The organism is Lentzea terrae (assembly GCF_003265345.1).
In the GTDB taxonomy this organism is placed as follows: Bacteria; Actinomycetota; Actinomycetes; order Mycobacteriales; family Pseudonocardiaceae; genus Lentzea; species Lentzea terrae.
This window is the reverse complement of sequence record NZ_QFWW01000026.1, coordinates 570,596-669,319: the sequence shown is the minus strand read 5'-3', so window position 1 is coordinate 669,319 and position 98,724 is coordinate 570,596. Positions and strand designations below refer to the sequence as shown.

At 68.6% G+C, this 98,724-nt stretch carries 90 protein-coding genes, 1 tRNA gene and 1 other RNA gene (1 of these 92 running past the window's edge); 39 read left to right on the top strand and 53 right to left on the bottom strand.

Annotation, left to right across the window (positions count from 1 at the left end; all coding sequences use genetic code 11):
- Positions 1 to 421: 421 nt before the first annotated feature.
- Both DI276_RS34815 and DI276_RS34810 read right to left on the bottom strand, forming a co-directional pair.
- Entirely contained in the window at positions 422 to 3,952 is a 3,531-nt protein-coding gene (locus DI276_RS34815; protein WP_112271333.1) for an FkbM family methyltransferase, read from the bottom strand.
- A gap of 19 nt (positions 3,953 to 3,971) precedes the next feature.
- On the bottom strand, positions 3,972 to 5,315 hold the full coding sequence (locus tag DI276_RS34810; RefSeq protein WP_112271331.1) for a glutamine synthetase family protein: 1,344 nt from the start codon (positions 5,313 to 5,315) through the stop codon (positions 3,972 to 3,974).
- A gap of 41 nt (positions 5,316 to 5,356) precedes the next feature.
- Here DI276_RS34810 and DI276_RS34805 point away from each other — a divergent pair, with 41 nt between their 5' ends.
- Positions 5,357 to 5,992 (top strand): LppX_LprAFG lipoprotein, encoded by a 636-nt coding sequence (locus DI276_RS34805; RefSeq protein ID WP_112271329.1) that lies wholly within the window; start codon positions 5,357 to 5,359, stop codon positions 5,990 to 5,992.
- Complete coding sequence (locus tag DI276_RS34800) at positions 5,992 to 7,509, top strand: MFS transporter (protein ID WP_112271327.1); 1,518 nt, start codon at positions 5,992 to 5,994, stop codon at positions 7,507 to 7,509. The genes DI276_RS34805 and DI276_RS34800 overlap by 1 nt, the downstream gene beginning before the upstream one ends.
- Here DI276_RS34800 and DI276_RS34795 read toward each other — a convergent pair.
- Both DI276_RS34795 and DI276_RS34790 read right to left on the bottom strand, forming a co-directional pair.
- Entirely contained in the window at positions 7,464 to 8,945 is a 1,482-nt protein-coding gene (locus tag DI276_RS34795; protein WP_232837115.1) for an alpha/beta hydrolase, read from the bottom strand. The two genes, DI276_RS34800 and DI276_RS34795, sit on opposite strands and share 46 nt — an antisense overlap.
- 41 nt (positions 8,946 to 8,986) lie before the next feature.
- A complete protein-coding gene (locus tag DI276_RS34790) occupies positions 8,987 to 10,549 on the bottom strand; it encodes an alpha/beta hydrolase (protein ID WP_112271323.1) in 1,563 nt (520 codons plus the stop codon).
- A gap of 29 nt (positions 10,550 to 10,578) precedes the next feature.
- Here DI276_RS34790 and DI276_RS34785 point away from each other — a divergent pair, with 29 nt between their 5' ends.
- The 3 genes from DI276_RS34785 to DI276_RS34775 are packed head-to-tail and all read left to right on the top strand — an operon-like array spanning position 10,579 to position 14,185.
- Positions 10,579 to 12,291 carry an NAD+ synthase gene (locus tag DI276_RS34785; protein ID WP_112271321.1) on the top strand — a complete coding sequence of 571 codons (1,713 nt, stop codon included), beginning with the start codon at positions 10,579 to 10,581 and terminating at the stop codon, positions 12,289 to 12,291.
- 53 nt (positions 12,292 to 12,344) lie between these two features.
- Positions 12,345 to 13,535, top strand: a complete 1,191-nt coding sequence (locus DI276_RS34780; RefSeq protein WP_112271319.1) for a sensor histidine kinase — start codon at positions 12,345 to 12,347, stop codon at positions 13,533 to 13,535.
- Between the two features lie 2 nt (positions 13,536 to 13,537).
- On the top strand, positions 13,538 to 14,185 hold the full coding sequence (locus DI276_RS34775) for a response regulator (RefSeq protein WP_112271317.1): 648 nt from the start codon (positions 13,538 to 13,540) through the stop codon (positions 14,183 to 14,185).
- Here the strand turns inward: DI276_RS34775 and lysX are convergent.
- The gene (gene lysX, locus DI276_RS34770) at positions 14,179 to 17,481 is read right to left on the bottom strand and encodes a bifunctional lysylphosphatidylglycerol synthetase/lysine--tRNA ligase LysX (protein WP_112271315.1); all 3,303 of its coding nucleotides are present in this window, start codon (positions 17,479 to 17,481) and stop codon (positions 14,179 to 14,181) included. The two genes, DI276_RS34775 and lysX, sit on opposite strands and share 7 nt — an antisense overlap.
- On the opposite strand from lysX, the gene DI276_RS34765 reads away from it, so the two are divergent.
- Entirely contained in the window at positions 17,443 to 18,282 is an 840-nt protein-coding gene (locus DI276_RS34765) for an alpha/beta fold hydrolase (RefSeq protein WP_112271313.1), read from the top strand. The two genes, lysX and DI276_RS34765, sit on opposite strands and share 39 nt — an antisense overlap.
- On the opposite strand, the gene DI276_RS34760 is transcribed toward DI276_RS34765, so the two are convergent.
- Positions 18,260 to 18,622 carry a VOC family protein gene (locus DI276_RS34760; protein ID WP_112271311.1) on the bottom strand — a complete coding sequence of 121 codons (363 nt, stop codon included), beginning with the start codon at positions 18,620 to 18,622 and terminating at the stop codon, positions 18,260 to 18,262. The two genes, DI276_RS34765 and DI276_RS34760, sit on opposite strands and share 23 nt — an antisense overlap.
- A 122-nt stretch (positions 18,623 to 18,744) precedes the next feature.
- On the opposite strand from DI276_RS34760, the gene panB reads away from it, so the two are divergent.
- Positions 18,745 to 19,611, top strand: a complete 867-nt coding sequence (gene panB / locus DI276_RS34755) for a 3-methyl-2-oxobutanoate hydroxymethyltransferase (protein WP_112271308.1) — start codon at positions 18,745 to 18,747, stop codon at positions 19,609 to 19,611.
- 10 nt (positions 19,612 to 19,621) lie between these two features.
- Here the strand turns inward: panB and DI276_RS34750 are convergent, their stop codons facing one another.
- Positions 19,622 to 20,479, bottom strand: a complete 858-nt coding sequence (locus tag DI276_RS34750) for a glutathione S-transferase family protein (RefSeq protein WP_112271306.1) — start codon at positions 20,477 to 20,479, stop codon at positions 19,622 to 19,624.
- A gap of 18 nt (positions 20,480 to 20,497) precedes the next feature.
- On the opposite strand from DI276_RS34750, the gene pip reads away from it, so the two are divergent.
- Positions 20,498 to 21,439: a prolyl aminopeptidase gene (gene pip / locus DI276_RS34745; protein ID WP_112271304.1), complete on the top strand. Its 942-nt coding sequence runs from the start codon at positions 20,498 to 20,500 to the stop codon at positions 21,437 to 21,439.
- On the opposite strand, the gene DI276_RS34740 is transcribed toward pip, so the two are convergent.
- From DI276_RS34740 to DI276_RS34685, 12 genes are all read right to left on the bottom strand, one after another.
- Positions 21,436 to 21,858: an RICIN domain-containing protein gene (locus DI276_RS34740; RefSeq protein WP_112271302.1), complete on the bottom strand. Its 423-nt coding sequence runs from the start codon at positions 21,856 to 21,858 to the stop codon at positions 21,436 to 21,438. The genes pip and DI276_RS34740 overlap by 4 nt on opposite strands.
- A 49-nt stretch (positions 21,859 to 21,907) precedes the next feature.
- Complete coding sequence (locus DI276_RS34735; RefSeq protein ID WP_112271300.1) at positions 21,908 to 22,669, bottom strand: helical backbone metal receptor; 762 nt, start codon at positions 22,667 to 22,669, stop codon at positions 21,908 to 21,910.
- The gene (gene npdG / locus DI276_RS34730) at positions 22,669 to 23,334 is read right to left on the bottom strand and encodes an NADPH-dependent F420 reductase (protein WP_112271298.1); all 666 of its coding nucleotides are present in this window, start codon (positions 23,332 to 23,334) and stop codon (positions 22,669 to 22,671) included. Before npdG ends, DI276_RS34735 begins: the two co-directional genes overlap by 1 nt.
- Positions 23,335 to 23,445: 111 nt before the next feature.
- Entirely contained in the window at positions 23,446 to 24,852 is a 1,407-nt protein-coding gene (locus DI276_RS34725; RefSeq protein ID WP_408610604.1) for an RNB domain-containing ribonuclease, read from the bottom strand.
- 182 nt (positions 24,853 to 25,034) lie between these two features.
- Positions 25,035 to 25,229, bottom strand: coding sequence for a hypothetical protein (locus DI276_RS34720; RefSeq protein WP_112271296.1), 195 nt, complete (start codon positions 25,227 to 25,229; stop codon positions 25,035 to 25,037).
- A complete protein-coding gene (locus DI276_RS34715) occupies positions 25,226 to 25,699 on the bottom strand; it encodes a hypothetical protein (RefSeq protein ID WP_112271293.1) in 474 nt (157 codons plus the stop codon). The genes DI276_RS34720 and DI276_RS34715 overlap by 4 nt, the downstream gene beginning before the upstream one ends.
- Positions 25,700 to 25,717: 18 nt before the next feature.
- Positions 25,718 to 26,719, bottom strand: coding sequence for a C40 family peptidase (locus DI276_RS34710; protein ID WP_112271291.1), 1,002 nt, complete (start codon positions 26,717 to 26,719; stop codon positions 25,718 to 25,720).
- Positions 26,720 to 26,721: 2 nt separating this feature from the next.
- Positions 26,722 to 27,321: a hypothetical protein gene (locus DI276_RS34705; protein ID WP_112271289.1), complete on the bottom strand. Its 600-nt coding sequence runs from the start codon at positions 27,319 to 27,321 to the stop codon at positions 26,722 to 26,724.
- Between the two features lie 15 nt (positions 27,322 to 27,336).
- Entirely contained in the window at positions 27,337 to 29,202 is a 1,866-nt protein-coding gene (locus tag DI276_RS34700) for a hypothetical protein (RefSeq protein ID WP_112271287.1), read from the bottom strand.
- Entirely contained in the window at positions 29,199 to 32,057 is a 2,859-nt protein-coding gene (locus tag DI276_RS34695; RefSeq protein ID WP_112271285.1) for an ATP-binding protein, read from the bottom strand. Before DI276_RS34695 ends, DI276_RS34700 begins: the two co-directional genes overlap by 4 nt.
- A complete protein-coding gene (locus DI276_RS34690; RefSeq protein ID WP_112271283.1) occupies positions 32,032 to 32,502 on the bottom strand; it encodes a hypothetical protein in 471 nt (156 codons plus the stop codon). The genes DI276_RS34695 and DI276_RS34690 overlap by 26 nt, the downstream gene beginning before the upstream one ends.
- A gap of 3 nt (positions 32,503 to 32,505) precedes the next feature.
- Entirely contained in the window at positions 32,506 to 32,784 is a 279-nt protein-coding gene (locus DI276_RS34685; RefSeq protein ID WP_030472642.1) for a hypothetical protein, read from the bottom strand.
- Positions 32,785 to 33,130: 346 nt separating this feature from the next.
- Here DI276_RS34685 and DI276_RS34680 point away from each other — a divergent pair, with 346 nt between their 5' ends.
- A complete protein-coding gene (locus DI276_RS34680; RefSeq protein WP_112271281.1) occupies positions 33,131 to 33,463 on the top strand; it encodes a hypothetical protein in 333 nt (110 codons plus the stop codon).
- Here the strand turns inward: DI276_RS34680 and DI276_RS34675 are convergent.
- The gene (locus DI276_RS34675; protein ID WP_112271279.1) at positions 33,397 to 33,972 is read right to left on the bottom strand and encodes a hypothetical protein; all 576 of its coding nucleotides are present in this window, start codon (positions 33,970 to 33,972) and stop codon (positions 33,397 to 33,399) included. The genes DI276_RS34680 and DI276_RS34675 overlap by 67 nt on opposite strands.
- A gap of 123 nt (positions 33,973 to 34,095) precedes the next feature.
- On the opposite strand from DI276_RS34675, the gene DI276_RS34670 reads away from it, so the two are divergent.
- Positions 34,096 to 35,580, top strand: a complete 1,485-nt coding sequence (locus DI276_RS34670) for an ABC transporter permease (RefSeq protein WP_112271277.1) — start codon at positions 34,096 to 34,098, stop codon at positions 35,578 to 35,580.
- Here DI276_RS34670 and DI276_RS34665 read toward each other — a convergent pair.
- Together DI276_RS34665 and DI276_RS34660 are read right to left on the bottom strand one after the other, a co-directional pair.
- Complete coding sequence (locus DI276_RS34665; RefSeq protein WP_112271275.1) at positions 35,577 to 37,151, bottom strand: DUF6345 domain-containing protein; 1,575 nt, start codon at positions 37,149 to 37,151, stop codon at positions 35,577 to 35,579. The two genes, DI276_RS34670 and DI276_RS34665, sit on opposite strands and share 4 nt — an antisense overlap.
- 155 nt (positions 37,152 to 37,306) lie before the next feature.
- A complete protein-coding gene (locus tag DI276_RS34660) occupies positions 37,307 to 38,431 on the bottom strand; it encodes a threonine synthase (RefSeq protein WP_232837113.1) in 1,125 nt (374 codons plus the stop codon).
- A 114-nt stretch (positions 38,432 to 38,545) separates the two neighbouring features.
- Between DI276_RS34660 and DI276_RS34655 the strand changes: the two genes are divergently transcribed.
- The gene (locus tag DI276_RS34655) at positions 38,546 to 39,745 is read left to right on the top strand and encodes a S8 family peptidase (protein ID WP_112271273.1); all 1,200 of its coding nucleotides are present in this window, start codon (positions 38,546 to 38,548) and stop codon (positions 39,743 to 39,745) included.
- A 52-nt stretch (positions 39,746 to 39,797) separates the two neighbouring features.
- Here DI276_RS34655 and rnpB read toward each other — a convergent pair.
- An RNA gene (gene rnpB, locus DI276_RS34650) (RNase P RNA component class A) lies at positions 39,798 to 40,178 on the bottom strand.
- A 176-nt stretch (positions 40,179 to 40,354) separates the two neighbouring features.
- Here rnpB and DI276_RS34645 point away from each other — a divergent pair.
- The gene (locus tag DI276_RS34645) at positions 40,355 to 40,876 is read left to right on the top strand and encodes an NAD(P)H-dependent oxidoreductase (RefSeq protein WP_112271271.1); all 522 of its coding nucleotides are present in this window, start codon (positions 40,355 to 40,357) and stop codon (positions 40,874 to 40,876) included.
- Here DI276_RS34645 and DI276_RS34640 read toward each other — a convergent pair.
- The gene (locus tag DI276_RS34640; protein WP_112271269.1) at positions 40,869 to 41,936 is read right to left on the bottom strand and encodes a bifunctional RNase H/acid phosphatase; all 1,068 of its coding nucleotides are present in this window, start codon (positions 41,934 to 41,936) and stop codon (positions 40,869 to 40,871) included. The genes DI276_RS34645 and DI276_RS34640 overlap by 8 nt on opposite strands.
- A gap of 59 nt (positions 41,937 to 41,995) precedes the next feature.
- On the opposite strand from DI276_RS34640, the gene DI276_RS34635 reads away from it, so the two are divergent.
- Positions 41,996 to 42,081 (top strand) — tRNA-Leu (locus DI276_RS34635).
- Here DI276_RS34635 and DI276_RS34630 read toward each other — a convergent pair.
- The 6 genes from DI276_RS34630 to DI276_RS34605 all read right to left on the bottom strand — a co-directional run bounded on the left by DI276_RS34630 (position 42,060) and on the right by DI276_RS34605 (position 47,589).
- The gene (locus tag DI276_RS34630; RefSeq protein WP_112271267.1) at positions 42,060 to 43,826 is read right to left on the bottom strand and encodes a recombinase family protein; all 1,767 of its coding nucleotides are present in this window, start codon (positions 43,824 to 43,826) and stop codon (positions 42,060 to 42,062) included. The genes DI276_RS34635 and DI276_RS34630 overlap by 22 nt on opposite strands.
- 153 nt (positions 43,827 to 43,979) lie before the next feature.
- Positions 43,980 to 46,097 (bottom strand): FtsK/SpoIIIE domain-containing protein, encoded by a 2,118-nt coding sequence (locus DI276_RS34625; RefSeq protein ID WP_112271265.1) that lies wholly within the window; start codon positions 46,095 to 46,097, stop codon positions 43,980 to 43,982.
- Positions 46,094 to 46,735 (bottom strand): hypothetical protein, encoded by a 642-nt coding sequence (locus DI276_RS34620; protein WP_112271263.1) that lies wholly within the window; start codon positions 46,733 to 46,735, stop codon positions 46,094 to 46,096. Before DI276_RS34620 ends, DI276_RS34625 begins: the two co-directional genes overlap by 4 nt.
- On the bottom strand, positions 46,732 to 47,064 hold the full coding sequence (locus DI276_RS34615; protein ID WP_112271260.1) for a hypothetical protein: 333 nt from the start codon (positions 47,062 to 47,064) through the stop codon (positions 46,732 to 46,734). The genes DI276_RS34620 and DI276_RS34615 overlap by 4 nt, the downstream gene beginning before the upstream one ends.
- Positions 47,061 to 47,399 carry a WhiB family transcriptional regulator gene (locus DI276_RS34610; protein ID WP_232837112.1) on the bottom strand — a complete coding sequence of 113 codons (339 nt, stop codon included), beginning with the start codon at positions 47,397 to 47,399 and terminating at the stop codon, positions 47,061 to 47,063. The genes DI276_RS34615 and DI276_RS34610 overlap by 4 nt, the downstream gene beginning before the upstream one ends.
- Positions 47,392 to 47,589 carry a helix-turn-helix domain-containing protein gene (locus DI276_RS34605; RefSeq protein WP_112271258.1) on the bottom strand — a complete coding sequence of 66 codons (198 nt, stop codon included), beginning with the start codon at positions 47,587 to 47,589 and terminating at the stop codon, positions 47,392 to 47,394. The genes DI276_RS34610 and DI276_RS34605 overlap by 8 nt, the downstream gene beginning before the upstream one ends.
- 167 nt (positions 47,590 to 47,756) lie before the next feature.
- Between DI276_RS34605 and DI276_RS34600 the strand changes: the two genes are divergently transcribed.
- From DI276_RS34600 to DI276_RS34590, 3 genes are all read left to right on the top strand, one after another.
- Complete coding sequence (locus DI276_RS34600; RefSeq protein WP_112271256.1) at positions 47,757 to 48,161, top strand: XRE family transcriptional regulator; 405 nt, start codon at positions 47,757 to 47,759, stop codon at positions 48,159 to 48,161.
- Between the two features lie 135 nt (positions 48,162 to 48,296).
- Complete coding sequence (locus DI276_RS34595; RefSeq protein ID WP_112271253.1) at positions 48,297 to 49,874, top strand: transcriptional regulator; 1,578 nt, start codon at positions 48,297 to 48,299, stop codon at positions 49,872 to 49,874.
- The gene (locus tag DI276_RS34590; protein ID WP_112271251.1) at positions 49,871 to 50,221 is read left to right on the top strand and encodes a signal peptidase I; all 351 of its coding nucleotides are present in this window, start codon (positions 49,871 to 49,873) and stop codon (positions 50,219 to 50,221) included. The genes DI276_RS34595 and DI276_RS34590 overlap by 4 nt, the downstream gene beginning before the upstream one ends.
- On the opposite strand, the gene DI276_RS34585 is transcribed toward DI276_RS34590, so the two are convergent.
- Entirely contained in the window at positions 50,222 to 51,781 is a 1,560-nt protein-coding gene (locus DI276_RS34585) for a transcriptional regulator (protein WP_232837111.1), read from the bottom strand. It lies immediately after the preceding gene.
- A 189-nt stretch (positions 51,782 to 51,970) separates the two neighbouring features.
- Here DI276_RS34585 and DI276_RS34580 point away from each other — a divergent pair, with 189 nt between their 5' ends.
- Entirely contained in the window at positions 51,971 to 52,219 is a 249-nt protein-coding gene (locus DI276_RS34580) for a hypothetical protein (protein WP_146231427.1), read from the top strand.
- 442 nt (positions 52,220 to 52,661) lie between these two features.
- Positions 52,662 to 53,348: a hypothetical protein gene (locus tag DI276_RS34575; protein ID WP_112271247.1), complete on the top strand. Its 687-nt coding sequence runs from the start codon at positions 52,662 to 52,664 to the stop codon at positions 53,346 to 53,348.
- 54 nt (positions 53,349 to 53,402) lie between these two features.
- Here the strand turns inward: DI276_RS34575 and DI276_RS50355 are convergent, their stop codons facing one another.
- Positions 53,403 to 54,842 (bottom strand): hypothetical protein, encoded by a 1,440-nt coding sequence (locus DI276_RS50355; RefSeq protein ID WP_157985111.1) that lies wholly within the window; start codon positions 54,840 to 54,842, stop codon positions 53,403 to 53,405.
- An 821-nt stretch (positions 54,843 to 55,663) separates the two neighbouring features.
- A complete protein-coding gene (locus DI276_RS51395; protein WP_198681078.1) occupies positions 55,664 to 55,978 on the bottom strand; it encodes a hypothetical protein in 315 nt (104 codons plus the stop codon).
- Between the two features lie 331 nt (positions 55,979 to 56,309).
- On the opposite strand from DI276_RS51395, the gene DI276_RS34565 reads away from it, so the two are divergent.
- Entirely contained in the window at positions 56,310 to 57,512 is a 1,203-nt protein-coding gene (locus DI276_RS34565) for an HNH endonuclease (RefSeq protein ID WP_112271245.1), read from the top strand.
- Here DI276_RS34565 and DI276_RS34560 read toward each other — a convergent pair.
- Together DI276_RS34560 and DI276_RS34555 are read right to left on the bottom strand one after the other, a co-directional pair.
- The gene (locus DI276_RS34560; protein WP_112271243.1) at positions 57,500 to 58,369 is read right to left on the bottom strand and encodes an SDR family oxidoreductase; all 870 of its coding nucleotides are present in this window, start codon (positions 58,367 to 58,369) and stop codon (positions 57,500 to 57,502) included. The genes DI276_RS34565 and DI276_RS34560 overlap by 13 nt on opposite strands.
- Entirely contained in the window at positions 58,366 to 58,797 is a 432-nt protein-coding gene (locus DI276_RS34555) for a nuclear transport factor 2 family protein (protein WP_112271241.1), read from the bottom strand. The genes DI276_RS34560 and DI276_RS34555 overlap by 4 nt, the downstream gene beginning before the upstream one ends.
- Positions 58,798 to 58,857: 60 nt before the next feature.
- Here DI276_RS34555 and DI276_RS34550 point away from each other — a divergent pair, with 60 nt between their 5' ends.
- The 5 genes from DI276_RS34550 (at position 58,858) to DI276_RS34530 (ending at position 62,264) form a co-directional block, all read left to right on the top strand.
- Positions 58,858 to 59,508, top strand: coding sequence for a TetR/AcrR family transcriptional regulator (locus DI276_RS34550; RefSeq protein WP_157985110.1), 651 nt, complete (start codon positions 58,858 to 58,860; stop codon positions 59,506 to 59,508).
- Entirely contained in the window at positions 59,509 to 60,363 is an 855-nt protein-coding gene (locus DI276_RS34545; protein ID WP_112271237.1) for an aminoglycoside phosphotransferase family protein, read from the top strand.
- A gap of 17 nt (positions 60,364 to 60,380) precedes the next feature.
- Positions 60,381 to 60,881: a GNAT family N-acetyltransferase gene (locus tag DI276_RS34540; protein WP_232837110.1), complete on the top strand. Its 501-nt coding sequence runs from the start codon at positions 60,381 to 60,383 to the stop codon at positions 60,879 to 60,881.
- 2 nt (positions 60,882 to 60,883) lie between these two features.
- Positions 60,884 to 61,114, top strand: a complete 231-nt coding sequence (locus DI276_RS51390) for a hypothetical protein (protein ID WP_198681077.1) — start codon at positions 60,884 to 60,886, stop codon at positions 61,112 to 61,114.
- Positions 61,115 to 61,418: 304 nt separating this feature from the next.
- Positions 61,419 to 62,264 carry a phosphatidylinositol-specific phospholipase C/glycerophosphodiester phosphodiesterase family protein gene (locus DI276_RS34530; RefSeq protein ID WP_112271233.1) on the top strand — a complete coding sequence of 282 codons (846 nt, stop codon included), beginning with the start codon at positions 61,419 to 61,421 and terminating at the stop codon, positions 62,262 to 62,264.
- 52 nt (positions 62,265 to 62,316) lie between these two features.
- On the opposite strand, the gene DI276_RS34525 is transcribed toward DI276_RS34530, so the two are convergent.
- Positions 62,317 to 65,484, bottom strand: a complete 3,168-nt coding sequence (locus DI276_RS34525) for a S8 family peptidase (RefSeq protein ID WP_112271231.1) — start codon at positions 65,482 to 65,484, stop codon at positions 62,317 to 62,319.
- Between the two features lie 162 nt (positions 65,485 to 65,646).
- On the opposite strand from DI276_RS34525, the gene DI276_RS34520 reads away from it, so the two are divergent.
- Positions 65,647 to 66,141 (top strand): SigE family RNA polymerase sigma factor, encoded by a 495-nt coding sequence (locus tag DI276_RS34520; RefSeq protein WP_112271229.1) that lies wholly within the window; start codon positions 65,647 to 65,649, stop codon positions 66,139 to 66,141.
- 33 nt (positions 66,142 to 66,174) lie between these two features.
- The gene (locus DI276_RS34515; protein ID WP_112271227.1) at positions 66,175 to 67,008 is read left to right on the top strand and encodes a hypothetical protein; all 834 of its coding nucleotides are present in this window, start codon (positions 66,175 to 66,177) and stop codon (positions 67,006 to 67,008) included.
- Between the two features lie 33 nt (positions 67,009 to 67,041).
- Here DI276_RS34515 and DI276_RS34510 read toward each other — a convergent pair whose 3' ends face one another.
- Positions 67,042 to 68,466 (bottom strand): FAD-dependent monooxygenase, encoded by a 1,425-nt coding sequence (locus tag DI276_RS34510; RefSeq protein ID WP_112271215.1) that lies wholly within the window; start codon positions 68,464 to 68,466, stop codon positions 67,042 to 67,044.
- A 24-nt stretch (positions 68,467 to 68,490) separates the two neighbouring features.
- Positions 68,491 to 68,946, bottom strand: a complete 456-nt coding sequence (locus DI276_RS34505; RefSeq protein WP_112271213.1) for an SAM-dependent methyltransferase — start codon at positions 68,944 to 68,946, stop codon at positions 68,491 to 68,493.
- Between the two features lie 95 nt (positions 68,947 to 69,041).
- Here DI276_RS34505 and DI276_RS34500 point away from each other — a divergent pair, with 95 nt between their 5' ends.
- Positions 69,042 to 71,738: an ATP-binding protein gene (locus DI276_RS34500; RefSeq protein ID WP_112271211.1), complete on the top strand. Its 2,697-nt coding sequence runs from the start codon at positions 69,042 to 69,044 to the stop codon at positions 71,736 to 71,738.
- 2 nt (positions 71,739 to 71,740) lie between these two features.
- Here DI276_RS34500 and DI276_RS34495 read toward each other — a convergent pair whose 3' ends face one another.
- The 5 genes from DI276_RS34495 to DI276_RS52590 all read right to left on the bottom strand — a co-directional run bounded on the left by DI276_RS34495 (position 71,741) and on the right by DI276_RS52590 (position 75,016).
- Positions 71,741 to 72,478: a zinc ribbon domain-containing protein gene (locus DI276_RS34495; protein ID WP_112271209.1), complete on the bottom strand. Its 738-nt coding sequence runs from the start codon at positions 72,476 to 72,478 to the stop codon at positions 71,741 to 71,743.
- Complete coding sequence (locus DI276_RS34490; protein ID WP_232837109.1) at positions 72,475 to 73,302, bottom strand: Nif3-like dinuclear metal center hexameric protein; 828 nt, start codon at positions 73,300 to 73,302, stop codon at positions 72,475 to 72,477. The genes DI276_RS34495 and DI276_RS34490 overlap by 4 nt, the downstream gene beginning before the upstream one ends.
- Positions 73,299 to 74,294, bottom strand: coding sequence for an Rv2231c family pyridoxal phosphate-dependent protein CobC (gene cobC / locus DI276_RS34485; RefSeq protein ID WP_112271207.1), 996 nt, complete (start codon positions 74,292 to 74,294; stop codon positions 73,299 to 73,301). Before cobC ends, DI276_RS34490 begins: the two co-directional genes overlap by 4 nt.
- A 36-nt stretch (positions 74,295 to 74,330) precedes the next feature.
- Entirely contained in the window at positions 74,331 to 74,537 is a 207-nt protein-coding gene (locus DI276_RS34480; RefSeq protein ID WP_030472678.1) for a hypothetical protein, read from the bottom strand.
- Positions 74,538 to 74,605: 68 nt separating this feature from the next.
- Positions 74,606 to 75,016, bottom strand: coding sequence for a PASTA domain-containing protein (locus DI276_RS52590; protein WP_232837108.1), 411 nt, complete (start codon positions 75,014 to 75,016; stop codon positions 74,606 to 74,608).
- Between the two features lie 128 nt (positions 75,017 to 75,144).
- Here DI276_RS52590 and DI276_RS52585 point away from each other — a divergent pair, with 128 nt between their 5' ends.
- Genes DI276_RS52585 through DI276_RS34465 form a run of 3 tightly spaced genes read left to right on the top strand, consistent with a single transcriptional unit; the run spans position 75,145 to position 76,861 of the window.
- On the top strand, positions 75,145 to 75,603 hold the full coding sequence (locus tag DI276_RS52585; protein ID WP_232837107.1) for a low molecular weight protein-tyrosine-phosphatase: 459 nt from the start codon (positions 75,145 to 75,147) through the stop codon (positions 75,601 to 75,603).
- Entirely contained in the window at positions 75,582 to 76,313 is a 732-nt protein-coding gene (locus DI276_RS34470; RefSeq protein ID WP_232837106.1) for a fructosamine kinase family protein, read from the top strand. The genes DI276_RS52585 and DI276_RS34470 overlap by 22 nt, the downstream gene beginning before the upstream one ends.
- Before the next feature lie 5 nt (positions 76,314 to 76,318).
- Positions 76,319 to 76,861, top strand: coding sequence for a DUF1349 domain-containing protein (locus tag DI276_RS34465; RefSeq protein WP_232837105.1), 543 nt, complete (start codon positions 76,319 to 76,321; stop codon positions 76,859 to 76,861).
- 47 nt (positions 76,862 to 76,908) lie between these two features.
- Here the strand turns inward: DI276_RS34465 and DI276_RS34460 are convergent, their stop codons facing one another.
- Positions 76,909 to 77,112 (bottom strand): hypothetical protein, encoded by a 204-nt coding sequence (locus tag DI276_RS34460; protein ID WP_112271201.1) that lies wholly within the window; start codon positions 77,110 to 77,112, stop codon positions 76,909 to 76,911.
- A gap of 54 nt (positions 77,113 to 77,166) precedes the next feature.
- Here DI276_RS34460 and DI276_RS34455 point away from each other — a divergent pair, with 54 nt between their 5' ends.
- The gene (locus DI276_RS34455; RefSeq protein WP_112271198.1) at positions 77,167 to 77,985 is read left to right on the top strand and encodes an SURF1 family cytochrome oxidase biogenesis protein; all 819 of its coding nucleotides are present in this window, start codon (positions 77,167 to 77,169) and stop codon (positions 77,983 to 77,985) included.
- Here the strand turns inward: DI276_RS34455 and DI276_RS34450 are convergent.
- On the bottom strand, positions 77,893 to 78,825 hold the full coding sequence (locus DI276_RS34450; RefSeq protein ID WP_112271196.1) for a cobalamin biosynthesis protein: 933 nt from the start codon (positions 78,823 to 78,825) through the stop codon (positions 77,893 to 77,895). The genes DI276_RS34455 and DI276_RS34450 overlap by 93 nt on opposite strands.
- A 72-nt stretch (positions 78,826 to 78,897) precedes the next feature.
- On the opposite strand from DI276_RS34450, the gene DI276_RS34445 reads away from it, so the two are divergent.
- Genes DI276_RS34445 through DI276_RS34435 form a run of 3 tightly spaced genes read left to right on the top strand, consistent with a single transcriptional unit; the run spans position 78,898 to position 85,582 of the window.
- The gene (locus tag DI276_RS34445) at positions 78,898 to 80,370 is read left to right on the top strand and encodes a DUF2397 domain-containing protein (RefSeq protein WP_112271186.1); all 1,473 of its coding nucleotides are present in this window, start codon (positions 78,898 to 78,900) and stop codon (positions 80,368 to 80,370) included.
- Positions 80,367 to 81,557 carry a TIGR02678 family protein gene (locus tag DI276_RS34440; RefSeq protein WP_112271184.1) on the top strand — a complete coding sequence of 397 codons (1,191 nt, stop codon included), beginning with the start codon at positions 80,367 to 80,369 and terminating at the stop codon, positions 81,555 to 81,557. The genes DI276_RS34445 and DI276_RS34440 overlap by 4 nt, the downstream gene beginning before the upstream one ends.
- Positions 81,554 to 85,582 (top strand): TIGR02680 family protein, encoded by a 4,029-nt coding sequence (locus DI276_RS34435; RefSeq protein WP_112271182.1) that lies wholly within the window; start codon positions 81,554 to 81,556, stop codon positions 85,580 to 85,582. Before DI276_RS34440 ends, DI276_RS34435 begins: the two co-directional genes overlap by 4 nt.
- A gap of 118 nt (positions 85,583 to 85,700) precedes the next feature.
- On the opposite strand, the gene DI276_RS34430 is transcribed toward DI276_RS34435, so the two are convergent.
- Together DI276_RS34430 and DI276_RS34425 are read right to left on the bottom strand one after the other, a co-directional pair.
- Complete coding sequence (locus DI276_RS34430) at positions 85,701 to 86,330, bottom strand: maleylpyruvate isomerase family mycothiol-dependent enzyme (RefSeq protein WP_198681076.1); 630 nt, start codon at positions 86,328 to 86,330, stop codon at positions 85,701 to 85,703.
- Positions 86,327 to 86,944, bottom strand: a complete 618-nt coding sequence (locus DI276_RS34425; protein ID WP_112271180.1) for a TetR/AcrR family transcriptional regulator — start codon at positions 86,942 to 86,944, stop codon at positions 86,327 to 86,329. The genes DI276_RS34430 and DI276_RS34425 overlap by 4 nt, the downstream gene beginning before the upstream one ends.
- A 54-nt stretch (positions 86,945 to 86,998) precedes the next feature.
- On the opposite strand from DI276_RS34425, the gene DI276_RS34420 reads away from it, so the two are divergent.
- On the top strand, positions 86,999 to 88,018 hold the full coding sequence (locus DI276_RS34420; protein WP_157985109.1) for a DUF2399 domain-containing protein: 1,020 nt from the start codon (positions 86,999 to 87,001) through the stop codon (positions 88,016 to 88,018).
- Here DI276_RS34420 and DI276_RS34415 read toward each other — a convergent pair.
- A complete protein-coding gene (locus tag DI276_RS34415) occupies positions 88,007 to 88,486 on the bottom strand; it encodes a MarR family winged helix-turn-helix transcriptional regulator (RefSeq protein ID WP_157985108.1) in 480 nt (159 codons plus the stop codon). The genes DI276_RS34420 and DI276_RS34415 overlap by 12 nt on opposite strands.
- Before the next feature lie 56 nt (positions 88,487 to 88,542).
- Here DI276_RS34415 and DI276_RS34410 point away from each other — a divergent pair, with 56 nt between their 5' ends.
- On the top strand, positions 88,543 to 89,730 hold the full coding sequence (locus DI276_RS34410; RefSeq protein ID WP_198681075.1) for an FAD-dependent monooxygenase: 1,188 nt from the start codon (positions 88,543 to 88,545) through the stop codon (positions 89,728 to 89,730).
- Between the two features lie 113 nt (positions 89,731 to 89,843).
- On the opposite strand, the gene DI276_RS34405 is transcribed toward DI276_RS34410, so the two are convergent.
- On the bottom strand, positions 89,844 to 90,251 hold the full coding sequence (locus tag DI276_RS34405; protein ID WP_157985107.1) for an SH3 domain-containing protein: 408 nt from the start codon (positions 90,249 to 90,251) through the stop codon (positions 89,844 to 89,846).
- Between the two features lie 121 nt (positions 90,252 to 90,372).
- Between DI276_RS34405 and DI276_RS34400 the strand changes: the two genes are divergently transcribed.
- Positions 90,373 to 91,326 carry an ArsR/SmtB family transcription factor gene (locus DI276_RS34400; protein ID WP_112271169.1) on the top strand — a complete coding sequence of 318 codons (954 nt, stop codon included), beginning with the start codon at positions 90,373 to 90,375 and terminating at the stop codon, positions 91,324 to 91,326.
- Between the two features lie 21 nt (positions 91,327 to 91,347).
- Here DI276_RS34400 and nudC read toward each other — a convergent pair whose 3' ends face one another.
- The 4 genes from nudC to DI276_RS34380 are packed head-to-tail and all read right to left on the bottom strand — an operon-like array spanning position 91,348 to position 96,584.
- On the bottom strand, positions 91,348 to 92,295 hold the full coding sequence (gene nudC, locus DI276_RS34395) for an NAD(+) diphosphatase (protein ID WP_112271167.1): 948 nt from the start codon (positions 92,293 to 92,295) through the stop codon (positions 91,348 to 91,350).
- On the bottom strand, positions 92,292 to 93,680 hold the full coding sequence (locus DI276_RS34390; protein ID WP_112271165.1) for a M16 family metallopeptidase: 1,389 nt from the start codon (positions 93,678 to 93,680) through the stop codon (positions 92,292 to 92,294). The genes nudC and DI276_RS34390 overlap by 4 nt, the downstream gene beginning before the upstream one ends.
- A complete protein-coding gene (locus DI276_RS34385; RefSeq protein ID WP_112271163.1) occupies positions 93,677 to 94,960 on the bottom strand; it encodes a M16 family metallopeptidase in 1,284 nt (427 codons plus the stop codon). Before DI276_RS34385 ends, DI276_RS34390 begins: the two co-directional genes overlap by 4 nt.
- Positions 94,961 to 94,970: 10 nt before the next feature.
- The gene (locus DI276_RS34380) at positions 94,971 to 96,584 is read right to left on the bottom strand and encodes a DUF2207 domain-containing protein (RefSeq protein WP_112271161.1); all 1,614 of its coding nucleotides are present in this window, start codon (positions 96,582 to 96,584) and stop codon (positions 94,971 to 94,973) included.
- A 396-nt stretch (positions 96,585 to 96,980) separates the two neighbouring features.
- Here DI276_RS34380 and DI276_RS34375 point away from each other — a divergent pair, with 396 nt between their 5' ends.
- Positions 96,981 to 97,946, top strand: a complete 966-nt coding sequence (locus tag DI276_RS34375; protein WP_112271159.1) for a neutral zinc metallopeptidase — start codon at positions 96,981 to 96,983, stop codon at positions 97,944 to 97,946.
- Positions 97,947 to 98,073: 127 nt separating this feature from the next.
- Positions 98,074 to 98,724 carry the 5' portion of a neutral zinc metallopeptidase gene (locus DI276_RS34365; RefSeq protein WP_269814322.1) on the top strand. The gene runs 597 nt beyond the window's last position, so only the first 651 of its 1,248 coding nucleotides appear in the window; its start codon is at positions 98,074 to 98,076; its stop codon lies beyond the right edge, outside the window.

Genomic DNA, 98,724 nt, shown 5'->3' with positions numbered 1-98,724 from the left:
TCAAAGGAATACTCCTGACGAGGAGTATTCATATTACTGGCTGTGTTTCGGCACGCTGTTGAGTTCTCAAAGAACACGCGCTCACCGGTTCCAATCTCCGTTTCCGGAGACTTTCTCTCGGGGCTTGTGTTGAAAGCTTAGCTCGTTCGTTTTTCGCTTGTCAAATCGGCCTCTCGGGCGATTCAGCTCGGCACAAACTCGCTTCGCATTCAGTTTTTGGCTTGGTTCAGAAGTTATCTGAGTGGCTTTTCCGGTGTCAAATCGGGGTCGTTTCAGATCCCGGGCAGCACGGTAGGCCGTTCATTCACTTCTGGGGGTTTGACGCCGCGATACTTTACCCGGCCCGTTCAGCGGTGTCAACCGCTCGTTCCGGGGGTCTCGCTGGCGACTCGAAGAAAGTTACTCACCGGGAGGATCAAAGTCAAATCGCCTGGTCAGCGGGCTGCTTGATCGGCACGGACGGCGTAGGAGCAGCCGGCTTGGCGCCGACCGGACGCGGTCGCAGCCACAGGGTGATGGAACGAAGACCCTCCATCGCCCGCACGATCTGGTCCGGTGCGGCCGCCTGACGGGTCGCCAACGGCACCAGGTCGTAGCCCCAGACGCCGAACTCCTTCAGGACCGTCACCGGATCGTCACCGAACTCGGCAGTCGACGACGCGGAGAACTCCAGGAACACGTGCGGCCGGTCGCGACGCAACAGCCGGACGAGTCCCGCGAGAGCGCGGTGCCCACGTCCAGGCGTGTCGACCCGCACGACGGAGAGCTTCATGCCCTTCGCCAGCTCGATGTCCTCGAGCTCCTTGTCCAGGCGCACCGACTTCACCCGCGCGACGTCCTCGCCGGCATCGGCGGGCAGCGGCGCCACCGACACCCCGCCGGTCAACGTCGGCGAAACAGCCAGCTCGCCGGAGCTTTCCCAGGCGGCACCCTCGATCACGGTCAGCCGCGACGCCACCGCGGCCGGCAGGTTCGCCGAGACGTTGTGCCGAAGCAGCGCCGCGGCCGAAGGATCCGGCTCCACGGCGACGACCGCGCCCATCAGGCCGAGCCGCGACAACACCCTGATCGAGTGATACCCGACGTACGCACCGACATCGAGGAAGATCCCGTCCGGCTCCAGCACCGAGTCGAGCAGCTCCGCGAGGTCCGGCTCCCACACACCGTTGGACGACAGCAGCGGAAGCATGAACGCGTCGTCGGAGGGCAGCCGCATCATGCCCGCGTCGCACAACACCAACGACGAACGCACCTTAGGCGCGTCACCGGCGGCCTCGTGCTGACGAACCACCACGCGGCGCAACGCATCGGCGGTCTGTTGCGCCTGGTGAGCGGTGCGCAGTGCAGCGTCCAGCCGCGAGTCGCGCTCGCGGAACACCTCGACGACCTTCGACTCCAACGAGTCGATGCGGTCCAACGTGCGGTCCAACGCGACCGTCAGCTTGTCGATCCGCTCGGCCAGCACGTCGTCGGACGTGGCCCGCTTGGCCGCCTCGGCCACGACCGCGTCCTCGATGTCGCGCAGCCGACGGCCCTGACCAGCCATGTCCGCGCGCACGCGCACGACCCCGTCGTCGACGCCGACCAGCTGGTCACCGAAGTGCGACTGCCGTTCCGCGACCTGTTCGACCTCGGCCCGCAGCAGCTCCAGCTCGCCCGCGCCGACACCGGCCTTCAGCGCGTCCTGCCGGTCGACCAGCTCGGACACGGTGCGCTCGACCCCGTCGATCAGGGTGTGCAGCACCTGGCGCATGTGGTTGTCGTAGTGGTCCAGCGCGCGCAACACGATCTTGCGCAACGCGGGTGCCATCGGCGTCCGATGAGCGGTGTCTATGTTCGGCTGACGCAGTAACGCGTGCTTGGCCGACTGCAGCGCGAGCATCGGGTCGACCTCGGGCTTCGGCTTCGGCCGGCGCGCCCGCCATCCCCGGTACGAGTGCTCGACGCGTTCCCGGAGCAGTTCCGCCACCCGCGAAACCGAACGCACGGACAGCACGTGTTCGCGAGCAGCAGCACCCAGCGCTTCCGCCGTCGGCAGGTCATCGGCCAACGAACGCAGCAGCTTCGAGGCCGCCTGCACATCGGGTTCGGCACCCTGGTGACACGGCACGAGAACCGCCGTCTTGCCGAACAGCTCGGCAACGGCGCCGTGCCCGGACGCCACGATCGGCACTCCCCGCACCGCCAGGTTGGCCAGGCGCAGCGTGATCCGGTCGTCCGCCCCACCGCGGTGCAGCGACACCACGGCGTCGGCCGTCAAGCACACGTCTTCGTCCTCGACCAGCGAAATGCGCTGGTCGGAGGCAGTGGCCAGGCGCAACCGCTCGGCCGCCTCGGGGTGTTCGAACGCCCCGGACACCGCGATCCGCAGCTCGACGTCCGAACGGTCGGGGAACGCGCTGAGGAACGCCGACACCGCACCCAGCACGTTGCCGGGCCTATCCAACGCATGGTCCGCGATCGCCGCGAACACCACCACATCACCAGATGTGTGCTCACGCGCGCCAACGTCCTGCACCGGCACAGGCACCACACGAACGATGGGCCCGCCAATGCGTTCGGCAGCAGCACGAGACACGTCCGAAGACAGCCAAAGCTCGTTCACGCCCGTGCGGTCGTCCGCAGCAGAGGCGTCCAGCGCGACCTCGACGACGAACCGCCCGGCAGGCACTTCGTCCGCAGCAGAGGTGCGCACCACCACGGGATAGCCGGCCGACGTCGACACCGGCAGCCCGGACGCACGCGCGGCAGCGAGCATCAGCTCCGACAGCGGCCCCGAACCGACAACGGACACACCGAGCTGGTCGAGCAACGCCGGCCCCTCGGACCGTGGCTGCGGCACGGCGGGCACGGGCAACCGTCCGGAAGCCACGCCCACACCGGCGCACCACTCGCGCCAGGCGTCCGCGTCCGCACCATAAGGCGCCGGGAACTGCTGCTGCAGCGAGGCATCAGCGCGCCACACCGCATCGGCCCAACGCGTGCCACCGTTCTCCGTCTGCTCGCACGCCCAGATGAGGAACCCACCACCACCGTCTTCACCGAACGCCGGCAACGGCGTGGGCGAAGCTTCCCGGTACTCGGCCTTGAGCTCGGACGGGATGACCGTCCCGTCGATCAGCGAACCGAACCGGTACGGCACGGGCGCGACGGTCCAGCCGCACCGCACCAGCTCAGCGCGGTACGCGGTGCACAGCTCGGCGACCTCCGCGTGCTCGGACAACAGCACGCGCGGCCGTTCCGCGAAATCGGCGGAAAGCAGCCACGGCCGTTGGGGGTCGAACCCGCGGAAGTGCACGGTCAGCAGGTCTTGGCCCACCACGGCCAACGACCCGGACTCGGTGCGGTGCAACGGCCGATCCGCCACGTTCCACACGGACAAACCGACGCGTGCGTCACGCACGACGTGATGCGGCACGATCGCCGGCATGTCCAACGAGCTGAGGTAAGGCTCGGCGCCTTCACCGACCGCGATGAAACCGGGGTCGAACGCACCGAGCTCGTGCAGCTCGGCGGGCCCCGGCTGCAGCCCGTCCGACGGCAGCGGCCGCAACGTGCGCGGCAGCAACACCACTGGAGCGTTGCGCAACGCTTCCAGCACGAGCTTGGTCAACGACCCGAACACCTGCACCCACGGGTCGAGGTACAGCACGGGCATGCCCTGCGACAGCAACGCCTCCAGCAGCCGCGGCACCATCGCGGCCTTCAGGGCGTCGGCCTCCAGAGAGGTCGCGAGCACGTGCAGCTCGATCTCGGACACGCCGATCTCGAGCGGCGTGATCAACCCGGGACCGGCGTGCTCCGGCTGCGCGTCCACGATCAGCGCGACGAACCGGCCCTCGGGGTGCTCCGCGAGGAACGAGCTGGACAGGACCTTGACCGCGGGCAGTTCCGCCGCCGTGGCGACCGTGCACGCGCAGATCGTCGGCTGGAACTCGGGTACCTCTGTCACGGAGAGCAACGTATCGGCCTCACAGCACGGGAAGAAGACTGCGCAACTCGTACGGGGTGACGCTACGCCGGTACGCGTCCCACTCCGTCCGCTTGTTGCGCAGGAAGAAGTCGTAGACGTGCTCGCCCAGCGCTTCGGGCAGCAGCTCCGAGTTCTCCATCTCGGTGAGGGCCTCACCGAGGTTCTGCGGCAGGTTCGCGTACCCGGCGGCACGACGCTCACGGTCGGTCAGCGACCAGACGTCGTCCTCGGCGGGCGGCGGCAGCTCGTAGCCCTTCTCGATGCCCTTCAGGCCGGCGGCCAGGATCACCGAGTAGGCCAGGTACGGGTTGCACGCGGAGTCCAGCGAGCGGATCTCGACGCGACGCGACGACGACTTGCCCGGCGAGTACATCGGCACACGGACCAGCGCGGACCTGTTCGCGTGACCCCAGCACACGGCCGTGGGTGCCTCACCGCCGACGATCAGCCGCTTGTAGGAGTTGACCCACTGGTTCGTGACGCCGGAGATCTCGCGCGCGTGCTTCAGCACACCGGCGACGAACTGCTTGCCGATCTCGCTGAGCTGGAACGGGTCTTCCTCGTCGTGGAACGCGTTGCGGTCGCCCTCGAACAACGAGAAGTGCGTGTGCATGCCCGAGCCCGGCTGCTCGGAGAACGGCTTGGGCATGAACGAGGCGCGCACGCCCTGCGTGATCGCGACCTCCTTCACCAGGTAGCGGAACGTCATGACGTTGTCCGCCATGGTCAGCGCGTCGGCGTAGCGCAGGTCGATCTCCTGCTGGCCGGGCGCGCCCTCGTGGTGGCTGAACTCGACGGAGATGCCCATCGCCTCCAGCGCCTCGATGGCGTGGCGGCGGAAGTGCGTGGCGGTCTCGTGCGAGGTCTGGTCGAAGAAGCCGCCGTTGTCCGCGGGCTCCGGCTCGCGACCGTCCGCCGGCAGGTCCTTGAGCAGGAAGAACTCGATCTCCGGGTGCACGTAGCAGGTGAACCCGGCCTCGCTCGCCTTCGACAGCGTCCTGCGCAGCACGTGCCGCGGGTCGGCCCACGACGGGGAGCCGTCCGGCATGGTGATGTCGCAGAACATGCGCGCGGAGTAGTTCGACCCGTCCGGCGTCTGCCAGGGCAGCACCTGGAACGTGGCGGGGTCCGGCTTCGCGACCATGTCCGACTCGTAGACGCGGGCGAAGCCCTCGATCGCCGAGCCGTCGAACCCGATGCCCTCGCTGAAGGCGCCCTCGAGCTCGGCCGGTGCGACCGCCACGGACTTCAAGAAGCCCAGGACGTCGGTGAACCAGAGCCGGACGAACCGGATGTCGCGTTCCTCGAGCGTGCGGAGCACGAACTCCTGCTGGCGGTCCATAGGGCGCAGCTTAAGGGCTACTGAGTCTCTACGATCAACGCATGTCCGCCCGTTGGTTGTTGGTTTGCGCACTCGCCCTGCTCACGAGCTGCACGTCCGGTGGAGATCTCCCCGATGGTGCGACGTTGCTCTCCAAGTCCGCCGAGTCGATGCGCTCGGTCAAGAGCGTCCACTTCACCATCAAGGTGGACGGTGAGCTGCCCGACGTGCCGGTGAAGGAGGCCGACGGCGACCTCACGTCCGCCGGTGACTCCAAGGGCACCGCGAAGGTCACGTTCGGGGGCCAGCTGCTGTCCATCGAGTACGTGCTGACCGGCGGAAACCTGCACTTCAAGGGCCCGACCGGCGGGTACACCAAGCTGCCGGCGGCGTTCGCGGGCCAGGTGTACGACCCGTCCGCGATCCTGAACCCGGACAAGGGCGTGGCGAAGGTGCTGGCCAGCGCGAAGGACGCGAAGACCAAGTCGTCCGGTGACGTGTCGGTGGTCGAGGCGACCGTGCCGAAGGACGTCGCCGCCGGTCTGGTGCCCGGCATCTCCGCCGACGTGAAGAGCACGTTCTCCGTCGACAAGGACAACAAGCTCAAGAACGCGCTGTTCGAGCTGCCCGGTGGGCAGAAGGTCGACATCGGACTGACCGACTTCGACAAGCCAGTCACGGTCACGGCGCCTGCCTAATGCGAAAAGTCGCCCTCGCCGCGTCCGGCGCGGCTGTCCTGCTTGGAGCGCTCGACGCGTACGTCGTCGTCGGGGTGCTCACCGACATGGTGCGCGACCTCGGCATCGCGGTGAACGAGTTGCAACAGGCCACGCCGGTCGTCACCGGGTACCTGCTCGGGTACGTCGCCGGCATGCCGTTGCTCGGGCAGCTGTCGGACCGGCTGGGGCGGCGGTTCGTCCTGCAGGTGTCGCTGCTCGGGTTCCTGGTCGGGTCGGTGGTCACTGCGCTGGCCGCGGACGTGCCGTTGCTCGTCGCCGGACGCGTGGTGCAGGGCCTGGCCGGTGGCGCGTTGCTGCCGGTCACCATGGCTCTGGTCGCCGATCTGTGGGAAGAGCATCGGCGGTCGACCGCGTTGGGCGCCGTTGGTGCCGCGCAGGAGCTGGGGTCGGTTCTCGGCACGCTCTACGGCATCGGCGTTGCGTCGCTGTTCAACGCGTTGCCGTTGTTCGAGGCGTGGGAACCGCAGAGCTGGCGGTGGGTGTTCTGGGTGAACGTCCCGTTGGCGGTCATCGCGATGGTGATCGTGCAACGGACCGTGCCGAACACACGGCGTGAGGTTCGCATCGACGTCGTGGGCGGAATGTTGCTCGCGCTCGCACTGTCGTTGCTCGTGGTGGCGCTCTACAACCCGAAGCCCGAGCAGTCCGTGCTGCCGTCGTGGGGCTGGCCGGTGCTCGTCGGCGCGTTGGTGGTTCTCGCGGCGTTCTTCCTGTGGGAACGCCGTGCTGCTGCCCGACTCATCGACCCCGAGGGTGTGCAGTGGCGGCCGTTCTGGGCCGTGCTCGGGGTTTCGCTCGCGGCCGGGGCGGCGTTGATGGTGACGCTCGTCGACGTGGAGCTGTTCGCGCAGACCGTGCTGCGGCGGGATTCCGCGGGCGCGGCCACGCTGCTCACCCGCTTCCTGATCGCGTTGCCGATCGGCGCGGTCCTGGGTGGGTTCCTCGCGTCACGGCTGGGCGACCGCTGGGTGTCCTTCGGCGGTCTCACGATCGCGTCGGCGTCGTACGTGCTCATCGCGCAGTGGCCCGCGGACGTCAGCGGGCTCGTGCTCACGCGTGACCTGGCCATCGCCGGTTTCGGACTGGGCTTGGTCATCGCGCCGCTGTCCGGTGCCGTACTGCGGGTCGTGCCGCCCATCAGGCACGGCGTGGCGTCGGCGTTCGTCGTCGTCGCGCGCATGACGGGCATGCTCGTCGGCGTGGCGGCGTTGTCCGCGTGGGGACTCCACCGGTTCCGCGAGCTCACGGCAGGCCTGAACACCCCGCTGCCGTTCGGGGTCGAGAAGGACGTCTACCAACAACAACTGGCCGAGTACCAGCGCAGGCTCACCGAGGCGCTGCTCACCGAGTACCACGAGATCTTCCTGATCACGGCGGTGATCTGCGCGCTCGGAGCGCTGGGTTCGGTCCTCCTCCCCTCGAAGAAGCGTCAGCAGGCCGAGTCTGTTTCGGGCAGCCTCAAGTCCACCAAGTAGTTCGTGCCCACGCCGTCCACGCAGCCGATGCCCGCGAGGAACGCCGTGTGCTGGTTTCCGTTGTACGTCAGCAACCGCGCGCCGAGCGCCTGAGCGAGGTCCACGCCGGACTGGTACGGCGTCGCCGGGTCACCGGTCGTCGAGATGACCAGGACCTGCGGCAGCCCGCTCACGTTCGGCGGATGCGGTTCCGACGTGTGCGGGGCCGGCCAGAACGCGCACGGACCGAGCGCCGTCTCGTCGGTCGGCACCGTGTCGTTGCCGAGGATCTCCAACAGTCTCCGACGGTTGGATTCCAGCGTGGCGCGGTCCTTCACCGGTGGTTCGTCGACGCAGCGGATGGCCACGAACGCGTCCTGGATGCGCGAGTAGGTGCCGTCCTGGGCGCGGCCGAGGTACTGGTCGGCGAGCTGCAGCAGGGTGTTCCCCTTGTTCTGCCGCAGTTCCTGCAGGCCCTTCAGCGCGGTCTCCCACAGCCGGTCCGTGTACATCGCCTGGATGATGGCGGTGTTCGCGTCCGAGTGGGACAGCTTGCGCTCGCCGACCTGCATCGGAGTCTTCTTCAGCGGCTCGATCATCTGCCGGAACTTGGACTCGGCGGTGTTCGTGTCCGTCCCGATGGGACAGTCGCGTTGTGCGCACCAGCCGGCGAACCGCTGGAACGACGATTCGAAGCCCTGCGCCTGACGGGCCGACGAGGCCACCTTGTCGCCGTTGACCTCCACGGCGCCGTCGAGGACCATCGCGCGCACGTTGCGCGGGTACATCTCGGCGTACAACGTGCCGACGCGCGTGCCGTAAGAGTAGCCGAGGTAAGTCAGCTTCTTCTCGCCCAACGCAGCGCGCAGCACGTCGACGTCCCGTGCGACGTCACGGGTTCCGACGTTGCGCAACAGGTCGATGCCGCTGCGCTCAGCGCACCGCTCGACGAAGTACTTGTTCTCCTGTTCGGTCTGGTTCGCGCTCTCGCCCTTGGGCCGCAGGCGTTGCGCGTCCCGTTCGGCGTCGGTCAGGCACTGCACGCGGGGCTGGCTCGCCCCGACACCACGCGGGTCGAAGCCCACGACGTCGAACCGCTTGCCGACCGGGTTGTTCGGCTGCATGTTCGCGACGTGCGACATGCCCGAACCACCCGGACCACCGGGGTTCACGACCAAGGAACCGACCCGTCGCCCTTGTTCGGCGGCGGGCCGGCGCAACAGACCGACCGTGATCGTCCCCGCGTCCGGCTTCTCGTAGTCGAGCGGGACCTGCAGCCGTGCGCACTGGATGCCTTCGCGCTCGTACAGGCCCTTGCTCTTCGCGTCGGTCGCGTAGGGCTGGCACGCACCCCACGACAACGCCTGCGAGTAGAACCGCTCGATGCCCTTGCGGCCGGCGACGGGCTTGCCGTCGATGCGCGCGTAGGACGTCGACGTGCCGAGCAGAACGATCAAGGCGAACAAGGCGGCTGTGACTCGGGATCGCCTCTTCGTCATTAGGCGCACCGGGTTCCGTCGGCGGGCAAGGTCTGGTCGATCAGGTACTTCACGCCGATGTCGTCGACGCACGCCTCGCCCTGCAGGAAGACCGTGTGCTGGACGCCCTCGAACGTGAGCAGCTTCGAGTTGAGCGCTTTGGCCAGGTTCACGCCCGCCTCGTACGGGGTGGCGGGATCACCGGTCGTCGAGATGACCAGCAGCGGCGGGATGCCGCCGGCCTTGGGCGCCTCGGTGCGGCCGGTCACCGGGGCCGGCCAGAACGCGCACGAGTCGAGCGCGGCACCGGCCGGGTTGCCATCGTCGAGGAACGGCGCAGCCTCCTTGTACTTCTTCGCGGTCTCCAACAGCGCGTTCTTGTCCGTCAGCCGTGGGTCGTCGACGCAGTGCACGGCGTTGAACGCGTCCGTGATGGTCGAGTAGTTGCCCTGGTCATCACGGTCGAAGTACGCGTCGGCGAGACGCAGCAGCGTGGTGCCGCGGCCCTTCTTCAGTTCCGTGAGGCCGTTCAGCAACACCGGCCACAGCTGCTCCGAGTACATCGCCTGGATCGCGGCGGTGATCGCGTCGTTGTAGGACAACTTGCGGTTGCCCACCTCGACCGGCTTCTGGATCAACGGCGTGGTCAGCTCGCGGAAGCTCGCGTTGGCGTCGTCGCCGAGCGGGCAGTCCCGCTGGGCGCGGCACCACTTCGAGAACTCGGTGAAGGCCTTCTGGAAGCCGGCGGCCTGGGCGACCAGCGACGCGAACTGGTCCTGGGTGGGGTCGACGGCGCCGTCGAGGATGAGTGCGCGCACGTTCTGGGGGAAGGTCTCGGCGTACTCGGTGCCTATGCGGGTGCCGTACGAGTACCCGACATAGCTCAGCTTCGCGTCGCCGAGCGCAGAGCGGAGGACATCCATGTCCTTAACTACGTCCCGCGTGCCCAAGTTGGCGAGCATTGCCGCCCCGAATTTTGTACCGGCGGCACACTTCTCGGCATATGCCTTGTTCTCTTGCTCCGTTTGGGCGATTCCCTGCGCGCTCGTATCAACGTCCAGGTCCAAACGCTCGGCATCGCGCTCCGGTCCGGTGAGGCACTTCACCTCCGGCTCGCTCGCGCCGATGCCCCGCGGGTCGAACCCGATCAGGTCGAACCGCTTGCCGAGCTCGGTCTTGCGGTAGTCCGAGACCATGCCGGCGGCCGCCGCCATGCCGGACGCGCCAGGCCCACCGGGGTTGATCAGCAACGACCCGATCTTCTGACCGGTCGCCTTGTAGCGCAGGACGCCGATGATGATCGTGTCGCCGTCCGGTTTGGAGTAGTCGAGCGGCACCTGCAACCGCGTGCACTCGACGTCGCGCTTGTTGCCGTAGGCCTGGCGGCTCGACCCGGTCTTGGCGAACGACGCGCAGTCCTGCCACGCGAGCTGCTGGCCGTAGAACTTCTCCAGACCTGCGGGGACAGTCCCGGCAGGACCGGGTTTCTCGAGGGACACGCCGGGCTTGGCCGCCCCTTCGATGATCGACGTGCAGGAGGCGAGAAGGGGAATGACGAGCAACACGCTCAAGAGACGGACCACAGCCCGATGGTATGGGAGATGATGAGGGCATGCCGCAGCTTCGCATCGCGCTCGCCCAGGTCAACGCCACTGTTGGCGACCTTTCCGGCAATGCGTCGTTGGTCGTGGAGTGGACGCGCAAGGCCCGTGAAGGCGGCGCGCACCTCGTGGTCTTCCCCGAGATGGTGCTGACCGGCTACCCGGTCGAGGACCTGGCGATCCGCACGTCGTTCGCGCGCGCTTCGGCCGAGGCGTTGGAGTCGCTGGCCGCGACGTTGGACTCCTCCGGCCTGGGGGACATCGCCGCGTTCGTCGGCTACCTGGAGCACGACTCCGTCGGTCCGCGCAACGCCGTGGCCGTGCTGTACGGCGGGCGTGTCGTCGCGAAGCAGAGCAAGCACCACCTGCCCAACTACGGCGTGTTCGACGAGCGGCGGTACTTCAAGCCCGGCTCCTCGCTGGACATCCTGCGGATCAACGGTGTCGAGGTCGGCATGGTGATCTGCGAGGACCTGTGGCAGGACGGCGGCCCGATCACCGCGCTGGGTGACGCCGGCGTCGACCTGGTGGTCTCGCCGAACGCCTCGCCGTACGAGCGCAACAAGGACGACCAGCGCCTGCCCCTCGTGGTCCGGCGCGCGGCCGAGGCACACGCCCCGCTCGTCTACTGCAACCTGGTCGGCGGGCAGGACGAGCTGGTGTTCGACGGCGACTCGCTGGTGGTGTCCGCCGATGGTCAGCTGATCGGGCGTGGCCCCCAGTTCGTCGAGCACCTGATGCTGGTGGACTTCGACCTGCCCGGCGACGGCTCGTACGAGCAGGGCCAGATCGGCGACTTCTACGTGCGCCGGGTGTTCGTGTCGGACGCGGTGCCCGCATACGAGCCGTTGCCGACGCCGCGCGTGTTCGAGCCGCTGTCTGATGAGGCAGAGGTGTGGCACGCGCTCGTCACGGGTCTTCGCGACTACGTGCACAAGAACGGCTTCCGGTCCGTTGTGCTCGGTCTGTCCGGTGGCATCGACTCCGCCGTGGTCGCCGCACTGGCCGTGGACGCACTCGGGCCCGACTCGGTGTACTGCGTGTCGATGCCGTCGTCGTACTCGTCCGAGCACTCCAAGTCGGACGCGTCCGACCTGGCGCAGCGGACCGGGCTGCACTTCACGACCGAACCGATCGGCGAGATGGTGTCCACTTATGTGGGTCAGCTGTCGTTGACCGGTCTGGCCGAGGAGAACATCCAGGCCCGGTGCCGCGGCATGCTGCTGATGGCGCTGTCCAACCAGCACGGGCATCTGGTTTTGGCGACCGGCAACAAGTCCGAGCTCGCCGTCGGCTACTCGACGATTTACGGCGACGCGGTCGGCGGCTACGCGCCGATCAAGGACGTGTTCAAGACCCTGGTCTTCAGCCTGGCGCGGTGGCGCAACGACGAGGCCGAGAAGCGCGGCGAGGTGCCGCCGATCCCGGAGAACTCGATCACCAAGCCGCCGTCGGCCGAGCTGCGGCCCGGCCAGGTCGACACCGACTCGCTGCCCGACTACGACCTGCTCGACTCGCTGCTCACCCAGTACGTCGACGGTGACCGCGGGTACGACGACCTGCTCGTGGCCGGGTTCGCCTCCGAACTGGTCGACAAGGTGCTGCGGATGGTCGACAAGGCCGAGTACAAGCGGCGGCAGTACCCGCCGGGTACCAAGATCTCCGTCAAGGCCTTCGGGCGGGACCGGCGACTGCCGATCACGAGCGGATGGCGCGAGGGCTGAAGTAGAGCCTGCTCTACCGCGCACGACCAGGGCAGATGGCTAGATTTGCGCACATGAAACGGATCTGGGCGGCGCTGGTCTACCTGGCGACCGGGCTGTTGACGGCCATCGCGTCGTGGCTCGCGATCGGTGTCCTGCTGCTGTCCGTCGTCGTGCTGCCGTTGCTGCCCATCACCGCGCCGCTCATCCGTCGGATCGTGGACTTCGACCGGCAGCGGCTCGCGCGGTACACCGGGGATGCGTTCCCATCACCCCCGCCGCTCGACGGGCCGTGGCTGCACCGGGCACAACGGGTGCTGGCCGATCCGGACAGCCGCCGCGACGGCATGTGGCTGGTCACGCACGCCCTCTTCGGCACGCTGTTCGGGGCCGTCGCGATCGCCGTGCCGGGGGCCCTGGTGCAGCAGCCGTTCGTGCCGATCATCTGGTGGGCGGTTCCCGGCGGGTTCGAGAACTCGTTCGGCGTGCACGTCGACTCGTGGGCGAAGGCGTTCCTGAGCCTGCCGATCGCGATCGTGCTCACGCTGATCGTGACGCAGCTGCCGCGACTGGCGGACCTGGACGCGAGGTGGGCAAAGGCCTTGTTGGCGCCGCCGCGGGCCTCGTTGGAGAAGCGGCTGGCCGAGGTCGTCGCCACGCGGGCCGCCGCGCTGCAGGCGCACGGGGCCGAGCTGCGGCGCATCGAGCGGAACCTGCACGACGGCACGCAGAACAAGCTGGTCGGCGTGGTGATGATGCTCGGCATCGCGGAACGGACGCTCGCGCAGAATCCGGATGGCGCGGTGCAGGCGTTGCGCCGCGCGCAGGACGCGGCGGGCGACGCGCTCGAAGAGCTCCGCAACGTGGTGCGCAGCATTCACCCGCCGGTGCTGGAGGATCTGGGGCTGGACGGGGCGATCCAGGCGCTCGCGGCGCGGTGCCCGGTGCCGTGCGTGCTGCAGGCCGACCACCTCGGACGGCTGCCGGCGGCGGTGGAGGCGGCAGCGTACTTCGCGGTCGCCGAGGCGTTGACGAACGTGGCCAAGCACAGCGGCGCCCAGCACGCGTGGGTCAGTCTCGGGATTCAGGCGGACAAACTCACCGTCCTGGTGCACGACGACGGCAAGGGCGGCGCGGACGAGCAGCAGGGGACCGGTTTGGAAGGCATTCGCGGCCGGGTGGCGGCGTTGGACGGCACCGCGAGCGTCAGCAGTCCCGAGGGCGGCCCTACCGTGCTCACCGTCGTGCTACCAGTGGGGAAGTGAACATGCGCATCGTGATCGCCGAAGACGACGCACTGCTCCGTGAGGGACTGACGTTGTTGTTGCGCAACGAAGGCCTCGACGTGGCGGCGGCGACCGACAACCCGGACGACTTCCTCGACGCCGTGGCCGAGCACGAGCCGGACATCGCCGTGGTCGACGTGCGGATGCCGCCGACGTTCACGGACGAGGGGTTGAGGGCGGCCGTGGAAGCACGACGGCGCCACCCGAAGCTCGCCGTGCTGGTGCTGTCGGCCTGGGTGGAGCAGAGCTACGCGCACGAGCTGCTCGCCGGGACCAACGGCGGTGTCGGCTACCTGCTGAAGGAACGGGTCGGCAAGGTCGCGGACTTCCTGGAGTCGCTGCATCGCGTGGCGGCTGGTGGCACGGCGCTCGACCCCGAGGTCGTGTCGCAGCTGCTGGTGCGGCGCAAGGCGGACGACGCGCTCAGCGCGCTGTCACCGCGCGAGCGTGAAGTCCTCGGGCTGATGGCGGAAGGACTGTCCAACGCCGCCATCGGCGAACGGCTCGTCATCAGCGCAGGAGCCGTCCACAAGCACATCGGCAACGTCTTCCTGAAGCTCGGCCTCAACAGTGAGGACGGCTCGGGCGACCGACGCGTCCAAGCCGTCCTCGCGTATCTCGATCATTGAGGCCGGACGAAGGGGAACAGCACGCTCTGCCGGATCGACGTACCGGTCAGCATCATCAGCAGCCGGTCGACGCCCATCCCGAGCCCGCCCGTCGGCGGCATGCCGTGCTCCAGGGCGCGCAGGAAGTCCTCGTCCAGCTCCATCGCCTCGACGTCACCGGACGCGGCCTTCAACGACTGCGCCTCCAGCCGGCGCCGCTGCTCCAGCGGGTCGGTCAGCTCGGAGTAGGCCGTGCCGATCTCCGCACCGAACGCGACCAGGTCCCACCGCTCGGCCAGCCGCGGGTCCTCGCGGTGCTGCCTGGTCAGCGGTGACACCGAGGTCGGGAAGTCGATGTAGAACGTCGGCCCGACGGTGTTGGCCTCGACGAACGAGTCGTAGGCCTCCAGCACGAGCTGGCCGTGGTCCCAGTCCTCGTTGATCTCCACGTCCCGTGCGCTCAGCAACGAACGCAACTCCGAAACGGACGTGTCGGGGGTCACCACCGCGTCCAGCGCCTTGGAAACCGCCGTGTAGACCGGAATCACCGGCCACTCCCCCGAGATGTCGAACGCGCCGTCCGGCCGGTGCGCCACCTCCTCGCCGAACGCCGTGCGCGCCGCGTGCTGGATCACCGTGCGCATCAGGTCGAGCATGACCCGGTAGTCCGCATAGGCCTGGTAGGCCTCCAGCATCGTGAACTCGGGGTTGTGCGTGGCGTCCGCGCCCTCGTTGCGGAAGTTGCGGTTCAGCTCGAACACCCGGTCCACGCCGGCGACGCACAGCCGCTTGAGGTACAGCTCCGGCGCGATCCGCAGGTACATCCGCATGTCGTAGGCGTTGATGTGGGTGACGAACGGCCGGGCGTTCGCGCCGCCGTGCACCGCCTGCAGCATCGGCGTCTCGACTTCGAGGTACTCGTACGAGTGCAGGAACTCGCGCACGCTGCGGATCACGTCGCTGCGCAGCTTCAACAGGTGCGCGGAGTCCTGGTTCACCACCAGGTCCAGGTAGCGCTGGCGGACGCGGGCCTCCGGGTCGGTGAAGCCCTTCCGCTTGTCCGGCAACGGGTGCAGGCACTTCGCGGTCATCACCCACGAGGTGGCCAGCACCGAGATCTCACCGTGGTCGGACTTGATCACCCGGCCGGTGACGCCGACGTGGTCGCCCAGGTCGACGTCGGACTTCCAGGACGCCAGCGCGTCGCCGAGCGAGTCGGCCGACAGCATCAGCTGGATCTCGCCGCTGAAGTCCCGCAGCCGCGCGAAGCACAGCTTGCCCATCTCCCGCAGCGCCACCACGCGGCCGGTGACCGACACGTCCTCGCCGAAGCGTTCTCGTGCCGCCGCAAGGAGATCGGTGCGCGCGAAGCCCACCGGGTACGGGTCGACGCCCTGGGACACCAGCCGGTCGACCTTCGCGATCCGGACCCTGACCTGTTCCGGCCTGCGCACCACCTTCGGTTCGACGCGGATCGCGTCGATCTCGGCGACCTTCGCGGCGAACTCGGAGCTCACGTCGGTCTTCTGCAGCGCCCGCTTGCGCAACGACCGCAGCGACGGCACGAACCCTTCCGCGACGCCGGCGGCGATGCTGACCCGCGGCAACGACCGGGAGCGCTGGTAGCAGAGGAACCGCGGCTCCCAGTCCGGCAGGTACTTGGCGTTCGACCGGTAGAGCGACTCCAGCTGGAAGAACCGCGACGCGAGCGACAGCACCTGCCGCCACGCCCGCAGCACCGGGCCGGCGCCGATCTTCTCGCCCTCCTCGAACACCGCGCGGAACATCGCGAAGTTCAACGAGATCCGTTGCACGCCAAGATGTCCGGCGGCGGCCGCGAGCTGGGCGACCATGTACTCGTTGAGACCGTTCTCCGCCGCCCGGTCGCGTCGCATCAGGTCGAGCGACACGCCACGACGGCCCCACGGCACGAACGACAGGAGCCCGCGCAGGGCACCAGAAGCGTCGTAGGCCTCGACCATCACGCAGCGACCGTCGCTGGGATCTCCCAGGCGCCCCAACGCCATGGAGAACCCGCGCTCGGTCTCGGCACCCCGCCAGGCCTCCGCCAGGTCCAAAATGGACGACATCTCGTCCGGCGCGATCTCGCTGTGCCGGCGGACCCGCGTGGTGTAGCCGGCCCGTTCGACGCGCGAGACCGCCTGACGCAGCCCTCTCCGGTCCGGACCGGAGAGCACGAACCGGCGGACGTCCAGGATCGCCTCGTCGCCGATCTCGAGCGCCTTCAGCCCGGCGTCGGTGTAGACCTGCGCACCGCGTTCGGACGCGCCCAGCACACCGGGCGTCCAGCCGTAGGTCCGCGCCTCGGCGAGCCACGCCTGCACGGCTTCCGGCCACGCCTCCTCATCACCGATCGGGTCGGCCGAGGCCAGCGTCACGCCACCGATCACCCGGTACGTCAGCGCCGCCCGCCCGGAAGCCGCGAAGACCACGCTCTTGTCGCGCCTGGTCGCGAAGTAGCCCAGCGAGTCGGGCTCACCGTCGGCGGCGAGCAACCGGCGCACGTCGAGCTCCTGCTCCGGCGTGATCATGCTCTGGGTGCGGACACCGCGGAAGAACAGGTACATCGCGTGGATCGCGACGAGCGTGCCGCCGAGTCCCAGCAGGACGCTCAGCCACTGCGGCCCCTCCGGGATGTCGAGCCGTCCCAGCCGGACGACCTCACCCGTCGCCTGGTTCGCCGCCCACACCAGTTTGTCGGTCAGCTGGACCAGCTTGCCGGGGAAGACCTCGGCGAGGCCCCAGCCGAGGAGCACCAGTCCGATCATGCCCAGCACGAACGACGACAGCGCCCGCCGCCACGCGCCGCGGGCCAGCCGCGCGGGGAACGCCTCCCGCACGATCCACAGCAGCGCGACGAACACCAGCGAGGTCCCGACGCCGACGCCGAGAGACACCCAATGCGCTTCTTCGCCCTCGTTCAAGATTTCTTCAGGCGCTACCGCCAGGATGACCATGGTGAGCCCGACCAGCACCAGACCGACGACCTGGAACAGCAGCAGCGCCCACAGCGCTGCTCGCTTGTGCCTGCGCAGGGCGGCGCCCAGCACGAAGAACACGAGGGCGATGAAGAGGTTTCCGTCGATCGGCAGGCCGAAGACGTACCCGATGCCGTCGGCGACGTCGGTGAACCAGCTGTCCTCCGGCAGGACCAGTCTGAGCAGCGACAACGCGGCTGCCAGCTGCACGACCGTCGCAATCGCGCCTGCCGTCTTCCACTTCCACGCCGGTATCACGTCAACTCCTGAGGTCCGCTGATGACCTCCATGATCTCGTCTTCGGCCGGACGGGTGCATGTCGCCTTCTCCGGGCGTGTCGACCAGCCGGTCGTCGTGCTCAGCTCGGGACTGGGCGGGGCGTGGTTCGACTGGGACCGGACGGTGCGGCTGCTGGCACCGCACGCTCGGGTGATCGTGTTCGACCGGCCGGGGCTCGGGATGAGCGGAGTGGCGCGGCGCGGGCCGTCGCTGGCACGCGAGGTGGCGGTGCTGGACGCGGTGCTGCGCGGGATCCCGCGAGCGGTCCTGGTCGGGCACTCGATGGCGGCTCTGCACGTCGAGGCCTATGCGCGGTTGCGGCCGCATCGGGTCGACGGGGTCGTGCTGCTCGATCCGGACACCGAGACGCCGGGTGCCGGGGCGCCGCTCGACATGTCCGCCGTGGTCGCCCAGGCAATGCGGGCGTTCGGCAGCCGCTGGCTCGGCGCCCGGCTCACCCGGCGGTTCGGGCACTCGTTCCGCAACTGGCTGACCGCGGCCTCGACGCTGGGCGTGACCGATCCGGCGCCCGCCGACCTCGTGGAGATGGTCTACCGGCGGCCGGGCGTGGGGCGGGCGGTGCTGTGGGAGCTCGCGTCGTACCCCGGTCAGGTGGCGACGCTGGAACGCCTGCGCCAACGCCGTGAGCTGCCGCGCGTGCCGTGGCTCGTGCTCACGGCGGGACGGAAGGTGTGGCCCGAGCACCGGTCGTTGGCCGCGCTCGTGCCGTGGGGGCGCAACGTCCCGGTGCCCGGCAGCCGTCACATGATCCAGATGGACCGGCCGGACGCCGTGGTCATGGCCGTCCGGGAGGTGCTCAGGGGTCTGCCCGACCGCTGAGCAGGCAGAACTCGTTGCCCTCCGGGTCGGCGAGCACGTGCCAGCTCACGTCCGGGCCCTGGCTGATGTCGACCTGGGTGGCACCTGTCGCGAGGAGGCGGTCCAGCTCGGCCTCCTGGTCGCGGTCGGTGGCCGTGACGTCGATGTGCAGCCGGAGCTTCTGCTGCTTGCGGTCCGGGTTGCGCAGGAATAGCAGCGTCGTGCGCTTGTCCGGTGGACCGATCTCGGTCCAGTCGTCCTCGCGGCCGAGGATCTCGTAGCCCAGAACTTCTCCCCAGAAGGTGGCAAGACGTTCCGGATCGGTGCAGTCGAGTACCAGTTCAGTGATTCGTGATGCCACCCGTGTGACGGTAACCGCATCTGTGTTCCGTTTCCTGCTGACGGTGTCACTCTGGTGTTCGGCAACCGTGCACCAAGCGCCCGGGGACCCCGTGTGGGCCTCGAGGAAAGGAACGGTCGACGATGACCAATGCCGAAGTTTCCGCGCCCTACGGCACCGGTGCGGGCCAGACTGCGGGCCAGAAGGCCCCTGCCAAGCGGGTTCGCGTGCACCACCTGCGTGAGATGAAGGAACGCGGCGAGCCGTGGCCCATGCTCACCTCCTACGACACGTTCACCGCCTCGATCTTCGACGAGGCCGGCATCCCCGTTCTGCTGGTCGGCGACTCCGCGTCGAACACCGTCTACGGGCACGAGACCTCGCTGCCGGTCACGGTGGACGAGCTCGTACCGCTCGTACGCGCGGTGACGCGCTCGGTCAAGCGCTCTCTCGTGGTCGCTGACCTGCCGTTCGGCTCCTACCAGGTGTCGGTCGAGCAGGCCGTCGCGACCGCGGTGCGGTTCATGAAGGAAGGCAAGGCGCACGCGGTCAAGCTGGAGGGCGGCTCGTACTTCGCGCCTCACATCCGCGCCATCACGGCCGCCGGCATCCCGGTCATGGCCCACATCGGATTCACCCCGCAGTCCGAGCACCAGTTGGGCGGCTACCGGGTGCAGGGCCGCCACGAGAACCACGACGTGGTGCTCCAGGACGCGATCGCGGTGCAGGAGGCCGGCGCGTTCGCGGTCGTGCTAGAGATGGTGACCGCCGAGGTCGCCAAGCAGATCACGCACGACCTGGTCATCCCTACCGTCGGCATCGGCGCCGGTCCGGACACCGACGCCCAGGTGCTCGTCTGGCAGGACATGATGGGCCTGAACCGCGGCAAGGCGCCTCGGTTCGTCAAGCGCTACGCGGACATCGGCAACATCATGCTGGGCGCGGCGGCGGAGTTCGCCAACGAGGTGCGCGGGCACCAGTTCCCCGGTCCCGAGCACACCTTCCACTGACGTTCGTGGTCTAGCGGGTCCAGACCTCCGGGTCTGGGCCCGCCGGCACGATGCCGGTGGGATTGATCTGGTGGTGCGTCACGTAGTAGTGGCGCTTGATGTGGTCCCAGTCGACCGTGTCCGCGAATTCTTCGTAGAGGCGCTTCGCGTACGCCCAGAGGTTCGGCATCTCCGTGAGCTTGTTGCGGTTGCACTTGAAGTGGCCGTGGTAGACCGCGTCGAACCTCACGAGCGTGGTCCAGAGCCGGATGTCGACCTCGGTGAGCTGGTTGCCGACCAGGTAGTTGTTCGTGTCGAGGTGCTCTTCGATGCGGTCCAGTTCCGCGAACAAGTTGGTGTACGCCTGCTCGTAGGCCTCCTGCGAGGTGGCGAAACCGGCCTTGTAGACGCCGTTGTTGACGTTGTGGAAGATCGGCTCGATCCAGGCGTCGATCTCTTCGCGCAGGTGTTCCGGGTAGAGGGTGCTCTCCGGGCGCCAGCGGAGGCTGAAGTCCAGCGTGATCTGCGGGTAGTCGTTGGTGACGACCTTGCCGGTGGTCGTGTCGACGAGCGCGGGAACGGTGACGCGGCCGTCGTAGTTCTCGTCGGCCCTGTCGTAGGCCTCTTTGAGGTAGTCGATGTGCAGGACCGGGTCGGTTTGCGCGAACCGCCAGCCCTTCTCGTCCCTGATCGGGTCGACGACCGCCAGTGAGATGGCGTCTTCGAGGTTGAGCAGCTTGCGGACGATGATCGCGCGGTGCGCCCACGGGCAGGCGAGGCTGACGACGAGCCGGTAGCGGCCGGGTTCGGGCTCCGGCCGGGCGGTGAAGCGGTTCGGCTGCCGGACGAACGCTCCCGTGGCCGAATTCTCTTTCGTGAACTGCGCCATGACCTCGACGATAGGCCCATGTACCCGGAGATCGAGCCCTACGCGTCAGGCCATTTGGACACCGGTGACGGCAACCTCGTGTACTGGGAGGAATGCGGCAACCCGGACGGCAAGCCCGTCGTCTTCCTGCACGGCGGCCCCGGCGGCGGCTGCTCGCCGTCGCACCGCCGCCTGTTCGACCCGTCCGCCTACCGGATCGTGCTGTTCGACCAGCGCGGGTGCGGGCGTTCGCTGCCGCACGCCGCTGTTTCGGGCGATCTGTCGTTGAACACGACCTGGCACCTGGTTTCCGACATCGAGCTGTTGCGGGAGTCGCTTGGCATCTCGCGCTGGCAGGTGTTCGGTGGATCTTGGGGGTCGACGCTGGCTCTTGCGTATGCCGAGAAGCATCCTTCGCGGGTTTCCGAGCTGGTGCTGCGCGGGATCTTCACGCTGCGTTCGTCCGAAGTGGACTGGTACTACCGCGGTGGGGCGGCTCATCTCTTCCCCGACCTGTGGGAGAAGTTCACGGCGCCGCTCGACGGCTTGTCGGGCGATCCTGTTGAGCTGTACGCGAAGTTGCTCGCCTCGCCGGATCCTTCCGTGCACGGGCCGGCGGCGGTCGCGTGGAGCACCTGGGAGGGCGCGACCGTGACGTTGTTGCCGCGGCCGGAGTTGGTGGCGGAGTTCGCTGAGCCTTCGTACGCGCTGGCGTTCGCGCGGATCGAGAACCACTACTTCGTGAACAACGGGTGGTTCGAGGAGGGTCAGCTGATCCGGGACGCTGGTCGGTTGGCTGATGTGCCAGGGGTGATCGTGCAGGGGCGGTACGACATCGCGACGCCCGCGGTATCGGCGTGGGACCTGCACAAGGCCTGGCCGGGATCGGAACTGGTGCTGGTGCCGGATGCCGGGCACGCTTACGACGAGCCCGGCATCCTGTCCGCGTTGCTGGAGGCGACGGATCGGTTCCGCGACTAACGCAGGCGGTTCCACTTCGCGCTCGTCGTGGCGCAAGTGGCAACGGTGACCTGCGCGGTCAGGCACTTGTCCGTGCCGAGGTTGCGGAACTGGAAGGACCTGTCGCTCAACGGGGTGCGGCGCCAGCGCTGGCTGCCGGTGCCGCACGCCTGTGCCAGCACGTTCCCCGCGCCGGTGGCGGTCAGGCACTTGCCGGTGGCCCTGTTGCGCGGAATGTCCGCGTCCGTGACCGGGACGATCCAGTTCTGGTCGAGAACGGCCTCGTTGCAGGCCCTCAGCACGATGTCGCTGCCGCTGTCGGCGAGACAGCGGTTGCTGCCGGCGAGCTGGTAGAGGACGACCGGTTCGGCCGAGGCCGGGATGGCGGTGAGGGTCGTGACGGCTGCGGCGGTCGCGATGATGGCGGCTAGTTTCCCCATGGCGGAGATCCTGGCAGCGTCGGTGGTCGTGCGAATCCACCTACGGTTGTCAACCCTGGCCGTAGTCGAGGGCCTGTTCCAGGCCGGCTCTGGCTTCTACCAGGGACGGGCCGTACCAGGTCAGGTGTCTGCCGTTGACCAGGACATATGGCAGTCCGGGGAAGCTCTCCGGGCCGTCCTCGTGCGTGAAGACGTACGGTTCGTCGGGCAGGATGACCAGGTCAGGGCGTTTCTGGTTCAGCTCTTCGAGGGTTGGGCGCGGGTAGCGTTCTTCGTGGTCGCCGTAGACGTTCTCGATTCCCAAGCGTCGCAACACATCGGTGGCGAAAGTGTCGCGGCCTACGACGACCCACGGGCGGCGCCAGACCGGGATCAGCGCGGTCATGTGTTTTGGCTTCGTGTCGCGCCACAGGTTTTCGGCTTCGTTGAGCCAGTCCGGTTCGAGGTCCCAGGCGGTGGCAAAGAGGCGTCTCAGCGACTTCAGGGACATCGGCACGGTTTTCGGTGCCTCGGTCACCCAGACCTGGATGCCGTTGGCGCGCAACCGGTCGACGTCCTCCGCGCGGTTCTCCTCGGAGTTGGCGATGACGAGATCCGGTTGCAGTGCGAGGATTTTGTCGGTGTCGGGGTACTTCGACCCACCGACGCGTTGGACGTCCAAATCGGACGGATGCGTGCAGTAGTCCGTGGCGCCGATGAGGGCTTGGGGCACGCTGACCGCGACGGCCTCGGTGATGGAGGGAACGAGGCTGACCACGCGCTGGGGCTGGTCGAGCGCTACCGGCTCACCGAGGTCGTCGACGGGCAGCATCAGACTCCCGTGATCTTCAAGCCGGCGTGGGTCTTGTACCGGCGGTTGACCGCGATGAGGTTCGCGGTAAACGCCTCGACCTGGTGGGCGTTGCGCAGCCGGCCGCCGTAGACACCCCGGAAGCCGGGCACCAGTTCGGCCAGCTCTCGGACGGTGTCGGTGGCCTCGCGGTCGTCGCCGAGAACCAGGACGTCCATGTCCACTTCGGACACGTTGAGGTCGGCGAGCAGCACGGCGGACACGTGGTGGAACGCGGCGGTGACCCGGGACTCGGGCAGGAGCAGCTCGGCCTGCTGGGCAGCGCTGCCCTCGGTGACCGGCAGCGCGAACGGCCCCTGCTTGTCGAAGCCGAGCGGGTTCACGCAGTCGATGACGATCTTCCCGGCCAGCTGGTCGCGCAAGCTCTGCAGCAGGTCGCCGTGCCCGTCCCACGGCACCGCGACCAGCACGATGTCCGAGTCGGCAGCGCAGTTCTCGTTGTCCATGCCCTGGACGTCGCCACCGGCAACCTCGACGATCTCCTTGGCCGCCTGGGTGGCGCGCTCGGCGCTGCGGGAGCCGATGATCACCTTGAGGCCCGCCTTGGCCCAGCGGATGGCGAGGCCCTTGCCCTGGGCTCCGGTGCCGCCCAGGACGCCGACGGTGAGGTCACGAATGTCTGTCACCCGTGCATCTTCACACGGGTGGGTGGGGGCGGGCTGTGCAACGTGACCTTGCGCTCGAAGCTCGGCGGGCGTGAACCGGGTGAGCGCAGGCAGCGGTGCGGGTCGGCTTGCTCACGCCCGTTCGAAGCGCACCCGCCGCTGCACCGGGTCCGCCTCCACCAGCCGGACCTTGACCTGCTCCCCTTCCGGCAAACGTTTGCCCGAGCATTTGGCCAGCACCGGCGGGTTCGCGATGAACACCTCGGCCTCCTGCTCCCCCGCCCGCAGCACCACGGCGGAGAACTCCTGGCCGACCCGTCCGGCCAGCACCCATGCCTCGACCAGGTCCAGCGACGCCCGTTCCACCTTCGACGCCAGCGAGTCCGAGGCACCCATCAGCGCAGGTAGCTGGGGCAAGGATTCGGACAGCCAAGGAGGCAGGTCCTGGCCTGCCGAGATCGCCAGGCAGGCCTCGGTGGCGAACCGGTCGACCAGGCGGCGGAGTGGTGCGGTGACGTGTGTGTACGGCGCAGCGACGCCGGCGTGTGTGGTGACTTCGGGGACCGTGCCGTTGAAGGCCGTGTAGCCCGCGCCGCGCAACAGGCGAGTGGCGTCGGTGAACAGGGCCAGCGCTTCTGGTGTTGAGGCATCGAGGTCGGCCAGGAGGGCGCCCGGCGAGACGTCGGCAGGCCATGGCACCTGCAGGGCGGCGGCGGACTTGCGGAGGGACGCCACCGCGGCTGCGTCCGGGTTGGGGAGGGTGCGGAGGATGCCGACGCGGGCGTCCAGCATGAGCGAGGCTGCGGCCATGCCGGTCATCAAGGAGATCTCGGCGTTCCACGCGTCCACTTGGGCCCGTGGGCGGGTGACCAGCTTCCAGCCGTCGCCGTTGGACTCGATCTCCTGCTCTGGCAGCTGCAGTTCGATGGCGCCGCGCTCGCGGGCCAGTGCGCGGCGCAGCGGGCCGAACTCGGCCAGCGCGGCCACGGACGGGTGCGGGTTGCCCGCGTCGAAGGTTTCCTGCACCGCGGCGTAGTCGAACTGGGCGGTGGAACGCACCAGCGCTCGGCGCACTTCGACCGAGGTGGGCACGCCGTCAGCCGAGCAGGTGAACGTCCACAGGACGGCGGGGCGGACGACGCCGGGCAGGAGAGAGGCGGCGCCCTCGGAGAGCACGGTCGGGTGGAGCGGCACGTTGCCGTCGGGGAGGTAGACGGTCTGGCCGCGTTGGCGGACCTCGGTGTCCAGCGCACCGCCGGGCGTCACGAAGGCGCCCAGGTCGGCGATGGCGTAGTGCACGACGAAACCGGACGAGGTCCGCTCCAGGCAGAGTGCCTGGTCCAGGTCCTTCGCGCCCGGCGGGTCGATCGTCACCAGCGGGATCGAGGTGAGGTCGGGGCGGTCGCCCGGCGAACGGGAGACCGCCGCCTCAGCCTCGGCCAGAACCTCGGCGGGAAACGTAGGCCGAAGTCCGAACTCGGTGCGAATGCCGTCGAAGTCGAGGTCAGCACGACCCGTGCGGATCACCAATGAGGCCACCCGCACAGGGTAGTGCCGTGACCGCCAACCATCGCCGCGTCTTCCGGCGCTCAGCAGGGCACCTCGCGGCACCGGCCCCGCGGCACCGTACAACCAGTACGAGGACGCGGGGCCGGCACCACGATGCACCCGTCTGACCGGCGAAATACGGGGCGAAGGCTGACGGTCACGGCACTAAGACGTCAGTCCTCGTCGTCGCCGCGCCACTTCTTCTCGGCCTCGTCCGCGGCGCGGGTCTTTTCGCGGGCGATCTCCAGAGCGCGGGCCGCAGTGGCCTCGTCCGGGTAGGGGCCCATGCGGTCGCCGCCGCGGCAGCCCTTGCCCTTTTCCACGGTCTGGTGGGTCAGGCAGTAGTACCAACCGCTCGTGTCGCTCATACTCGCTCGCCTCCCAAAGGCGCCGGGAATCCCCGCGGCGGCGTTGACTGGTTGGCGTTGGCGTACTCCGACGGGATCGGGTCCAAACACGAGACCAGCACGGTGCGGTCCTCGGCGTTCTCGATCTTACGCCCGGAGCGGTCCCGGTAGACCAGAGAGCCGTCGGAGTCGATCTCCATGATGGCGCCGACCTCGGCCAGCTGGTCCTCGTCGAGGTCGGCGAGCTTCTCGTAGCGGGACGGCACCACCCGGTAGATCGGCCAGTTCAGGTGGCCGTAGGTGCGGTGGAACTCGGCCAGCAGGTGGGTGAAGTGCTGCTGCCACGGCAACGGCATCGCCTCGGCCAGCGCGCGTGGGACCACCACGTAGTCGGGCGACACGCCAGGGGCACCGGCCGCCATGTAGTCACGCACTGGTGTGCTCGACGCCGGTGGTCCGGAAGGCCTCGGGATGGGGTCGTGGTTGAACATGCAGCGCCTCCCCGCGATCTACACGCCCGGCCGGACGGCCAGCGGCATCAACTCGTGATAATTCCAGTTGATCTTGCTGATCTTCACGACGTCACCCGTCTGGGGGGCATGGATGTACTCGTCGTTGCCGAGGTACATGCCCACGTGGTGCACCGAGCGCGGGTCTGCGGTGTTGTACGCCCAGAAAAGGAGGTCGCCTGCTTGGGCCTCGCGCACCGCCAGGTGGGCGCCGCCCTTCTCGTACTGGTCGTTCGCGACGCGTGGGATCTTCACGCCGGCCGCCGCGAACGCCTTCACCAGGATGCCGGAGCAGTCCCAGGCGTCCGGGCCGTTGCCGCCCCACAGGTACGGCTCGCCCAGCTGCTCCCTGGTGAACTGGATGGCGATGCCCGCCGCGTTCGACGCCAGCAGGAACTGGCCCGCGCCCTCGCCGCAGCCGGCCGGGTCGCTGATCTCCCCCAGCTCACCGAGCAGGAACGCCGCCATGGCCTCCCAGTTGTGGTACCTGTCCGGGAACGCCGACCGCTCGACCGCCTGCGCCGAGTCGCCGGGACGCTTGTTCTCCCAGTCCGGCACCTTCAGCAGCACGTCGTAGAACTTGTTGATCGCGTAGGTCGGGTCGATCACCTCTGCTGGTGATCCCCAGCCCATCGACGGACGCATCTGGAAGATGCCGAGCGAGTCGCGGTCGCCGTAGTTCAGCGGACGCAGGCCCGACTCGGTCATGCCCGCCTGGATCGCGATCTGCCACGCGAGCGGCGGCAGCTTGCGCTCCTGGCCGATGGAGATGATGCGCGCGACGATGTTGCGCTGTTCGTCGTTGAGCCGCGACGCGTCGTGGCGGCCCTTGTCGCCGCCGCCCGCGTCCCACGGACCGATGGCGGCGTTGCAGCTCGTGAGCCGCAAACCGTCCTGAGCCGCCGGGTTCGTGGAGTTGCTGATCACCTGCGTGACACCGGACGTCGTCACCGCGATCACGACGACTGCGACGAGAGCACCGATCAGCAACATGAGGCGCATGGTCAGCCCGCCTTCGTGTAACTGTTGACCCGCCACTCGTTGCTCGGCGAGAGCTTGATCAACGTGATGACGACCTTGCCGAGGTCCGTGGTGACCTCGAAGTCAGCCGACGAGACGGTCGACCGCACCGCCCGCACTCCCGGCGTGAGCTTGTCCGGCACGTTCTTGGGGTCGATCGTCGCCATCTGCGCGAGGAACTCTTCCGTCGTGTACGGACGGAGCTGCGCGAGCCACTTGTTGACGTCGTTGTCCGGTGGCGGCTTGATCCAGGTCTCCGCCCACAGCTCGGCGACCAGCTGCGCGTCGGCGGCGGGCGGAGCGGCGGAGGCGGAGGCGGACGGCGGCGGCTGCTTGGTCGGCAGCGAGGCGCCGCTGGACGGCAACTGGCCGACCTGGGTGCCCTGCGGCGACGTGGACGACTGGCCGACGCTCGAAGGCGAGGAAGGCTGGCGGTCCAGGACCTTCGGGATGATGATGCCCAGCGCGACGACCACCACCACGAACATGATGATCGACGCGGCCAGGTGGCGCGGGGAACGCAGCGGCCAGCCCCAGAGCCTGCGGTAGACCGCGGCACGGCCGCGGTTGGTGCGGATAGGCACTTAACGTCCCCCTCTCTAGTTGTCCCGGACTTCGAAACCGCGCGACGGTCGGTAGATCACGTGCACCTGACGCCCTGCCACCACTTCTGTCTCGGCCCTGCGAGGCTCCTGCACCGGCCCCGAGTAGCTGCTGGACCGCGACGGCACGAGCACCGCGTCGTCGACCCGGTCCCACTGCCGGTCGGTGACCGGTGGGCTGTCCACCACGCGTGACCGGCCGACCGGCAACGCCGCCGGGCCCGAACCCGCGGGCAATGAGCCGGCCCGCACGCCGTAGCCGTCGCCGCCGCTCACGATCTGGCCGGGCTGGCCGTTTCGGTCGAGTCGCTGTGCCGTGGCCATGACCGGGCTGGAGGCCTCCGGGCGCACGCGGCCGCGACCGCGCTGCGGGACCTCGTCGCCGTCGGTGTCGTTCTCCCGCACGGACTCCCAGAACTCGTCCTGCGGCGTCGGGCCCGCGGACTTCCTGCGGCCCATCATCTTCGACCAAACGCCGCCGCTCATCGGCAGGACGTTGCCGGCGGAGCCGACCGACATCTCGACCATCTGCCACATGCGGCGCAACGGTTTGCCGATCACGAAGCACACCAGGGTCAGCATCAGTCCGAGCAACGTGCGCGTCAGCAACGAGAGCCCGGTGGCGTTGAAGATCGCCTGCAGCAGCAACGCGTGGACGCCCGCGAGCACTGCGAGCACCAGCACGTTGAACACCGTCACGGCGGCCGCGCGGGCGACCTTGCGCAGCAGGTCGTGGTGGAGCAGCGCGACCAGACCGATGAGCGGCCCGGCCAAGGTCAGAATGCGCAGCAGCAGCTGGGCCAGCAGCACCGCGGCCTTCGCGAACAGCTGGAACAGTGAGAACGCGATGGACTGCAGCAGTGCCAGGAAACCGGCGCCGGTGCGGCTGCCGTCGGTGCCGTCGAAGTAGCCCTTCGCAGTGCCGAGCTGAGCCTCCAACGCCTTCCACTCGGCCTTCTTGGCCTCCAGCGCCGCCTGGTCCGCGTCCTTGTGCTCGGCGATCTCCGACGTCGACCACGCCTGCGTCTTCAGGATGCGCGGGCCGAACTCCGCCGCCTGCGGTGCTTCCGGCGTGCCGAACGCGCCGCGCAGCCAGCTTTGGTAGACGACGGCGTCGTGCAGTTTCGTTGGCAGGACGTGGAGTGTGCCTTGTTCCTCAGGCGCCTCGATGAACCCGGCCTGGATCTCCGATGTCTTGGAGACCAGCGTGTTGTCGAGGAGGTTGTAGAACTGCGGTAGCGCCAAGGTGGACGTCGCCAGCCACATGGCGGCCAACGCCCAGAGCCCGCGTTTGGAGATCGTGGCGAAGTCGCCGGTCCAGATCTGCCGGAACATCAGGATCGCCAGGATCAACGCCACCAGGCCGAACCAGCGCAGGTAGACGTTGTCGTAGACCTTCTGCACGCCGTTCTTCACGGCGTCGTCCAGCGGGACCAGCAGGCCGCGGCCCATCACCGTGTAGTGCAACGCGTTCGTGGCACCGACGATGTTCTTGCCGATGCTGAAGAGCTCGTTGCCCGCCCACGTGTCGATCGTGGCGTTGGCGTCCGGGACGACGTTGCACTTGGTCGTGTAGGTGTGCCAGACCATGCCCGCGTAGCCGTAGTCGAGGTACGGCGAGCCGGGCAGGCCGTTGCCGACGGGCGGGTCGAGCGCGCCGACCATGCCCGCGCCCGGCCGTTCCGGATTTGGTGGGTCGCCACAGGATTGGGCGTGCGCCATCGGGGCACCCAGTACCACCTGCAACGCCAGGATCGCCGCCACGAGGCCGACCGACCTCGTGCGAGCTGACATGCGCACTGCGAACCGCCGCCTCGCCCAGAGCAAGGCGGCGATCGCGAGCACGATCGTCAGCGCCGTCATGCGGCGCCGTCCCGGTGGCGGTTGGTGCCGTCACCGTGGCCCACGAGATGGGCCTCGTCCTCCGTCAGTCCGAGCTCCATGTCCGCCGCCAGTTCGTCGTCGATCTCGTCGGGCACGTAGGCGGGCGGCTGCGGAGCCGCGTGGTCGTCCGTCTTCACGAGCTCGCCGGAACCGTTGCCGCGCTTGGCGTCCGGGGTCGTGTCGAGGGCGTTGCGCAGGTGTTCGAGGTGCGGGCCGCTGAAGTCGATGCGGATGCGCTCGACACCGCCGGCACCGTCACCGAAGACGAACTGCCGCGGCGCGCGGTCGCGTTCGGTCGCGGTGCGCTCGCCACCGGGGCGGCGGCCGAGCGACGCGATCACCTGCTCGTACCCGGCTCCGACCGGAACCTTGAGCAGCCGCAACGCATCCGCCTGCGCCTGGTCGTCGTCGAGCCGGCCGACGAAGACCGAGTCGAGCAGTGCTACGAAGCCCTGGATCCGCAGGAAGTCCGCGGGGATCTGAGATGACAAGAGGACGCGGACGTTCCACTTTCGCGAGTCACGCGCGAAGCGGTTCATCAGCACACGACCGGTCGGGACCTCCGAGAGGAAGAACGCCTCGTCGATCCAGACGCCCTTGCGTTGGTCCTTCGGCTTCTCGTAGATCGAACGCTGGGTGAGCCAGGCGGCGAGGTTCAGCATCTCGACGCCGAGCGACTCCGCGTCCGTCCAGTGCTCGCGGCCGACGCCGTCCTTGGGCAGGTTCAGGCCCGCCATGGTGAGGACGGTGAGGCGGTCGTCGCGCACCTCGTTGTACGGGTCGTGGTTCTCCTCGGGAATCAGCAACGACATGCGCTCGCGCATCTCGTCGAGGAAGTCCGCGACGACGACGGCGTGCTCGTGGTGCTCGGACGCGTCGCGGCGCAACGCCTCGAAGACGAGACCGGGGTGTGCGTCGAAGCGGCCACCGACCGTGCGGACGGCACGCAGCAGCACGATGCGCGTCTGCGGCAGTCGCGCGACCTCGAACGGCAGCAAACCGGTGAGCACGTCCAGCACCAGACGACGACGGGTCGCCGCCGCCAGCGCCTTCTCGCGGCGCCACGCGCGTTCGGGATCTTCCTCGTCGAGGAAGTGCTCGATCATCGGCTCGGCGACCACCCGGTACGGATTCAGAATCCCGGGCTGGGCGTTGAGCAGGTTGATCGGCCGCGCGTACGGGCGCAGCTCCGGCAGGTCGCACAGCGCGGACAGCGGGCCGGACGGGTCGAGCAACGTCCAGTGCGCGCCGGCCCGCAGCGTCTTGTAGACCATGCCGCCGCCGAGGAACGACTTACCCGCACCCAGGCCCGCGACCATCGCCGTCAGACCAGAGGCGTCCCGCAGCTCCTGCGCCATCCACGGGTCCCACGCGACCGGGCGGCGGGTGGCCGTGACGGTCTCGCCCAACAGGATGCCGCGGCGGTCACCGACCTCGGCCGTCGCCGTGGGAACAGCGCTCGCCGCCCACAACACGCTGCCGCGGCGCAGGTACGCACCGTTGGACAGCGGTTCGCCGGGGATGAACTCACGGGCGATCGCGTACTGCGCCTCGGGGTGCTCGATCGCGATCTTCGGCTTGTACAGCTCCAGCAACGACTGGGCGAGCCTCAGCGCCTCGCGCTCGGTCGGACCGGAGACGGCCAGGCGCCACCAGCTGCGCACCCGGGTGCCCAGCGCGGTGAAGCCCGACGTCATCTCGTCGTCGATCTCCAGCACGCGCCCGGCCTGGCGGGCCAGCGACTGCGGCGGGTCGAGCTCGTGCTCGTCGGTGTAGTGGCGGACCTGCGAGCGCACCTTGCTCATCTGGCGCGAGAGCTCGCCGGACACCTCTTCCGGCTTGCGCACGTAGATTCGTGCGGACCACTCCACACTCGCCGGGAGCCGGTCGGCGCGCTGCACCCACGGGTCGTCGACCTCGGGGATCTGCAGGCCGTGCATCAGCCCGACCGTCAGCACCGCGACGTGCCGCTTGATGCCCGCGTTCGAGCCGGTGCGGCCGCGCACGGTCACCGTCGGCGAGTACGGCTCCTGGTGGAAGTCCGCGGCGTCGGTGAAGGACGCGAGGTCCTCCGGTTCCCACGCGGCACCCGGCACGGCGGGCAGGTTGCGCGGCGCGGGCAGGCCCAGCGAGCACGACCGGTGCATCAGCCAGGACATCTCCTCGGCCGTCGCGGGACGGCCTTCGAGTCCCGCGGAGCCGATGACCTGGTCGAGGTGCTCGACCTCGGAGTCCAGCGCGACGAGCTCGGCGTCCACGGCATCCGGGAAGACCTTGCGCAGCACGGGGGCGGCGCGTTCGACGGCGCGGTCCATCATGTTGCGGGTCTGCACCTGGACGCCCAGGTAGACCTCTTTCTCGGCCATCGAACGGCCCATGAGCTGCTGCTGCTCGCCGACCATGTAGTCGTCGAACGACAGCGTGCCGGGCGTGTCCGGCAGGCGCTTGACGGCGTTGTGCACGTGCGCCTCGGCCCACATGCGGATCGGGTACGGCCTCGTCGTCACCCGCAGGTGCATCCAGCGGCCCTGCAGCTCGGCGTACTGGCCCGCGATGGCGGCGATCAGGTCCTGGCGCTGCGAGTCGCTGCGGAACGACCAGCGCTGCGGCGCGAGCCGGTACCAGGCGTAGACCTCCTGGCCGGTGCGCAGCAGGTGGCCGTCGATGCTGCGGGCCGCGATCGACGGCGTGTAGCTCGGCACGGCCTGCTCGCCGGGCAGGCGACGGCCGCGCTTGGAGTACGAGGCGCGGTCACGCTCACGGGGGTCGGCCGCGGCGTGCTGCGCGATGTGCTGGGCGGAGCGACGGTCACGGTCTCGCCGGCGTCCGAACACCGCGAACCTCCTTCTTACGGCTGGCTGACGTCCGGCGGGGCTGCGCCTGCTGTCTCGCCCGTTGTTTCTTGCTCAACTTGGGACGAGGCCGCTGCGGACTGACCCGGATCCGGGCGGCGCTGGCCGCTCCGCCGGCGCTTGCCGTGCGTTCTCGAGGTGCGGTGAGCTCGCGGACCCACATCGACATGACGGCCGTGAGCGGCCGTTCATGACTGATCCGCTGGGTGATGAAGCGAGTGAGGATGATCGTCGCCACGAGGGCCCAGGCCGTCGAGAAGAACCCGAAGCCGACTCCCATCTGGCGTTCGATCGTGAGTACGACGAGGAAAACGACGATCCCGACACCCCACGCGACGTATCGCGCGCGCCAGGGAAAAGTCGCTTTGGGCGGCCCGAGCCAGACGGCGTCGACCCGGTAGACCTCGTCGTCAGTGCGAACCCGCACGTGTCAGCCTCCGACGAACAAGCCGGCGAGCCACTTGCCGATGTTCGAGCCCGCGTCGGTCGTGACGGCGAGGCCGATGATGGCCAGCGCGACGATCACGCCACCGAGGCGGCGCATGACACCCGCGTTGTCACCTTTGCCACCTCCGAGCCAGAGCAGGAGGAGCGCGACGGTGAGCAGGAGCAGCGGAACGATGTTGTCCAGGATCCAGCCGCGGACATTGCCTGTGCCCGGCACCGTCGGCTGCTGCTGAGCGAGTGTCACCAGGTCCATGGCGGTCATTAAGTACTCCAGAGTGCGCTCGGGCTTGCGCTACGAGTAGAACACGAGTTCGTCACGTCGTGTGAAGCTGTTGGAGCGGGCTGTAGATCATCTGGCCGTTCCCCCTGGGGAGAATTACGTCTAATCTGGCCGACACATCATCACCGAGGAGACGTCAGTGGGGAACACCCGGACCAAGATTCTCTCCGTCGCTGGCAATGTTCACCCGACTGCGAACGCCCTGGTCACACACAGTGCGTGCGTCCTAAACATGCGCACGTGTCCACCCATGTGAACGCCCTGATCGGCCGGTTCGCGGCCCCTTGAGGTGCGCGGTCCGAAGCGACGACTCCGAGGAGATTCGCCCATGCTCGAACCTGACCTCGCGCCGGACGGAAGTGTGGACGGAATCACAGCCTCCCCTAGTGCTCCAGGCGTGGACGAGCCTACCGGGGAGGGCGCGCAATCCCGGCGCCGGGTCCAGCGGACGATCAACTTCGACCGCTCGGTGCTCGAGCGCGCGCGTGCGGCGGCCACCTATCTGGCTTCCTACGAGCCTCAGGCCGGGGTGCGGTCCCTGGCCGACATCGTGAATCCCGCGGTGCTGGCTTACGTGACCGAGTTGGAGGAGCTCTACAACGCGGGGGCGCCGTTCCGGCCGGTGCTGCGGATGCCTTCGGGACGCCCCGCCAAGCGCTGAGCCCGGCACCTGAGGAGCAGGGTCAGGTAGATCGCGAGCAGGCCGCCGTCGACGGCGAGGATCACCCAGACGACCCAGTTCGGATTCGCGAGCGCCAGCGGGATGGCCACCAGTGCGGGTGCGGTGGCGATGAGGACCAGCGGGAGGTGGTTCGCCAGCACTCGCTGACCGGGGCGACTCCCGGGTTCGACCGCGGGGATGTGCCATCCGGGCACACCGCGAGCTCCCGCCGACAACGGCTCGTCGAACGTCTTGCGCAGGTACGCCGAGGCCGCCGCGATCTGGGTGTTGTGAAACAGGATGAAGATGCCCAGCAGCAAGGAGATCAGCGGCGACACGAGCAGCAGTGGCCCGCTCCTCTTGTCGACGCCGAAGCCCAGCACGGCGCAGCTGACCGTCACCGAACAGACCACCAACGACGTTCGGTGGTCCATCTTCTTGAGGATCTCGTCGCGCAGGGTCTTGTACTCCGCCAGGGCGAACTCGGCAGCGAACTTCGGGTCGCTCATGAGCGAAGACTCATCACCAGAAGATTCCACGGGTCCCCCGTTCGACACCGCCACAACTTAGCCCGGCCGCTCACACGGGCTCGTCTCTTCACAACTTTGTGAAACATGTGTAGCTTCTGAAGAATGTTACGGTTCCTGCTGCGCCGCGACCGGGTCTTGTTGCCTTCCTGGGTCGTGTTGATCGCGGGCGTGGTCCTCAGCACCACCGGGCAGTACACCCGGATGTTCCCGACTCCGGAAGCCGCCCTCTCCTTCGCACGCGAGGTGGCGGGCAACGCCGCGCTGACCGCGTTCACCGGCCAGCTGACCGCGCCGACCCTCCACGGCCTGATCCTGTGGAAGATCGGCGACATCGCGTTCACCCTGACCGCGTTGATGGCGATCCTCATCGTGCTGCGGCACACCAGGGCCGAAGAGGAATCCGGCCGGCAGGAACTGCTGCGCGCGACGCCGCTCTCCCGGTACGCGCCGCTCACGTCCGCGCTGGCGCTGGCGATGGGTGCGTCGCTGTCGATCGGCGCCCTGGTGGCGGCGATCGGCGGAATCCGGTTCGGGCTCGCGGTGGCCGCACCCGGCGTGGTGTTCGCGGCCGTGGCGGGAGTCGCCGCCCAGCTCACCGAACGGTCCTCGACGGCGCATCTGATCGCGTGCGGCACGTTGGGCGTGACCTACGGCGTGCGGTTCGCGGCGGACGGCAGCGGCGTGCTGTGGGCGCGCTGGTTCTCCCCCAACGGCTGGAGCCACCTGTTCCTGGTGTCCGGCTGGGTGATCGTGGTGCCGCTGGTGGCCACCGCGGTGCTGACGCTGGTCGCGTTCCGGCTGAACCAGCGCCGTGACTTCGGGGCGGGCGTGGTGCCCGTGCGGCCGGGGAAGGCGGGTGGCGACGTCAACGTGCCGTGGCGGGTGCATCGGACCCAGCTCATCGGATGGGTGAGCGCGTTCGCACTTGCTGGAGCCACCATGGGCGGCGTCGCAGCGGGGATGCACGGCACGATCGCCGGCGCCTCGCCGACGATGAGCGAGTTCCTGCGGCGATACGGCACCGGCGAGCTCGGGGACACGTTGCTCTGGATGATCATGATCAGCCTGGGTGGGGCGGCGGCGTTGTTCCCGGTGCTCGTGGTGCTGCGGCTGCGGGCCGACGAGGTGTCCGGGCGGGCGGAGCTGTTGCTGTCGACGGCGATCGGGCGGATGCGGTGGGCTTTTGGGCATCTGTCCGTGGCCGTGGCGGGGACGCTGGCGATGATGACCGTCGCCGGGCTCGCGGCCGGACGGGGTGATCTTCGCGTGCTGACCGCGGCGTTGCTCCAGGTGCCTGCCGCGTTGGTGGTGGGTGCGGTGGCAATGCTCGCGGTGGGGTTCGTGCCGCGTGCCGCGGCGGCGATCTCGTTCGTGGTGTGGTTGGTGGTCAACATGTTCGGCGAGATCGTGGGTCCATCGCTGGGCATCGAGTACGGCGTGGCGAACCTGGTGTCGCCGTTCCACTTCCTGCCGCGCGTGCTGACCGGGGAACAGCTCACCGCCGCGCCCCTGCTCGGGCTCGCGGCGGTGGCTGCACTGCTCACTTCAGTTGGCGTGGCACGGCTTCGGGTGCGGGACCTCGGTTAGCTGGCGCCGGAGATCCGCCAGAACCAGCCGTTCGGCAGCAGGTCCGGACCGACGGAGCCCTTGCCGTGGAAGTAGTCGTCGATGTTGACGTACTCACCGGTGGCGTACTTGTAGACACCCATCGTCGCCCACCGCACCTCGGCCGGCTGCGTGTCGATGCTGGCCTGTGCCCACGCATCGCGGACCTTCATCGGCTTGTTCCACCACAGGAACGGGTTGCGCCACATGTAGTGCCCGAACTTGCCGCCGTGGTTGGACGAGTTGTAGCTGATCGTGGTGAAGCTGTTGATCTGGTGCAGGCCGCGGAACGCCTGGCCCCAGCGCTGCGCCCAGTTCTGGCCGCCGGTCACGTCCTCGAGGATCAGGCAGGTGAAGAGGCTCATCCACTCAACGTCCTCCTGGCCCCAGCGCGCGTCGGTGTTGGCGAGCTTGGTGTCGTTGTGGTTGGAGCAGCCGGTGAAGTAGAAGCCGGTGCCGGAACCGTGGCCCTGCCAGTAGGTCATGTCGACGTCATCGGCCCAGTCGTTGTCGTCGCCGCCCGCGAACATCGGGTCCTTGAAGTCGCTCTCCCAGGCGTTCTGGTCCAGCCACTTGAAGTTCCGGTTGATGCCGTGCGCACCGGCCTCGGCGTCGAAGCTGTTGATGTTGGCCACGGTGTTGGGCAGGCCGGCGCAGTTGCCGGTGCCCTCCATGCCGACCTCGCGGATCTCCTGCGCCTGCACGGTCTGCTGGCGCGGCGGCTGCGGTTCGGTCGGCTGGGGCAGTTCGGCGCCGACGGCCGCGGGCAGGGTGATGGCCTGGGCCGTGCCCTTGTCGGCGTTGCCGCCGGTGCACCGGAACGACGGCTCGATCTTGTCGACCTTGTCCTCCAGCGGCGGGGCCACGTAGACGTAGTTGGCCCGTGCCTGCTCGCCGAGGAACTTCTGGCACAGCTGCGCGCCGGTGGCCAGGTCGTGCACCTTGACCGTGCCCGCCTGGGCGAAGGTCCGGCTCGCGTGGCTGACGGCGGTCACGCCCAGCGCGTCGAACGCGACGCGGATGTTCGCGCCCTCACCTTCCAGCGGAATACCGCCGAGCTGGAACGTGTACGACACCGCCGTGTCGAGGTTCGCCGTGAGCGCGGTGCGGCCGTTGGTGTCGGTCAGCTCGAAGGTCGTGTGCTGCGCGGTGGGCGTTGCGTTGGCCGGCAACACACCCGCTGCCCGCAGACCTTCCTGCGCGCGCTTCGCCGCCTCGTCGGTCGGGATGGCCTTGATGCGCTTGAGCGCGTCGACGTCGAGCGCGGTCAGCGTCGTGGGCTCGCCGTCCTCGTCGGGCTTGCCCTGTCCTTTGTCGACGGTGGGCACGTACTGGTAGCGCTGCTCGTCCGCGAAGGACACCGCGCCGAACTCGGATCGCTGGACGTCCTTGAGGCCGAACGCCCTCTGCAGTCGCTGGGCCTGCTCCTGGTCGAGACCGGCGCTCTTCACGCCGTAGACGGGGAGTTCTGCGGCGTCGGCGGTCGCGACTCCGACCGCTCCAGCGGTGACGAGGCTGGACAGCGCCAGCACCACGGTCAGTTTGCGTTGCATGTCTTTTCCCTCCCTTGGGGACCACCGGCTGCAGGGGCCGGCCGTCTGACAGGAGGATCTGCCGTGCTGGGCGGTGATACCGAGGGTCGCTCTTCCAGGTGACCGCGCCACTCGAACAGCCGTATTTCTGTAACGCCGTCAGCAGTTGCCCCTATCTAGAGGCGGAGCAGTGGGTACTTGATGCCTGCTCCGGTGTTCAGCACGACGACCTCGTCGTCGGCCTTGAGCCACCCGTCCTTGCGGAGGTTTCGGACGGCGCTGATCGTGGCCGCGCCTTCCGGGCACAGGAAGACGCCCTCCAGTCGCGCGGTTTCGTTGCGGTCATTCAGAATCTGCCCATCATCGACCGCTATTGCGGTGCCATCGGTTTCCCTGATGGCCTGCAGGATGATGAAGTCGCCCAAGGGTTTCGGCACGTTGATGCCGAACGCGGTCGTGAAAGCGTTGTCCCAGAAGGACGATTCGGCCGCACCGTCGTCGAACGCCCGCACGATCGGCGCGCACCCGGTGGACTGCACCGCGACGAGTCGCGGCAGGGGTCCGTCGATCCAGCCGAGCTCGCGCATCTCCAGCAGTGCCTTGTGAATCCCGATGAGGCCGACGCCGCCGCCGGTCGGGTAGATGATCACGTCGGGGACGCGCCAGCCGAGCTGCTCGACGATCTCGTAGCCCATCGTCTTCTTACCTTCGATGCGATAGGGCTCTTTGAGGGTCGAGGCGTCGAAGAGGTCGACGTCCTTGATGGCCTGCGCGGCGTCGGCGATGGTGCCGGGCACGATCCTCAGCTCGGCGCCGCTCGCCTCGACCTCCTCGCGGGTGATCAGCGGGGCGTCCTCGGGCATGGCGATCACGCTGCGGAGGCCGGCGCGAGCCGCGTACAGGGCCCAGGCGGCGCCCGCGTTGCCGTTGGTGGGCATTTTGATGCCGCTGATGCCCAGTTCCTTGGCCTTGGCCACCCCGACAGCAGCGCCGCGGGCCTTGAACGAGCCGGTCGGGATGAGCGACTCGTCCTTCATGAGGATGTTCGCGTCCAGCGCCCGGCTGAGCGCGGGCAACGGGACGAGCGGGGTCATGCCCTCGCCGAGGCTGAACGCTGGATCGAGGTGCGCGACTGGCAGCACGTCGCGGTAGCGCCAGAGCGAGTTTTCCGAGGTCGGACGGCCGACACGGGTGAGGTCGTAGCGCGCCAGCAGCGGCGACGCGCACCCGTGGCAGAGGTTCTGCGGGACCGAGGCGTCATGACGCCGACCGCAGCGGGCGCACTCCAGGTGAGACAGCACAGATTCATCAATACAGGCGATTCGAGCCGCAGATTTACCCCCGAAAGCACTAACGACTCGCACCGTTCGGGTGAGAGCATCGTGGTCCCCTGCTCAAGCCCCTTGAGGAGAGCCATGCGACGACTCACAGTCAAGGCCCTGTTCGCAGCTACTCTGCTCGCCGCCGCCGTTCCCGCCGCCCCAGCCAGCGCCGACACCGCTACCAGCGGATACATCGTGCTGCTGAAGGACGGCGTTGGTGTGTCGAGCGTGACCAACCTGCTCGGCGTGACGGTCGACAACGTGTACGAGTCCGCAGTGCGCGGTTACTCGGGCCGCATGACCGCGGCCACGGCGGCACGCCTCGCTCGTGACCCCAGGGTCGCGCTCGTGCAGCCGGACGGCGTCGCCTCGATCGCGGCGCAGACCCTGCCGACCGGCATCGACCGCATCGACGCCGAACAAAGCCCGACCGCTCGCATCAACGGCACCGACGAACGCGTGAACGTGGATGTCGCCGTGATCGACACCGGCGTCGACCTCGACCACCCCGACCTCAACGTCAACACCGCGGGCGCGAAGAACTGCTCCACCGGCCGCAGCGCTGACGACGGCAACGGCCACGGCACCCACGTGGCGGGCACGATCGGCGCGCTCGACAACGGCTCCGGCGTGGTGGGCGTCGCCCCCGGTGCCCGCATCTGGCCGGTCCGCGTGCTGAACAACGCGGGCAGCGGCTCGTTCTCGGCCATCATCTGCGGCATCGACTACGTCACCGCGCACGCGAGCGAGATCGAGGTCGCGAACATGAGCCTCGGCGGCTCCGGCAGCGACAGCGCCTGCGGGTCCAACCGGGACGCGATGCACGAGGCGATCTGCCGCTCCGTGGCCGCCGGCGTGACCTACGTCGTGGCAGCGGGCAACAGCTCGGCGAACTCGTCGACCTTCGTGCCGGCCACCTACGAGGAAGTCATCACGGTCAGCGCGCTGGCCGACTTCAACGGCCAGCCCGGCGGCGGCGCGGCCTCCACCTGCCGCGCGGACGTGGACGACACGTTCGCCGACTTCTCCAACTACGGCGCGGACGTCGACCTCATCGCGCCCGGCGTGTGCATCCTGTCGAGCTGGAAGGGCGGCGGCTACAAGTCGATCTCGGGCACCTCGATGGCCAGCCCGCACGTCGCCGGTGCGGCGGCGCTGTACAAGTCGACCCACCCGAGCGCCTCGCCCGCGGCCGTGAAGACGGCTCTGCGGTCGGCCGGGAACAGCAACTGGAACACCGCGACCGATCCGGACAGCACGCACGAACCGCTGCTGAACGTCGCGACGTTCTGATTTTCCTGGACGGTGCCGGGGTGTCCCCTGGCACCGTCTCTTGTTCGAGGGGCGGATGAGCCGGCATGTAAGCCGGATCCTGTTCATGGGACTCGCGTCCCACTTGGCGGCCATCCATCTGGGCCTGCCGTTGCCGACAGGCTCTAGCGGCCTACCCGTGAGCATCGGGCGGGCCGCCCTCGAACGCTCACGCAGGCACTCGCGTGCCCTCTTGGCCTTGCTCCGGGTGGGGTTTACCTAGCCGCCCCAGTCACCTGGGGCGCTGGTGGTCTCTTACACCACCGTTTCACCCTTACCTCGGCTCTCGCCGAGGCGGTCTGCTTTCTGTGGCACTGTCCCGAGGGTCGCCCCTGGTTGCCGTTAACAACCACCCTGCCCTGTGGAGTCCGGACTTTCCTCGACAGTCACCTGCCGCGGCCGCCCTGCCGACTCATCCGCATCCACCAGGATATCCCAGCGTCTGGGACCGGTTGTTCACTGGTCCGGACGTTGGTTCACTTCGAGACATGACCCGACGGCGCCACGTCGACTACGGCCGCGTGGCAGCAAGCCTGTGTTGCCTCCGCTGAGCACGCGTTCTCTCACCCGCGACCTCAGGGAGTGCTTGCCATGTCCGATCTGCTGATCATCTCCGGCGCGCCGTCCCCCGCCACCCCGACCGGCGTCGTGGTGTCGCACGTGACCGCCGTGCTCGAGGCCGCGGGACACCACGTGACGTTGCTGAACGTGCGGTCGCTACCGACGTTGTCGCTGCTCACCGAGGACCTGCGCGACCCTTCGATCGCCGCGGCCGTGAGCTCGGTGCTGGCCGCCGACGGCGTCGTGGTCGCCTCACCCGTGTACCGAGCCGCCTACAGCGGCCTCGTCAAGGCGTTGCTCGACCTGCTGCCGAAGAAGGCGCTGCGCGGCCGCGCGGTGCTGCCGTTGGCGACGGGCGGCAGCCAGGGCTTCCTCGTGGCGATGGACTACGCCCTGCACCCGCTGCTCGCGGCCAAGGGCGCCGACCAGGTGGTGCGCGGCGAGTTCGTGCTGGACCAGAAGGTTGGTTCGGTCGAGTCGGCCGCCTTGCTGGACGCCGCGGCCGACCGTTTCGTCTCGGCTTTGACGCCCCGCCTGCGCAAGGTCAGCTGAGATGTGACGTGTCGTTGACGAGCTTCACCGACGCGTGCCCGTCGGGGTAGAACTCGGCGATCGACACACCCGTCAGGTCGAGGTGCATCCGGAACAGGAACTGCGGCCCGACGTCCAGCGCCTGCCGCAGCAACGTCTTGATCGGCGTGACGTGACTGACCACGACCAACGTCTTGCCGCCGAACTTCGCGATGATCTCGGTGCGCGCCTTGCGAACTCTTTGGTTGACCTCGTCGAAGCTCTCACCGTTCGGCGGGTGCACACTCGTGTCGCCGAGCCAGCGCCGGTGGACCTCGGGGTCCTGCTCCGCCGCCTCCGCGAACGTCAACCCCTCCCAGGTGCCGAAGTCGGTCTCGATGAGCCCCTGGTGGGTGACGACCTCCAGCCCGGTCTTCTCGCCGAGCTTCTGCGCGGTCTGCACCGCCCTCTGCAACGGCGACGCGATGATCGCCGCAATACCGTCCACTTTGGAGAGACGTGCCGCAGCTCTTTCCGCCTGGTCCTGCCCGAGCTCCGTGAGCGGGTGATCGCCACGCCCCGAGTACCGTCGCTCGACCGACAGCTTGGTCTGCCCGTGCCTGAGCAGAATCAGCCGAGTCGGTTCGCCGACCGCGCCACTCCAATGCGGCTGCTTGTCGCCTTCGGCTTGCGGCTCTTTCGTCTCGCCGTCCATGGCCTGGTTGGCCAACCGGTCGGCCTGCCGGTTCTGCTCGCGCGGAATCCACTGGTACGTGATCTTGCCGAACGCCCGCGCCAACTGCTGCGCCTCGAGCGCCAACGGCTGCATGGACGGGTGCTTGACCTTCCACCGCCCGGACATCTGCTCGACGACCAGCTTGGAGTCCATCCGCACGTCGACGGTCTCGGCTCGGAGTTCCTGCGCGGCTCTGAGCCCGGCGATGAGCCCCTGGTACTCGGCCACGTTGTTGGTGGCGACCCCGAGAAACCCCTTGCGCTCGGCCAGCGTCTCGCCGGTGAGCTGATCGCGGACAACGGCCCCGTAACCGGCCGGCCCGGGATTGCCCCGCGACCCGCCGTCAGCCTCGACGATGACCTTCACCGGCCGATCCTATCCCCGGTGCGAGGGCCCGCAGATCGTGCTGTACGATCATCCCATCAGTCTGGGTGGCGGAATGGCAGACGCGCTAGCTTGAGGTGCTAGTGCCCGAAAGGGCGTAGGGGTTCAAGTCCCCTCTCGGACACCAGCTTTATCCCTAACGTCAGGGCGGATGCTCGCATCGAGCGTCCGCCCTTCGGCGTTGTAGACGGTCTCAAGCCCGAGCTTCTCATACAGTTTCTGCAGCTCATCGGGCTCGCCACGACGCGTCATGCTCTTCACGTCGCCGAGCGCGTCGATCATCGCGTAGATCGCTGCGACGCTCCGCCGCCCGCCGCGCTTCGGCATGCCGTCCAGCTCAGCTTCCGCCGCCGCGCGCTTCTCCGCTGCCTCGTTGATCGCTCCTACGAGTGCCTCTGGGTTCACACCGGCCGCAATCGCGTCCTGGAATCTGCGCAGCTTCGCTTCTGCCTCGGCGAGCCGCTTCCGTGCTGCCGCCTGATCCCCTGAACCGGGCTTCTCCTCGTCTTGAGAAGCCGCCAGTGCTGAAACCGTGCTGTCGACGTTCTCGGGAGCGAACAGCCGATCAAGCCAGCCGTTGATTCGATCGAGCGCCGCATCCTCGGGGAGGTAGACGTTGGTCGGATGGCCGTTCAACGCGGGCGACCCTGGCACCATCGTCCGAAGTGCACATCGGTAATAGGTCTTACGACCGGTGGGCGTTCCTTCCATGCGCCGCGTGCAATACCCGCACTTCACACGACCGCGAAGCGGGTAGACCCGCTTGGTTCGCTTCGATCCACGCACCAGCTTCTTTCCGGCCGAGAACCCTCCGGCGGCACGTGACCGCCTCAGCAACTGTGACTGAACGAACTCCTCCACAGAGACGATGTGCGGATGTGCCTGCTTCCGGGACCGCACCACACGGTCGGGAGCAGACCGACGAAAACGGACCACGTGCCCCGCGCCGACGTCATCGGGATCGAGCAGCATCTCTTGTCGAGTCCATCGTCCGAAGAACGCAAAGCCCGTGTATCGGGGGTTGTCGAGAATCGCTCGCACAGTGCTGCCCTGCCACCCGTCGGCGAGCCGATGCCGATTCTGATCCGGCCGCCGCGCCGAGGGGCACGGAATGCCGTCCCGGTTGAGGCTGTTCGCGATGGCTCGATCTCCCATCTCACCGGTCAGGTACTGAGCGAAGATCCGGCGCACGACCTCTGCGCTCGGCTCGTCGATCGCCAGCACCCGCAGTCGACCCCCTTCAGCCGCCTTTCTCGGGTTCGGATGGGGACCGCCGTCCACAACGTTGTAGCCATACGGTGCTCGCCCGCCCTGATGCCGCCCGTCGTTCAACACTTGGGCATCCATAGCCGCGCGGACGCGAGCTTGAACGTGTTGGCGCTCCGACTCGCTCATGCCGCCCAACATGCTCATCAGCATCTTGTGCGAGGGATTACGCGAGTCGTACTTGGCGCCGAGTTCCGGAACCCACAGATCAACGCCGTAGGCGGCGAACTTCGGAGCGACCAACGAGAACTGGTTGCCGAACCAGCATCGAGTTCCCTCACCGACGACAATCGCGCTCCAGCCCCGGTTCGAGTCCTTCAGCGCAGCCAGCAGACGAGACGCCTCGGGACGTCGCTCCCACGGCACCGATCGTGACTGCCCGACATCGAAGTACTCGTCAACGATCACGCCGCCCAACGGCTCGATCAGCTTCTCGGCGTTGCCGTACTGCCAGGCGCGCGATGTCCTCGGGTCCTGGTTGTCCTCGGTCGAGCACCGACCGCAGAACGCAACCGGTCCGATGCCGTCCTCAACCGGTGCCGCTACCTCGATCCCGAGCAGTTCGTCGAGCTTGCTCCACGGGTCTCGACTGATATCAACAGTCATCCGCCCTCCCTTCCCGAGACCCGTCAGGGGCCTCGACCTCAGTCAGCCTGATCAGCATGTCTAGCAGTATGCGACTTACCTCCCTAGTCAGAACAGGTAGTTCACTTGGCGGGTTGAACCTGAGTTCACCGTCCTGCACCTCGTCAGCGCTCATCACAGACCGCCTTCAGCGGCACCTGTGGTGCTGATTTCAGCATCAGCGATGCGACCAACTGCCGCGCGGAGGTCGGTGGTCAGGTAGCCGCGCACACGTCGCGTGCCCTCGTCCGTGGTGACGTACTGCCGTGTGGGCCGACACCCCAACTCACCCATGCCCACGCCGAATGCCGTGACCTCAACGTTCAGTGCCTCGACCAGTTCGGCGGAGGGAACAAACTCTCGCTCGTCGAGATCGTCACCGAGGTAGTCGACGACCGACGCCAACGGTTCGGGCAACTCGACGTCAGGCAGGCTCGCCACAGAGCCAGTCCCTATGGCCTTCACGACCGCCGCACGGTCCAGCATCGGTGGCACGTCCTGCCCCGCCGCGTGCCCGCTCAACGTCCCTTCCGCCTCGCGCAGGGCACGGCCGCGCTCGCAGATCTCCCGCCAGTCCTCGTTCGGCATGTAGTAGGTCCGCACGGTCAGCGCGAGTACGTCGGCACCAGCTTGGGTCTCGCCATCTGGTCGCAGGATGCCCACACCGCGATGAGACGGGAGGAGGCGGCTGCTGTCGTATCCGCGCGTGTTCATCTGTTCGCCAAGAATGATGTTGCTGTCGCGGAAGTCCATGACGCGCAAGGCGAACCGGGAGCCGAGCACGGCACGCAGCTTGGTCGGGATGGTCTTGCTGTCCGGCCGCTGCGTCGCCAAAACGAGGATGATGCCGGCTGCTGGAGCCTTCTTCGCGAGCCACGTCAGAAGCTCGCCGATGTACTCCCCCGCCGTGAGCTTCTTCCCTTGCACCTCAACAGGAGTGCGGTCCTCCAACGCGATGTGGACCTCGTCCACAATCAGCGCCGTGATCGGCATCCCCAACGACTGATCACGAGACATGTCCGGCGTCACCTTCGACTCGGGACAAGTGACGTCGTCGAGGTCCTGCATCCGCCGGTAGCGGTTCTGGACGTCGGCGACCAGCTCGACGAGCCAATCCAAGAACGCGAGCACGTGTTCGGCGTCGTCGCCCGCCATGAACCGATGGGCGACCTTCTCAGCGGCTTTCCAGTCCTTCCCGTTCTTGAAGTCGGCAACGTACAGCCGCACATGGGGGTCCAAGATCAAGCCCGCGGCAGCCAACCGTTCGGCCATTGTCTTGCCCTGCCTGGGAAGCGCGCCGATCAGAAGCGACGTCCACACCAGCGGCAGCGTGATCCGCCTGCCCCGTGCATCGGTGCCGAACGGCACCGGCCGCCACGCGTCCCACCGCTCGACCGCGAGCAACGGTGTCCGGATCGGCGGCTTGGCGTACGGGTCCTCGTCGGCAACCCACATCGCGACGCGTCCAGCGTGTCCGCCGTTGCCTCGCACTCGCTCGACGCTGAGCTGGATCTCGTCGACCGCCAGAGCCGACGCCAGGTCTTCCCGGTGCTTCACGACGTCGGCCGCCTTGCGGGTGGCGGGGAGATCGACGGTGACCGCCCATCCCCCGCCCTGGTGCTTCGCTCGCTCGACGAGCCTCAGGGTTTCGTCCTTGCCGATCAGCTTCGCGTCCCGGAACGCGTCCACCAGGATCTGTGGATCCATCGTCCACGCGAGCGAGCGTGGCCCGGCAAGAGCAGCCTTCCGGCCAGGGTTCCCGTCCTTCTGCCTGCCGAGGATCGCCAACGCCGCCGAGCCGCCGACGCCGGCGATCCACAACGCCCGGTGCCCGTAGACGAGATCGAGGATCGCAAGGGAGACAACGGAAACCACGAGCACGACGCCGGTCACCTTCCACCGGAACAACGTCAGCCCACGGATCTCCGCGAACTTGTCCGCCAACTTCTCCGACTGTTCGGCAGCCTCGCGGTAGTCGCGTACTCGCACCCATCCCCGCCAACCGCGCACAGCGACGGCCAGCCCGCGAAAGGTGGCTCGGAGGAAGCGGAACGGCGACCGAACCAACCACGCGACCCCGTCCTTCGCCGCGTACCCGACTGCCTGCCTCGACTTCAACGCCGCCGGAACGAACCGCGATCGCTGCCACCAGCTGACGACGCGATGAGTCGGTGGCGGCTGTACCGCGTCCGCCTGGTCGTCGACGAGTTCACCCTCGAACACCGGTCCCGCCGGAACCATCTCGCCGTTCATGACGGCACCTCGGCGTTCAGCGCCGAAGCGAGCCTCGATGACAGGCCGCGTGAGCACTGCGTCACCTCGCGCACCCATGCGGGCGTGACAGTCACGTCCGGCGTTTGAGCCGCTTTGGCAACCGCGAGGTAGTCGGCGAACGACGTCCTCGGATTCGCGCTCTTCGGTGCTTTCCGTTGTGGACTCGGCGAAGCGTGCGGTTCGGTCTGCACGGCCGTGAACGTGGCGACCGCCGAGCCGAGCTTGTCTCGAAGATCCGTCACGGCCTCGGCGGCGACGAACACGACGAGCGGCGGAACCGAGTGCAGCACCACCAGCGCGGCCGATCCGGCGGCGTACGCGCTCCACGTGTTCATGACGTACGTCGCGCCGAGCGTGAACCACTTCGCCGCCCGCACCCAACCACCCATGCGGATGCCGTGCCGGGCCGTGACTTGCTCGGCTCGAAGGATCGCCAGCAGCACCAGCGACACCATCGGGTCGAGCAGCCACGCGGCGGACCAGGCGAGCGACCACATCGGTGAGCCAGCCGCCGCGAACTGCTGAACGTTGGTCATGGTGAACGCCAGTCCGAGCAGGATGCCGGTCCAGCACAACCGATCGACCTGCACCGCTACGCGCTCGATCGGCTCGCTCATCGCCGTTCACCGCCTCGGCGATGCGGCTCGTACGTCGTCACGGTCAGCGCCTTGGTCAGCGTGTACGACGCGAACAGCGCGGGCACGGCGAGCACCGCAACGAGCAACCAGCCGCTACCGCGTTGGGTGATAACGATCCACTGAGCCACGACGATCAGCGCGGCGTTGAACAGCACACGTCCGGCGAGCGAGGCGAACCGCGCACTCGTGCGTGCGGCGTTCGCGGCCGCTTTCGCACGACGGGATGCCATCCGCCAGACGAGCACCAGCGCCAGGAGCGCGCCGACGCCCGCCATGACCTGAGTCGGAGTGAGAGTGAGTGCGTTCATGAACGCGGCCCCCTCTCGAAGCGCTCACCGCGTCGGAGCCAATGCGGATACAGCTCCCGCCGTTCGTCATCGGTGAGCGCACCCCACACGCCGATGGTGTCCTCACCGGCTGTGCGCAACTCCAGTTCCAAACACTCGTCCTGCACAGGGCATCCGGCACAAGTGCGCTGAGCCAGTTCACGGTCGGTCAGCTCCTCACCGGCGTCTGGCGGCTCGTTCGTGAACGCCCACATGCACAGGCCGTCGCGCTCGACGACCTCGGCGAGCTGGTCGGTGGGCACCCAACGCAGACGGTCGAGTGACCACGCGATGCCGATCAGTTGGTCGTCAGTCACGGAGCACCCCCGGACCGGCGTTGGCGAGCAGTGGGAGGAGCGCGCTCACTGGGATGACGGTCTGGCCGCGCCGACATTCGGCGCGCAGCTTGCCGAGCCGGATGGCACGGCAGACCTCGGACCGGTCGACGCCGAGGAGCCACGCGGTTTCGCGGATGGTGTGGACGTTAGAAGGCAGAGAAGTACGCATGAGGAATAGCCTTTCTGCTTGAAATGATGATTTCAGTTTGATTCGTGCTGATATCAGTCGTCGCGAAGGCATGCGGAGCCGCGGACGACGCGTGAAACGCCGTGTCACCCCGCAGTGCGCGAAACAGTGACTAATCTCGGCGCCGAGGCGGAGCGCGGAGGAAATACGTGTCGGAGGATTGGGCGGCAGTCGCCGAGGCGATCAACCAGCGGGTGGGCGAGCTGGGATTGCGGCAGAAGGAACTCGCCGAGCGGTCACACGTGTCGCTCGCGATCGTCCGCGAGCTTCAGCACAACCTCGTGGAACGCCGGCGGAGCCCTCGAACCCTCGAATCCCTTTCCACCGCACTGGGTTGGCACCCGCAGCACCTGGACGCAGTGCTGCGCGGCCGCAAGCCTCCCGAGGTCGGCGACCCGGTTGTGGACCTCGCCGACACGCTGTGGTCGCGAATGGACCGTGTCGAAGAGCGACTCGAAGACATCACCGAGCGGCTCGACGGTCTCAAATCCGACGTTGCTTCGGTAATGAGCCAACTCGCGGAGCTCGCGAAGCATGTCCGCGGCCGCAGGTAGTTCGTTGTTTGTCCTGGTGGCGCTGCTGTTTTCCACGGCTCCAATTCCACTGCGAAAACGCGCTGGAGCCCATGCAAGATCCCTACACAACAGCGACAACTTCCCTACATATCGCGCTTCGGGGGTAGCGACGAGATGACGTTGCCGAACGGCTGGACCGGTGCCGACGCGTGCGCCTTGCAGGACGCACTGCGGCTCAGCCAGGAAGGGTTCGCTGATCTCCTCGGCGTTCACTGGCGCACAGTGGGCAACTGGCACAAAAAGCCCAGCTCACGACCCAAGCCGGAGCTGCAACAGGCCTTGGACACAACGCTCGATCGAGCGTCCGACGATGTGAAGGCGCGCTTCGCCGAAGCTCGCGCAGGCGTGTCTGTCGCCGCGACCACACCAGTAACAACAGCCAGTGCGGCAGCAGACGCAGAACAGCGTCTCGCCGCCGATCCGAACATCGTCGCCGCACTCGACTGGCTCGACGGTCGCGCGGCTCGCGAACCGGGAGCCGCGCGCCGCGCCGTGGCGTCACGTCTCGCCAAGATCGACGTGAATGCCTTGCGGGACAGGGGAAGTCGTCGCGGACGCGTCGATCAGAGCACCGTCGCTCAAGCACTCGCGAGCTACTACGGCCGCCGCTCCGACGGGTACGGCCGATACGCCGCACGGTTCGGCGACGTCGAGGCGGACACCACCATCTTCACGCGCGCGGACTGGCTCGATCTCGCCTGCCCGATGGTCGCCACCCATGACCGGCTCGCTCTCGAACGTGCGGCCGGAGACGTGCCCCTCGCCATGGACGAGGAGGCGTTCGACCAGGCTGTTCAGCGGCTCGCCGAGTCGCTCTCGCTCGGCATCCGGTTCATGAACATGCCGCTCTACCGCTTGCTGAGCGTCGACATGGGGCCGCAGTCGATCGGCGGATCGGTCGGGCTCACTTCATTCGTGGAGTACATCGTGACGATGGACCTCCTAGAAGGTGAGCTGGTCGACGCGCTATCCACCGGCACGCCCGCAGGCGCTCTACCGCTTCGTGACCGCTACCTGCCGGATCTCGACTCCGTCCTGGACGTGGGCGGACGTCTAACCGCAGGCGGAACGCTCGCGTTGTGCGCATTCGCTCGACCTGCCGACCCATTCCGCGGTCCAGCGGACTACGTTCTTCTGGTGCAGGAGCGCTCAGGTCACGTCATCAACGCCGCGCGCCGGCTTGCGGTGATCCCAAAGGGCTTCCACCAGCCACTGACGGACTTCCGGGCTGATGCTCAGGTGGGCGCGACGATGCGCCGCGAGATGGAAGAGGAGCTGTTCGGCCGCCACGACATCGACAACACGGTGGGCGACCAGCGCAGCGCCGATCCGATGCACCCGAGCCGCCTTTCCGAGCCGATGCGTTGGCTCCTCGGCGAGCCGGGCCGCTTGCGGATGGAGTCCACCGGATTCGGGCTGAACCTCGTGAGCGGGAACTTCGAGTTCCCCCTCCTGATCGTCGTCGATGACGAAGAGTTCTGGCAGCGGTACGGCGGACAGATCGAGGCCAACTGGGAGACGGCGAACCTTCGCCAGTACTCCAGTGCCGATGCCGAGCTCGTCGAGGAGCTCGCGGCCGACGAGGCGTGGAGCAACGAGGGTTTGTTCGCGCTCCTGCAAGGACTTCGCCGACTCAAGGAGATCGGCGGTAGCCGCGTGAATGTGCCAACGATCGAGTGGGAGATACGGTGACCGCGAACTGGAGCCAGGGCAACGCTGCGGAGGACGGAAGCGCCACGCGCGGCTGGCTGGTCGGGCACTTCATCGATCCGTCCGAGGGCGTGCGGTCGTCGAAGGACGTCGAGGTGAAGTGGTTCAATCACCCTGCTGGTGACAAGCGTGTCGAGTGGACCGCGGACGACCAGCGCACGACCTTGGTTCTGTTGGTACAGGGGAACTTCCGCGTTGACCTGACCGAGGGAAGCGCGACGATGACCCGCCAAGGTGACTACGTGATGTGGGGTCCCGGCATCGACCACTCGTGGGAGTCCATTGAGGACTCGGTGGTCATGACGGTTCGCTGGCCGTCCCAGACGTGATCAGTCGCTGAGCCACCACTCGACCGGCGGCAGGCTGACACGGTCGCCGCCGATCTCGCTCAGCCGACGCAAGCCCTGGAGCAACGCGAACAGTCCCTCGTTGCTCCAGGCCTCTTGCGAGATCAACTCGCTCACCAGGTCGCCGTCGAGGCTGGAATACAGCCGCAGTCCGCTTGCTTCCCAGTTGGCCTCGACCTGCCCGCCGAACCGGTGCCAGAACTCCTCGTCTTCGATCACGACGAGGCTCGCGAACTCGTAGTTCCCACTGACGAGGTTCAGCCCGAATCCTGTGCACTCCATCCGCAACCGGCCCGGTGCCCCAGTCAGCCACTTCATCGGATCCGATCGTCGGCTCGGATGCATCGGCGCGGCCGAGCGTGCCTCACCCGCCGTCGCATCGACGTCGTGACGGCCGAACAGCTCCTCTTCCAGCTCGCGCCGGAGCGTCGCGCCCACCGCCGTCTCGGCTCGCACATCGGTAAGCGGCTGGTGGAAGCCCTTCGGGATCACCGCGAGCCGTCCGGCGGCGTTCAACACTTGGCGCGACCGTTCCTGGACCAACAGGGCGTAGTCAGCCGAACCGCGGACTTGATCATGCGGCCGAGCGATCGCGCACAAGGCCAGAACACCGCCAGCACACACGCGGCCCGACAGGTCGTGCACCGCGCCAATGCTCGGCAATTGGTTGTCCCGCAAGGGAGTTCGTCGAGCGAGGCCTCCAGCCGCAACGGCATCGGTCAGTTCGCGTTCGAGCAGATCGGCGGTCAGTGCGTACTCGACGAACGGCACGATGCCGACGCTCCCCTGGACCCTCCCAGGGCCGAAGTCAACGCTTCGCAGGCGATACAGCGGCAGGTTGGCGAAGCGCACGCCGAGCGCGACCGACTCCGCGAGCCGCGACAGGGCCGCCGAGGCCTCAACCTCGTCCAGCGCCCGCCGCACGCCGGTCTCCTCGGCGAGCATCAGCTCATCACGCGCGCCACCGAGCGGGCACGCCAGGTCAAGCCATTCCGCACGACTCACAACGCTGGTCAGGATCTCGACGCCCGCGCAAATCGCCCGGTAGATGCCCTGGTCGCCGTAGTACTCGACGAGCGCGCGAGCCAGCGCCGTTCGCCCCACCCTCGCTCGCCGCGCTCCCCGGTCCAACAGAGCCCCTAGGTCGAGCGCCTCAAGCCTCGTGCGCACCTTCGAACGGCTCGTTCCTGCCTTCCAACCCGCGCGTTCGTCGAGCCAGTCAAGTGCAGCTGCCAACTCGACCGCGTCTCGTTCCGGTCGTTGTTGCCCCACGGCCTCGGGTGGCTTCGGCGGCGACAAAAGGTCGTCGATCCGGATCTCGAAGATACGTTCCAGCAAGCGCGCGGTTGCCGGCTGAACAGTCGGCGCAAGCGGTTCCCCAGAAGCCTTCCGACCAGCGATGAGCCGCTGAAGATGACGCTTGCCGATCATGCCCGGCTCATTGTGCTCACGCGCGAACGCCTCGGCGAAGTCGACGAACTCCTGGAGAGTCTCACGCCGTTCGCGAATCTTCTGCTCAAGGACCGTCCGGAACGTCCGCACGCCGTCCCACCTCCCGAGTCGCCCATGTCGCCTACATGTCGTCACCAGGTCGTTCCGCTGACCAAGTGCTGATGAGACGTTGATTTCAGTTTGACATGGGTCGCTCACAAGCGGCCCCCGAGCCGTCCGGCGGCGTGGACACCTCCTGTCCGCCTCAGCGCCGCCGGACACCTCGCAACGGAGGTCACCGTGACTACGCCTGGCGAACGGCACCCGGCGGCCGAAGGGCTCCTCGGCTCGGGATATGTGGTCACCGTGGTCCGGTCAAGCACACCGATCGAGGCGCACCTCGGCGACGATGACCTGATCTACGTCACGCTGCCCGGCAGTCCGTGCCCGGTGCTGATCGGCTTCCTCCCGCAAGGTGCCGAGAACTTCTCGTCGATGTTGTCGGAGCAGCTTCGCGCGCTAGCCGATCGCCAGGAGCAGCACCGATGACGGCCGGAGCATTGTGTATCTGCGGACTCGACGTGGTCTTGGTGGCGATACTCGCCGTGATCATCGCCGTCGTGTACGGCGAACTCGTCGCGCGCATGGCGGTTCGGCGAGCTTCTTCTGACCAGGCGCGACACCGAGCGCCGGATGCCACGCATCGTCAGCGTGATCCCCAATGAGGGTGGAAGTTCGAACGCCACAGCCTGACGACGATCACGAGCGGATTTTTCGCGCCCGCGAACGATGCGTCAGTTGGCTTTGCGGCCGGTGCGCTCCTGGCTGTACGAGGTGTGTCGATTGGCATTCGCCGATGGCTGAACGGCAGAATGATCCGCCTAACCCGCCGAGCGGAAATTGATCACCGGCCAATTGGTCTGGCAACCGCCGCTCTGTCAGTGAGTTCGGGCGTCCATCAAACCGCGGTTTGCCAAAGTAGACTCGGGACATGACTGACCCCTTCGACGAGGCAGACGCTAACAACCCTGGCAAGGACGACGCCAAGCTCACCGGCAAGGCACTTGCCAAGGGGGCGGCTAGCTTGATCCCAGGCGGCGGCATCGCTGTTGAGCTGTTCAACGGCTGGGAGGAACGCAAACGTCGCCGCGAGACAGCAATGATCCAAGAAGTCTTAAAACTGCTCAATGAGGGCGTGGATCAAGTCAAAGCACGGCTGGATAGCGATGACGAGCTTGCCGCACTTTGGGAGCGAGCGCTCGACGCCGCTCGATCAACCCGCATCGAACGACTCCGAATGATCTACGCAGGGATCATGGCAGGCGCAGTCTACGAGGATCACAACAGCCGCATGCAGGCGAATGTCCTCGTCCGCGTACTCGACCGGCTCGACGAAGAGCACCTACAGGTAATCGCGGCCATCAACATCGAGGCACAGAAGCCGCCCACTATGTTTGAGGATGGCTCACCAGCACCAGCCGGAGCACAACGACACGAGCTCGACGCCAGACTCCCGCACCTGTCGCAAGTACTCGATATTCTTCTCACGTCACTCTTAAGCGACCGGATCATCGAGGATGCACTCAATAATACCTGGGCCGCAGTTCGTGGCGATCGGCGATACACGCTCTCTCAAATTGGGCAGATAGTCCTCGAAAAGCTTTCACCTGAAGCGTAGTCAACAGCCCCACGACAGGCGCTTCCCGAGAACAGAAGCCGGGGCCAGCTTTTGCTATCTTCGCACAGTCGGCGGCAAGACTGACAACAAGATCGAGCAAGCAATCTCAGTCTCAGCAATGCGCCCCTTCTTCCCTATTCTCTTTTCCACCATACCCTTCGCAATATTTCCTGCTGGGTTTGCCGTCGACCGTGCTATCAATGCCCCAGCAGCAGGAACAAGCGCAGAGATCGCATTAATGGCGAGTGAAACCATGCCGCCAGCGCCAAGTCCTCCAATAGTCGTACCCAGCTTCGCACGACTAGCTTGCTTAGAAAGCCTCTCGTAGGTTGGTCGTACGACGTCTTCTGCGCAGCTTTCAATCAGACTCTTAAATTGAAGATATCCAGCTGGCGTTGGTGAGTTCTGCGCAACCCGTAGAAGCTCTTCCATACTGCGTCGCACCTCTTCGTACAGGTCTTCCTGGAGACGAAGCTTCACCATGTCACTGGTAGACACATGACGCAGCGAGGGGGTTCTGTAGCTTATCGAGCGAAGTTCTGATTCGTGCCGATGATCAAACGGCACAGCAGATCCGTCTAGCAAAACCTTCGTGGATCTCGTCAGATGCTCAACTCCAGTCAAGCAGGAAACCATCGGCATGGCCCGCGACTCGCGGTGAAGAAAACCTATCTGAACCGCATCACGAATCTGATCGATGGTAGCATTGGGGTGTGCCGAGACTATAGCCTCTCGACAGAACCTTCCGACATCAGGATTATATGTTGGGTTATCTAGGTAGTAGGAAGCAGCCTCTTGAACGCGCGTCGGATCAGACAGATCCAATGCGTCAAGCTCCCAGGATGGAATGCACTCCAGCTTCTTGACAAGAAGCCATGCCAGATACGGATCCTGCCAGAATATGGACGGGTTCGCATAGTCGTCGATTTCCGTACTAAAACTGAGAGGAAAGCCGTTCCCACCGTCATCCCTATGGTGCCCCAGGACCAGAACTTCTTTTGTCGCTACCGGCACGACGTATCCCTTGCGTATCAACGCAGCAAGCGGAGTTATCGACTCCAAGGCTCCAGCCAATTCCACAGCCACCCGCTCAACGGGATACATCTGGTCATGCGTCGCAAGGAATGCCGTCTCTTCCGCCCAATCGAGCGTGCGATCAGGAAGAATTGTGTGAGCAGAGAACAAGAGGAGGTGATTAAGATCCGGGTCGTCAACTAGGTCGGAGCACTCGTATCCATGCAGATAGATTCTGTCATGAATTGTGCGATCAATCTTTGCGAAAACCTCGTAGTCCTTGTGAATGAATGCGGAACCACATCTTCTACTTAAGGCTCTTTGAAGTCTTCGATTGTGCTCGACGAGCCGATCCGCCAGCTCGACAAGTTGATACAGTGGAGTATCCAGGACGCGTTGCGCAACACCTAACTCAATGCCTTCGCCAAAGAACTCCTCGACAACGGATATCGTACTCGGAGCCTCTTTCGGGAGAATCACTTAAACCTCGCTCAATTTACGTTCGTTCAATAAGATAAGCTCAATTACCGCCAGAATTAGGCGTCTTGACGGCGCCCCAACCCCGTTGACACACATTCAGTTGCAGTCAACCAGGGTCCAAACCTTGGCGTACTTTCACATGCCATGCAGAGGTGGACTGCGTGAGCAGCGCTGGCGCCTCACAGCACACCGCTGCCGTCTGAGTTGAGTCAAGTTGCATGGGCGGACTCTAGGATCACCGGACCCGGCGACAGCGCTGTGACACGTCCCGTCCTGCACAACTTGACTCGTTCGGCCGAACATAGCGAAGCTCACGGGACAAGCAGGACGAGGCCATATCGCCTGTCCCGCAGCGAACGTCGAGCTATTCGAGCAGGTCACAGCCTCAGATGCCCGTCCCGTTGGTGTCCTCCTGTGCACCCGTATTGGCGACCAGGACGACACCAACGGGACAAGGGTTCTGCCTGCCCATCACGCCTGGTCGAGCAGCGCAAGCCGTAGGGATAGAGAGCAAGTCGCTTCTCGGACATAGAAGTTGATCAAGCAGAAGAGGTCGTCTACGTGACGGCCTCTTCTGCTTTGCCGTACTTCGGCTCGATGCTGAGTTCTCCGCTCAGTGGCCGCCCCCAGCAGCTGTCCATGCAGGTCGAGGCCGATTGCAGCCTTCCCGCCAACTTGCACCAGCCACCGACTGTCGTAACCGATCGACGCAGGTCGCCCGTGTACGTCACCCCAAGGAGAGCCGTAGGGATAGAGCGCAACTCGGCTCTCGGACACTGAAGACAAAGGGCGGACGCTTGCGAGCGTCCGCCCTTTGTCGTTCACAGCAGGTCGCTCCAGAACGGGATCTGCTTCGGATGACGCCACGGACGGTCCGGATCGCGGATGTAGAACTCGTGGGCAACGTAGTCGAGAAGGTCGAACCCGTAGTAAATGATGTCCGTCTGGTACATGGACAGCACGGGGTTTCCGAAGCTGCCGCGCCCCGCCGACAGGCAGCGATGCGAGTAGATCGGAATCATGCGCGGCACGGTGGCGAGGTGTGCCTTCGCCTGCTCGACTGCCGCGTCGTCGCCCGACGGCCGCTCGCCCCAGCTTTCGTGCCAGAAGCAGTTGTTCTGCACGTCGAACAGCACCCCGGTCGACCGGCCAGGCCGCGCTGCGGCGAAGCACGAGCTCGTCGCCGTTGCGCCAGTCGGGCCATGAAGGGCCGGTGGGGAGCACTTCGGCGAGCATGGAGCGGTGGTCGTCGGCGAACTCGAACCCGTACCTCTCCTCCACCGCGGCGAGCTCAGCCTCGGTCAGACCGGGTTCCAGCGCGACGCCGTCGCGCACACCAGGTCTGATCAGGTGCGCCTTCAGGAAGTCCGCGGCGGCCGATCCGAGCGCCACGCCGTTGTCGGAGTTCATGACGCAACGGTCTCAAACCTTGCAGATCGCGGGCGGGCAAGCGTCGATGATGGAGGCATGCGCGCAACAGACGACGCCGGTGCCGTGCTCAACGCGGAGTTCGAGATCGAACCGGACGGCGACCACCTCGCGTTGGTCATGAAGAGCGCGGGCGGCAAAGTCAACGGAAGCCCGCACGGCCGCAACCACCAGTACAACGTCGCCCTGGAACTGCTGCTCCGGCGGCTTCGCGAGCGCGGCGCAGTACTGGAGAGCGGAGTCGTGGACTCCGCCCCGGTCAGGCATCTGCCCGAGGCCCAGCGCACGATCGTCGAGTCACCGGTCGTGCTGGCGACGACGCCGGACATCGAGGCGCTGCGCAAGAAGATGGGCCGTGCGCAGGGAAAGATCGGCCAGAACCCGGACGGCAACGCCACCAAGCAGATCCGGCTCAGGTTGCGGGTGCCTGGTTACGCCGCTGATGACGCCGACCGGCTGGCTGCGGACCTGACAAAGCCGGCGAACCGCGGTAAGGCACCGGACGCGTTGGCTCTGCTGCGCTCGCTCATCGGAGATCCCATCGAGACGGTGACCGGCAGCGTGAACACCATCGTGGAGGTCAACCAGAAGCAGGTGCGGGTGACCACCGACCGGTCGCCACAGGGGCAGTGGGTCGATGTTCGCGACGTCGAGGCCGGCTTGGAGAAGCTGCACGCGCAGGGGTCGGTGCTCGTGAGCGTCGACGAGCTGGGGCACCGTTCCTCGTTCGTCGGCGCTGTGCTGGCGACCATTCCCGGCACGGTCGTCTCCCGCCGGCCGGCCGTCGTCACGTTGCACGACCCGAAGTTCCCGGTGCGCATCCGGAAGTTCGCCGTGCTCGACGGCAGCGCGCAGGTCACGACCCGCAAGGAGCAGCGGGAACTGCGCAGGTTGTTGCTCGGCGGCCGCACCGCCGCGCCTTGCGACCTGTGCGGACACGACTACCCAGGGGACTTCCTCGTCGCGGCCCACATCAAGAAGCGGTCCTTGTGCACCGACGACGAGCGCAACGACCTGACCAACGTGGCGATGCTGGCCTGCAAGTTCGGCTGCGACAGCCTGTTCGAGTCCGGCCACATCACCGTGGACGACACCGGTCGCGTTCTCTCCTGGTTCGAGGACGGACTTCGCGGCCGGCTGCGCGATCACCTGGACCAGCTGCACGGACGTCCCTGCGGGGCACACCGCGCCAGCTCGCAGCCCTACTTCACCTGGCACCGCACCAACGTCTACCGCGGATAGCGCTGCGCAACGACGTCAGCAACGCTCGTCAGCGGCAGGCCGGGGACTCGGGCTCGCGCCGTGTCCTCCGCGAGCGTCATGTCCGTGACGTCCATGGTGATTCCGAACCGGGCGAGCGCCGCGACCGAGGGTTTGAACGGACGAGTGAGGGTCGCGACCGCTCGGAGCACAGGCAGCGGAACGTGGTTGATCTTCTCTGGAAGGCCGTGTCGAGCCAGCAACGTGCAGGCGAGCTCCTGCAAAGTGACGTTGTCCGGGCCGCCGATTTCCAGCGTCGCGACGGCGAGTTCGGGTGCGCGGGTGGCGTGGTCGACGAGGGCGGCGACGTCGTCGGCGCTGACGAAGTTGATCGGGTTGGCGCCGCGGCCGAAGAGCGTCACGGCTCGCTTGGTCTCGATCATTGAAGACAGGATGCCGAGCCAGGTTTCCAGGTAGACGGTGGGCCGGATGACCAACGTCTCGAGGCCGCTGCGCAAAGCGGCCTGCTCGGCCTGGTGTTTGACTCGGCGCAAGTCCAAAACGCTGTCCGGCGCGGCGCCCACCGCGGAGATCAGGATGAACCGTTGCGCGCCTGCGGTTACCGCCGCGCGGAGCAGGTTCGAGTTGCCGCGGAGATCTACTGCGATGGCACCGCCGGGGTCCGTTCCGGCGAAGCCTTGCACGGCTGAGATGACTGTGGTCACGCCGTGCAGGGCTGGCGGGAGCGTTGCCGGCTCACGGACGTCGCCGACCACGATCTCAGCGGACAGGTGGCTGGCTCGATCCGAGGACCGGGTCAGGACTCGCACCGGTACGTCGGAGAGCGCCCGCACCACCCGTGTTCCCAACGTGCCGGTTCCGCCGGCCACGAGGATCATGGTCTGGCCTCGCCCGTCAGGCGGCGCACGGCGGCGTCGACGTCGTCGGTCGTGGGGTCTACCGGCTCCAGGTAGAAGCGGGCGAGGGTCGCCTGGTCGGCGGGCACGCGCAGGATCACGACGCCGCGCATCAGGAACGGCCGGCCGTCGCGGCGGGTGCCCTTGAACTCCCATTCCGACCAGACCTCGTCGCCGGACACGACGCTGTTGAGGACTTCGGTTCGCAGGTCGGGGACTGCGGCGAAGATCTGCTCCCAGTTGCGCCGCACCTGTTCTGCACCGCCGAAGCTGCGGGCAGGGTGGATCGGCCACACGCTTTGGTAGTCGCTGGTGAAGCAGGCCGCGAGCGCGTCCAGGTCGTGCTCGCAGGTGGCCTTGTTGATCCGTGCTACGACGGCCGTCGGGCCGGTTTCAGGGCGGTCGGTCATGCCGCCCACCTCCGATCAGATACAGTTACCTGTAACCAATACAGGAGTATGTTCCCAACTATGGCGAAGGTCAAGGCGACGAGGAGTTACGACTCCACCCGACGTCGCCAGCAGGCACAGGAGAACCGCGCCGCGATCCTTGCGGCCGCCCGCGAGCTGTTCCTGGCCGACGGGTACGCCACGACCAAGATCAGCGCCATCGCCGGACGGGCGGGCGTGTCGGTCGAGACCGTTTACAAGGCGTTCGGGAACAAGCCTGGGCTGGTGCAGGCGATCGCCGACGCCGCGCTGGCCGGACCCGATCCCGTGCCGACGACGCGGCGGTCGGACGCGATGGGGGCTCATGAGGCGAATCCGTACACGATCATCAAGCGGTGGGCCGGGTTTGCGTGCGAGGTCGTGCCGCGGCTCGGGCCGGTGGTGCTGCTCGTCCGCGCGGCTGCGGTCAGCTCGCCCGAGATGGCCGACCTGCTCGGCCGGCTCGACAGCGAACGGCTCGATCGCATGGACCACCAGGCCCGGCTGCTGCACGACCGCGGCCACCTGCGCCCCGGCGTCGATGTCGCGCAGGCCCGCGACGTGATGTGGGCCTACACGGATCCCGCTCTCTACGAGCTCCTCGTGCTGCGCCAGGCCTGGCCACTCGAACGGTTCCGCGACTTCCTCGCCACCGCGCTCACCGCCGCGCTGCTACCACCTCGGGAGCTGTGATTGACCGAACCAACCATCGATGCCGCCCTGGCGAGGCGGCTGGTCGAGGCGCAGTTCCCGCAGTGGGCCGAGTTGCCGCTGCTGCTGCACTCCCCGGCCGGCTCGGATCACGTGATCTACCGGCTGGGTGAGGAGCTGTCCGTTCGACTCCCTCGGCACGCCGGCGCGATCACGCAGGCGCGCAAGGAAGCCCAGTGGTTGCCCGAGCTCGCCCCGCACCTGCCACTCACGATTCCCGTGCCGGTCGAAGTGGGTGAACCGGACTTCGGCTATCCGTGGCCGTGGGCGGTGTCGCGCTGGCTCGACGGCGAGGTGGCGACCGTCGACGCGCTGTCCGGCTCGCACGAGGCCGCACTTGAGCTGGCCGAGTTCCTGACCGCACTCCACCGGTTCGACGGCGCACCGACCGAGGACCTCAAGAGCTTGCCGCTGGCCGCACGGGACGCGGCGACGCGGTCCGCCATCGCGAAGGTCGGCGACGCGTTCGACACCGCGGCGATGACCGAGCTGTGGGATGCGGCTCTGGCCGCCCCGGAACAGGCACCGGTCTGGCGCCACGGCGACTTCCACACCGGCAACCTGCTGACGACCGGCGGCCGCCTCAGCGCTGTCATCGACTTCGGCGAGCTCGGTGTCGGTGATCCGGCCTGCGACCTGATCATCGCCTTCACCCTCATGTCGGCCGAGACGCGAGCCACCTTCCGCGCAGTGCTCGAAGTGGACGATCCCACCTGGACTCGCGGTCGCGGCTGGGCCCTGGCCACCGGTTTGAACGCCTACCTCGCCTACGCCGCCGTCAATCCCCGCGTCGCCGCGCAGACCACCCGGCAGATCAACCACGCCCTCACCGGCTGAAGGGCAGGATGAGAGACGTGCAATCAAAGCAACTTGCGATCCGCGAGGCACACGACGACGACTGGCCGGAGATCTGGTCGATCATCCGCGACGTCGTCACCGAACAGCAGACCATCCCCTACGACCCCGGCATGAGCGAACCCGACGCCAGGCGGATGTGGCAGTTGCCCGCACCGGCGCGCGTGGTCGTGGCCACCGCTGACCACCGGGTGGTCGGAACCGCGAACATGTACGCCAACCGGCAGGGGCCCGGAAACCACGTCGCTTCCGGCACCCTGATGGTCGCCGAACGAGCACGCGGCACCGGTGTCGGGCGCGCCCTCACCACCGACCTGATCGACTGGGCCCGGCGGAGCGGATTCGCGGCCGTCCAGTTCAACGCCGTCGTCGACACGAACACGGCCGCCGTCCGCCTCTACGAGGGCCTTGGGTTCGTCACACTCGGCGTTGCTCCAAGAGCCTTCCGGCACCCGATTCAGGGACCCGTCGGTCTGCGCATCATGTGGCTGGACCTCTGACGATGTCCGACGCCACCCCGGACCTGCCGGCGATCGCCTCCGCACTGCTGCCCGGCGTGCGGTTGGACGACGCCTTCGTCGCGGCCGACGGCAACATCCACCACGTGCTGCTGATCCCCGGCGTCGCCGCGGTCCAGGTCAGCAGGAGGCCGCTCGGCGCCGCGTGGAGGTGTTGCGGCAACTGGCTTCCGCTGGTCTGCCGTGCCAGGTGCCGGAACCGCTCACTCCCGTGACCATGCCCGGCGACCCCGCCATCGACGCGGCTCAGATGGCTTGGCACGGCTGGGAAAACGTGCGTCGTGCCGTGTCTGCCGACACCTGCCGCCGGGCCGCACCTGGGACGCGTTGTTCGGCGTCGGCTACCTGGTCGCCACCATGAACGGCCGTCCCATGACCAGTCCGGACGGCTGCATCGCCGCCATCGTTCCCTGGCTCGAGGCCAATGCACAGCGCCGCGACCAGTGGTGTTCACCCGGAAGCAGAACTGGTTCCATCGGCGGCGGCTAAACACTGTGCGAACGCTGCGAAGGGAATCCGATGAAGCGATCGCTGTCCGTGCTGCTGACACTGTTGATGACCGTCGTGGTCGGCCCGGTGCCGGGTGCGTCGGCAGGCGGGGTGCAGCCGCTCGAACGTGCCCACGCGCACAACGACTACGAGCACACCCGTCCGCTGTTCGACGCCCTCGACCGCGGGTTCACGTCGGTGGAGGCCGACGTGTGGCTGGTGGACGGGGAGCTCCGCGTGGCGCACGACCTGGTCGACGCGCGACCGGGCCGCACGCTGCGCAGCCTCTACCTCGAACCGCTCGCCAAGCGGGTGCGCGCGAACGGGCACAGCGTCTACCCGCGCTGGCGCGGCACGTTCCAACTGCTCGTCGACATCAAGAGCGACGGACCGGCCACGTACAAGGCAGTGGACGAGGCGTTGCGCGAGTTCCGTCCCATGGTCAGCCAGTGGGTCAACGGCCACGAGCGGCGCGGTGCGGTCGAAGTGGTCATCAGCGGCAACCGGCCGCGCGAGGACATGCTCGCCCAGCGAGTCCGGCTGGCCGCGTACGACGGGCGGATGGGCGATCTCGGCACCGGCACCCCCGCTTCGTTCATGCCGCTCGTCAGCGACAACTGGACCAAGAACTTCACGTGGCAGGGCAGCGGACCCATTCCGGCAGCGGAGCGGGAGAAGCTCCACCGCATCGTCGAGCAGGCGCACGACGCCGGGTACCGGGTGCGGTTCTGGGCCACCCCGGACGTGGCGGGCGCGGCGCGGGATGCGGTGTGGCGCGAGCTGATCGCGGCCGGCGTCGACCACCTCAACACCGACGATCTCGCTGGACTGCGCCAGTTCCTGCTGGCGAACGACCCCTGCGAGCACGCGGCCTGAGCCGAGCACACACCGCCGGGTGAGGGGCCGGCAGCACCGGCCCCTCACGGCGTTACTTCAGCGCGTAGGCGCGGATGATGGTCTGCCGCTGGCTGTTCCCCGCGGGGTCGTCGACCGACGAGCGCAGCGAGACGAACTTCGCGCCGGCCGGGTGGTGGGCGATGACCGTCCACTGAGCACGGTCACGCTGGACCTTCATCGGCGCCCAGGTTCCGCCGTCGTCGTAGGAGATCTCGACGGTCGGCTTGGACACGGTGCCCGGAGTGGTGGTGCCGTTGCGCTGCACCGAAACCGGGATCCGGAAGGACTTCCCGGCGGGTGCGGCGTTGCGGTTGTCGAGGTCCGGGGTGAACCGCACCCCGAGCAACGGCAGCTCGAACGTCTCGAGCGGCCGCTGGCTGCGTTCCGAGGCGAACTTCCACTCCGCCTCGTACTTGGTGGTCAGGCCCGCGAAGGCGGAACGGTCCGCGGTGCTGCGCACGGTGTACTCGGCTCGTTCCGGGCCCACGTCGAACCTGCCGAAGACCGCGGCACTGCTTTCGCCGATGACCTTGCCGTCGCGCAGCAGTTGCGTGTGACCGTCCAACGGGAACTCGCCGTCACGGCCGGGTTGCTGGTCCGACACCGGGGCGATCTGGAAGTGCAGCTGGTCCAGTCCCCGGAACGCCGTGGAACCCGGCCCGCCGTCGGAGAGGGACGGCCCGAACACGCCGCGGTTCCAGCGCACGGTCGTGGTCTTCCCGCGGGAGAACACCATCGGCTTGTACTGGGTGAGCACGGAGAGCCACTGGTCGCCGAGCACCTCGGCGAAGGTGCGGAAGGCCCACGGCACGTCCGGCGTGTAGTACTCGGTCAGGGTGCCGGGCACCGGGATGGCGACCCGGTCGCGGATGCCGGTCGACCCCGGTGTGGTGCTCGCGTGCTCGGACCGCACCTTGGCGAGGTCGCCCGTCTTGTCGTGCCACCTCGGGGTGCGCGGGATGGCGTGGTCGGTGTGCTTCAGGTGGTACAGGTACGGGCTGCCGTCGAACGACTGGCCGTTCCACTTCGCCTTCGTGGTCTGCATGGTGAAGGTGAAGTCCCGGTGGCTGGTGGACGACGGCCGCACGCTGACCCTGTGCAGTTCCCCGGCGAACACCTGCACCGACATGCCGGTGAAACCGAACTCGTTGCGGGTTTTGCGCTCGAAGTCGAGCTGGGTGTAGGTGTCCCGCGCGGACGGGTCGTCCACGGTGATGTCGACGGGCACCGCCTCACGGGCGTCGAAGAGCAGTGCGGTCTTCTTGCTGACGGTGAACGTCGGCTCGACGACGTACGCCTGACGCCCGGTCGCCGCATCCCGGACGAAGCCGGTGTAGAGGTACTCACCCGCCGGCAACCGGACCGTGGTCGGCCCGGTGGCGTAGGACTTGTGGATACCGACCCTGTCGATCGGGACGAACCGGTAGTAGTAGTCGGTACTGGGCGTGCCGTCGTGGGCGATCGCGCTCAGGTCGACGTCGTAGCTCTCGACCTCGCGCTCCATCCCGATCGGTGTGCGCACCACCGTGGCGCCCGCGGTCGCGGTGATGGTTCCCGCGACCGCGCCAGCGGGTCCGTTCACCATGACGTCCGCCGTGACGGTCACGGTGCTCTGGCCTCCGGCCGGGACGGTCACCGCGGCCGGGGTGATGGTGAGCATGCCCTGCGGTGCCGGGGAACCGTTCTGGTGCTTGAGGTCCGCCGCGAGCGTGAAGTTGACCGGAGTGGTGCCGTGGTTGGTGTACGTGAGGGTCTTCGTGATCGTGCCGGTGTCCTGGTACGGCCACCGCACCAGGCCGAGGTTCAGGCTCGCGGGTGAGGCCGACGTGGTCGACCCGACCGCCTTGCCGAGGTCGACCCGGCCCGCGCCCTGGGAGTAGACCGTCTCCCCGTCCTTCGCGGTGGCGCTGCCCATGAGGGTGGCCTTGAGCTGTTCCGCGGTCCATTTCGGGTGCTGTCCTGCCAGGATCGCGGCCGCACCGGCGACGTGCGGGGTCGCCATCGACGTGCCCGACAACGGGATGTGGCTCTGGCCGGGTTCACCCCGGACGCTGTGCGCGGCGCGCGCCGCGACGATGTCCACGCCTGGCGCGGTGAGGTCCGGTTTGACCGCACCGTCGCCGTACCGCGGACCTCGGCCGGAGAACCCGGCCACGGTGTCTGCGCGGTCGACCGCGCCGACGGTCAGTGCCGCGTCCGCGGTGCCCGGCAGTCCGATGACGCCGTCGTTGCCCGCCGCGACGACGAACAACGTCCCCGTTTCGGCGGTGAGCCGGTTCACCGCCTGCGACAACGGGTCCGTGCCGTCGCTCGCGCCGCCGCTCAGGCTCATGTTGACCACGTCGGCGCCCTGGTCCGCCGCCCACTGCATGCCTTCGATGACCGTCGACACGTAGCCGACGCCGTCGTCGCCGAGGACCTTCCCGTTGAGGATCCTGGTGTCCGGCGCGACGCCGCGGTACTTGTCGTGCTCGCCGGTGATGATCGACGCGACGTGCGTGCCGTGGCCGATGCGGTCGTCGGGGTTCTCACCACCGGTGAAGTCGCGGGCGTCCGCCACCGCACCGGCGAGATCCGGGTGCGTGGCGTCGATCCCGGTGTCGAGGACCGCGACCTTGGTACCGGCGCCGGTGTGGCCTGCCTGCCAGGCGGCCGGGGCACCGATCTGCGGCACCGAGTGCTCGAGCGTCGCCCGGACCCGTTCGTCGAGCCACACGCGGTCGGCCGTGCGCGCCACCGGCCAGAACTCGGCGGAACGAGCCACGGAGACGGCCGTCGCGTTCAGGGCGGGCAGTTCCCTGGTGACCTGGGCGGTACCCGTGCGGGGCGCATGCCCGGCGTAGTCGACGATCAACGGCAGGCGGGCGGCAGAGACGTCGGCGAACCCTGCGGCGATCAGGCTGGTGACGTTGAACAACCGCGGGTCGAGGGTGCCCTTCTGCAACGGTGTCCGCGCATCTTCCGGGATGACGTTGAGGTCGCCCCGATCATCGGTGTGGGAGTCGAACAACAAGCGTTCCCTGCCCGGCGCCGGACGCACGTTCACCAGGCGCTTGCCGCTGACGGTGACGGTGTCGCCGGTCAGCAAAGTCACGGTCGTGTTGGCGGCGTCGAGTGGTGCGACCACCGCGGGGTCGGCGGCCGCGGACGGCGCCGACGGCACTGTCACCACCGCGACGAGTGCAAGCAGCCCCGACAAGGCTCGTCTGCTTCGCATCAAACATCTCCACAAGGGTGTTGGGCGCGCACGGCAGTCCCGCGCGTCGCGGAGCAAGTCACGCCATGTCTTCGCCGAGAAGTTGCAACCTTTCGGCGGAGGCATGGCGTGACTAGTCCCGTGAATGCCGGTGTGGAACGGACCATGAACGGACGCGAGGACCGGTTCGCGGCGTACTTCGCCGCCAGATCGGGGGCGATGCGGGCGACCGCGTTCCTGCTGTGCGGGGACTGGCACCGCGCGGAGGACCTCGTCCAGAACGCGTTCGTGAAGCTTTACCTGGTGTGGCACCGGGTCGGCCAGGACGAGAAGCTCGACTCGTACACCCGTCAGATCCTCGTGCGGACCTTCCTCGACGAGAAACGACGCGGTTTCTTCCGGCGCGAGCGGCCGATCTCCGAAGTCGGAGATCGCCCGCTGCCCGAACTGGACGACCACGTCGAGAACCGCGTGGTGCTGGTGCAGGCACTCGCCGCGGTCGCGCCGCGCCAGCGAGCCGCCGTGGTGCTGCGGATCTGGGAGGACCTGTCCATTGAGGACACCGCGAAAACGATGGGGTGCAGCACCGGGACGGTCAAGAGCCAGCTGGCTCGCGGCCTCACGGCGCTGCGGTCACTGGTGCCGGCCAACAGTGTGTGACCAGCTTGGTCTTTCAGAACGAGGAGTCTGCGGATGAACGATCGTGAGTTGCGGGCAGCGATGGACCACGCCGTGGCGGTGGAGCCACCGCCGATGAGGGAGGAGCCCGTGCTGACGGCCGGACGGCGAGCCCTCAACCGGCGTCGCGCGGTACGGGCGAGTGCGGGAAGCGCGGCGGTGGTCGCGATCATCGCGGCTGGGGTGACCGTGCTCGCGCCGTCCCAGGGGCACAGCGGCGAAATACCTGTCGGTGCGCCACCGTCAGCGACTAAGGACACTCCGGCGCCGTCCACCAGCGCGCGTGCCGACGCGACGGCGACCGCCGGTCCTGAGTACGACCGGGCCGCGGCACTGGCGGCCGCGCTGGACGCGCTGGCACCGGCCGGGTACGGGACACCGGGCGATCTCAAGGGTGTGGACGACTACGCCGACCGGACGTTGAAGAGCCACAAGGCCATGTCGGCAGGGACTGTCAACGGCACCGAGGTGTGGAACTACGCCGCGGGCACTCCGTTGACCAAGGGCGAGGGTGTCGGTGAACTCGTCGCAACGGTCTACTCGCCGGGGTGGGCGACGACAGGCGAAGGCTGCGGACTGAGGCCGGCGGCGTGGGACGCCACCCGCGCCAGTTGCGTCGAAGTGGATGTCAACGGCAAGAAGGTCGCCGTTGCGGATGTCGTCTATCCGCCACAGGACGGCCTGACATCAGCCCAGTGGGCCGGCTATCGCCACTCGGACGGCACCGTCGTGTTCGTCATGCAGAGCGCCGGAGTCGCCCGCTCCGGTCGCCCCCACCTGGGCACGATGCCGATGACCGGTCCGGAACTGGCCGCCGCGGCCGTCGACCCGCGCTTCCAGCTCCGGTGATCCTCTGCAAGCACCGTTGCGCAGCACGCGGACTCAAGGTTCCCCGGCCAGCTTCCTGAGCGCGGCGTGCACCTCCGCCCGGTCGGCGCTCGCGGGAAAGACCTTCGCGACGTAGCCGTCCGGGCGGACCAGCACGACACGGCCGTCGACCGGTGCCGTCACGTGCACTCGGTCGTGCCAGCCTTCGGGCTTGATGTCGCCCAGCAGCACGAACCGTCCGCCGCGCAGTGCTTCGTACAGCCGTGTGCCGTCCACGAGAGGTGTGTCCGGCATGCGGGTGCCGACGAGGTCGTGTTCGCCGTGCGGGGCCCGGTAGCGGAAGCCGATGGCGCTCACCCGGCCGATCAGACGGCGGTGGACCGCCGGGATGCGAACCGCGAGAGGCACGACGACGTCGCGGAACGCTCGGGCGAGGCGCGGCTTCAGCACGGCCATGCGGATCAGGGTGCCGCTGAGCCGCAAAACCTGTTCTCCCAACGGATGGCGCTCGTCCTGGTAGGAGTCGAGCAACGACTCGGGTGCGCCGCGCAGCACGGCGGCCAGCTTCCAGCTCAGGTTGGCGGCGTCCTGCAGGCCGGTGTTCATGCCCATGCCGCCGGCGGGCGAGTGGACGTGGGCGGCGTCGCCCGCGAGGAACACGCGGCCCACCCGGTAGCGCGGCGACTGCCGTTCGTCGCTGTGGAAGCGAGACAGCCAACGCGGGTCGTGCATGCCGTAGTCGCTGCCCAATGCGCGTTGCGTGACCGCGCGGACTTCTTCGAGCTCCAACTGAGTGTCGTCGGACACGACGCGGTTGCGGTCCCAGGCGAAGATGCGCCACCAACCGTCGCCGAACGGCGCGATGAACGCCATGGTGTCGCCGGTGCCGTTCACGGTCAGGGTTTCCGGCGGGGTGTCGCGCAGCCGCACATCCGCCAGCATGATCGATTTCAGGACGGACTTGCCGGGGAACGGCAGCCCCAGAGCGTCGCGCACGGCGCTGCGGTAGCCATCAGCTCCGACGACATAGGTCGCGCGGTAGGACTGCGTCGAGCCGTCTGGGCCTTGCGTGTCAACCGATGCACCGGTGTCGTCCTGGCGCACACCACTTACGTGTGTGTTGTGCACGGTGGTCACTCCCGCTGCGACCGCTCGCTCGCGCAGCACGCGTTCCACGTTGTACTGCGCGGTGACCAGCATGTACGGGAACCTGCTCGGCAACCGACCGAGGTCGACCCGCACCCGGCCGAACAACCGCAGTCCGGCAAGCCGGCCCGCACCCGTCCGGTCCAGTTCGTCGGCCAGTCCCCTGGCGTCGAGCACCTCCAGCGTGCGGGCGTGCACGGCGAACGCGCGGGACAGGTTCGACACGTCGCCGCCCCGTCGTTCCAGCAGCGTGACGTCAACGCCGGCCTCGGCGAGGTCGCCGGCGAGCAGCAGGCCGGTGGGGCCGGCGCCCACCACGATCACGTCGGACACGAGTTCTTCTCCCCAGAGTTGTCGTCAGTAGTAGTCGCGCATCAACTCGGTCGCCCACGCCGGTTGGCGCTGCTCCCCCAGCGGTCCGAACTCGGCCATCCACGGTTTGAGGTCCAGGACCGGTGTGCCGTCGACGGCGTCCAGCCCGGCGACGTGGACGTCCAGACCGTCGACACCGAGCAGCCGGCACCGGGACACCCCCAGCCGGTTCGGGCGGTTCTTCCCGCGCTGGGCGAAGATCCCGACGAGTGGCCAGTCCGGGTTCCCGCGCGGGCGCCGGGCACCGGTCTCGACCTTCTCCCGGTCGACGAGGTGGAACAGGAACACCACCTCGACGTGGGAGAAGTCCGTGAGCCCGGCGAGCGACTCGGGGCCGTACCGGTCCGCGTCGAGCCGGATCACCGCGCGTTCGACGGCCCAGTCGTCGTCTTGCGGTTCGGTCCGTCCACCCACGACGGTCGCGATCTGAGTGAGCTGCACGGCTTGAACGCTAGGTAGCCCGCCGGGAAAGCGGATCTGTCACCAGTACCTGGATTCACTGGTCGGGCACCGAGCCGCACAGGTAGCTTCTGCTGGTGATCCACGGCCGCGACGAGGAGAAAGCGCAGCTCGCGGCACTGCTGGAGGCCGATGGCGTGCTGGTCGTGCGCGGCGAGGCGGGCATCGGGAAATCCGTCCTGCTGGAGCACGCGGCCGCGCTCGCAGAGGACCGGTTGCTGCTGCGGGTCACCGGCACCGAGGCCGAGAGCGATCTGCCGTTCGCCGCGCTGCACGCACTGCTGCGCCCGTTCCAGGACCGCGTCGAGGCCTTGCCGCCACCGCAGGCCGCCGCACTGCGCGGTGCGTTCGGCCTGGTCGCGGACGAACGGGCCGAGGAACGCGACCGGTTCCTGGTCGGTCTGGCCGTGCTGACCCTGCTCGGAGACGTTGCCGAACAACAGCCCGTGCTGTGCGTCGTCGATGACGCGCAGTGGCTGGACCCCGCCTCCGCCGACGCGTTGCTCTTCGCCGCACGCCGGTTGCAGGCCGAGTCGATCACGATGCTCTTCGGTGTGCGCGAAGGAGACCGGGCGTTCCCCACGCCGGGTCTCCCGGAGATGTTGGTGCAGGGGCTGGGAAACGACGCCCTGGCCGATCTGCTCGCGGAACACTGCGGCCAGGTCGGTCCGCAGGTGCGCGACCGCGTCGTCGCCGAGTCGGCGGGCAATCCCCTGGCACTGATCGAACTCGCCCGCATGCTCGACGAACGGCAACGGGCGGGCGAAGTGCCGCAGCTCGGCCTCTACACCGAGTCCGCGTCGCCGGTCGGTCGCGTCGAGAACGCGTTCCGCGCGCAGCTCCGGCTCCTGCCGCAGCAGTGCCGCCTCGTGCTGACCGTCGCGGCCGCGGACGGCACGGGCGATCTCGGCCTGGTCCTGCACGCCGCCACAGCGTTGGGTGCCGTTCCGGCCGACCTGGCGCCTGCCGAGGACGCCGGGCTCGTGCGGATCGAGGGCGACCTGCTCACCTTCCGCCACCCGTTGCTCAAGGCGGCCGCCTACCGGGACGCGCCGTGGTCGGTTCGCCAGAACGCGCATCGGGCGCTCGCCGCCGCCGTGGCGCACGAGGATCGGCGCGCGCACCACCTCGCGGCTGCGACCACCGGCACGGACGCCGATCTCGCCCAGTTGCTGGAGGACACCGCCGCCAGCGCGAACCGTCGCGGCGCGCCTGCGATCGCCGCGACCGGGTACGAGCGAGCCGCCCGCTTCACCGAGGACGGGGCCGCGCGGGCAGGCCGCCTGGCGCGGGCCGCAGAGGCCGCCGTTTCTGCAGGTCAGTGGGCCAGGGCAGGCGAACTGGCCGCGCGCGGGCTCCGGCTCACCGATGACCAGGAGATCACGGCACGGCTGGTCGGCGTGCAGGCGGCGTGCGAGTTCGAACTGGGCAACGCGTCGACAGCCGGACGCATCGTGATCGACGCGGTGGCCGCCATCGTCGCCACGTCACCGGCGCGCGCGACGAGGATGCTGGGTGCTGCGGCTGCGTACGCGTGGTTCGCCGGCGACAGCGAGACCTTGCGGCACTCGAGTGCGCTGATCACCGAGGCTGCGCGGCACAGCACCGCACCGGCGGGGCACATCTCGCAGATGGTGCGCGGCACGGAACTTCTGCTGTCCGGCGAGCACACGAACGGTCTGCAGCTGCTGCGTTCAGCGCTGCCGGCAACGGCGGGCTCGTCCATCATGGCGGCGACCTACGCGGTCTTCGGCGCGCTGCGCACCGGCGCCGACCTGGAGGCGTGCGCACTGGCGGAGGAGTTCGCCAGGAACTGCCGGGAAAACGGCCAGATCGGCGCGCTCGCCCACGCGCTGCAGCTCAAGACGCAGGCGCAGATCTTCCTCGGCAGGCACGCTGCGGCAGAGGCCGACGCCGCCGAGGCTCTGCAGCTCGCCGAAGCCACCGGCCAGACCCGCAGAAGTGCCCACGTCCGCGGCGTGCTGTCGCTGTTGTCCGCCGTCGAGGGCGATGCCGAACGCTGCGAGTCGTTGGCGCACAGCGGAATCGAAGGCGGGCTAGCGCCGGGTGCGTCGTGGGGCGGGTACGCGCTCGGCCTGCTGGCGCTGGGCCGCGGCGACCACCGGTCGGCGGTGCGGCAGCTGACCGCGCTGCTCGACGGGCCGGTCGGGCACACCGTCATCGCGCGGTTCGCCGTGCCCAGTCTGGTCGAGGCCCTCGTCCGGCTCGGCGAGGAAGCTGAGGCGTTGGTCGCGTTCGCGCGGTTCGACGACTGGGCGCGGGCGAGTGGCCAGCCGTGGGCGTTGGGCGTCGCACACCGCTGTCGCGCGTTGCTGGATTCGGACCCGGAAGCGCACTACGTCGCCGCCCTCGGTCACCACGAGCAGGCGACCCGGCCGTTCGAGCACGCCCGCACGTTGCTGCTGCACGGGCAATGGCTGCGTCGAGCGCGCCGCAGATCCGAGGCTGCGCAACAACTCCGGGCGGCCACCGAGATCTTCCACCGGCTGGGTGCCGCAGCGTGGCTGGACCGCGCCAACACCGAGCTGGCCGCCATCGGTGCGCGCCGGCCGAGCACGGTCGCGACTCCGAGCAGGCTCGACGCGCTGACCGGGCAGGAGTCCCAGGTCGTCCGGCTGGCCGCCACCGGGGCGAGCAACCGGGAGATCGCCGCGCGGCTCTTCCTGAGCCCGCGCACCGTCGGCTACCACCTGCACAACGCGTTCCGGAAGCTCGGTGTCACGTCGCGCACCGAGCTTCCGCAGCACGTCTGACGTCAGGCGGTCGGTTCGCCGATCCGGACCAGAATGGCGCCGCACTCCTCGCAGCGCACGACCTCGTCCGCCGCCGCTTCCTTGAGCTTCGACACCGCGCCGCGGTCCAGCTCGATCCGGCACGCGCCGCAGCGGCGGGACTGGAAGGGTGCCGCGCCGATGCCGCGCTGCTCGCGCTGGCGGTCGTAGAGCTTCAGCAGGTCGTCCGGGAAGCCCTTGGCCATCACCGAGCGGTCGGCGGTGCGCCTGGTCTCGGTCGCCTCGAGGTCGGCGAGGACGGCGTCGCGGCGGCCGGCGGCGTCTTCCAGCGTCGAGCGGGCCTTGTCCAGCTCCACGCGGGCGAAGGACGCGTCGGCTTCGACGGCCTCGCGGCGTTCCATCAGCTCCAGCAGGTCGTCCTCGAGGACGCCCTGGCGGCGCTGGAGGGTGGCCAGCTCGTGTTCGAGGTCGGTGAGCTGCTTGGCGCCGACCGAGCCGGACTGCATCAGCTTGCGGTCGCGGTCCTCACGGGCGCGGACCTGGTCGATCTCGGTCTCCTGGCGCTTCACATCGCGGTCCAGGTCGCCGAGCGTCGTCTCGACGGCCACCAGTGCGTCCTGCTTCGCGCGCACCAGCTGCTCGGCCTCGGCGATCTCCGCGATCTCCGGCAGCGTGCGGCGCCGGTGGGTGACACGCGCCAGTTCGGCATCGACCGCGGCCAGGTCGAGCAGCCTGCGCTGCACTGCGGGATCGGCTTTCACGCATGTCCTCCTGCTGCTGAGCTCGTCGCCCCTACGGTCCACGGATCGGTCCGGCGGGTGGAGACGAGTACGTCGACCCTACCGCCGAACGCCTCCCGCAGGATTTCCGCCGCCTGCTCGCACCACGGCCACTCGCTGGCCCAGTGCGCCACGTCCACCAGCGCGGGCCCACCGGACTCGATGTGCTCGCTGGCCGGGTGGTGCCGCAGGTCCGCCGTGACGTAGGCGTCGACGCCGGCGCGTTTCGCCGTGCCCAGGTAGCTGTCGCCGGCCCCGCCGCACACCGCGACCTTCTTGACCAGGCCGTCCGGATCGCCCGCGGCGCGCACGCCCTGCACGGTGGCGGGCAGTGCGTCCGCCACGCGCTGGACGAAGACCCCGAGCGGTTCGGCCTCCGGCAGCTCGCCGATGCGGCCGATGCCGGTGTCCACGGGCTCCGCCGCTGGTTCGAGCGGCCCGAGGACCGTGAGTCCGATGGCGGCCGCGAGTGCGTCCGAGACACCGGGCAGGGCGCTGTCGGCGTTGGTGTGCGCGCAATACAAGGCGGCGCGGTTCCGGATCAGCTTGTGCACCAATGCACCCTTGGGGTCGTCGGCCGGAACACCGTTGACACCGCGCAGAAGCAGCGGGTGGTGGGCGAGCACGAGCTGTGCGCCGAGTTCGACCGCCTCGTCCACAGTGGACTGGGTCGGGTCGACGCAGACGAGGATCTTCGTGACCTCCTCGTCCGGATCACCGCAGACCAGTCCCACCGCGTCCCACGCCTCGGCCGTCTTCGGCGGATACGCGGACTCCAGCACCGCGATCACGTCGGCGAGCTTCACGCCAGTTCCTCCATCACTACCCGCAGCGCGTCGACGAACACCGCGAACTCCTCCGGCGGCCGGATCGCCACGCGCAGGTAGGTGTCGTCGAGGCCGGGGAACGTGTCGCAGCGCCGGGCCGCGATCCCCTTGTGCCGCAACGCCTCCCGCGTGCCTTTCGGCACTCTGAGCAGCAGGAACGGCGCTTTCGGCGCGACGACGACCAGGTCCTTGAGCTGCTGCGTCGCGTAGGCGGCGTGCTGTTCGGCTTCTTCCGCGAACCGCTGCGATGCCTCCAGCGCTTCCGGCTCGCAGCACGCGGTGATCGCTTCGAGCGTCAGGCTGCCGACGGGCCAGTGCGGGCGGCCGTGGGCGAGCTCGGCGAGCGTCTCCGGATCGCCGAGGAAGTAGCCCGCGCGCAGACCGGCGAGGCCCCAGGTCTTGGTGAGGCTGCGCAGCACGAGCACGTCCGGGTCGTGCGCCAGGGACTCCGGCTCGCCCGGCACGGCGTCCATGAACGCCTCGTCCACGACGAGCCTGCCGGGCAGGGCCCTGAGGGCTTCCGCGGAGTGCAGCACCGACGTGGGGTTCGTCGGGTTGCCGACGACGGTGAGGTCGGCCTGCACGGACGTCGGTCGCAGCTGGAAGTCGCCGTCGAGCAGCACGTGCTCCACCGGAATTCCGGCGTCGCGGAACGCCACCTCCGGCTCGGTGAAGCCGGGGTGCACGATGGCGACCCGGCGCGGCTCCAGCTTCGGCAGCAGCGCGAAGCCCTCAGCGGCGCCGTTGAGCAGCAGAACCTCGTCAGGCGAGCGCCCGTGGCGGCGTGCGACGGCCGCACGGGCGCGCTCTTCAGCCTGCTTCGAGGGGTAACGGCCGAGGTCGTCGAGCGCCGCGGCCAGCCGGTCGCGCAGCCAACGCGGCGGGTGCGGCACCCGCACGTTGACGGCGAAGTCGGCGAGGCCCGGCGCGGCGTCGACGTCACCGTGGTGGCGCAGGTCTGGGCTGGTCATCGCGGCGATTCTAGGCGACCAGCTCAGAGCACCGCGTCACTGCATGTAGCGGCGGAGCTCAGTCAGGTGGCTGATCAGCTCGTCCAGCTGGAACGCGTCGAGCTGCGCGGACTCACCGGGCGGGGTGCGGAAGCAGACGCGACCCTTCTCGTTGAGGTACACCTCGAACGCACGACGGCGCCCTAGGGCGTCGGTGCACCCGATGATCTCCCGTTGCGGGGGCACGTCGGTACCTGTCTGCATGGGCGGCCTCCATGTCGTTTGTTCGTACATCTTGCGACAACGGTTGAGCGTTACCGTGCGGCGGGGAGTCACTCACCGATCTTCTTGGCCGACAACGTGATCACCGTGCTGCAGTCGACGACCTGACCCGCGGCCACGCTTTGTGCCGTTGTCTCCCAGTTTCGATCAAGAACGAGCATGCGACCACGCCCCGTCGCGTCTTGTTCCAGCAGCAGGTACAGGCCCGCTGCCTGCATCGTGTCCTGAGCGTACTGGTGCACCATCCCGACCACGTTCGGAACGGTGCAGGTCTTGGGCGCGGCGGCAGCGGGTGGCGGCGCGGCCGCAGTGGTGGTGGATGTCGTTTCGACAGCCGCGGGTGTGCTTGCCGGCGCAGCGCCCTGCTGGGGCACGCACGCGGCAAGCGCCGACAAAGCAACGATCGCCACGGCCGCCAGCTGCAGGTTCTTCGTGTTCGGGTGCCGCGCGGCGAACGTCATCGTGAGCTCCAAAGTGGTCCGGCCGGTTCGGCCGGTCCGTCGAGCCGCCAGGCGGTCTCGTTACCCAGGGTGCGCAAACGCCACCCGGTCAGACGATTTCCGTAACCAAATCCCTTAGGCTGCGCGATATGCAGGTCCACGTCTCGTTCGTCTGCACCGGCAACATCTGCCGGTCCCCCATGGCAGCGCTCGTCTTCCGAGAATGGCTGTCGCGCGAAGGACTGTCGTCCTTCGTCACCGTGTCCAGCGCGGGAACCGGTGGGTGGCACGTGGGCGACCCGGCCGACCCGCGGACGATGAAGGCGTTGGCGGACAACGGATATCCCACCGACCACGTGGCCGCGCAGGTCGGCGCGGACCACCTGGACGCCGACCTGCTGGTGGCGCTCGACACGGGACACGCGCGGGCGTTGCGCCGAATGGTCGACCCCGACCGCGTGCGGCTGCTCCGTTCGTTCGATCCGGACGCCGACGACGTGGACGTGCCGGATCCGTACTACGGCGACGACGCGGGGTTCGCGGAGGTGCTGGTCATGACCGAGGCGGCGATGCCGGGGCTGATCGCGTGGGTTCGCGAGCAGCTCTGAGGACGAAGCTCCAGTCACCGCAGGCCACCGCTGCCGAGGCGGCGGGCCTGCGCTGGCTGCGCGTCGAGGGAGGTCCGCCGGTCCCGTTCGTGCACTCGGCGGACGACGGCCGGCTGGTGATCGACGAGATCCCGCACGGCACGCCGAATCTTCAGGCAGCCGTGACCTTCGGACGCCGGTTGGCGACCCTCCACCTGGCAGGTGCACCCGCGTTCGGCGCCCCACCGCCCGGCGGTCCGCGTGAGGCCACGATCGGCATGGCCTCGATGGTCAACGAGCCCGCGTCGTCCTGGCCGGAGTGGTTCGCCGCACATCGAATCAAGCCCTATGCCTCGCGCGCGGGCATCGACATGAGCGAGATCTGCTCGCGGATCACGTCGCTGGCAGGTCCACCGGAGCCGCCCGCACGGCTGCACGGCGACCTGTGGAGCGGCAACGTGCTGTGGGGCGCCGACGGCCAGGTGTGGCTGATCGACCCAGCGGCTCACGGCGGTCACCGGGAGAGCGATCTCGCGATGCTCCAGCTCTTCGGCTGCCCGTTCCTGGACCACGTCCTCGGCGCGTACCAGGAGATCGCGCCGCTGGCCGACGGCTGGCGCTCGCGGGTCCCGTTGCACCAGCTGTTCCCGCTGCTCGTCCACGCCGAGCTGTTCGGCGGCGGCTACCGCTCAGAAGCCGTGGCCGCCGCGCGTTCGGTTTTGCAAGGATGATGTTCATGGACCTCACCGGGTGGACGTGGCTCAACGAGCCGCGGCAGTGGTCGACCGATCCCCTGACCGTGCACGCCGATCCTTCGTCGGACTTCTGGCGGCTGACCGGCAACGGCGTGATCCGCGAGAACGGCCACCTCTACGGCGTCACGCTGGCCGGCGACTTCACCATCACGGCGACGTTCAGCGGTGAGTACGCGGCGCAGTACGACCACGCCGGCATCGGGCTGGTGATCGACGGTGAGAACTGGATCAAGGCCGGGGTCGAGGTGTTCGACGGGAAGCGGCAGGCCAGCACGGTGGTCACGCGCGGGTTCTCGGACTGGAACCTGGCGTTGACCGGGGAGTTCGCGCGGTTCACGATCTCTGCCGAGCGCAAGGGTGACGCGGTGTGGGTCCGGTACGGCGTTGACGACGAGGCGCCTGCCCACGTGCTGCGGAAGGCGTACTTCCCGCCGCAGATCGAGACCAAGGTCGGGATCATGGCGGCGAGTCCCGAGGGTGAGGGGTTCGCGACCCAGTTCCACGCCGTCGAGATCACCCGATAACTCGGTGCCGTCGTCTCGCGAGTCGGGCAGGCTGGCCGGGTGCCCATCTACGTGGACCCGAGCACGCAACAGGCTGCCGACCTGTTGAACGTGTTCCACTCGCACCTCGTCGGTCTGCTCGACGCGGGCGCGATCTCGTGCCACGAGTCGGCGGACACACCCAGGTCGACACCACGCCGCTGCTCGGTCACCTGCGGATCGACGACCTGCGCCGGCAACGAGCAGCGGACGAGTTGTCCAGGCTCACCCAAAACTGGACATGACCCAGTTCCACGAGGTCCAGCTCACGCAACTACCGTGAAGTCGTGCGGTTCAAGTTCCTCCTCAAGCCGGGCTGGCTGGCGCTGACCCTGGCCGTCTGGGTGTTCGCGGGTGCCTGCATCTACTTCCTGTCCCCGTGGCAGTTCGGCCGCAACGACGAGCGCCAGGCGCAGAACGCCGCCATCACCAAGTCGTTGAAGAGCGACCCGGTGCCGTACGGCGCGCAGCACGACGAGTGGCAGAAGGTCCTGATCAAGGGCCGCTACCTGCCGGAGCTCGAAGCGCTGGCACGGCTCCGGACGGTGCAGGGCGAGGCCGCCTTCGAGGTCATCACGCCGTTCGAGACCGAAGGCGGCAAGAGGATCCTGATCGACCGCGGGTACGTGCGGCCGGTCAACGGCATCAAGCCGCCGGACTTCCAGCAGCCGCCCACCGAGACCGTCACGATCATCGGGCTGGCCAGGCCGAACGAGTCGAACGACACGCCCGCGTTCGAGCAGGACGGCAGAAGGCAGATCTACTCGATCAACAACAAGGCCATCGCCCCGAACGTCGAGCCCGGCTACTTCCAGCTGATCGAGAACCAGCCGGGTGCGCTCGCCACGTTGCCGCTCCCGAGGATCGAGTCCGGGCCGTTCTTCTCCTACGCGCTGCAGTGGATCGCGTTCGGCGTCATGGCGGTCGGCGGCTGGCTGTACTTCACGATTCGCGAGGCGCGGCCGGGTGGCGTGCTCCACGAGCCGAGGAAGCGCAAGAAGTCGATCGCCGAGCTACTTGCGGAAGACGGCGACGAAGGCGCTGACCAGGGCGGCACCGAAGCCGACGACTCGGGACAGCTCCACGGCACGCGTCACGTGACCTGAGTCCGGGTTGCGGCCGTGGCCCAGCACCGGGCGTTCCTCCACGCCGTGCGCGTAGACGGTTCGGCCGCCCAGGCGGATCTCCAGAGCGCCCGCGAACGCCGCTTCCACCTGGCCGGCGTTCGGCGACGGATGGGCTGAAGCGTCCCGGCGCCAGGTCTCCAGGGCTTGCGAGGCCGAGCCGCCGACCACCGGGGCGCCGCCGACCGTCAGCACCGCGGCCAGCCGGGAGGGCAGCAGGTTCAGCAGGTCGTCCAGGCGTGCGGAGGCCCAGCCGAACCGCAGGTAGCGCGGCGACTTGTGCCCGACCATCGCGTCCAGCGTGTTCGACGCGCGGTAGCCCAGCAGGCCCGGAACGCCGAAGACCGCGCCCCAGAACAGCGGCGCCACCACGGCGTCGGAGGTGTTCTCGGCCACTGACTCCACGGTCGCGCGCGCCAGACCGGACGTGTCCAGCCGGGAAGCGTCACGGCCGCACAAATTGGGCAGCCTCGAACGAGCTGCCTCCACGTCGCCCTCGGACAGCTCGTGGCCCATCGACGTGCCCTCGGCCGCAAGCGAACGGCCACCGAGCACCGCCCAGGTCGCCAGACCGGTCGTCAACGTCTGCGCCAGCCAGTGCCGCCGGGCCAGCCGCTCGACAGCCACGCCAGCAGCCACGGTCCCGCCCACCAGCACGGCCGTGTAGGCCACCCCGGCGGCTTCGGAGTCGGCGTGCATGCGCTTCTCCAGCGCGGAAGCAGTCGAGCCGAATGCCGCTACCGGGTGAAATCGGCGTGGATCACCGAACACCGCGTCTGCCGCCACGCCCAGCAACAACCCCAACGCGCGACCCGCGCCCACGGCATCCTCCCCAGCTCGTCGTAGGCACGGTAGCGCCGCATCACGACAGCGCGCGCATTAGGGTGGCCGGTCGTGGAGCACAAGCGGCTGAAGTTGTACGCCTATCTGGACGCGCGCGATCACCAGCGCACGTACCTGGCGATCATGCGGCTGTTCACCTCCACGCTGCTGGCCGACCTGTCCGCGGGCGAGGTCGCCGGCGCACTGGCGGGTCAGGAAAGGGAAGGCCGCGTCGAACCCGGCGAGAGCCGCATCGAGAACGTCATCAACCGCCTCAAGCAGCTGGTCGAGTGGGGCAACCTCGTCCAGGGCCGCAGGGAGGTCGTGGCCGCCAGCATCGCCGAGTTCCAGCACGGCAGCGTCCGGTACCAGGTGTCGAAGCTCGCGGTACGCGTCCAGCGTGACGTCGACGAGCTGCTCAGGGTCCCGGAAGGCGCCCGCGAGGTCTCCCGCGAACTGCTCCCCGCCATCGAACGCGGCCTGAACGAGCTGGGCGGCAGCCTCTCGGTCGCCCTGCTCAACGAAGGCGACAAGACCAAGGAACTCCTGGCCGAGCGCGTCACGACGCTGTTCCTGCAGCACGCCGAGCTCGCCGCGACGGTCCGCGACTTCTACGCCTATCTCGGCCAGGTCGTCACGCGGAACCACCTCGCGCCGGACGAGATCGCGGGCTTCCGCAACCTGCTGGTCGAGTACATCCAGCGGGTCGTCGAGGACGTCCTGAAGTACACGCCCCCGATCGCGGAGGCCCTCGCCGGACTCACCAAAGCTCGAAGCGAACTCCTCCGCCTGCTGAGCACCGACCTGGGCGTGAGCGTCGAACGAGCACGAGGCCGCACGCCGGAGGACTGGCAGGAGCTGACGGACTGGTTCGTCGACCGCCCAGGCCGCCCGAGCCAGGTCACGGCGCTGCGAGAAGCCACCGCCCGCGCGATCGGCAGCCTCCTGGCCAGCGTGAAGCGGGCGACGTCCGGCGGCGGGCTCGTCCCCGGCAGGCGGGCCGAACTGCTGAAGCTGGCGAGCTGGTTCGACAACTCGACCAGGGCAGAAGCCCACGAGATCTACGCGGCGGCGTTCGGCCTCTACTCCGCACGCCACCTCTCCCCCGCGCCGGAACACGACTCGGACAACGAGCGCACCCCGTGGCGTGACGGCCCGGTCTGCGATGTCACCGTCTCAGTGCGGACCCGAGGCGACCGAGGAGCGCGCGGCAGGCCGAGCAGAATCCTCGACGACCCCATGACCGAGCAGTCGCTGCTCGCGGAGGCCCGGGAGGCCGACGAGCTCCGCGCCAGGCACGTCGCGGAGCTCACCAAGGCCGCGGGGAACCTGGAGAACACCACGCTCACGCACGGCGCGTTGGAGGTCTTCTGCGAGCTGCTGACGCTCGCGATGGCCCAGCGTGACTCGCCGCAGGACAGCGGATCGGCCAGCGACCCCGTGCGCGGCCTCAAACTCGAGATCGCCCACGGCACCACGACGCAGATCAAGTCCGCCGCCGGGACGCTCACCCTGCACGACGCGACGGTGGCCCTGAAGCAATGAACCACTTGGACAACCTCTCCGACATCGACGCCGCCAACGTGGTGCGGTGCGCCCGAACGTTGCTGCGCAGGCCACTCCTCCGCTCCGATGGCCCGGACGGCGAGCTGCTCAGCCTCGTCTACCGGCACCGGGCGACGCTGCAGGACCTGTTCGCGGGCCTGCTCGGCTACCGGCTCGTGGTGGAACGCCGGTTCGCGCGCCTCTACAAGTCCGGCCCCGGCCGCGACGACACCCGCGGCGTGCTCAGCATGTCCCCGCGCGGCTACGCGTATCTGGCTCTGACCCTCGCCGTGCTCACAGGCATCGGCCGGCAGACCCTGCTGAGCAGACTCGTCGCCGACATCCGTTCCGCCGCCGTCGAAGCAGGCATCGACGCACCGGACGACGTCACCGAACGCCGCGCGCTCACGGCAGCGCTGCGCCACCTCGTTTCCCTTGGCGTGCTGCAGGAGACCGAGGGCTCGGTAGCGCAGGACATGATCCCGCAGGAAGCCCTGATCACGATCGACACCGACCTGCTGGGCCAGCTCGTCACGGGCCCGGTCGGGGAGGCCCAGGATCCCGCTCACCTCATCGAGCTCGCGGCCCGTCCTGGACCGCGTGGCGTCGAGCACGCGGTGCGGCGCAAGCTCGTCGAGACGCCGCTGGTGCTCTACGCGGACCTGCCGGACGACCAGGCCGAGTGGCTGCGCCGCAACCAGCGCAAGGAAACCGCGTTGCTGGAGCAGGCGTTCGGCCTCTACACCGAGTGCCGCGTCGAGGGCGTGCTCGCCGCCGACCCCGAGGACTTCCTGACCGACCTGTCGTTCCCCGGCGTCTCCACGGTCGCGCGCATCGCCCTGCTGGCCTTGCCCGACCTGGTCGACGACGAATCCGAAGACCCGCCCGCCCGGCACCTCGTTGCCACCGAACGGATCCGCGAGGTCTGCGCCGGTCTGGTCGAGGACTACCCTGCGGCGTGGTCGAAGCAGTTCACCGACGACCTCGACCGGCTGGTCGCCGAGGTGACGGAGCTGTTGCGCCGCATGGGTCTCGCCGTGCAGACCGAAGAAGGCTGGTCCATCAGCGCGGCCGCACACCGCTGGCTGCCGGAACCGGACGGCGACCCCGAACGAGAACAACCGGAACCCGTTGTGGTGCCTGAAGTACCGAGCTGGTCCCTGTTCGATGAGGAGAACGTGTCATGAGCAGGTGGCGGCTGCACCGCGGCGGCGTGGTCAACATCTGGCAGTACACCGAGCAGACGTTCGACTTCTCCGGTGGCCGCGCGATCTTCCAGGGCACCAACGGTTCCGGCAAGTCCCGCACGCTGGAGCTGCTGCTGCCGCTGTGCCTGGACGGCGACCTGCGCCAACTCGGCTCCAAGGGCTTCGACACGGTCAGCATCCGGCGCCTGATGCTGGACGACTACGACGGCGGCCCGAACCGCATCGGCTACGCGTGGGTCGAGCTGATCCGCGAAGCCGCCGACCACAGCGGCAACGAGTACCTGACCTGCGGTCTCGGCGTGAAGGCGTCGAAGACCTCGCAGGCGATCACGGACTCGTGGCGGTTCGTCACGCCCATGCGCGTCGGCACGGAACTGCAGCTCGCGGGCCCTGAACGCGTCCCGCACGGCCCGGCACAGCTGCGGGACCTGATCGGCGCGGACTGCATGTTCGAGGAACCGGCCTTCCGCGCGAAGATCGCCGACGCCGTCTACGGCGTGCCGGCAGCGCGTTACGGCGACCTGCTGCACCTCCAGCGCACGCTGCGCAACCCGGACGTCGGCCTGAAGGTCCTGGAAGGACAGCTGGAGCAGATCCTCAGCGACGCCCTGCCGCCACTGGACCAGGCCATGGTCGAGCAGCTCGCGACGTCGTTCGACGACCTGGAGTCGATCCGCGAGAACATCGTGCGACTGTCCTCTGCGGACAGTGCACTCGGCACGTTCCTCAAGACCTACAGCGACTACGCGTTCGGTGGACTTCGAAGCGCCTCCGAACGGGTGGAGTCCGCCGAGAAGTCGGTGACGAAGCTGCGCCGCGAGCAGTCGAAGCTCACGCAGGAGCTGGACGTCACGCGGATGGAACGCGCGGCGTCCGAGCAGGCACTTGTCGACATGGAGACCGGCGAGCAGCAGGCAGAGGAGACCATCGCGGCGCTGAAGGAGCTGCCGGCGTTCCGCGACCTGCAGGACCTCAAGACGCGCGAGAACCTGGTGGCGGAGAAGCGTTCCTCCGCCGTTGCCGCTCTTGAAACGGCACACCGCCAACGTGCGCAGGAAGACGCCGCCGTCGACAACGTGCTGCGGCTGCTGCGGCGCCTCGCCGAAGACCTCCAAGCCGCCGACGCGCTGAGCGATCCGTTGCGCGAGAACCTGCGCCTGGCCGGCATGGACGCCGACCTCGCGCCGGACGTGCCGCAGGTGCCTGCTGCCGAGGCCACGGTGACCACGGACTCCGTGCGCGCCAAGCCGGATCCCGAGGCCGAGCCGCTGCCGATCGAACGCCGCGTGCCGCCCGCCGCCGCGACCGAGGACGTGCTGGCCGCACTGGCGTCGGTGACCGACCAGACTTCCGGCATCGCTTCCCTTGCGCGCCAACGGGGTGCGCTCGCGTTGTCGCTGCACGAGCAGGCGCTCCAGCTGGACGCGCAACACCGCGAGGTGGAGTCGTTGCGGCAGAAGGCCCGCGACGCCCAGCTCGGCGCGACCGAGTCGACCGCGCTGCGCAACCAGGAGCTGCAGGAGCTGGCCGAGGTCGTGCAGACCTGGCTGGAGCAGGTCGAGGTGTGGACGACGAGCGGGCCGTTGCTCGACGAACGTCCGGCAGACGCCCTGACGTTGCCCCAAACCCCGGATCCGGCAGCGGCGAAAGCGTTGAGCGCCACCGCCCGTGAGTGGGTCGGCCCGTTGGTGCAGACGGCTCGCGACGCGGCGCACGCGTTGACGCAGCAACGCACCGAACTGCGTGCTCGCCTGGACACGCTGGACGAGGAGCTCGTCGGCCTGCGCTCGGGCAACGAGCGGGTGCCGGTGCCGGGCCAGTACACGTCCGCGGACCGCGACCCGGCGGTCGGCGCGCCCTTCTACCGCCTGGTGGACTTCGCGCCGTCCCTCAGTGACGACGAACGAGCAGGCCTGGAGGCCGCGCTGCAGGCGAGCGGCCTGCTGGACGCCTGGGTCACGCCGCACAACAGCGACCTGACCGACGTGCTGGCGGTGCCGAGGCCCGCGGTCGACGGCCGCTCGCTGGCCGACTACCTGGTGCCGGCCGTCGAGGGCTCGCCGGTGCCCGAGTCACTCGTCGCGGACCTGCTGCGTGCCGTGTCGCTGGACGACATGGCCACCACCGGCGACTGGCGCACGGGCGTGCTGACCGGCCGCTGGACCAAGCCGGAGGCCGAGTTCATCGGCGCGGGCGCCCGCGAAGCCGCCCGTGGCCGCCGAATCGGGGCTCTGGAAGAGGAACTCGCCGAGCTGCGCAAGCAACTCGGCACCGCGGAGGACGAACTGGCCCGCGCCCACGACCACGTCGCCACCTGGGAGGCGCACGTCGCGGCGTTCCCCGGCGACGGCGAGCTGATCGCGAAGCACAGCCGTGTCCAGGCCGCCGAGGAGTCCGCGGCACGGGCCCTGCAACGGACGTTCGAGCTGCGGGACGCCTTGGAGAACGCCAACTCGCGGTTGGAAGCGGCACGGTCGGAGCTGACCCGCCAGGCAGGCGACGCCGGCCTGCCCAGTGACACCGAAGCTCTCCGCCAAGCCCAAGCAGCGGCAGCAGATGCCCAGCGCACGGCCGATCTGCTCGGCGACGCGGTGAAGAGGCGTTGCCAGGGCACGATTTCCGACCTCACGGACGCCTCGCACCGCTACCACGAGGCCGTCGCGGACCGGCAGACCGCGGAGACCGACGCCGATGCCCGGTGCGTCGACTACGCGGCGCAGGCAGGAACGTTGGCCGAGCTGACCGACGCGGTCGGCGGTGAGGCCAAGGAGATCAGCGAGCAGCTCACGCAGTTGGAGAAGTCGCGCAAGAAGATGCGCGAGGACCTCAAGGGCGTGCGCGAGAGCATCACCACCGCGCGTGAGCAGGCAGCGAAGCTGGAAGCGTTGCTGGAGACCAACTCCACGCAGGTCGCCGAGGCCCAGGACGGCTTGGAGCGCGCAACGGGCAACTTCCAGGCCACGCTCAGGGCACCCGGACTGCTGGCAGCGGCCTTCCAGGAGGTTCCCGAAGAGTCCTTGGTGCGCCAAGCCATCGCGGACGCGGGCGACCGTCGTGGCGGCACCGAGGCCACCGTGATCGCCAAGCTCCAGGCCCTGCAGACGTCCCTCGCCGGCAGCCACGACATCGCCGCCGAACAGCACGCCGGACTGCTCACCGTCACGGTGACCGGCGAGGAGGGCGCGAAGCCCGTCGCCGTCGCCGCCCGCCAGGTCACCACGAAGCTGGCCGAGCAGCGCGGGTTCCTCGACGAGCAGTACCAGGGCATCTTCGCCGACTACCTGATCCGCGACCTGGCCGAGTGGCTGCGCGGCCAGATCACCGTCGCCGAGGACCTGACCAAGCGCATGAACGAGGTCCTCTCCCAGGCCCGGTCCAGCCAGGGCGTGCACGTCAAGCTGGCCTGGAAGTCGTCCAGCGCCCTCGACGACCAGACGCGGCAAGCGCTTGCGCTCGTGCGCCTCCCGTTCGGCGAGCGCACGCCGGAGCAGGACGCCACGCTGCGCCGCGTCTTCACCGAGCGCATCGAGAACGAGCGCGACACGCACTCCGGCGGTTATGCGGAGATCCTGTCGCGGGCGCTCGACTACCGGACGTGGCACCAGTTCACGGTGACCGTCGCCGACACCGGCCCCGACGGCAACCCGCGCGAACGGCGGCTGCGTCAGCTGTCGTCCGGTGAGACCCGGCTGATCTCGTACGTGACGCTGTTCGCGGCGGCGGCGAGCTTCTACGACGCGGTGAGCGACGAGTTCGACCCACTCCGGCTGGTGCTGCTGGACGAGGCCTTCGAACGCCTCGACGACCCGACGATCGCGCGCATGCTCGGGCTGCTGGTCGACCTCGACATGGACTGGGTGATCACCTGGCCGAGCGGCTGGGGCGTGTCGGACAAGATCCCGCGCATGCACATCTACGACGTGCTGCGGCCCAAGAACGGCCGTGGTGTCGCGTGCACGCAGACGACGTGGGACGGCGCGGCGCTGGACCGCATCGACCCCTAGAAGGGCACTTCGGTGCCCAAGGGGGCAGTTCCACGCCCGGAGAGCGCGCGGCAGAACTCAACGGCGTCGAACTCCAGCGAAGGGCCGCCGGAACCCCACGTGCCACCCGCGGGTCCGGTCAGCCTGAGCGTGAACGGCTGACCGTGCCGCGCAGCCCACTCGCAGCCCACTCGCGGACCACGTCGTCGACGAGCACGCCGTCGTGGTCGGCCGTCAGCACCAGCGGAGCGCCGACGGCCCGCGAGATGTCGACGCGGTGCATCCACGGGTCGCGGGTCATGATCACGTCGTTGAGGAAGCCCAGCGTCCACTCCTCGTCCCGGCCGTTGACCAGCTGCGTTCCCGGCATCTTCCGCCCGCGCAGGAACCACGGCGTGCGGCGTCTCGCTTTCGCGGCGCGCGGGGTCACCTCGGCGTACCGGGAGACGATCTGGGCAGGTGTCATCTGCGCGCGTTCGTCGATCTGCAACGCGGTCAGCTCGTCGATGAACACGCCGTCCTGGGACTGGGCGAGCTTGACCTGACGCAGGCTCTCCCGCACCGACGCGGACATCTCCGCCATGCCGAGCAAGTGCGCTGCCATCGCGCGCACGTCCCACCCCGGGCATTCGGTTGGCTTCGCCCAGTCGTCCGGGGCGAGGCCCTGCAGCAGCGCGAGGAACCGTTCGTACTCGGTCTTCGCGAGGCGCATGGCGGTGTCGCGGTCGAGCGCGGAGGTTCTGGGTTTCGTGGCCAATGCGGCGGTCATCTTCTGCTCCTCAGCGGAGGTCCGGGAAGGTCGAGGTCGTCGGCGAGCATGTCGATCACGCGGGGCAGCTGGCTGGTCCAGCGGTCACCGCCGGGGTCGTTGGCGAACTGCCGGTCCAACAGGCCGCCGCCGAGCGCCAGGAAGAGGTCGACGTCGGCGGGGTCGGTGATGCCGAGCCGGCCCATCGCCTGCTGCAGGAGGCGCATGACCTCGACAGACGGGGCGTAGGCGGCCTCGGACGGCACGAAGCCGGGGATGGCTCGCTGGTTCATCAGCTGGTAGCGGGCCACGTCGGCGACCGAGAAGTCGAAGAAGTGGCGCGCCATGGCCAGCAACGCCTCGCGCGGCGCTTCCGGCAGGTTCGCGAAGTGCTGCTCGGCCTGGGCCAGGAAGACAGTCCAGGCGTGGCCGAACATCGCGTCGTAGATCGCGTTCTTCGAGTCGAAGTGCGAGTACAGCGACGGTGAGCGCATCCCGATCATGGCCGCCACCTCGCGCAACGTGACGGCGGCCAGCCCGTCGCGGCGCGCGATCTCCCACGCCGCGTCGACTATCTCCCTTCGGGTAGCCTCACGCCGTTCGGCTTGCCTATCACGATTAGGCAGAACGCTCATGGTTAGGTACAGTCCGCTCGCCCGGACGTTCTGTCAAGGCCTAAGTTGGGCGTCGTGATCGAGTACGACCGTCCTGAGCTGGCCGACTTCTGGCGCCTCGCCCGCGAGACGATGGAGGGCGGCGGACGGTCGGCGTTCAGCTTCCGCGTCGAGGACGAACGCACCGCCACCGCTCTCGGCGAACTGCTGCGCAAGCCGGTCGCACATCCAGCCCGCCGCCAGATCTCGCTGGCCCGCCTCGACGAGCACCTCCGCGCCCACGGCAGCACCCTGCCGGAGGTCCTGGAGTCCGTGCACGGCACGCCGGTCGCCCTGTCCACCTCAGCGGAAGCCTCGACCGCGGACGCCGTCCTGAAGTTCGCCCTGCGCGAGCACGGCCTGCTGCACGCCCCCTGGGCCGCCGAGTGGATCGAGCACGTCCGCAGGTACGGCAAGATCCCGCAGCCCGCGCTGCCGATGATCGCGAACCAGGCCGCGGCGATCCTCGCCCGGCTGAAGCCGTCACCGAGGCAGTGGACGACGAGGTACGCCTTGGCGGGCAACGACCTCGACGACGGCCGCCCGCTCACCCGCATCGTCCACAAAGCACTCACCCTGGCCGGCACCGACTGGGAACGCGCCGGCGTCCTCCCCGACGCCTACCGCAACCCGGTGCTGACCTCGCAGGGCTACCTCACGCTCAACGACACTCTCGAAGCCGGGGAGGTCACCGTCGTGCGCAGCCCGCGCCTGCTCGAGTCCGGCCTGCCCGGACCGTTGGTGGTGCTCCCGAACGGCCTGACCCCGCAGGCCAAACACCACCTCGACGGCAAGACCGTCCGCTGCCACCACGACTTCACGCCCGACGGCATCCGCGTGACCAACGAGATCCTGGCCTGGACGGGCGGCACGGCCTGGCAGATGTCAGCCGACGACTACCGCGAAGCAGTGGCCACGTTGATCGCACGCGGCGTCGAACTGCCGACCCTGAACTCCCGCCCTCCAACGGCCGACTGGGACGCGGACTTGGCCGAGACCATGGCCACCACGGGCTTGATGGTCACCGAGGAGCACGTGCTGCCGTCACTCCTCTGACTGTGACTCTGCCGGGGCGAACCGCTTGACGTCCCACCGACCGTGCCCCTCCATCAGCTTGCGCCCGATCCGGCGCAGGTCGGCGAGGTCGCGCTCGTTCAGCAGCCCGGTGAACTCCTCGGCAACCGCTGACCGGTACACCCGCGCGGTGACGCCCTGGCACGCCTCCTCGCCCGCACTCGTCAGCACGGCGTGGACGAGCCGCCGGTTGTCCGGTGGCTGCTCCCGAGTGACCCAGCCGCGCTTGACCAGCCGCTCGATCAGCCGCGTGACACCGGACGGACTCACGTCCAGCAGCTCGACGAGCTCGGACATCTGCAACCGCCCGCCGTTCCGGAACAGCTGGTAGAGCGCCACGTGCTCGAGCAGCGAGCAGCCGGCGTCCTCTTCCATCCGCCGCCCCATCGCGGCCCTCACGGCGTCCACGCCCTGCTGGACGTACAGCCAGGCAAAAATCGGCTCGGTCACCACCTCATCCTAAATGACGTTTGACGACGGCACGTTTTCACGCTCAAATGTTGAGCATGAAAACGACAGTTGTGGGTGCCGGTCCGGTCGGTCTGCTGCTCGCCTGCGAACTAGCCCTACACGGCGTCCGCACCACCGTGCTCGAACGCCTCACCGCCCAGGCCGACACCATCAAGGCGCAGATGATCAGCGGCCGCACGTACGAGATGCTCGCCATGCGCGGCTTCGGGCACGCCATCGACGCCGCGAGCGAAGCCGACGCCGCCCGCCTGGCCTGGCACAGCCGCGGCTCCACCGGTCACTTCGCCGGACTGTTCAAACTGGACGGTCTGCCGCTCATCATGCTCATGCAGCAGACGCTGGAACGAGCGCTCGAAGCCCGCGCCCGCGAACTGGGCGTGGAGATCCGCCGCGGTGTCGAGGTCACCGAACTCCCGGACGCCGACTTCGTCATCGGTTGCGACGGCGGCCGCAGCACGGTCCGCAAGCTCGCCGGCTTCGACTTCCCCGGCACCGGCCCCAGCCTCACCGGCTACCAGGCCATCGTCGACCTGGACGGCGACCTGCCGTTCGGCTGGCACCGCACGCCGCACGGCGTCCACGCCTTCGGCCCGCTCAAGGGCCGGATCATGCTGATGGAGTTCGACGGCCCGCCGGAGACCAGGGACGTGACCCGCGAGTCACTCGAAGCCGCCCTGCGCAGGGTCAGCGGCCGCGACGTGCGCATCACCGCCGTCCACACCGCCACCAGCTGGACCGACAACACCCGCCAGGCCACCACCTACCGCCGCGGCAACGTCCTGCTGGCGGGCGACGCGGCCCACGTCCACTCGCCGTTCGGCGGCCAGGGCCTGAACCTCGGCCTGCAGGACGCGCTCAACCTCGGCTGGAAGCTCGCCACCGGCGACTCCGCGCTGATCGACACCTACACCACCGAACGCCACCCCGTCGCGGAACGGGTGCTGCGCAACACCATGGCCCAGGTCGCGCTGACCCGTCCGGACCCGCAGTCCCGCGAGCTGCACGCGATGTTCAGCGACCTGCTGGACCTGCCGGAGGTCAAGTCCCGCATCTCCGCGATGATCCAGGGCACCGACATCCGTTACGACACGGGCTGCGACCACCCGCTGGCCGGCACGTTCGTCCCCGGCCTCGACCTGTCCGACGGCAAGGGCACCAACATCGCCCTGAACGGCCTCGAAGCCACCATCCGCCCGGACGGCTACATCGAGCAGATCGCCTGACAACCTTGCTCGCCCGAGGCAAGCCGAGTCGTCTGTCGCAAATGGACGATCAACGGAATGCAGGCGGGACGCCGCGGCCGCAAAGCCGCGGCGTCCGATCGCTTTCGCGGGCGTTACTGCGGGCAGGCGTAGTTGCTGCCACCACCCGGCAGCAGGTCGTCACGGGTCCAGCCGCGCTTGCCGGTGCGGACGTTGCGCAGGTAGGTCCACGTGGCCCTGTCGCTGCCCAGCGTCCAGCAGTAGTAGTCCAGCCGGTCGGAGGGTTCGCTCGCGCCGACCGACGTGCAGGACGTGGACGAGCCCGTGCGGATGCGCGCACCGGAACTGGCGCCCGTGATCGCCGAGATCGGGTCCCTGTTCGGTGGCACCACCGAGCTGTTGCAGGCGTAGTGCTGCACCGACACACCGTCACCCTTCGGCGGTCCCGCTTGTGCCGGAGCCGCGATCAGCACCGTCGGGAGCGCCGCGCACGCGACAGCCGCCGCCAGCTTCGCCATTCCCCTCATGTTCTCCCCCTTCATGGAATTCCTCCTGGCAGAGAGCGACTCTCCTCCCGACGGGTGAACTTCTCAAGACTGTTGCACCAGAACGGAAACGTCGCGCCATCATGGCGATCCGGGGGCTTCGACCAGGGGGAATCTCTTGCTGCGCTTACACTTCACGACCGACGACCTCGTGCGCACGACCGTCGCACCGACCGCGGACCCGCTGTGGGAGGTGCTGCTCGCGGGTCACCGGTTGCGCGACCGCGTTCATCCACCGGTTTTCCACGGCTGGCTGGACGCGGTGCGGAACCGGCTCGACCGCCGCGATCCGGCGCCGCGCCTGCTGCACCTGCTGGCGCCGGTGTCGGAACTGCTGGTGCCGCCGGAGTCGGCCGGCGGACTGGAGGCGGGGCTGGCGGCGCTGTGCGCGACACCACCGCACCGGCTGGCGGCGGTGCTGGACCGCTTGAGACCGTTGCCCGCGTGGGCCGACCCGCTGCTGAGCGGACCACGCGGGCCGACCGTGCTCGCCGACCTGCTGCGGCACCTGCACTCGGTGCTCGTCGAACCGCACGCCGAGGCGGTCCAGGAGAGCGTGACCGCCGATCGGGCTCGCCGCGCCCGCGACCTCGTGGACGCCGGCGTGAACGGCCTGCTCGCCGGTCTGCGCCCGCACGCCCGGTGGGACGGCTCCACGCTGGAGGTCGACACCCCGCACGACCTCGACCTGCACCTGCGCGGCCGGGGGCTGCGCCTGGTGCCGTCGTACTTCGGCCGCCTGCCGGGCACGCTCACCGACCCCGAGCTGCCGCCGGTGCTCGTGTACCCGATCTCGGACGCCGACCGGTGGACGGCAACCGCGCCCAGCGGACTGGACGAGCTGCTCGGCCCGACCCGCCGCGCCGTGCTGGAGTGCGCCCGCACGGGCACCGGTACCACCGAGCTGGCCCGCCGCGTCGGCACGTCACCCGCGTCGGTCAGCCGGCACACCGGGGTGCTGCGCGGCGCGGGCCTGCTCCGGACGACCAGGCACGGCGCGCGGACCGTGCATTCGCTGACCACGCTGGGCGAGGCCCTGGTGTCCGGACGCATGCCGGCGGCCGAGGTGTGAGCGCGGCAACCGGGTGGTGCGTCAGTCCTGCAAAGCCCAGGACTGCAGCATCCGGAACGCGATCGAAGCCCCACCGGCGAGCCCGAGCCCGGGCACACTCCCGGGCTCCTCGATCGCCTTGCGGACATCGGCCCGCGAGACCCACTTGGCCTCGGCGATCTCACCGTCAGCGGGCCGCAACGGCTCAGCAGGATCCGCCACGGCCTCGAAGCCGATCATCAACGACCGCGGGAACGGCCACGGCTGCGACCCGAGGTACCGGATGTCGCGCACGGCGACGCCGACCTCTTCGAAGATCTCCCGTGCCACGCAGGCTTCCAGCGACTCGCCGGCCTCGACGAACCCGGCCAGCACGGAGAACCTGCCCTCAGGCCACTCCGGTCCACGGGCGACGAGCACCTGATCCGCGCCGTCGTGCACGAGGCAGATCACCGCGGCATCGGTGCGCGGGTACTCCTCCCGCCCGCACCCGGAACACGCGCTGACCCAGCCGGACTTCTCGAACACCACGGCCGCACCGCACTTGGCGCAGAACTTGCCGAGCCGATGCCACTGGAACAACGCCGCGGCCGTGGTGAACAACCCGGCCGACGTGTCGTCCAACGTCGCCCCGGCCTGGCGGAGGTCCAGCCACTGCGGCGAATCCGTCAGCTCCGGCAGCATCCAGGAACGACCGACGGGAACTTGCCCGTCCTCCTCCGCCGGCATCAGCACGGCGAAGTAGGCCACGCCGTCCTGCTCCCCGAGCAGCGCGGCACCCAGCGGCGGCTCGTCGCCGAACTCCAGCGCGGACCGGTCGACCACGCGGGTGCCGCGGTCGGCCACCAGGGTCCGCCCGCGCGTGTCGACCACGATCATCCGGGCCTTGGGCCACAGCGCGGCGATTCGCTCGGAATCGCCGCGCAACGGCTCGGACCGGTCGATCGCGAACCGCGACAGCGCGGGCAGACCGACTAGATCGAAGCTCACTGGAACGAAACCCCGCCCAGGGCCGACAGCTTCGGCTTGAGCAGCTCGGCGTCGCCGACCAGCACACCGGTGAAGTTGCCGGGAGCGAAGAACTCCAGCGCCGCCGCGGCGACCTGCTCCGGCGTGACGGCCTGCAGGCGCTGCGGGTGCGCCACCAGCCAGTCGATGCCGAGGCCGAGCGCGACGAGGTTCACCAGGAACGACGCCAGGCCGGACTGCGAAGACGTCGTGGTGAGCAGCGTGCCGATCGCGTAGCTGCGCGCGACGTCCACTTCGGACTCCGTCGGCGGCACCAGGCCGAGCCGGGCGAGCTCGTAGCGGGTCTCCAGCAACGCCGCCGCCGTCACGTCGGAGGCCGTGTCCGCGTCGATCAGCAGCGTGGCGCCGTGGATCGTGAACTCGGGGTGCGAACGGGCGCTGTAGGTGTAGCCCTTGTCCTCGCGGATGTTCTCGACCAGGCGCGACGAGAAGAACCCGCCGTAGACCAGGTTCGCGAGCTGCAGCGCGGGGTAGCGCGGGTCGGTGCGCGGAATCGCCTGTGCGGCAAGGCGGATCTGCGACTGCACGGCACCGGCGCGGTGCACCAGCAGCACGTCGCCACCCTCGACCTCGGGCAGTGGCGGCAGCTGGACGGCCTCGCCGTCGCCCTGCCACGTGCCCAGCGCGTCGCCGATCTGCGCGACGGCCTCCGCGGGTTCGACGTCGCCGACGATCACGAGCACCGAGCCGCGCGGCAGCAGAGCCTTGCCGTGCAGCGCCACCACGTCGTCACGGGTGACGGCGGCGACCTCGTCGGCCTCCGGCATCTCCTTGGCGTACGGGTGGTCGCCGTAGAGGACCTTCTGCAACGCCTCGCGCGCGATGACGCTCGGCTGCGAGCGGGCGATGGTGATGCGCTCGACGAGCCGGGCGCGCTCGCGTTCCAGCTCCTCCGCCGGGTACGAGGCCGAGGTCAGCACGTCGCGCAGCACGTCCAGGACGGTGCCGAGGCCGGTGGCCAGCGCGTTGCCGGTGATGCTCAGGCGCTCCGGGTCGACCACGGAGTCGAGCTCGCCGCCGACCAGCGCCAGCTCGGTGTCGATCTGCACGCGGGACCGGGACGCGGTGCCGGTCAGCACGGTGTTCGCGAGCAGCTCGGCCACCGCGGAGTGCTGCGAGCCCGTGCTCGACGCGGCCGGGTCGGCGAACGGCACGCGCAGCCGGATCTCGACCATCGGCACGGTGGCACGGCGCACCGCGATCACCCGCAGGCCGTTCGGCAGCACGGTGTCCACGGTGGACAGATCGGCGGCCGCCTTCTGCACGCCCAGTTCGGGGAGCGGACGCGGACCGACTTCGGTGCGCCCGATCTCCTCGGCCGAACGATGGGTCTTGGCGGCGGTCACTGAGCTCCTCCGGTGGGCTTGACGAGAAGAAGGGCACGGGCGTCGGGACGCAGGGCCTTGGCCGCTGCGGACACCTCGTCCACGGTCACCGAGGCGATCCGCTCGGGCAGTTCGTAGATCAGCTCGGCGCGGCCGAACAGCAGCTCCGCGGAGCCGAGGCCCAGCGTGCGGTTCGTGAGCCGGTCGTGCTCCTTGTGCATGGTCGACGCCCAGCGCGCGGTGACCTTCGCCAGCTCCTCTGCCGACGGCGGCTCCTGCGCGAGCTTCTGCAGCTCCTCGTCGATCGCCGCGACGACCTGGTCGGGCGAGACCTCGGCGGTGTGGATCGCGGTGATGCTGAACGTGTCCGGGTCGCGGGCTTCCAACGGTCCGAACAGGCCGCAGCCGGCGTTCAGGTCGATCACGATGCCCTCGCGGTGCACGAGGCGCTGCTGGAGGCGCGAGCTGTCGCCGTCGGTCAGCACGCCGGCGAGCACCAGGTACGCGAGGTAGCCGTCGATGTCGGTGACCGGGTCCGGCACGCGGTAGCCGATCGCGATCGCGGGCAGCGGGGCCAGCGCGTCGCCGTGCTCCTGCCGCACCTCGCCCTGCGGTGCGGGCTCGGCGAACGAGGGGCGCTCCGGCTTGGGCCGCGCGGGCACGTCGCCGAAGTGCTTCTCCACCAACGCCTTGGTGGTCTCGACGTCGAGGTCGCCCGCGACCGTCAGCACCGCGTTGGACGGCGAGTAGTAGGTGTCGAAGAACTCCGCGCAGTTGTCGACCGTGGCGCTCTCCAGGTCGACGAAGTCGCCGTAGCCGTTGTGCGCGTTGGCGAACGTCTTGAACAGCACCGGCGGCAGCAGGATCCAGGGGAACCCGCCGTACGGGCGGTTCAGCACGTTGAGCCGGATCTCCTCCTTCACCACGTCGATCTGGTTGCGGAGGTTCTCCTCGGTGAGCTTCGGCGCGCGCATGCGGTCGGCCTCGAGGAACAGCGCCCGCTCGAGCGCCGCGCTCGGCAGCACCTGGTAGTAGTCGGTGTAGTCCGGGTGTGTGGACCCGTTGAACGTGCCACCCGACGACTGCACATGTCGGAAGTGCGCCAGCTTCTCCAGGCTTTCACTGCCCTGGAACATCAGGTGCTCGAAGAGGTGCGCGAACCCGGTGCGCCCCTCCGGCTCGGAGCGGAAGCCGACGTCGTAGTGCACGCTGACGCCGACGACCGGTGCGCTGGCGTCGGGGGCGAGCACCACCCGCAGGCCGTTGGGCAACGTGAACCTGTGCAGTTCGGGTGAGGCCATGCCCGCCAGCCTACGGGTTCGGCGTCCGAAGCGATCGAAGGTGGCCCGCCTGGGCGAGCACGCCGTCCAGTGCCCCCAGGAACGCGGGGAAGCTGCGGCGGAAATCGGAGGCGTTCCCGTACCAATAGAGGTCCTGCTGACCGAACGTGGCGAGCCAGCGCTCGGTCTCGCCGAGCACCACCGCGTACGGCAACGACCGGGAGAAGACGAGCTCGCGGTCGTCCTCCGGAACGTCGTCCGGCGTCACGCCGTGCAGGTAGCCGCGCAGGCCCCGGACGTGCTCCAGCAGCTCACTGCCGCGCTTGGTGCGGGCGGGCATCGACCGGGCGCCGAACGCCAGCGCGACACCGCCGACCGCGACCGCGAGGCCGAACAGCGCGTTGCCGATCGTCAGCGCCAGCACGACCGTGGCGACCACGCCCAGCACCGCGACCACGATGCCGACCCACCAGAACAGGCTGCGCTCGGCGTCGGGCCGGCGCACGAACCAGCGCTTCTCGACGACGTCCGCGTAGAGCCGCTCGCGGACCTGGGCGAGGTCGATCCGCCGGCCGCGCAGCTCGGACACCGTCACCGCGTCGACGCCCTGCGGCAGAAGGGCTTCGTAGACGGCCTTCTCGTACCCGGACAGCGAGTCGTCGGCCGGGTTGCGGCGCACGATCTGCCAGTCGTGACCCTCGACCTCAGCGATCCACAGGTAGTTGCGCACAGCCAGGTCGATCACCGTGGCCGTCACGTCCACGACGTCCACGTGCTCGTCGACGACCGTGCCGACCTGACCGGGCAGCACCCCGTCGGGCGAGGCGAACGCGACCCGGTTGTTCTGGTCGCGCACCAGCACGGAGACCGCGCCGACCTCGCTGGAGAGCGCCGCGACGTCCCGGCCGCGCAGGTACCAGAGCAGCGCGACACCGCCGAGCAGCAACACCAGCAACGCACCGAGCGCGATGCCGCTCACCGGGGTCAGCGCGAACGCGGCGGCCAGGCCGGACTGCTGCACCACGACGGCGTTCGGCGGCACGACCCCGGCGGACAGTCCGATCGCGACATCGACGCGTTCACCGGCGGCGAGCTTGATCTCCTGCGCCCGCACGCCCTTGCCGTCCGCGAGGTCCGCGCTGGTGCACGGCTGCGACGACCCGACGGGACCCGCGAGGCAGTTGACCGACGTCGGCGAGTCGGGTGCGGAGAACGTGACGGCGACCTTGTCGAGCTCGGTGTCCCAGCCGCCCGCGACCTGCCAGCGGACCTCCAGCGCGTCACCGACCGGGGCGACCGCGCCGACGACCGTGTAGGTCAGGGTGGCCTGGCCGCCCTCGAGCTTGACGGAGAACTGGTCGTCGCCGACCGTCGCCTTGCCGCTGCCCTCGACCTTCGCGTCGGTGACCTGGTACTGACGCTCCAGGTCGTTGCCGACGGCGAGTCGCAAAGGGACGGTCCGGTTGACCGTCTTGCCGTCCGGCACGTGCACGGTCTCGGTGACGGTGAGCTTCGAGTCGCGCTCGAGCTTCATCCGGACCTCGGTGCTGACCGTCCCCGGAAGCGGCTGCGCGAGCGCGCCAACAGCCGTTGTGGACGTCAGCGCGGCCGCGGCGAAGATCGCCACTCCCCAGTTCTTCAACACGGCTGCGGACAATAGCGGAGTCCTCATATGCTCCGGCGGACTTTCGAACAGACGCCATCTGGGGGATTTTCGGCGATGACGCAACCACCGTCGCCGGGCAACTGGCCGCCGCCACGCCCGGTGGGGCCACCGCCTGTGCCCGCACCACCGCCGTACGGGCCGCCGATGCCTCCTCGCCCCGCTCAAGGACCTCCGCCCGGCATGCGTCCCGTGGGACCGCCGCCCGCTCCCGGCATGCGTCCGCCGATGGGCCCGCCTCCGATGAGGCCTCTGGGTCCCCCGCCGTACGGCCCGCCGCCCGGCCGCGCTCCCCTTCCCCCGCCGCGTCCGGTGATGCCGCCACCGCAACCCACCTGGGGCCACCACCCTCAGCCGGGGTTCGCGCCGTATCCCGTCATGCCCCCACGCCGCAAAAGCAGCAACGGCCCGATCCTCGCGCTCGTGTTGGGCGGCGTCGTGATCCTCGGCCTCGGCGCAGTCGGCGTCTTCGCGGCCGCGTTCAACAGCAAGGTGAAGGACACGGGCTACTCGGCCTACACCACCTACAGCCCGACCTACACCTACACAACGACGACGACCACGACCACCACCACGACGACGTCCACCCGCACCACGCAGACGTCGAGCACGCCCACGACCCCGCCGGGCCCGAAGGCGGTCTACAAGCTCGCCGACCACCCGATCTTCGGCACCGGCGTCGGCGCGAACGACTTCGCCTCGTGCCCGTTGCCCGCGATGCAGTACAACCCGGCCGGCGAGGAGCGGTTCCTCGCCGCCGCGCTACCGTGCATCGAGAAGGCGTGGCAGCCGGCCCTCAAAGCCGCGAACCTGCCGTACCAGCCGGTCGAGCTGCAGGTGTTCACCGGCACGACGCAGACCCCATGTGGATCACGCCGCAACGACACCACCGCGATGTTCTGCCGTGGCGTCATCTACTGGCCCGGCAACTTCTACGCGAACGAGGGCGCCACGACCCGCCACCCCGGCGTGTACCTCGGCCAGCTCGGCCACGAGTACGGCCACCACATCCAGTGGCTGACCGGCCTGCTGCGCGCCGCCGACCAGGCCCAGTACGACGTCGGCGGCTGGGACACCCCCAAGGGCCTCGAGCTCAACCGCAGGCTCGAACTGCAGGCCACCTGCCTCGGCGGCATGACCCTGGCCCCGTTCTCGCACAAGAACGTCATACCCATGGACGTCGTGAACACCGGTCTGCAAGACGCCGGCCAACGCGGCGACTACAACCGCACGCCAGACCACGGCAGCGCGCCGAACAACCAGCGCTGGGTCATGCACGGCCACAAGCAGAACGACATCAAGGCCTGCAACACCTGGGCCGCGAGCTCGGCGGACGTCTCGTGAACCGATCCCCCGGCCCGCGCGTCTCATGGACGCGGACGGGACGCGTTAGCCCGGTCGGGGGACACGTGATCTCGCTCCGCATATGCTCGTACCCGACCCAGGCTCACCAATGGGGGGACCTCAGGCGATGACGCAACCACCGCCGCCGGGCAACTGGCCACCGCCACGCCCGGTCGGCCCTCCGCCGATGCCCGCACCACTGGGGCAGCGTCCGCCGCAAGGCCCGCCACCGTCGTACGGCATGCCGTCCCAAGGGAATCCACAGGGCCCGCCGCCGCCCCCGTACGGTCCGCCTCCCGGCCAGTACGGCCCGCCGCCGCCCCCACCGGGCCAGGTCATGCCCCCGCCGCAACCGTCGTGGGGCGGTTACCAGCCCGGCTACGCGCCGTACCCGACGATGCCGCCGCGCAAGAAGAACAACGGCCCGATCGTGGCGTTGATCCTCGGCGGCGTGGTCGTCCTCGGCCTGGGCGCCGTCGGTGTTTTCGCGGCGACCTTGAACAACAAGGTGAAGGACACGGGCTACTCGAACTACACGACGTACAGCCCCACGTACTCCTTCACGACGACCACCGAGGCCACGACCACGACGACCACCTCGTCGCGCCCGTCCGCCTCCCGCGCTCCTTCAACCTCCGCGGCCCCGGTGGGCCCGAAGGCCGTCTACACCCTGGCCGACCACCCGTTCCTGAAGCCGAACTTCGGCGCGAACAACGTGAGCGGCTGCCCGCTCCCGGCCATGGACTACTCCGCGGCAGGCCAGGACCGCTTCCTGCGC

Bases quoted from the DNA above. Each gene is read 5' to 3' on its own strand.
- DI276_RS34720 (WP_112271296.1), bottom strand. From the start codon at position 25,229: ATGAGCGACACGAGCGGTTGGTACTACTGCCTGACCCACCAGACCGTG.
- DI276_RS34645 (WP_112271271.1), top strand. From the start codon at position 40,355: ATGTCCGATCTGCTGATCATCTCCGGCGCGCCGTCCCCCGCCACCCCG.
- DI276_RS34440 (WP_112271184.1), top strand. From the start codon at position 80,367: ATGAACCACTTGGACAACCTCTCCGACATCGACGCCGCCAACGTGGTG.
- DI276_RS34430 (WP_198681076.1), bottom strand. From the start codon at position 86,330: ATGACCGCCGCATTGGCCACGAAACCCAGAACCTCCGCGCTCGACCGC.
- DI276_RS34550 (WP_157985110.1), top strand. From the start codon at position 58,858: ATGGCGAAGGTCAAGGCGACGAGGAGTTACGACTCCACCCGACGTCGC.
- DI276_RS34735 (WP_112271300.1), bottom strand. From the start codon at position 22,669: ATGCTGCCCGTCGACGACCTCGGTGAGCCGGTAGCGCTCGACCAGCCC.
- DI276_RS34700 (WP_112271287.1), bottom strand. From the start codon at position 29,202: ATGACGGCGCTGACGATCGTGCTCGCGATCGCCGCCTTGCTCTGGGCG.
- DI276_RS34765 (WP_112271313.1), top strand. From the start codon at position 17,443: ATGACCTCCATGATCTCGTCTTCGGCCGGACGGGTGCATGTCGCCTTC.
- DI276_RS34605 (WP_112271258.1), bottom strand. From the start codon at position 47,589: ATGCGTACTTCTCTGCCTTCTAACGTCCACACCATCCGCGAAACCGCG.
- DI276_RS52585 (WP_232837107.1), top strand. From the start codon at position 75,145: ATGCAGGTCCACGTCTCGTTCGTCTGCACCGGCAACATCTGCCGGTCC.
- DI276_RS34560 (WP_112271243.1), bottom strand. From the start codon at position 58,369: ATGATCCTCGTGGCCGGCGGAACCGGCACGTTGGGAACACGGGTGGTG.
- DI276_RS34630 (WP_112271267.1), bottom strand. From the start codon at position 43,826: ATGACTGTTGATATCAGTCGAGACCCGTGGAGCAAGCTCGACGAACTG.
- DI276_RS34575 (WP_112271247.1), top strand. From the start codon at position 52,662: ATGACTGACCCCTTCGACGAGGCAGACGCTAACAACCCTGGCAAGGAC.
- DI276_RS34565 (WP_112271245.1), top strand. From the start codon at position 56,310: ATGCGCGCAACAGACGACGCCGGTGCCGTGCTCAACGCGGAGTTCGAG.
- DI276_RS34710 (WP_112271291.1), bottom strand. From the start codon at position 26,719: ATGCGCCTCATGTTGCTGATCGGTGCTCTCGTCGCAGTCGTCGTGATC.
- DI276_RS34655 (WP_112271273.1), top strand. From the start codon at position 38,546: ATGCGACGACTCACAGTCAAGGCCCTGTTCGCAGCTACTCTGCTCGCC.
- DI276_RS52590 (WP_232837108.1), bottom strand. From the start codon at position 75,016: ATGACGTTCGCCGCGCGGCACCCGAACACGAAGAACCTGCAGCTGGCG.
- cobC (WP_112271207.1), bottom strand. From the start codon at position 74,294: ATGACCAGCCCAGACCTGCGCCACCACGGTGACGTCGACGCCGCGCCG.
- DI276_RS34405 (WP_157985107.1), bottom strand. From the start codon at position 90,251: ATGAAGGGGGAGAACATGAGGGGAATGGCGAAGCTGGCGGCGGCTGTC.
- DI276_RS34685 (WP_030472642.1), bottom strand. From the start codon at position 32,784: ATGACCGCCATGGACCTGGTGACACTCGCTCAGCAGCAGCCGACGGTG.
- DI276_RS34800 (WP_112271327.1), top strand. From the start codon at position 5,992: ATGCGAAAAGTCGCCCTCGCCGCGTCCGGCGCGGCTGTCCTGCTTGGA.
- pip (WP_112271304.1), top strand. From the start codon at position 20,498: ATGTACCCGGAGATCGAGCCCTACGCGTCAGGCCATTTGGACACCGGT.
- DI276_RS34670 (WP_112271277.1), top strand. From the start codon at position 34,096: ATGTTACGGTTCCTGCTGCGCCGCGACCGGGTCTTGTTGCCTTCCTGG.
- DI276_RS34410 (WP_198681075.1), top strand. From the start codon at position 88,543: ATGAAAACGACAGTTGTGGGTGCCGGTCCGGTCGGTCTGCTGCTCGCC.
- DI276_RS34620 (WP_112271263.1), bottom strand. From the start codon at position 46,735: ATGAGCGAGCCGATCGAGCGCGTAGCGGTGCAGGTCGATCGGTTGTGC.
- DI276_RS34435 (WP_112271182.1), top strand. From the start codon at position 81,554: ATGAGCAGGTGGCGGCTGCACCGCGGCGGCGTGGTCAACATCTGGCAG.
- DI276_RS34740 (WP_112271302.1), bottom strand. From the start codon at position 21,858: ATGGGGAAACTAGCCGCCATCATCGCGACCGCCGCAGCCGTCACGACC.
- lysX (WP_112271315.1), bottom strand. From the start codon at position 17,481: ATGCACCCGTCCGGCCGAAGACGAGATCATGGAGGTCATCAGCGGACC.
- DI276_RS34515 (WP_112271227.1), top strand. From the start codon at position 66,175: ATGAACGATCGTGAGTTGCGGGCAGCGATGGACCACGCCGTGGCGGTG.
- DI276_RS34715 (WP_112271293.1), bottom strand. From the start codon at position 25,699: ATGTTCAACCACGACCCCATCCCGAGGCCTTCCGGACCACCGGCGTCG.
- DI276_RS34375 (WP_112271159.1), top strand. From the start codon at position 96,981: ATGCCCCCACGCCGCAAAAGCAGCAACGGCCCGATCCTCGCGCTCGTG.
- DI276_RS34805 (WP_112271329.1), top strand. From the start codon at position 5,357: ATGTCCGCCCGTTGGTTGTTGGTTTGCGCACTCGCCCTGCTCACGAGC.
- DI276_RS34425 (WP_112271180.1), bottom strand. From the start codon at position 86,944: ATGAGCGTTCTGCCTAATCGTGATAGGCAAGCCGAACGGCGTGAGGCT.
- DI276_RS34780 (WP_112271319.1), top strand. From the start codon at position 12,345: ATGAAACGGATCTGGGCGGCGCTGGTCTACCTGGCGACCGGGCTGTTG.
- DI276_RS34595 (WP_112271253.1), top strand. From the start codon at position 48,297: ATGACGTTGCCGAACGGCTGGACCGGTGCCGACGCGTGCGCCTTGCAG.
- DI276_RS34615 (WP_112271260.1), bottom strand. From the start codon at position 47,064: ATGAACGCACTCACTCTCACTCCGACTCAGGTCATGGCGGGCGTCGGC.
- DI276_RS34680 (WP_112271281.1), top strand. From the start codon at position 33,131: ATGCTCGAACCTGACCTCGCGCCGGACGGAAGTGTGGACGGAATCACA.
- DI276_RS34465 (WP_232837105.1), top strand. From the start codon at position 76,319: ATGGACCTCACCGGGTGGACGTGGCTCAACGAGCCGCGGCAGTGGTCG.
- panB (WP_112271308.1), top strand. From the start codon at position 18,745: ATGACCAATGCCGAAGTTTCCGCGCCCTACGGCACCGGTGCGGGCCAG.
- DI276_RS34775 (WP_112271317.1), top strand. From the start codon at position 13,538: ATGCGCATCGTGATCGCCGAAGACGACGCACTGCTCCGTGAGGGACTG.
- DI276_RS51390 (WP_198681077.1), top strand. From the start codon at position 60,884: ATGTCCGACGCCACCCCGGACCTGCCGGCGATCGCCTCCGCACTGCTG.
- DI276_RS34665 (WP_112271275.1), bottom strand. From the start codon at position 37,151: ATGCAACGCAAACTGACCGTGGTGCTGGCGCTGTCCAGCCTCGTCACC.
- DI276_RS34785 (WP_112271321.1), top strand. From the start codon at position 10,579: ATGCCGCAGCTTCGCATCGCGCTCGCCCAGGTCAACGCCACTGTTGGC.
- DI276_RS34750 (WP_112271306.1), bottom strand. From the start codon at position 20,479: ATGGCGCAGTTCACGAAAGAGAATTCGGCCACGGGAGCGTTCGTCCGG.
- DI276_RS34675 (WP_112271279.1), bottom strand. From the start codon at position 33,972: ATGAGCGACCCGAAGTTCGCTGCCGAGTTCGCCCTGGCGGAGTACAAG.
- DI276_RS34385 (WP_112271163.1), bottom strand. From the start codon at position 94,960: ATGGCCTCACCCGAACTGCACAGGTTCACGTTGCCCAACGGCCTGCGG.
- DI276_RS34810 (WP_112271331.1), bottom strand. From the start codon at position 5,315: ATGGACCGCCAGCAGGAGTTCGTGCTCCGCACGCTCGAGGAACGCGAC.
- DI276_RS34530 (WP_112271233.1), top strand. From the start codon at position 61,419: ATGAAGCGATCGCTGTCCGTGCTGCTGACACTGTTGATGACCGTCGTG.
- DI276_RS34480 (WP_030472678.1), bottom strand. From the start codon at position 74,537: ATGCAGACAGGTACCGACGTGCCCCCGCAACGGGAGATCATCGGGTGC.
- DI276_RS34520 (WP_112271229.1), top strand. From the start codon at position 65,647: ATGAACGGACGCGAGGACCGGTTCGCGGCGTACTTCGCCGCCAGATCG.
- DI276_RS34555 (WP_112271241.1), bottom strand. From the start codon at position 58,797: ATGACCGACCGCCCTGAAACCGGCCCGACGGCCGTCGTAGCACGGATC.
- DI276_RS34625 (WP_112271265.1), bottom strand. From the start codon at position 46,097: ATGAACGGCGAGATGGTTCCGGCGGGACCGGTGTTCGAGGGTGAACTC.